This window comes from Pseudomonas sp. P4_B4, assembly GCF_056402255.1.
Map to the genome: position 1 here is coordinate 395,781 of NZ_JBFUHS010000001.1, position 85,508 is coordinate 481,288.

87 protein-coding genes (1 of these 87 only partly in view) are annotated in these 85,508 nt (G+C 59.5%); 47 read left to right on the forward strand and 40 right to left on the reverse strand.

What is annotated here, in order from left to right:
* A protein-coding gene (gene aroE / locus AC1DVE_RS01860; RefSeq protein ID WP_223455137.1) for a shikimate dehydrogenase crosses the window boundary here: on the forward strand, positions 1-289 show its 3' end. 533 nt of this gene lie to the left of the window's left edge; 289 of the gene's 822 nt are visible here — the last part of the coding sequence; its start codon lies beyond the left edge, outside the window; the stop codon is at positions 287-289.
* Between the two features lie 184 nt (positions 290-473).
* On the opposite strand, the gene AC1DVE_RS01865 is transcribed toward aroE, so the two are convergent.
* The 3 genes from AC1DVE_RS01865 to betC form a co-directional block, all read right to left on the reverse strand.
* Positions 474-2,042 (reverse strand): SulP family inorganic anion transporter, encoded by a 1,569-nt coding sequence (locus AC1DVE_RS01865; protein ID WP_223455135.1) that lies wholly within the window; start codon positions 2,040-2,042, stop codon positions 474-476.
* Between the two features lie 191 nt (positions 2,043-2,233).
* Positions 2,234-3,154 (reverse strand): choline ABC transporter substrate-binding protein, encoded by a 921-nt coding sequence (gene choX, locus AC1DVE_RS01870; RefSeq protein ID WP_477783682.1) that lies wholly within the window; start codon positions 3,152-3,154, stop codon positions 2,234-2,236.
* Positions 3,155-3,170: 16 nt separating this feature from the next.
* Positions 3,171-4,685 (reverse strand): choline-sulfatase, encoded by a 1,515-nt coding sequence (gene betC / locus AC1DVE_RS01875; RefSeq protein WP_223533989.1) that lies wholly within the window; start codon positions 4,683-4,685, stop codon positions 3,171-3,173.
* A gap of 114 nt (positions 4,686-4,799) precedes the next feature.
* On the opposite strand from betC, the gene AC1DVE_RS01880 reads away from it, so the two are divergent.
* Positions 4,800-5,750 (forward strand): choline sulfate utilization transcriptional regulator, encoded by a 951-nt coding sequence (locus AC1DVE_RS01880; protein WP_223455129.1) that lies wholly within the window; start codon positions 4,800-4,802, stop codon positions 5,748-5,750.
* Here the strand turns inward: AC1DVE_RS01880 and AC1DVE_RS01885 are convergent.
* Positions 5,747-6,409, reverse strand: a complete 663-nt coding sequence (locus tag AC1DVE_RS01885) for an NAD(P)-dependent oxidoreductase (RefSeq protein WP_223455128.1) — start codon at positions 6,407-6,409, stop codon at positions 5,747-5,749. The two genes, AC1DVE_RS01880 and AC1DVE_RS01885, sit on opposite strands and share 4 nt — an antisense overlap.
* 86 nt (positions 6,410-6,495) lie before the next feature.
* On the opposite strand from AC1DVE_RS01885, the gene AC1DVE_RS01890 reads away from it, so the two are divergent.
* Complete coding sequence (locus tag AC1DVE_RS01890; RefSeq protein ID WP_223455126.1) at positions 6,496-6,822, forward strand: DOPA 4,5-dioxygenase family protein; 327 nt, start codon at positions 6,496-6,498, stop codon at positions 6,820-6,822.
* Here the strand turns inward: AC1DVE_RS01890 and AC1DVE_RS01895 are convergent, their stop codons facing one another.
* Positions 6,823-7,224, reverse strand: coding sequence for a GFA family protein (locus AC1DVE_RS01895; RefSeq protein WP_223455124.1), 402 nt, complete (start codon positions 7,222-7,224; stop codon positions 6,823-6,825).
* Between the two features lie 320 nt (positions 7,225-7,544).
* On the opposite strand from AC1DVE_RS01895, the gene AC1DVE_RS01900 reads away from it, so the two are divergent.
* From AC1DVE_RS01900 to AC1DVE_RS01940, 9 genes are all read left to right on the forward strand, one after another.
* Positions 7,545-8,852 carry a CitMHS family transporter gene (locus tag AC1DVE_RS01900; RefSeq protein ID WP_223455123.1) on the forward strand — a complete coding sequence of 436 codons (1,308 nt, stop codon included), beginning with the start codon at positions 7,545-7,547 and terminating at the stop codon, positions 8,850-8,852.
* An 85-nt stretch (positions 8,853-8,937) separates the two neighbouring features.
* On the forward strand, positions 8,938-9,705 hold the full coding sequence (locus AC1DVE_RS01905) for a TerC family protein (protein ID WP_223455121.1): 768 nt from the start codon (positions 8,938-8,940) through the stop codon (positions 9,703-9,705).
* Positions 9,706-9,997: 292 nt separating this feature from the next.
* Positions 9,998-11,656, forward strand: coding sequence for a Na/Pi cotransporter family protein (locus AC1DVE_RS01910; RefSeq protein WP_223455119.1), 1,659 nt, complete (start codon positions 9,998-10,000; stop codon positions 11,654-11,656).
* 56 nt (positions 11,657-11,712) lie between these two features.
* Positions 11,713-13,089, forward strand: a complete 1,377-nt coding sequence (locus AC1DVE_RS01915; RefSeq protein ID WP_223455117.1) for a M16 family metallopeptidase — start codon at positions 11,713-11,715, stop codon at positions 13,087-13,089.
* A gap of 199 nt (positions 13,090-13,288) precedes the next feature.
* Positions 13,289-14,317 carry a DUF5924 family protein gene (locus AC1DVE_RS01920; protein ID WP_223455115.1) on the forward strand — a complete coding sequence of 343 codons (1,029 nt, stop codon included), beginning with the start codon at positions 13,289-13,291 and terminating at the stop codon, positions 14,315-14,317.
* Between the two features lie 54 nt (positions 14,318-14,371).
* The gene (locus AC1DVE_RS01925) at positions 14,372-15,520 is read left to right on the forward strand and encodes an ABC transporter permease (protein ID WP_223455113.1); all 1,149 of its coding nucleotides are present in this window, start codon (positions 14,372-14,374) and stop codon (positions 15,518-15,520) included.
* Positions 15,517-16,320 (forward strand): ABC transporter ATP-binding protein, encoded by an 804-nt coding sequence (locus tag AC1DVE_RS01930; RefSeq protein ID WP_477783683.1) that lies wholly within the window; start codon positions 15,517-15,519, stop codon positions 16,318-16,320. Before AC1DVE_RS01925 ends, AC1DVE_RS01930 begins: the two co-directional genes overlap by 4 nt.
* 1 nt (position 16,321) lies before the next feature.
* Positions 16,322-17,260, forward strand: coding sequence for an MlaD family protein (locus AC1DVE_RS01935; RefSeq protein ID WP_223455109.1), 939 nt, complete (start codon positions 16,322-16,324; stop codon positions 17,258-17,260).
* Entirely contained in the window at positions 17,257-17,880 is a 624-nt protein-coding gene (locus tag AC1DVE_RS01940) for an ABC-type transport auxiliary lipoprotein family protein (RefSeq protein ID WP_223455107.1), read from the forward strand. The genes AC1DVE_RS01935 and AC1DVE_RS01940 overlap by 4 nt, the downstream gene beginning before the upstream one ends.
* A 121-nt stretch (positions 17,881-18,001) precedes the next feature.
* Here the strand turns inward: AC1DVE_RS01940 and AC1DVE_RS01945 are convergent, their stop codons facing one another.
* Positions 18,002-18,652, reverse strand: coding sequence for an HAD family hydrolase (locus AC1DVE_RS01945; protein ID WP_223455105.1), 651 nt, complete (start codon positions 18,650-18,652; stop codon positions 18,002-18,004).
* A gap of 26 nt (positions 18,653-18,678) precedes the next feature.
* Positions 18,679-19,224 carry a gamma carbonic anhydrase family protein gene (locus AC1DVE_RS01950; protein WP_223455103.1) on the reverse strand — a complete coding sequence of 182 codons (546 nt, stop codon included), beginning with the start codon at positions 19,222-19,224 and terminating at the stop codon, positions 18,679-18,681.
* 88 nt (positions 19,225-19,312) lie between these two features.
* Here AC1DVE_RS01950 and prlC point away from each other — a divergent pair, with 88 nt between their 5' ends.
* Both prlC and AC1DVE_RS01960 read left to right on the forward strand, forming a co-directional pair.
* A complete protein-coding gene (prlC, locus tag AC1DVE_RS01955) occupies positions 19,313-21,364 on the forward strand; it encodes an oligopeptidase A (RefSeq protein ID WP_477783684.1) in 2,052 nt (683 codons plus the stop codon).
* Positions 21,361-21,648 carry a YheV family putative zinc ribbon protein gene (locus AC1DVE_RS01960; RefSeq protein WP_008018424.1) on the forward strand — a complete coding sequence of 96 codons (288 nt, stop codon included), beginning with the start codon at positions 21,361-21,363 and terminating at the stop codon, positions 21,646-21,648. The genes prlC and AC1DVE_RS01960 overlap by 4 nt, the downstream gene beginning before the upstream one ends.
* A 42-nt stretch (positions 21,649-21,690) precedes the next feature.
* Here AC1DVE_RS01960 and AC1DVE_RS01965 read toward each other — a convergent pair whose 3' ends face one another.
* The 3 genes from AC1DVE_RS01965 to AC1DVE_RS01975 all read right to left on the reverse strand — a co-directional run bounded on the left by AC1DVE_RS01965 (position 21,691) and on the right by AC1DVE_RS01975 (position 23,390).
* The gene (locus AC1DVE_RS01965) at positions 21,691-22,335 is read right to left on the reverse strand and encodes a dual specificity protein phosphatase family protein (protein ID WP_223533991.1); all 645 of its coding nucleotides are present in this window, start codon (positions 22,333-22,335) and stop codon (positions 21,691-21,693) included.
* A 105-nt stretch (positions 22,336-22,440) separates the two neighbouring features.
* Positions 22,441-22,989, reverse strand: coding sequence for a hypothetical protein (locus AC1DVE_RS01970; protein WP_223455098.1), 549 nt, complete (start codon positions 22,987-22,989; stop codon positions 22,441-22,443).
* Positions 22,990-23,084: 95 nt separating this feature from the next.
* Positions 23,085-23,390 carry a hypothetical protein gene (locus AC1DVE_RS01975; RefSeq protein WP_223455493.1) on the reverse strand — a complete coding sequence of 102 codons (306 nt, stop codon included), beginning with the start codon at positions 23,388-23,390 and terminating at the stop codon, positions 23,085-23,087.
* A 209-nt stretch (positions 23,391-23,599) separates the two neighbouring features.
* Between AC1DVE_RS01975 and AC1DVE_RS01980 the strand changes: the two genes are divergently transcribed.
* The 3 genes from AC1DVE_RS01980 to AC1DVE_RS01990 all read left to right on the forward strand — a co-directional run bounded on the left by AC1DVE_RS01980 (position 23,600) and on the right by AC1DVE_RS01990 (position 27,250).
* Complete coding sequence (locus AC1DVE_RS01980; protein WP_223455096.1) at positions 23,600-24,658, forward strand: PA0069 family radical SAM protein; 1,059 nt, start codon at positions 23,600-23,602, stop codon at positions 24,656-24,658.
* Between the two features lie 243 nt (positions 24,659-24,901).
* On the forward strand, positions 24,902-25,633 hold the full coding sequence (locus AC1DVE_RS01985; protein WP_223455094.1) for a carbonic anhydrase: 732 nt from the start codon (positions 24,902-24,904) through the stop codon (positions 25,631-25,633).
* A gap of 90 nt (positions 25,634-25,723) precedes the next feature.
* The gene (locus AC1DVE_RS01990; protein ID WP_223455092.1) at positions 25,724-27,250 is read left to right on the forward strand and encodes a SulP family inorganic anion transporter; all 1,527 of its coding nucleotides are present in this window, start codon (positions 25,724-25,726) and stop codon (positions 27,248-27,250) included.
* Between the two features lie 119 nt (positions 27,251-27,369).
* Here AC1DVE_RS01990 and AC1DVE_RS01995 read toward each other — a convergent pair whose 3' ends face one another.
* Positions 27,370-28,020 (reverse strand): hypothetical protein, encoded by a 651-nt coding sequence (locus AC1DVE_RS01995; protein WP_223455090.1) that lies wholly within the window; start codon positions 28,018-28,020, stop codon positions 27,370-27,372.
* A gap of 369 nt (positions 28,021-28,389) precedes the next feature.
* Here AC1DVE_RS01995 and coxB point away from each other — a divergent pair, with 369 nt between their 5' ends.
* The 4 genes from coxB to AC1DVE_RS02015 all read left to right on the forward strand — a co-directional run bounded on the left by coxB (position 28,390) and on the right by AC1DVE_RS02015 (position 32,795).
* Positions 28,390-29,517 carry a cytochrome c oxidase subunit II gene (gene coxB, locus AC1DVE_RS02000; RefSeq protein ID WP_223455088.1) on the forward strand — a complete coding sequence of 376 codons (1,128 nt, stop codon included), beginning with the start codon at positions 28,390-28,392 and terminating at the stop codon, positions 29,515-29,517.
* 82 nt (positions 29,518-29,599) lie between these two features.
* Positions 29,600-31,192 (forward strand): cytochrome c oxidase subunit I, encoded by a 1,593-nt coding sequence (gene ctaD, locus AC1DVE_RS02005; protein WP_477783685.1) that lies wholly within the window; start codon positions 29,600-29,602, stop codon positions 31,190-31,192.
* Between the two features lie 138 nt (positions 31,193-31,330).
* A complete protein-coding gene (locus AC1DVE_RS02010; RefSeq protein WP_223455084.1) occupies positions 31,331-31,882 on the forward strand; it encodes a cytochrome c oxidase assembly protein in 552 nt (183 codons plus the stop codon).
* A 25-nt stretch (positions 31,883-31,907) separates the two neighbouring features.
* A complete protein-coding gene (locus AC1DVE_RS02015) occupies positions 31,908-32,795 on the forward strand; it encodes a cytochrome c oxidase subunit 3 (RefSeq protein WP_223455083.1) in 888 nt (295 codons plus the stop codon).
* A 40-nt stretch (positions 32,796-32,835) separates the two neighbouring features.
* On the opposite strand, the gene AC1DVE_RS02020 is transcribed toward AC1DVE_RS02015, so the two are convergent.
* Positions 32,836-33,039: a twin transmembrane helix small protein gene (locus AC1DVE_RS02020; protein WP_223455081.1), complete on the reverse strand. Its 204-nt coding sequence runs from the start codon at positions 33,037-33,039 to the stop codon at positions 32,836-32,838.
* 71 nt (positions 33,040-33,110) lie between these two features.
* Between AC1DVE_RS02020 and AC1DVE_RS02025 the strand changes: the two genes are divergently transcribed.
* From AC1DVE_RS02025 to AC1DVE_RS02045, 5 genes are read left to right on the forward strand one after another with little or no spacing between them, the layout of a single operon-like run.
* Complete coding sequence (locus AC1DVE_RS02025; protein WP_223455079.1) at positions 33,111-33,851, forward strand: SURF1 family protein; 741 nt, start codon at positions 33,111-33,113, stop codon at positions 33,849-33,851.
* Positions 33,817-34,410: a hypothetical protein gene (locus AC1DVE_RS02030; RefSeq protein ID WP_223455077.1), complete on the forward strand. Its 594-nt coding sequence runs from the start codon at positions 33,817-33,819 to the stop codon at positions 34,408-34,410. The genes AC1DVE_RS02025 and AC1DVE_RS02030 overlap by 35 nt, the downstream gene beginning before the upstream one ends.
* Before the next feature lie 10 nt (positions 34,411-34,420).
* Complete coding sequence (locus AC1DVE_RS02035; RefSeq protein WP_223531974.1) at positions 34,421-35,491, forward strand: COX15/CtaA family protein; 1,071 nt, start codon at positions 34,421-34,423, stop codon at positions 35,489-35,491.
* Complete coding sequence (cyoE, locus tag AC1DVE_RS02040; RefSeq protein ID WP_223455074.1) at positions 35,479-36,378, forward strand: heme o synthase; 900 nt, start codon at positions 35,479-35,481, stop codon at positions 36,376-36,378. The genes AC1DVE_RS02035 and cyoE overlap by 13 nt, the downstream gene beginning before the upstream one ends.
* A complete protein-coding gene (locus AC1DVE_RS02045; protein WP_223531972.1) occupies positions 36,375-37,010 on the forward strand; it encodes an SCO family protein in 636 nt (211 codons plus the stop codon). Before cyoE ends, AC1DVE_RS02045 begins: the two co-directional genes overlap by 4 nt.
* Before the next feature lie 94 nt (positions 37,011-37,104).
* On the opposite strand, the gene AC1DVE_RS02050 is transcribed toward AC1DVE_RS02045, so the two are convergent.
* From AC1DVE_RS02050 to zur, 7 genes are all read right to left on the reverse strand, one after another.
* A complete protein-coding gene (locus AC1DVE_RS02050) occupies positions 37,105-37,878 on the reverse strand; it encodes a MetQ/NlpA family ABC transporter substrate-binding protein (protein ID WP_223455070.1) in 774 nt (257 codons plus the stop codon).
* A 66-nt stretch (positions 37,879-37,944) separates the two neighbouring features.
* The gene (locus AC1DVE_RS02055) at positions 37,945-38,619 is read right to left on the reverse strand and encodes a methionine ABC transporter permease (protein WP_008002212.1); all 675 of its coding nucleotides are present in this window, start codon (positions 38,617-38,619) and stop codon (positions 37,945-37,947) included.
* Positions 38,619-39,626, reverse strand: a complete 1,008-nt coding sequence (locus tag AC1DVE_RS02060) for a methionine ABC transporter ATP-binding protein (RefSeq protein WP_223455068.1) — start codon at positions 39,624-39,626, stop codon at positions 38,619-38,621. Before AC1DVE_RS02060 ends, AC1DVE_RS02055 begins: the two co-directional genes overlap by 1 nt.
* 295 nt (positions 39,627-39,921) lie before the next feature.
* A complete protein-coding gene (locus AC1DVE_RS02065) occupies positions 39,922-40,638 on the reverse strand; it encodes a PA5502 family lipoprotein (protein ID WP_223531970.1) in 717 nt (238 codons plus the stop codon).
* A 37-nt stretch (positions 40,639-40,675) separates the two neighbouring features.
* Positions 40,676-41,464, reverse strand: coding sequence for a zinc ABC transporter permease subunit ZnuB (gene znuB / locus AC1DVE_RS02070; protein ID WP_223455065.1), 789 nt, complete (start codon positions 41,462-41,464; stop codon positions 40,676-40,678).
* Positions 41,457-42,242, reverse strand: coding sequence for a zinc ABC transporter ATP-binding protein ZnuC (gene znuC, locus AC1DVE_RS02075; RefSeq protein ID WP_223455063.1), 786 nt, complete (start codon positions 42,240-42,242; stop codon positions 41,457-41,459). Before znuC ends, znuB begins: the two co-directional genes overlap by 8 nt.
* A complete protein-coding gene (gene zur, locus AC1DVE_RS02080) occupies positions 42,242-42,724 on the reverse strand; it encodes a zinc uptake transcriptional repressor Zur (RefSeq protein ID WP_223531968.1) in 483 nt (160 codons plus the stop codon). Before zur ends, znuC begins: the two co-directional genes overlap by 1 nt.
* Before the next feature lie 66 nt (positions 42,725-42,790).
* Here zur and znuA point away from each other — a divergent pair, with 66 nt between their 5' ends.
* Positions 42,791-43,711, forward strand: coding sequence for a zinc ABC transporter substrate-binding protein ZnuA (gene znuA / locus AC1DVE_RS02085; RefSeq protein WP_223455059.1), 921 nt, complete (start codon positions 42,791-42,793; stop codon positions 43,709-43,711).
* 122 nt (positions 43,712-43,833) lie between these two features.
* Here the strand turns inward: znuA and AC1DVE_RS02090 are convergent, their stop codons facing one another.
* Together AC1DVE_RS02090 and AC1DVE_RS02095 are read right to left on the reverse strand one after the other, a co-directional pair.
* Positions 43,834-44,784: a homoserine kinase gene (locus tag AC1DVE_RS02090; protein ID WP_223455058.1), complete on the reverse strand. Its 951-nt coding sequence runs from the start codon at positions 44,782-44,784 to the stop codon at positions 43,834-43,836.
* Positions 44,785-44,841: 57 nt separating this feature from the next.
* Positions 44,842-45,132 carry a DUF2782 domain-containing protein gene (locus AC1DVE_RS02095; protein WP_223455056.1) on the reverse strand — a complete coding sequence of 97 codons (291 nt, stop codon included), beginning with the start codon at positions 45,130-45,132 and terminating at the stop codon, positions 44,842-44,844.
* Positions 45,133-45,206: 74 nt separating this feature from the next.
* On the opposite strand from AC1DVE_RS02095, the gene polA reads away from it, so the two are divergent.
* Complete coding sequence (gene polA, locus AC1DVE_RS02100; protein ID WP_223531966.1) at positions 45,207-48,011, forward strand: DNA polymerase I; 2,805 nt, start codon at positions 45,207-45,209, stop codon at positions 48,009-48,011.
* A 420-nt stretch (positions 48,012-48,431) separates the two neighbouring features.
* On the opposite strand, the gene yihA is transcribed toward polA, so the two are convergent.
* The gene (yihA, locus tag AC1DVE_RS02105; protein ID WP_223455052.1) at positions 48,432-49,076 is read right to left on the reverse strand and encodes a ribosome biogenesis GTP-binding protein YihA/YsxC; all 645 of its coding nucleotides are present in this window, start codon (positions 49,074-49,076) and stop codon (positions 48,432-48,434) included.
* A 191-nt stretch (positions 49,077-49,267) separates the two neighbouring features.
* On the opposite strand from yihA, the gene AC1DVE_RS02110 reads away from it, so the two are divergent.
* The 7 genes from AC1DVE_RS02110 (at position 49,268) to AC1DVE_RS02140 (ending at position 56,550) form a co-directional block, all read left to right on the forward strand.
* A complete protein-coding gene (locus tag AC1DVE_RS02110; protein ID WP_223455051.1) occupies positions 49,268-49,558 on the forward strand; it encodes a c-type cytochrome in 291 nt (96 codons plus the stop codon).
* A 45-nt stretch (positions 49,559-49,603) separates the two neighbouring features.
* Entirely contained in the window at positions 49,604-50,233 is a 630-nt protein-coding gene (locus AC1DVE_RS02115) for a c-type cytochrome (protein ID WP_223455049.1), read from the forward strand.
* A 200-nt stretch (positions 50,234-50,433) separates the two neighbouring features.
* Entirely contained in the window at positions 50,434-51,075 is a 642-nt protein-coding gene (locus tag AC1DVE_RS02120; protein ID WP_008045826.1) for a thiol:disulfide interchange protein DsbA/DsbL, read from the forward strand.
* A 14-nt stretch (positions 51,076-51,089) separates the two neighbouring features.
* Positions 51,090-51,968: an endonuclease/exonuclease/phosphatase family protein gene (locus AC1DVE_RS02125; RefSeq protein ID WP_223455047.1), complete on the forward strand. Its 879-nt coding sequence runs from the start codon at positions 51,090-51,092 to the stop codon at positions 51,966-51,968.
* Positions 51,965-53,989 carry a GGDEF domain-containing protein gene (locus AC1DVE_RS02130; protein ID WP_477783686.1) on the forward strand — a complete coding sequence of 675 codons (2,025 nt, stop codon included), beginning with the start codon at positions 51,965-51,967 and terminating at the stop codon, positions 53,987-53,989. The genes AC1DVE_RS02125 and AC1DVE_RS02130 overlap by 4 nt, the downstream gene beginning before the upstream one ends.
* Before the next feature lie 91 nt (positions 53,990-54,080).
* Positions 54,081-54,860: an N-acetylmuramoyl-L-alanine amidase gene (locus AC1DVE_RS02135; RefSeq protein WP_223531964.1), complete on the forward strand. Its 780-nt coding sequence runs from the start codon at positions 54,081-54,083 to the stop codon at positions 54,858-54,860.
* 76 nt (positions 54,861-54,936) lie between these two features.
* Entirely contained in the window at positions 54,937-56,550 is a 1,614-nt protein-coding gene (locus AC1DVE_RS02140; protein WP_223455041.1) for an EAL domain-containing protein, read from the forward strand.
* A gap of 7 nt (positions 56,551-56,557) precedes the next feature.
* Here AC1DVE_RS02140 and AC1DVE_RS02145 read toward each other — a convergent pair whose 3' ends face one another.
* Together AC1DVE_RS02145 and algB are read right to left on the reverse strand one after the other, a co-directional pair.
* On the reverse strand, positions 56,558-58,348 hold the full coding sequence (locus tag AC1DVE_RS02145; protein ID WP_223455039.1) for a KinB sensor domain-containing domain: 1,791 nt from the start codon (positions 58,346-58,348) through the stop codon (positions 56,558-56,560).
* Between the two features lie 10 nt (positions 58,349-58,358).
* Positions 58,359-59,705, reverse strand: a complete 1,347-nt coding sequence (gene algB / locus AC1DVE_RS02150) for a sigma-54-dependent response regulator transcription factor AlgB (protein WP_223455037.1) — start codon at positions 59,703-59,705, stop codon at positions 58,359-58,361.
* A gap of 438 nt (positions 59,706-60,143) precedes the next feature.
* On the opposite strand from algB, the gene AC1DVE_RS02155 reads away from it, so the two are divergent.
* The 4 genes from AC1DVE_RS02155 to AC1DVE_RS02170 all read left to right on the forward strand — a co-directional run bounded on the left by AC1DVE_RS02155 (position 60,144) and on the right by AC1DVE_RS02170 (position 64,185).
* Positions 60,144-60,431 carry a hypothetical protein gene (locus tag AC1DVE_RS02155; protein ID WP_223455035.1) on the forward strand — a complete coding sequence of 96 codons (288 nt, stop codon included), beginning with the start codon at positions 60,144-60,146 and terminating at the stop codon, positions 60,429-60,431.
* A 71-nt stretch (positions 60,432-60,502) separates the two neighbouring features.
* Positions 60,503-60,667 carry a DUF1328 domain-containing protein gene (locus AC1DVE_RS02160; RefSeq protein ID WP_008002172.1) on the forward strand — a complete coding sequence of 55 codons (165 nt, stop codon included), beginning with the start codon at positions 60,503-60,505 and terminating at the stop codon, positions 60,665-60,667.
* 842 nt (positions 60,668-61,509) lie between these two features.
* On the forward strand, positions 61,510-62,841 hold the full coding sequence (gltP, locus tag AC1DVE_RS02165) for a glutamate/aspartate:proton symporter GltP (protein WP_223531960.1): 1,332 nt from the start codon (positions 61,510-61,512) through the stop codon (positions 62,839-62,841).
* Between the two features lie 114 nt (positions 62,842-62,955).
* Positions 62,956-64,185, forward strand: a complete 1,230-nt coding sequence (locus AC1DVE_RS02170) for a nucleoside recognition domain-containing protein (RefSeq protein ID WP_223443495.1) — start codon at positions 62,956-62,958, stop codon at positions 64,183-64,185.
* Here AC1DVE_RS02170 and AC1DVE_RS02175 read toward each other — a convergent pair.
* Positions 64,167-65,264 (reverse strand): aminopeptidase, encoded by a 1,098-nt coding sequence (locus AC1DVE_RS02175; RefSeq protein WP_223455031.1) that lies wholly within the window; start codon positions 65,262-65,264, stop codon positions 64,167-64,169. The genes AC1DVE_RS02170 and AC1DVE_RS02175 overlap by 19 nt on opposite strands.
* Before the next feature lie 59 nt (positions 65,265-65,323).
* Between AC1DVE_RS02175 and AC1DVE_RS02180 the strand changes: the two genes are divergently transcribed.
* Both AC1DVE_RS02180 and AC1DVE_RS02185 read left to right on the forward strand, forming a co-directional pair.
* Entirely contained in the window at positions 65,324-65,746 is a 423-nt protein-coding gene (locus tag AC1DVE_RS02180) for a PA0061/PA0062 family lipoprotein (protein WP_223455029.1), read from the forward strand.
* Between the two features lie 41 nt (positions 65,747-65,787).
* A complete protein-coding gene (locus AC1DVE_RS02185) occupies positions 65,788-66,210 on the forward strand; it encodes a PA0061/PA0062 family lipoprotein (RefSeq protein ID WP_223455027.1) in 423 nt (140 codons plus the stop codon).
* A gap of 4 nt (positions 66,211-66,214) precedes the next feature.
* Here AC1DVE_RS02185 and AC1DVE_RS02190 read toward each other — a convergent pair whose 3' ends face one another.
* The gene (locus AC1DVE_RS02190) at positions 66,215-66,448 is read right to left on the reverse strand and encodes a DUF1161 domain-containing protein (protein ID WP_218431423.1); all 234 of its coding nucleotides are present in this window, start codon (positions 66,446-66,448) and stop codon (positions 66,215-66,217) included.
* A gap of 391 nt (positions 66,449-66,839) precedes the next feature.
* On the opposite strand from AC1DVE_RS02190, the gene AC1DVE_RS02195 reads away from it, so the two are divergent.
* Positions 66,840-67,841 carry an LLM class flavin-dependent oxidoreductase gene (locus AC1DVE_RS02195; protein ID WP_150753719.1) on the forward strand — a complete coding sequence of 334 codons (1,002 nt, stop codon included), beginning with the start codon at positions 66,840-66,842 and terminating at the stop codon, positions 67,839-67,841.
* Positions 67,842-67,909: 68 nt separating this feature from the next.
* On the opposite strand, the gene AC1DVE_RS02200 is transcribed toward AC1DVE_RS02195, so the two are convergent.
* Positions 67,910-68,131: a DUF1161 domain-containing protein gene (locus AC1DVE_RS02200; protein WP_056726693.1), complete on the reverse strand. Its 222-nt coding sequence runs from the start codon at positions 68,129-68,131 to the stop codon at positions 67,910-67,912.
* Positions 68,132-68,252: 121 nt separating this feature from the next.
* Entirely contained in the window at positions 68,253-68,468 is a 216-nt protein-coding gene (locus tag AC1DVE_RS02205) for a dodecin (protein ID WP_008002152.1), read from the reverse strand.
* A 157-nt stretch (positions 68,469-68,625) separates the two neighbouring features.
* On the opposite strand from AC1DVE_RS02205, the gene AC1DVE_RS02210 reads away from it, so the two are divergent.
* A complete protein-coding gene (locus AC1DVE_RS02210; protein ID WP_223455026.1) occupies positions 68,626-68,949 on the forward strand; it encodes an ElaB/YgaM/YqjD family protein in 324 nt (107 codons plus the stop codon).
* Here the strand turns inward: AC1DVE_RS02210 and AC1DVE_RS02215 are convergent.
* Positions 68,946-69,839: a LysR family transcriptional regulator gene (locus AC1DVE_RS02215; protein ID WP_223455024.1), complete on the reverse strand. Its 894-nt coding sequence runs from the start codon at positions 69,837-69,839 to the stop codon at positions 68,946-68,948. The genes AC1DVE_RS02210 and AC1DVE_RS02215 overlap by 4 nt on opposite strands.
* Positions 69,840-69,963: 124 nt before the next feature.
* On the opposite strand from AC1DVE_RS02215, the gene trpB reads away from it, so the two are divergent.
* A complete protein-coding gene (gene trpB, locus AC1DVE_RS02220; protein ID WP_223455022.1) occupies positions 69,964-71,184 on the forward strand; it encodes a tryptophan synthase subunit beta in 1,221 nt (406 codons plus the stop codon).
* Positions 71,184-71,996, forward strand: coding sequence for a tryptophan synthase subunit alpha (gene trpA / locus AC1DVE_RS02225; RefSeq protein WP_477783687.1), 813 nt, complete (start codon positions 71,184-71,186; stop codon positions 71,994-71,996). Before trpB ends, trpA begins: the two co-directional genes overlap by 1 nt.
* 159 nt (positions 71,997-72,155) lie before the next feature.
* Here the strand turns inward: trpA and AC1DVE_RS02230 are convergent, their stop codons facing one another.
* From AC1DVE_RS02230 to AC1DVE_RS02280, 11 genes are all read right to left on the reverse strand, one after another.
* Positions 72,156-74,117 (reverse strand): DUF7844 domain-containing protein, encoded by a 1,962-nt coding sequence (locus AC1DVE_RS02230; protein WP_223455018.1) that lies wholly within the window; start codon positions 74,115-74,117, stop codon positions 72,156-72,158.
* The gene (locus tag AC1DVE_RS02235) at positions 74,114-74,434 is read right to left on the reverse strand and encodes a DUF2388 domain-containing protein (protein WP_008002141.1); all 321 of its coding nucleotides are present in this window, start codon (positions 74,432-74,434) and stop codon (positions 74,114-74,116) included. Before AC1DVE_RS02235 ends, AC1DVE_RS02230 begins: the two co-directional genes overlap by 4 nt.
* A gap of 27 nt (positions 74,435-74,461) precedes the next feature.
* Complete coding sequence (locus AC1DVE_RS02240; RefSeq protein ID WP_223455016.1) at positions 74,462-74,779, reverse strand: DUF2388 domain-containing protein; 318 nt, start codon at positions 74,777-74,779, stop codon at positions 74,462-74,464.
* A gap of 107 nt (positions 74,780-74,886) precedes the next feature.
* The gene (locus AC1DVE_RS02245; RefSeq protein ID WP_223455015.1) at positions 74,887-75,207 is read right to left on the reverse strand and encodes a DUF2388 domain-containing protein; all 321 of its coding nucleotides are present in this window, start codon (positions 75,205-75,207) and stop codon (positions 74,887-74,889) included.
* Positions 75,208-75,349: 142 nt separating this feature from the next.
* Positions 75,350-75,559, reverse strand: a complete 210-nt coding sequence (locus AC1DVE_RS02250; RefSeq protein WP_223455013.1) for a DUF1127 domain-containing protein — start codon at positions 75,557-75,559, stop codon at positions 75,350-75,352.
* 258 nt (positions 75,560-75,817) lie between these two features.
* Entirely contained in the window at positions 75,818-76,033 is a 216-nt protein-coding gene (locus AC1DVE_RS02255) for a DUF1127 domain-containing protein (protein ID WP_030129620.1), read from the reverse strand.
* 319 nt (positions 76,034-76,352) lie between these two features.
* Positions 76,353-77,846: an acetyl-CoA hydrolase/transferase family protein gene (locus AC1DVE_RS02260; RefSeq protein ID WP_223455012.1), complete on the reverse strand. Its 1,494-nt coding sequence runs from the start codon at positions 77,844-77,846 to the stop codon at positions 76,353-76,355.
* Positions 77,847-78,059: 213 nt separating this feature from the next.
* On the reverse strand, positions 78,060-79,496 hold the full coding sequence (locus AC1DVE_RS02265) for an NAD(P)(+) transhydrogenase (Re/Si-specific) subunit beta (RefSeq protein ID WP_223455010.1): 1,437 nt from the start codon (positions 79,494-79,496) through the stop codon (positions 78,060-78,062).
* Positions 79,493-79,849 (reverse strand): NAD(P) transhydrogenase subunit alpha part 2, encoded by a 357-nt coding sequence (locus AC1DVE_RS02270; RefSeq protein ID WP_008047189.1) that lies wholly within the window; start codon positions 79,847-79,849, stop codon positions 79,493-79,495. Before AC1DVE_RS02270 ends, AC1DVE_RS02265 begins: the two co-directional genes overlap by 4 nt.
* A gap of 11 nt (positions 79,850-79,860) precedes the next feature.
* Positions 79,861-80,982, reverse strand: coding sequence for a Re/Si-specific NAD(P)(+) transhydrogenase subunit alpha (locus AC1DVE_RS02275; protein ID WP_223455008.1), 1,122 nt, complete (start codon positions 80,980-80,982; stop codon positions 79,861-79,863).
* A 435-nt stretch (positions 80,983-81,417) separates the two neighbouring features.
* A complete protein-coding gene (locus tag AC1DVE_RS02280; protein ID WP_223455006.1) occupies positions 81,418-82,317 on the reverse strand; it encodes a LysR family transcriptional regulator in 900 nt (299 codons plus the stop codon).
* A gap of 157 nt (positions 82,318-82,474) precedes the next feature.
* Here AC1DVE_RS02280 and AC1DVE_RS02285 point away from each other — a divergent pair, with 157 nt between their 5' ends.
* Together AC1DVE_RS02285 and AC1DVE_RS02290 are read left to right on the forward strand one after the other, a co-directional pair.
* Complete coding sequence (locus AC1DVE_RS02285) at positions 82,475-83,656, forward strand: acyl-CoA dehydrogenase (protein ID WP_046043971.1); 1,182 nt, start codon at positions 82,475-82,477, stop codon at positions 83,654-83,656.
* Between the two features lie 11 nt (positions 83,657-83,667).
* Entirely contained in the window at positions 83,668-84,888 is a 1,221-nt protein-coding gene (locus AC1DVE_RS02290; RefSeq protein WP_223455004.1) for a CaiB/BaiF CoA transferase family protein, read from the forward strand.
* Positions 84,889-85,508 lie beyond the last annotated feature (620 nt).

An 85,508-nucleotide genomic window follows, 5' to 3' on the forward strand; every position in this document is an offset into this window, starting at 1 on the left:
GGAGTCGGTGGACCTGATCATCAACGCGACGTCGGCGAGCCTGACCGGCGATGTGCCGCCGATTGCGTCCAGCCTGATCGAACCGGGCAAAACGGTGTGCTACGACATGATGTACAGCAAGGAACCGACTTCGTTCTGCCGCTGGGCCAGCGAACACGGGGCTGCGGTGGCGATGGATGGCTTGGGGATGCTGGCCGAGCAAGCGGCGGAAGCGTTCTTCCTGTGGCGCGGTGTGCGACCGGATACGGTGCCGGTGCTGGCTGAATTGCGTCGGCAGTTGGCCCTGTAGATTTCTCTGGTCAGACAGATTTTCTGTGGCGAGGGAGCTTGCTCCCGCTGGGCTGCGCAGCGGCCCTAAAACCTGCCATGCCATGTATCAGGCAGAATGCGTTAACCAATTTGCGGGCGCTTCGCACCCGAGCGGGAGCAAGCTCCCTCGCCACAGGGTTGAGTGGTGCTGTCAAAGAAGGTGTTCAGTCTTCGAACCGGATCGGGCACTTCTGCGCCCCTTCCAGCTTCCTCAGTTCTTCCACCACCTGCGGCCGGGCCCGGCGCAATGTCAGGCTGCGGTCCTGGCGAAGCAGGCGCCGCGCTTCCTGATGCAGCATTTCCACCCCTGAATAGTCGATGAAGTTGATCTGCTGCGCCTCGATCACCACGCGCGCGCCGTTCATGCGTTGCAGGCGCACTTGCAGGTAATGGCTGGCGCCGAAAAAGATCGAACCGCCCACCCGCAGAATGTCTTCCTCGCCATCTCGCACATGCTGCACCCGTGGTTGCGATGTGCGCTTGAGGTAGAAAAAAAGCGAGGCCAGCACGCCGGCGTAGATCGCCGTTTGCAATTCCAGCAGTAGCGTGGCGACGCAGGTCAGCGCCATGACCACGAACTCAGCGCGGCTGACCCGCAACAACGCGCGAATGCCGCGATGGTCCACCAGTCCCCAGGCGATCAACAGAATGCTCCCGGCCATGGCCGGAATCGGGATGTGTGCGATCAGGCTCGCGCCGAAGATCGCAAACAGCGCCACCCACAATGCCGAAAAAACCCCGGCCAGTGGCGAACAGGCCCCTGCTTCATAGCTCAGGGCTGAGCGAGTGAAGGAGCCGGCCGACAGCGAGCCGGAAAAAAACGCACCGACGATGTTCGATAGGCCTTGGGCACGAACTTCCTGATTCGCGTCGAGTAATTGCTGCGAACGTGCAGAAATCGAGCGGGCAATCGACAGGCTGGTTACCAGCCCGAGCATACCGACCGCCACCGCGCTGGGCAGCAGGCGCAGGATCAGATCGAGGTCCAGCGGCAACGGACTGAAGGGCGGCAGTTTGCCGGTAAAGGCGCTGACCAGTTGCACATGCCCGAACATTGATGGCCAAAGCCAAACCAGCAATGCACCCAGCACCAAAGTGATCAACAGCGTCGGCCAGCGTGGCAACCACAGCTTGAGGATCACGCCCACCACCACCGTCGCCAGTCCCAGTACCAGCGAAGGTTTGTCCATTTCGCCGAGATGGCGCAACAACGTGATGAAACTGTCCAGAGCGGTGGCCTGGCTGGGCAAGTCCAGCCCCAGCAGGTTAGGCAATTGACCGATGGCAATCACCACGGCCGCGCCCAGGGTAAAACCCAGCACCACCGAGTGCGAGACGAAATTCACCAGTGCGCCAAAGCGCAGCAACCCCAGCAGCCACTGAAAGAGGCCGGCAAGAAACGTCAGCAACAGGATCAACATGACGTAGTCCTGTGACGCTGGAACGGCCAGAGGACTGACGCTGGCGTACAGGACAATGGAGATGGCCGCCGTAGGACCGCAGATCAAATGCCACGACGAACCCCAGAGACAAGCGATCAGCACCGGGATGATTGCGGCGTACAGGCCGTATTCCGGCGGCAGGCCGGCAATCAGTGCATAGGCAATGGATTGCGGCAACGCGAGAATCGCGCCGCTGAGGCCAACGATCAGGTCACGACCGACACTGGCGCGGGTTTGCCGGGGTAGCCAGGTGAGGAAGGGGAAGAGTGAATGGCGGCTTGGCAGGGCCATGGGGCCTCTCGGTTGGGGATTTTGCGCAAGGGTAGCAGGACAAGGCGATCATTGTGGCGAGGGAGCTTGCTCCCGCTGGACCGCGTAGCGGTCCCAAAAGGGCAATCACGATATGTCTGACTCATCGAGGTAACCGGATTGCGTCTGCTGCGCAGCCGAGCGGGAGCAAGCTCCCTCGCCACAGGTAATCATCAGAGTTTGGCTTTGACCGCTGGCAACGCATCCTGCCCATCCACGGTCTTCACCCCATCGAGCCATTTATCCAGCACCGCCGGGTTGGCCTTGATCCACGCCTTGGCCGCGACGGCATTGCTGACTTTCTTGTTCACCACCTCGGCCATGATGCTGTTCTCCATGTCCTGGGTGAAGCTCAGGTTGGTCAGCAGTTTGCCGACGTTCGGGCAGGCCTGTGCATAACCTTTGCGGGTCAGGGTATGCACGCTGCCGGTGTCGCCGAAGTATTTCTCGCCACCCTTCAGATAGTGCATTTTCAGCTGCACGTTCATCGGGTGCGGGGTCCAGCCGAGGAAGGTCACGAATTTCTGTTTTTTCACCGCACGGGACACTTCCGCCAGCATTGCCTGCTCGCTGGACTCGACCAGTTTCCACTGACCCATGTCGAAATCGTTTTTCTTGATGATCTCTTGCAGCGAGATGTTCGCCGGCGCGCCGGAGCCGATGCCGTAGATCTTGCGGTCGAACTTGTCGGCGTATTTGTTCAGGTCGGCAAAGTTATGCACACCCGCGTCCCACACGTAGTCCGGAACGGCGAGGGTGAATTCGGTGCCGTCGAGGTTCTTCGCCAGTTGCGTGACATCGCCGTTGGCGACGAACTTGTCGTAGAAGCCCTGCTGCGCCGGCATCCAATTACCCAGGAACACATCGACCTGGCCATCCTTGAGCCCGCCAAAGGTGATCGGCACCGCGAGGGTGTCGACCTTGGCCTTGTAGCCCATGCCGTCCAGCAGAAACCCGGTGATGGCATTGGTCGCGGCGATGTCGCTCCAGCCCGGGTCGGCCATTTTCACGGTCTCGCAACTCTGATCGGCAAACGCCGATGCACTGCCCAGAGCCAGGAGCCCGACCGTCAGAACTGTGGATAACCTTTGCATGGACTTCCCCTTAACATTATTGGTTTTGGCAGGGTTGTGGATAACGTGCTTTACGCTCCAGATCGTCGAGGTCGATGTGGTTGCGCATGTACTGTTGACTGGCGTCCACCAGCGGCTGGTGATCCCAGCTCTTCAGCTTGCCGAGGGTCAGCGCCTCGGCGACGAAACGCCGGCGTCGCTGGCTGGCGAGCACCTGCTGGTGAATCGCCGGAATATTCCATTTTGCCCGCGCTTCGGCGAGAAAATCGTCGAAAAGTTGGCGATATTGCGGCGAATGGCTGAGTTCTTCGAGTTCGTGAGGGTCATTGTGTACGTCGAAGAGTAGGCAAGGGTCGTCTTCGCTGTAGATGAATTTGTGGGCACCGCGGCGGATCATCATCAACGGGCTGATGGTGCCTTCGGCCATGTATTCGCCGAACACTTCGTCGTGACCGCCCTGCCCTTGCAGGTGCGGGACCAGCGAGCGGCCATCCAGCGGCAAGCCCGGTTCCAGTGCGCCGCCGGCCAGTTCGACGAAGGTCGGCAACAGGTCCGCCGTGGAAACACTGGCGCTGACCCGGCCGGCGCCGAATTGCCCCGGTGCGCTGATCAGCAGCGGCACCCGTGCGGCCATTTCGTACCAGTGCATTTTGTACCAGAGGCCACGCTCGCCGAGCATGTCGCCGTGATCGCCGGAGAACACGATGACGGTGTCATCGATCAGCCCGGTATCTTCGAGGGTTTGCAGGAGTTTGCCGACGTTGCTGTCGATATAGCTGCACGCGCCGAAATAGGCGCGTCGGGCATCGCGGATCTTGTCCACAGGCAGTGGCTTGTCCCACAGGTCGTAGACCTTGAGCAGACGTTGCGAGTGCGGATCGAGGGCAAGCGGGTCCGGGGTTGCAGGCAGCGGGATATCGGCATCGTCGTACAAATCCCAGAAAGCCTTGGGAATGGTGTACGGATCGTGTGGGTGAGTCATGGAAACGGTCAGGCAGAACGGCTGGTCGCCATCCTCGCGGATATGGTCGAACAGGTACTGCTGGGCCTTGAACACCACTTCTTCGTCGAAATCCAGCTGATTGGTGCGCACGCACGGGCCCGCTTGCAGCACCGACGACATGTTGTGATACCAGGTCGGGCGCACGTCCGGTTCATCCCAGTTCACCGCCCAGCCGTAGTCGGCCGGGTAAATGTCACTGGTCAGGCGTTCTTCGTAGCCATGCAGCTGGTCTGGCCCGCAGAAATGCATCTTGCCCGACAGGGCAGTGCGGTAGCCGAGGCGGCGCAGGTAGTGGGCGTAGGTCGGTACATCGGCGGGGAAATCGGCGGCGTTGTCGTAGGCGCCGATCTTGCTTGGTAGCTGGCCGCTGACCAGGGTGAAACGCGACGGCGCGCACAGGGGGCTGTTGCAATAAGCGGAATCGAACACCACGCCTTGTGCGGCGAGGCGGCTGAGATGAGGCAGTTTGATGGGCGATGGGCCGTAGAACGGCAACATTGGCGCGGCCATTTGATCGGCCATGATGAAAAGAATGTTCTTGCGCTTCATGTGATCGCGGCATTCCATAGTGGATGTTTATGCGAGAGTGCTGGCTTCGAGAATGAAACCCTCGCACCTTGCGGTAAAGCCCATGCGCGGCAATGACTAGGATAAGCACAGCTTATGTATGACGCCCTTGGTGACCTGTCACTGGATCTGCTTCGAGCCTTCGAAGCGGCGGCCCGTCAGCGCAGCTTCACCGCGGCGGCGGTTGAGCTGGGCACCACGCAACCGGCCATCAGCCAGCAGATCAAACGCCTGGAAGAACAACTGGCGACACGCCTGTTCGACCGTATTTATCGCGGTATAGAGTTGACCGAGGCCGGGCAGATCCTTTTTGAACAGGTTCAGCTCGGTTTGCAGAACATCGACGCAGGATTGAGTGCAATCAGCGCTCAGCAACAGCATGAAGTACTGCAGGTTGCTACGGATTTTGCTTTCGCCGCCTATTGGTTGATGCCGCGTCTGCACCGCTTTCACGCGGCCAATCCACAGGTGGATGTCAGCCTGGTCACCAGTGAACGCAGCCATAACATGCTACGTACCGATATCGATGTGGCGGTGCTGTTCGGCGATGGCCGCTTCAAGCAGGGTGAAAGCCATTGGCTGTTCAGCGAAGAAGTGTTTCCGGTGTGCAGCCCGCAGTTGTTGAGTGAGCGTGCGCTGCCCTTGCCGGCCCAGGCATTGCTGGAGTTTCCGTTGCTGCACCTGCGTGGGGAACACAGCAGTAACTGGTTCGACTGGAGTGGTGTATTCCGCGAACTGGGCATCACTTCGCCCCCAGCGCCCGGGCAGTTGCGTTTCGACAATTACACTTTGTTGATTCAGGCGGCGATTGGCGGCCAGGGCGTGGCCATTGGCTGGCGCCACCTTGTGGATAACTTGCTGGCGCAAGGGTTGTTGTGCCGACCGATCGGCGAAACGGTGATGTCGAGGCTGGGTTATTACGTGGTCCTGCCCCAGCGCAAACGGCGCGGAGCGCTGATCCAGCAGTTTGTGGATTGGTTGATGGCCGAACAGGCCAGCAGTGCGCAATCGCTCAACGGCCTGACGCTGCCGTCCATTGCGGTTTAGCTGTCGGTTGCGATGAAGTTGACGTGCTCTCGGATGTGCAGGTTCAAGTGCAATTCATCGGCAATGCCCACGGCGGTGCGGGCCAGCCGTCTGAGCGGTTCGGCTAGCCCCGGCTCGAGGTTGCCCCCGATTTGGGCAAAATGTTCGATGGTCAGTCCCGGTACACCGCGCGGTTCATTAACCAGCGTCCAGTGCAAAGGACTGCTTTGCAGTGCCTCGCGGATTTCCTCGGCGGCGTGACGCTGCAAGCTGTCCTCGGCTTCCGGATCGTCCAGCACGTCGAAATCACCCACCAGAAACAATCGGGCGATGTTTGCTGCCTGCATGCCATCGATTAGTGCATCCACTGCCAGAACCTGCTCGACCGGGCCCGGTACGATGGTTTTTTCTATGTGTTCGCTGTTGAACGGTAAGCCTGGAGCGTCCAGTAAACAGATAACCACGGAGCTGCCGGCCACGCTCTGCTTGACCCTTTGCGCGTCGAACAGGTCGCCAGTCTTGGTGCGCAGCCCCGGACGGGGTGCCAGCGCATTGAGGTCATCGAGAATTGCGATCACTTCATGCTGGCGCCGCAGCATTTCAGCCATCAGCGCACTGCCCAGGCTACTCATGGCACCATAAAGCACCACTTTAACGACGGGGGTTTCGGCATTTTTCATAGCTGGGCTTCCTGTTTTCCAGCGCCTATATGATGTTTGACCCGCAGGAACCGGCGAGGGTTCGAACAGTTTTCAGAGGGGTTCAGATGCAGCAGATCACGGGTTACCACGCCCACGTTTATTTCGAGGCCAGCACGATCGGGCAGGCGCGGGCCTTGTGTGAGCAGGCAGCGCAATTGTTTCCACTGAAAATGGGCCGCGTGCACGAGCGCCCGGTCGGTCCGCATCCGGACTGGAGCTGCCAGTTGGCGTTCGAGCCGCAGGTGCTGGGCGACGTGCTGCCGTGGCTGGCGCTGAACCGCAAGGGTCTGGTGGTGTTTCTGCACCCGGATACCGGAGACGATTTGCTTGACCACACTGAGCACGCGATCTGGATGGGCGCTATTCGGCCGTTGGACCTGTCTATTTTTTGATCAGAGTGTTTCTTCGGCCTCGCCGGGCAAGTGTTCGTCCAGGTGCAGCCATGGCAAGCGGCTATCGGTCCAGATGTGCCGCTCGGCCGGTGCTTGCTCGGGATGGTCGAGGGTGGCGATGGTCAGGTCGATGCTTTCCGGACTCAGGTGCGTCATCAGCGCCAGTTGCGCCCCACAGTGGCCGCAGAAATATCGCGCGCAGGTGGATGAAGAATCGTACCGCGACGGCGTCCCGGCCAGCCATTGAAAGGCCGATGCCGGCACGGTGATCCAGGTGGTCACGATGCCGCCGCTGACCCGTCGGCATATCGAACAATGGCAGTGGGCGATATCGTGCAGCGGCCCGCTGAATTGATAGCGCAGTTGCCCGCAATGGCAGCCGCCGGTGTGAAGTTCGCCCATGTTCAACCTCCCGCCCTGTGTTCAGGGACTTGAAACCCAATCCGACGATCGGTTGCACATCCGGTCCTTGCTTTCATTGGCGAAAGCTGGCTGAAAGCTTCCCCGATTAGGATCGCCCCCACTACCGGCAACAGACCGGTTGGCCAATGCCAGCGTTTTATCGCTCGCACAGCCCATTTAACAACAACAATGGTGATTCTGATGTCCTCTTCTACCCGCCGCTTCGCTGCAACTCCGCCCGTACGTCTCGTGCTTCCCGTTCTGCGCTGATCCCGCCCGATCCGCCCATTCCCTAGCCGCGCTACGCCTGGAGTATTCCCATGCTGACTTTCCTTGGCTTCGCCATGGTCATCACGTTCATGTTCCTGATCATGACCAAGCGCCTGTCCGCGCTGATCGCCCTGATCATCATTCCGATCATCTTTGCCCTGTTCGGCGGTTTTTCGCCGAAGATTGGCCCGATGATGCTCGAAGGTATCACCAAGCTTGCGCCAACCGGCGTGATGCTGATGTTCGCTATCTTATACTTCGCCCTGATGATCGACTCCGGCCTGTTCGACCCGGCCGTGCGCAAGATTCTCAAACTGGTCAAGGGCGACCCGTTGAAAGTTTCGGTCGGTACCGCCGTACTGGCGCTCGTCGTTTCCCTCGATGGTGACGGCGCGACCACTTATATGATCTGCGTAGCCGCCATGCTGCCGCTCTACAGCCGTATCGGCATGAGCCCGCGGATCATGGCCGGCCTGATCATCCTCGCCGGTGGCGTGATGAACATGACCCCATGGGGCGGCCCGACCGCTCGCGCTGCCAGTGCGTTGCATGTGGACCCGTCCGACATCTTCGTACCGATGATTCCTGCGATGTTGGCCGGTGTGGTGGCGATCCTGGTCATCGCCTACTTCTACGGCAAGCGTGAACGTGCTCGCCTGGGTGAACTGCACCTGGTGGGCGATGAAATCGACCACAGCGAAATCAGCGTTTCGCAGTTCCCGGATGCCCGTCGTCCGAACCTGATCTGGTTCAACGGCGCCCTGACCCTGGGCCTGATGGGCACCCTGATCGCCGGCCTGCTGCCATTGCCGGTGCTGTTCATGGTGGCGTTCAGTATCGCCATGATCGTCAACTATCCTTGCCTGCAACAGCAGAAGGATCGCGTCGCGGCTCACGCCGGTAGCGTGCTGGCGGTAGTTGGGTTGATCTTTGCGGCCGGTATCTTCACCGGTATCCTGACCGGCACCGGGATGGTCGACGCCATGTCGAAAAGCCTGTTGGCGGTGATTCCGGATTTCCTCGGCCCGTACATGGCGGTGATCACTGCGCTGGTCAGCATGCCGTTCACCTTCTTCATGTCGAACGATGCATTTTATTACGGCGTGTTACCTGTTCTTGCCGAGGCCGCTAGCCATTACGGTATAACCGCGGTGGAAATGGCACGTGCCTCGATCGTCGGTCAGCCCGTCCACCTGTTGAGCCCGCTGGTTCCATCGACCTACCTGTTGGTGGCCCTGGCCGGCATCGATTTCGGTGACCACCAGCGCTTCACTCTCAAGTGGGCAGTGCTGGTTTGTATCTGCATACTGATTGCTGCACTGCTGTTGGGGACTTTCCCGGTGTTCAGCACTCTATAAGCCCAAGACTCACCACTTCGGGTCCAGGCTTCGCTGTTTGAAGCCCGGGCCCGTTGTGGTTTAACAATCGCTCAAAGGAATACACATGGAATGGCTGACCAACCCTGAAATCTGGGTTGCCTTCTTCACCCTGACCGCCCTGGAAATCGTCCTGGGCATCGATAACATCATCATGATTTCGATCCTGGTCAGCCGCATGCCCAAACACATGCAGGCGCGCACCCGGATTTTCGGTCTGGCGCTGGCCATGGTCACGCGAATCCTGCTTCTGCTGTCGATCACCTGGGTCATGCGCCTGACCGCCGACCTGTTCGTAGTATTCGGCCAGGGTATTTCCGGACGCGACCTGATCCTGTTCTTCGGTGGTCTGTTCCTGCTGTGGAAAAGCTCGCAAGAGATGTACCACGCGCTGGAAGGTGAAGATGAAAGCAACGACGAACCTTCGGGCAAGGGCGGCAACTTCCTCTACACCATCGTCCAGATCGCGATCATCGACATCGTGTTCTCCCTGGACTCGGTAATCACCGCAGTCGGCATGGTGTCCCACGTACCGGTCATGATCGCGGCAATCATCGTGGCCGTGCTGGTGATGATGTGGGCATCTGGCACAATCAGTGAGTTCATCGACAAGCACCCATCGCTGAAGATGCTGGCGCTGTCGTTCCTGTTGATCGTCGGTACGGTGCTGATTGCCGAATCCTTCGACGTGCACGTGCCGAAGGGCTACGTCTACTTCGCCATGGCGTTCTCTCTGGCAGTGGAAGCGATCAACATCAGGATGCGCACTGCCATCGCGAAAAAGAAGAAACAGCAGGATCCGGTAAAGCTGCGCAAGGACATTCCGGGCCAGTAACCCGAAAGCGCTAAATACGCAAAACCTGTGGGAGCGAGCCTGCTCGCGATGGCGGTCTGTCAGTCAACATCAAAGTTGAATCTGATGGCCTCATCGCGAGCAGGCTCGCTCCCACTTTGTTTTGGCTGGTTACATGAATCTGTTTTCATGACGGTTTTGTTTCAATCCCTTCTTTGGCTATGCGATGCTGGCGCGAAGACCGTTAGCCAACTACAGCTTAAGTACAGAACGTAGAACGTCACGCGGTACCGTCAACTTGCTCCTTTGGGGCGCTACACCACAGGGGGTCATTATGCTCACCCTGCTCAATTTACTTTCTGCCGTGGCCCTGCTGATCTGGGGCACGCACATCGTCCGAACCGGCATCCTGCGGGTCTACGGCACCAATCTGCGCCATGTCATTGGCCACAACATGTCCAAACGCTGGCTGGCTTTCGCCTCCGGGATCGCCGTGACAGCGATGGTCCAGAGCAGCAACGCCACCGCCATGCTGGTCACCTCCTTTGTCGGCCAGGGCTTGATGACGCTGACCCCGGCGCTGGCCACAATGCTTGGCGCGGACGTCGGTACGGCGCTGATGGCGCGGGTGCTGACGTTCGATCTGTCGTGGCTGTCGCCGTTGCTGATTTTTGTCGGGGTGATTTTCTTTCTGTCGCGCAAGCAGACCCGACTCGGGCAGATGGGTCGTGTCGCCATTGGCTTGGGGCTGATCATTCTGGCGCTGCAACTGATTGTCGAAGCGGCGCATCCGATTACCCACGCCAAAGGGGTGAAGGTGATTTTCGCCTCGCTCACCGGCGACATCCTGCTCGACGCCCTGGTCGGCGCGCTGTTCGCGATGATTTCCTATTCCAGCCTGGCTGCTGTGCTGCTGACCGCGACCCTGGCGGGTGCCAACGTGATCAGTCTGCCGGTGGCCATCGGGCTGGTGATCGGCGCCAATATCGGCAGCGGCGTACTCGCCTTCCTCAGCACCAGCATGCAGAACGCCGCCGGGCGCCAAGTAGCGCTTGGCAGCCTGCTGTACAAAATGATTGGTCTTTTATTGATCATTCCGGTGCTCGATCCGCTGGTGCACTGGCTCGATGGCCTGGATTTCAGCCCTCAGGAAATGGTCATTGGCTTTCACCTGCTCTACAACACCGTGCGCTGCCTGATCCTGCTGCCCAGCCTCGAACCGATGGCCAGGTTTTGTGCCTGGGTGCTGCCGGAGCGCCAGCAGGCCAACGGTACGGCCAAGCCCCGGCATCTTGACCCCACGGCATTGGTCACGCCCGGTTTGGCACTGGCCAACGCGGCCCGGGAAACCCTGCGCATGGGCGACCTGATCGACAACATGCTCGAAGCCATGCTCGACGTGTTGCGCGGCAAACAAACCGCCGTCACCCAGGAAATCCGCCGCCTGACCGACGATGTGGAAGCGCTCTACAGCGCGATCAAGTTGTATCTGGCGCAAATGCCCCGGGAAGATCTCAGCGATCAGGACAGCCGGCGCTGGGCGGAAATCATCGAACTGGCGATCAACCTGAAACTCGCCAGCGACTTGATCGAACGCATGCTGCGCAAGATTCAGCAGCAGAAAACCGCGCAGCGTCGGTCGTTTTCCGAAGTCGGGCTGGACGAATTGACCGGGCTGCATGCTCAGTTGATTTCCAACCTGCGACTCGGGATGTCGGTGTTTCTCAGTGGCGACCCGGAAAGTGCCCGCCAGCTGGTGCGTGAAAAACGTCGTTTCCGTGCACAGGAACGGCGTCTGGCCCATGCTCATGTCAGCCGCTTGCAACGTAAAATCGTGCAAAGTATCGAAACCAGTTCGTTGCACCTGGAGCTGATCGCGGACATGAAGCGTCTGAACTCGCTGTTTTGCAGCAGTGCCTACGTGGTGCTGGAAACATCGGAAACCGGCGCGCTGGTGGTCGACGATTTGAGCGACATCACACATTCACCCTGAACGTCCACAGTTGCCTGAAGTCTGTTGAACTTACGCTTGCCGTACGGAAGCTCGTTATGCGTTGTCTGTTGTTCGCCTGCCTGTTGCTTGGTTCATTCCCGTCATTCGCCCTGGATCGCTTCCAAGTCGAGGGCTACACCCTGCGCAACGGTCTGCAGTTGTTGCTCAAGCCCGGCACCGACCGCGGGCATGTGGCGATCCGACTGGTGGTCGGCGTTGGCCTGGACGATTTCAAATGCGAAGAAAAGGAGTTGCCGCATCTGCTGGAGCACCTGCTGTTCAGTGGCATCGACGCCAGCGGCGAAGGTGGCCTGGAAGAGCGCATGCAAGCTCTGGGCGGTGAGTGGAACGCGTTCACCAGCAATGCCGATACGACTTTCGTCATCGAAGCCCCGGCGAAAAACCAGCGCAAGGTGCTCGACCTGCTGCTGGCACTGCTGACCCAGACCCGTTTCGACGACAACGCCATCAACGCGGCCAAGCAAGTGGTCGAGCGTGAAGACGGCGGCCACTACTCGCACCTGCAACGCTGGCTCGATCGTCAGGACCTCGGCCACACGGCCAGCAACCAGCTGGCCGTGGAGCTGGGCCTCAAGTGCCCGGAGCGTGCGCAAGTCGATGACCTGACCCGTGAGCAACTGGAGCAGGTGCGCAAGGACTGGTATGCGCCGAACAACATGACTCTGATCGTGGTCGGCGACCTCGACAAGTTGCTGCCGGCCTATCTGGAGCGGGCGTATGGCGCGCTGGAAGCGATCCCCCCTGGAGAGCATCCGCCGCTGCCGCAAATCCAGGCCAGCGCCGCCCATGAGCGCACCCTGACCCACGGTCTGGTCGGCAACGGCGCCAAGTTGCACTGGCTGGTGCCGGAGCCGGTGCTGGACGACGGGCACGACCAAACCTTCGATTTGCTCAAGGACTACCTGGATTGGGCGCTCTATCGCCAGCTGCGCCTTGCTCACGGTTTGTCCTACGGCCCGTGGGCGGAACGCGAAGTGTTCGGCGGCGTGGGTTTCATGAGCCTCAACGCCGACCTTGAACGCGACGACGTGGCCGATGCCGAACAAGTACTCGAGGACCTGAAGGCCGGACTGCTCAAGGACGGCCTCAATGCCGACACCTTCAACCGCCTCAAGCAGGCCGCGATTGCCCGCCAGGCCTGGGCCGTGCAAGGCAACAGCGCATTGGCCGACTACTACTGGAGCGCCATTGGCGACTACGAGGATGGCCGCTTTGCCAACCCGGCCCGGGAGCTGCGAGAAGTGACGCTGGAAGAAGCGAACAAGGTCGTGCGTGAATTGCTCCTGCAACCGGGGTATTTGCGGATCGAGAAGCCGTTGTTCAGTTATGACCAGTTGATGTGGCTGGTGGTTGGGGGGGCGGGTTTGATCGTGTTGATGTTGGTGGGCTGGCGTTTGCATCGCAGGAAGTAACCACTCTGTTTGGCAAGCAAACTCCTTGCTCGCGATAGCGGATTGTCAGTCGACAAAAATGTTGGATGTGCTGGCCTCATCGCGAGCAGACTCGCTCCCACAGGTTGCGTGGTGTAACTGACCGCGAACCCTCGCCACAAGGCCGCACCAACGGTACCCTGTCGAGGTTTTTTTCCTACGACGACTGTGAAACCGCCGAATGCAAAACCTGACCCTTTTCGTACAGCGCATCCTCGAATTGATGAAGCGCTACCCTGGGGTCATTGCGCTCTGTGGGTTTATCTCCGGGGTTGGCAGTTTCATTCTGGTCGATCGCCAGCAAGGCCTGGCGAGCTGGATCACCACCATCATGCTGATCAGCTGGATCTGGCTGATGCTGGAAAACAGCCTGACCAAGCTGTTCACGCGCATTTTCAAGCGCGAAATTCCGGAACCGTTGCTTCGTTACGCAACGCAGATGATCCATCAGGAAAGCCTGTTCTTTGTCCTGCCGTTCTTCTTCATCACCACGACGTGGAACAGCGGCCAGTTGGTTTTCACCGGGCTGCTGGGTGTCGCGGCGCTGATTTCGATCATCGACCCGCTCTACTACAAATGGCTGGCGCCGCGGCGCTGGGCGTTTCTGGCCCTGCACACCCTGACCCTGTTCGCCGCCCTGCTCACCGCATTGCCGGTGATCATGCACCTGACCACCGCGCAAAGTTTCAAATGGGCACTGGGCATCTCGGTGCTGTTGTCGTTCCCGAGCCTGGCGTCGATCTTCCCGATTCGTACCCTGCGCAGTGCGCTGGCGATTTTGAGCATCACCCTGGGTATCGGTGTCGTTGGTTGGGAACTGCGTTCTTGGGTGCCACCGGCGACGCTATGGATGACTGATGTGGCCATCAGCACGCAGATGCAGGACCGCACGCCTGGCGCCAGCCTCGACGAAGTCAGCGCCGAGCAGATTCGCAATGGCGGGCTCTACGCGTACACCGCGATCAACGCCCCACGTGGCCTGGACGAACGGATTTATCACGTCTGGCAGTTCAACGGTAAAGAGGTCGACCGCATCCCCCTGGATATTCGTGGCGGGCGCAAGGAGGGTTACCGAGCCTGGACCCACAAGCAGAACTTCCCGGGCAACCCGGCCGGCAAATGGCAGGTTCGGGTCCTGACCGAAGATGGCCAGGTCATCGGCGTGCTGCGGTTCAAAGTCACGGACAGCACAGCGATCAAAGAAAAGTAATCCGGTTCGTGCTATTACGTAGAGTTGCGTAATCACTGAACAAGCACGGAGCTTATGATCAGCAGCACGATGGCCGGCAACGCCCGATTGGACACGTCGATTACCCCTGCGCGGTTGCGGGTGACGGGCGACTGGACGCTTGCCCATTACGCTGACCTCAAGCTGTTGAGCGAAAAACTCCACGGTCAGTACGACGCCAACACCCCCATCGACCTCAATGGACTGGGCGCCCTCGACACCGCCGGCGCCTCGCTATTGGTCGAGTTGCTCGGCTCCGAGCGCCTCGGTCGCTCCGCCGAACATCCTGATTGCACGCTCTGCGCCGCCGATCGCGCGTTGCTGCAAACGGTCTACTGCTCGTTGACCGATTTCTGCGTACCGATCAAGGAACCGGAAGTCAGCGTTTCCATTCAGTTGCTGACCCGCATTGGCCGCGCGGTGGACACCGTCTGGCAGGACACCCTGCAATTGCTGGGTTTCGTCGGGCTGATCATCGAAACCATTGTCCGCGGCCTGTTCCGTCCCAAGCGCTGGCGCGTCACGCCGATGATCGCCCACATCGAACAGACTGGTCTCGACGCCGCCCCCATCGTTGCGTTGCTGACTTTTTTGGTGGGTGCCGTGGTGGCGTTTCTCGGGTCGACGGTGTTGGCCACTTTCGGTGCCACCGTCTTCACCGTGGACCTGGTGGGGTTTGCCTTTTTGCGCGAATTCGGTGTGTTGCTGACCGCGATCCTGATGGCCGGGCGCACTGCCAGTGCGTTCACGGCGCAAATCGGTTCGATGAAGGCCAACGAGGAAATCGACGCCATCCGCACCTTGGGCCTCGATCCCGTGGAGTTGCTGGTGGTGCCGCGGGTCCTGGCGTTGCTGATCGCCCTGCCAATGCTGACCTTCCTGGCGATGCTGTCGGGGATTATCGGCGGTGCCGTGGTCTGCGCGGTGGCGCTGGATATCTCGCCGGCGATGTTCCTGTCGCTGCTGCAAACGGACATCGGCGTTCAGCACTTTCTGGTGGGGATCGTCAAAGCGCCGGTGTTCGCCTTCCTCATCGCCGCCATCGGTTGCCTCGAAGGCTTCAAGGTCAGTGGTAGCGCTGAGTCTGTGGGCGCGCACACCACGTCGAGTGTGGTGCAGTCGATTTTCGTGGTGATCGTGATGGATGCGATCGCCGCGATGTTTTTCATGGAGATGGGTTGGTGAGTCGTGTCCCCCGAGCGCCCTCCGAGGCGGTGATTGAAGTCCGTGGGCTGTGCAACCGCTTTGGCCGCCAGAGCGTGCACGAGAACCTCGACCTGGACTTGTACAAAGGCGAGATCCTCGCCGTGGTCGGCGGCTCCGGCAGCGGCAAGTCGGTGCTGCTGCGCAGCATTGTCGGATTGCGCCAGCCCAGCGAAGGCGTGGTGAAAGTCTTCGGGAAAAACCTGCCGACCTTGTCCGAACACGAGCGTTCGCTGGTGGAGCGGCGATTCGGCGTGCTGTTCCAGAAAGGCGCGCTGTTCTCTTCGCTGACCGTGACCGAGAACGTCGCCCTGCCGCTGATCGAACACGCCGGCTTGAGCCGCAACGATGCCGAGCACCTGGCGGCGGTGAAAATGGCCTTGGCCGGGTTGCCGCTGTCGGCGGCGGAGAAATACCCCTCGTCGCTGTCCGGCGGCATGATCAAGCGTGCCGCGCTGGCCCGGGCATTGGCACTGGACCCGGACATCCTGTTTCTCGACGAGCCCACCGCTGGTCTCGACCCGATCGGTGCCGCGGCGTTCGACCAATTGATCCTGACCCTGCGCGATGCCCTGGGCCTGAGTGTCTTTCTGGTGACCCACGACCTCGACACGCTCTACACCATCACTGACCGGGTGGCGGTGCTGGCGCAGAAAAAAGTGCTGGTGGCGGACGCCATCGACAAGGTCTCGGAAACCGACGATGCGTGGATTCACGAATACTTCCATGGCCCTCGCGGCCGCGCGGCATTGACGGCCGCCCAACAGCTCAACGAGGTCTGACATGGAAACCCGAGCCCATCATGTATTGATCGGCCTGTTCACGGTGATTGTGGTGACGGCCGCGCTGTTGTTCGGCCTGTGGCTGGCCAAGTCCAGTGTCGATACCGAGTTCAAGGACTACGAAGTCGTGTTCAACGAGGCGGTCAGCGGTTTGTCCAAGGGCAGCTCGGTGCAGTACAGCGGGATCAAGGTCGGCGACGTGATCTCGCTGCGCCTGGACCCGAAAGACCCGCGCCGGGTGCTGGCGCGAATTCGACTGGCCGGCGATACCCCGGTCAAGGAAGACACCAATGCCAAGTTGGCCCTGACCGGCGTCACCGGGACTTCGATCATCCAGCTCAGCGGTGGCACGCCACAGAGCCCGACGCTCAAGGGCAAGGACGGCAACCTGCCGACCATTATCGCCTTGCCCTCGCCCATCGCCCGCCTGCTCAATGACAGCGAGGACCTGATGGCCGGGGTGACCACGCTGATGCATAACGCCAACCTGATGTTCTCCACGGAAAACATCGAGCGCATCAGCAACACCCTGGAGCACCTGGAGCAAACCACCGGGACCATTGCCGAGCAGCGCGGCGATATTCGCCAGGCCATGCAACAACTGGCGTCGGTGGGCAAGCAGGCCAACACCATGCTGGAGCAGACCACGGCGCTGATGCGCAATGCCAACGGGCTGCTCAATGATCATGGCAAGGAGGCGCTGGGCAGCGCCGAGCAGGCGATGAAGTCGCTGCAGGAGAGCAGCGCCACCCTCAACAAACTGATCACCGCCAATCAGGATTCGCTCAACAGCGGCATGCAAGGCCTCAATGGCCTGGGCCCGGCCGTGCGCGAGATGCGCGAAACCCTGAGTTCGTTGCGCACCATTACCACACGCCTGGAAGCCAACCCCAGCGGTTACCTGCTGGGCAGTGAAAAGACCAAGGAATTCACGCCATGAAGCTGATTCGGATTGCTCTCCTCGCTGGCTTCACGCTGATCAGTTCGTGCTCGATCCTGCCCAAGCCCGAGCCCTTCGAGGTCTATCGATTGCCTTCGGCCCAGAGTGCATCGGCCAGCCATGACACACCGCAGCGCTGGTCGCTGCGCCTGAGCAAACTCCAGTCCAGCGAAGCGTTGAACAGTCCGAACATTGCCGTGATTCCCCAGGGCGATGTGATCAGCCACTACAAGGGTTCACGCTGGAGCGACCCGGCGCCGGTGCTGGTGCGCAATCGCCTGCTGGAAGGTTTCCAGCATGACGGGCGTGTGCCGTTGTTGAGCACCGATGACAGCATTTTTCAGACCGATCTTGAATTGGGCGGCAGCCTGCAGGCGTTCCAGACTGAATACCAGGGCACGAATGCCAGCGCGGTCGTGCGTCTGGATGCATTGCTGGTGCGCAGTTACGACCAGCGCATCCTCGCCAGCCGCCGCTTCGAAGTGCGCCAGCCACTCAGCGATGTGCAGGTTCCGGCGGTGGTGGTCGGGTTCGGTCAGGCGAGCGATCAGTTGACCGCTCAGGTGGTGAGCTGGGCGGTTGAGCAAGGGCAGAGGCTGGCGCCGCCGCCAAGGCCTTGAAGACTTACGCAGTCTCCTTGTAGGAGCGAGCCTGCTCGCGATAGCGGTATGTCAGACACATTGAATTTGAATGTGCGGCCGCCTTCGCGAGCAGGCTCGCTCCCACAGGGGTAAAGCCGTATCAGCGCTGCAAAAACGCCTGATGCAATACAGCCAGCGTTTCAAAGTGATACGCAGGCGCTTCGGCGCTCAACTCTTCATGGCTGCCGAACCCGTAACCCACTGCCGCTGCGTCCATGCCATTGCTGCGCGCGCCGATCAGGTCGTGCTTGCGGTCGCCGATCATCAGGGTGTTGGCCGGGTCCAGGTTTTCCTCGACCATCAGGTGAGCAATCAGCTCGACCTTGTTGGTCCGGGTGCCGTCCAGTTCGCTGCCATAAATCACCTTGAAGTGTTTGGCAAAGTCGAAATGCCGGGCGATTTCCCGGGCGAACACCCACGGTTTCGAGGTAGCGATGTACAGCTGCCGCCCTTGTCCGCTCAGGGTTTCCAGCAGCGGCGTGACACCATCGAACACGCGGTTTTCGTAGAGGCCGGTGACCTTGAAGCGCTCGCGGTAGAAATTCACCGCCTCCCAGGCCCTGGCTTCATCGAAGTCGTAGAACTGCATGAACGCCTGCAACAGCGGCGGGCCGATGAAGTGTTCGAGTTTGGTCAGGTCCGGCTCATCGATACCCAGTTTGCCCAGTGCGAACTGGATCGAGCGGGTGATGCCCTCGCGCGGGTCGGTCAGGGTGCCATCGAGGTCGAACAAAACGGTTTGGTAATGCATGTCGAGTCCTGAATAAGGGGGCCGGGTCAAAGCTGGTCGTAGCCTTCGGCCAGATGCAGGTCCTTGAGCTTCACGTAGTTCGCCGCGCTGTAGGTGAAAAAGGCGCATTCCTTGTCAGTCAGCGGGCGGATCTGCTTCACCGGGCTGCCCACATACAGGAAGCCGCTTTGCAGATGCTTGCCCGGCGGCACCAGGCTGCCGGCACCGATGATCACATCATCGTCGACGACCGCGCCGTCCATGACGATGCTGCCCATGCCGATCAACACCCGACTGCCTACCGAACAACCATGCAGCATGACCTTGTGGGCGATGGTCACGTCATCGCCGATCAGCAATGGAAAGCCATCCGGGTTGAACGGCCCGGCGTGGGTGATGTGCAACACGCAGCCATCCTGCACGCTGGTGCGCGCGCCGATGCGGATGCGGTGCATGTCCCCACGAATCACTGTCAGCGGCCAGATGGAGCTGTCTTCGCCAATTTCAACGTCGCCGATCACCACCGCCGAGCCGTCGACAAAAGCGCCTTTACCCAGCAGCGGCGTGTGGTTCTGATACTTGCGAAGGTTCACGATAGGGTTTCTCTCTGTTGCTGATAGCTGCGGTGAACGTCGATTGTAATTAAGATGGCTGCATGTTTCTCCAGCCAAGGTATCAACCGTGAGCGTGAACAACCCTCTTTTGCAGTCCTATGACCTGCCGCCGTTCTCCGCCATCCGCGCCGAACACGTACAACCGGCCATTGAACAGATCCTGGCTGTCAACCGTGCCGCCATCGTCGAGATCCTCAAGACCCAGGTCAAACAGCCAACATGGGCTGGCCTGGTGCTGGCGATGGACGAACTCAATGACCGCCTGGGCGCCGCCTGGAGCCCGGTCAGCCACCTCAATGCCGTGTGCAACAGCGCCGAACTGCGTGAAGCCTACGAGTCGTGCCTGCCGGCCTTGAGCGCCTATTCCACCGAAATGGGTCAGAACCGCGAACTGTTCCAGGCCTTCGAAGCCCTGGCCAACAGCCCGGAGTCCGCCGGTTTCGACGTGGCGCAGAAAACCATCCTGGAACACTCCCTGCGTGACTTCCGTCTGTCGGGTATCGACCTGCCGGAAGCCGAACAGAAGCGTTACGCCGAAGTGCAGAGCAAGCTGTCCGAGCTGGGCAGCCGTTTCTCCAACCAGTTGCTCGACGCCACTCAAGCGTGGACCAAGCACATCACCGATGAAGCCGCCCTCGCCGGCCTGACCGACTCGGCCAAGGCGCAAATGGCTGCCGCGGCTCAGGTCAAGGATCTGGAGGGCTGGCTGATCACCCTGGAATTCCCGAGCTATTACGCGGTGATGACCTACGCCCATGACCGCGCATTGCGTGAAGAAGTTTACGCCGCGTACTGCACCCGAGCGTCGGACCAGGGGCCGAATGCCGGCCAGAACGACAATGGCCCGGTCATGGAACAAATTCTCGACCTGCGTCAGGAGCTGGCCAAGCTGCTGGGTTTCAGCAGTTTCTCCGAGCTGAGCCTGGCGACCAAAATGGCTGAGTCCAGCGATCAGGTGCTGAGCTTCCTGCGCGACCTGGCCAAGCGCAGCAAGCCGTTCGCCGCCCAGGACCTGGAACAGCTCAAGGCCTATGCGGCCGAGCAAGGTTGCCCGGATCTGCAAAGCTGGGACAGCGGGTTCTACGGCGAAAAACTCCGTGAGCAGCGTTACAGCGTGGCCCAGGAAGCCCTGCGCGCCTACTTCCCGATCGACAAGGTGCTCGGCGGCCTGTTCGCCATCGTCCAGCGTCTGTATGGCATCGAGATTGCCGAGCTCAAAGGCTTCGACACCTGGCACCCGGATGTCCGCCTGTTTGAAATCAAGGAAAACGACCAGCACGTCGGCCGCTTTTTCTTCGACCTATACGCCCGCGCCAACAAGCGTGGCGGTGCCTGGATGGATGGCGCCCGCGACCGTCGTCGCACCGCTGGCGGCGTATTGCAAAGCCCGGTGGCCAACCTGGTGTGCAACTTCACTCCGGCCGACAGCGGCAAGCCTGCGCTGCTGACCCACGACGAAGTCACCACCCTGTTCCACGAGTTCGGTCACGGCCTGCATCACCTGCTGACCCGCGTCGAGCATGCTGGCGTGTCCGGCATCAACGGCGTGGCCTGGGATGCTGTCGAGCTGCCGAGCCAGTTCATGGAAAACTGGTGCTGGGAGCCGGAAGGCCTGGCGCTGATTTCCGGTCACTATGAATCCGGCGAACCGCTGCCGCAGGACCTGCTGCAGAAAATGCTTGCGGCAAAAAACTTCCAGTCCGGCCTGATGATGGTCCGCCAACTGGAGTTCTCGCTGTTCGACTTCGAACTGCATGCCACCCACGGCGACGGCCGCAGCGTGCTGCAAGTGCTCGAAGGCGTGCGCGACGAGGTTTCGGTGATGCGTCCACCGGCCTACAACCGTTTTCCCAACAGCTTTGCGCACATCTTCGCTGGTGGTTACGCCGCGGGTTACTACAGCTACAAATGGGCTGAAGTACTGTCCGCCGATGCGTTTTCGAAGTTCGAAGAAGAAGGCGTGCTCAACGCCGACACCGGTCGTGCGTTCCGCGAAGCAATCCTGGCCCGTGGCGGCTCCCAGGAGCCGATGGTGCTGTTCGTCGACTTCCGTGGTCGTGAGCCATCAATTGACGCACTCTTGCGCCATAGCGGCCTGAGTGAGGACGCGGCAGCATGAGTGAGGGACCTGTGATTACGAAAAAACGCTTTATCGCCGGGGCGGTCTGCCCGGCATGCAGCGAGCCGGACAAATTGATGATGTGGAACGAAGATCAGGTCCCGCACCGAGAGTGCGTGGCCTGCGGTTACTCCGACACACTCAATGAGCAAGGGCTGTCGGTGCCCAAAGAGTTGGGTACGCGGGTTAATACCAGCGCACTCAAACCAGCCGACACCAAGGTTCAGGCGGTTCAGTTCTTCCCGAACCCGAAACTGAAGAAAAAGCCGGACGAACAGCACTGAGTGAAAAAAAGCCCCCGTTGCGCCATGCAACGGGGGCTTTTCTTATTCGATATGAGCGGACTTGAACCAGCTCTTCATCGAGCACGCGGCGAACGGGCTGGTGCTGCAATCGCCGTTGGCCAGAGCCGTGCGCAGTTTTTCCACGTCGGCCTGCATCATGTAGCGGATGCCGTCCTTGAAGTGGGTGCTGTCACCAAAGCCGCCCTGGGTCATTTCGTTCAGGGCCTCTTCCTTGGTCCAGCCCTGGATGACAACCCGGTACATGGCCGCCATCAGGCCGGTACGGTCGGAACCGTGTTTGCAATGCATCAACACCGGGCCTTTGGCTTCGGCAGCCTTGATGGCACGCAAGGCCTTGAGCACATCGGCGTCATCCACATGGTTGGTGCGATAAGGCAGTTGTACTTGCGTGATGCGTGGCGTGGACAACCAACTGGAGTCCGCTTCAGGCAGGAAGTTGATTACCGTCCCGACCTTGAGTTTCTCCAGCAGCGGCACTGCCCCTTTGTCCGGCAAGGCGCTGCGATAGAGGGTTGGCGACATTTGAAAGAGGTTGTATTGCTTCTCGACCGGTTGGGCCCAGTCTGCCGGACGCTGCATCACACTGTCGTCAGCAAGTGCCGATGTCAGGTTAACGAGTGCGACCAGCGACAGGCATATTGCAGATAAAAAACGTGGTAAAGGCATGCTTGAGCGACCGTTCAGGGACGGGAAGATGGTGGCAAGGATCAGTCATGCACAGTCAAAGGCCTGTGAGCGGACCGTCAAAGAATCGTGAAGTCCGCGCTCAGGTTACAGTTTCAGTTTGATGAATGCTTTGAGCAACTCGTTCAGTGCGGTCCCATAGTCAAACACCTGTCCAGTTTCAGGGTTGCGCTCACTACCTTCAAAAGGCGAGCCGGAATCCGCAGATTTGGTCTCGTACACACCGAGGCTATACAGTTGGTGATCCACCTCATCAATGTCGAATACCTCAACATCTACTCGAAGTTTGGGTGGTTCAGCGGGAAGACGATAAAGGTACGCTATACCCTCAGGGGCAATTATTTGTTGATGATAAAAAGCGAGTGCAAGTTGTGTAAGGGCGGCAATGTCCTTTTCATCGATACTATTGTCTGGAATGACATTGATATCGGACCATGGATCAAAATCGAGCTTTGAAGTCTTGCCATCGTCTTTTATATAGAGTGTCGCGGATGGAGCAGTCGCGAGAGCATCAGCGAACTGCTCAATAGTTTTGTTAGGGTGTTCGTCCGCCCTTATTAATTTGACAATGACCTGTTTGTCTTCAGAAGTTTCTATTTGTTGTAGATAAACACCGGTTTTTATCAGCGTAGACATTTTTATCCTCGTGGTTGCCGCATGCATGCGGTTGCTCGCATGCATGCGGCAATGAAGTGTTGACAATCAGAATCCAGAGATTCGCAAGTCAGGGCTCACGGGTTGGTGATACTGGCATAGGCTTTAGCCAAGGCCAGAAGTTTTGCCTTGTCATCTGCATCGGTATCGCCGTCACCATCAATATCCTTGTTGACATTGCCGAGGCTAAAAGTCTTGCCGCCATCGCTCGAGGACGCAATGTATGTGGTGGTATCGAGCAATGCAGTAGTTATAACGCCGCTGGCATCATCCCTACGTTCTTCTTTAAGTGCGAACTGCATCGATACAAGCACTTCATCTGGATCGACTATCGTGGGACCGAGTTTCTGAAGAAAGATACCGCGAAGATTAAAAAACGACATAATTAAATCCTTTTTGAAAATATCCATGATTATATGTGCAGCGATAAAAATAGTACCGGCAGTCTTCCAAAAACAGCCAGGTTTTATATGTGTCTCTTAGTTGCAAGCCAGGACTTAACAATACAGATTAACGGGAAAGTGCCGAACGGCACTGGTCGATAGAGCGCTGTCGAGATACTGTATGTGCATACAGTCAACAGGGGCCTCCCATGCACACGCCATTGCCTCCCCGTGGCCGCGGCACCGCGACCAATCCGCACAACCGCTTTGCACCCAGCCAGTCGGTGGCCGAAGACGACGGCTGGTATCAGGAAGTGCCGCTCACCCAAGGCACCGAGGTGAGCATCGAAAGGGCAAAGACCATCATTACCCGTAACACTTCACCGGACTTGCCCTTCGACCGCTCGATCAATCCCTACCGCGGCTGCGAGCACGGTTGCATTTATTGCTATGCGCGCCCCAGTCACGCCTATTGGGATATGTCACCGGGGCTGGATTTCGAGACAAAACTGATCGCCAAGACCAACGCCGTGGATGTGCTGGAGGAGCAGCTGTCCAAACGTGGCTATCAATGTGCGCCGATCAACCTCGGCTCCAACACCGACCCCTATCAGCCGATTGAGCGTGAATACAAGATCACCCGGCAAACCCTCGAAGTGCTCCTGCGTTACCGACACCCCGTGACCATCGTCACCAAGGGCTCGCTGATTCTTCGCGACCTGGACTTGCTGACCGAGCTTGCCAGCCAAAGACTGGTGGCGGTGATGATCAGCCTGACTACCCTCGACGACGAGCTCAAGCGCATCCTTGAACCCCGCGCGGCAGTGCCCAAGGCACGGCTGCGGGCCATCCGGGTGATGCGCGAGGCGGGCATTCCGGTGGGCGTGCTGTGTTCACCGATGATTCCGATGATCAACGACAGCGAACTCGAAAGTCTGCTCGCCGAGGCTCACGGCGCCGGGGCACAAAGCGCCGCTTACATGATGCTGCGCCTGCCGCTGGAAGTGGCGCCGCTGTTCGAAGAATGGCTGGGCACCCACTATCCGCAACGGGCGGCGCATGTGCTGAGCCTGATTCGCCAGAGCCGTGTCGGTGAACTCTACGACAGTCGCTTTGGCGCTCGAATGCGCGGCGAAGGCCCCTTCGCCGACCTGCTGGCGCAGCGCTTTGCCAAAGCGATCAAACGGTTGGGACTCAATCGACGGGAAGGCTTTGACCTGGACTGCGATGCCTTTTGTCCGCCGGGTCGCCAAATGTCGTTGATTTGAGGACAATTGACCTATGGTTGAGTACTGAAGAGCGCGCTCACGCCTTAGGCTGGTCACGTTTTTTGTGACCTGGAACACGCGTCCTAGAGCGTTTTATTCAGTTTCAATTAAGATTCGGCCGCTACCTTGTTCATCGAGTGACTGATGGGTCGAGATGTTTGGCCTGGATGTTTTTTAACCAGCCACTGGCTTCACACCGGACCACACGGGATGACTCCCTGAGCCCGCCAATGAGGTGAATTGATGAGTGACAAGGATAAACAGCCGTTGGCTGCGTCGGCTTCAGCCCAACCCGAGGCGGAAACCGCCGATGCAGCGTTGCAGCATATCGTTGACGGCTTTTTGCATTTTCATCATGAGATCTTTCCCCAGCAGGAAGAGCTCTTCAAGAAACTCGCCACGGCCCAACGGCCACGGGCGATGTTCATTGCCTGCGCCGATTCGCGCATCGTTCCCGAGTTGATTACCCAGAGCTCCCCCGGCGACCTGTTCGTGACCCGTAATGTCGGCAACGTCGTGCCGCCTTACGGGCAAATGAACGGTGGTGTTTCCACGGCCATCGAGTACGCCGTACTGGCTCTGGGGGTGCATCACATCATCATTTGCGGGCATTCCGACTGCGGCGCCATGCGTGCGGTGCTCAACCCGGACAGTCTGGAAAAAATGCCCACGGTCAAAGCCTGGCTGCGTCATGCCGAAGTGGCCAAAACCATGGTGCAGGAGAACTGCAACTGCTCTAGCGAAAGCGAAAGCATGCACGTCCTCACCGAAGAGAACGTGATCGCCCAATTGCAGCATCTGCGCACCCATCCGTCGGTGGCTTCGCGCATGGCCAACGGTCAGTTATTTATTCACGGCTGGGTCTACAACATCGAAACCAGCGAAATCAAAGCGTACGACGCCGATCAAGGCTGTTTCCTGCCGCTCAATGGCAGCCTGCCAATTCCAGTGGCGACGCCCAAAGCGCGCTTCTAAATCCTCCTAAATCGTTGTGTGGTTCAGCCGAGGCTGCCGTTCAGGCAGCCTGGCTTTGCCATGCCTGAAGAAAACTTCGGGAGACTCACTATGCGTGCTGCTCGACTCAAAGCTGTTCTGCCACGGGAGCTGCTGGCTTCGGTGGTTGTTTTTCTGGTCGCCCTGCCCCTGTGCATGGGCATCGCGATTGCCTCGGGGCTACCGCCGGCCAAAGGTCTGATCACCGGCATCATAGGTGGTCTGGTAGTCGGCTGGTTGGCCGGTTCGCCACTGCAAGTCAGCGGCCCGGCGGCGGGCCTGGCCGTTCTGGTATTCGAACTGGTCCGCCAGCACGGCATCGCCATGCTCGGGCCGATTCTGTTGCTGGCGGGTTTGCTGCAACTGGTGGCTGGCCGTTTGAAGCTGGGTTGCTGGTTTCGGGTGACGGCCCCCGCGGTGGTGTACGGCATGCTGGCCGGGATTGGCGTGCTGATCATCCTGTCTCAGGTGCATGTGATGCTGGATGCCGTACCAAAACCCTCGGGCCTGGATAACCTGGCGGCCTTCCCGGCGGCGATGGCTCAGGCGTTGCCCTCGTTTGGCTGGCAAGCCGGTTTGCTCGGTTTGTCGACGATCGCCGTCATGTGGCTGTGGGAGAAACTCCGTCCGCAATCCCTGCGCTTCATTCCTGGGGCACTACTTGGCGTCGGTCTGGCCACGCTTGCCAGCCTGGTGCTGGCGTTGCAGGTCAAACGGGTTGAGGTACCGGCCAACCTGACGGAGGCCATCGACTGGCTGAAGCCCGCGGATCTGCTCAATCTGGCTGATCCGACCTTGCTGATCGCTGCGTTTGCCGTGGCCTTCATCGCCAGCGCCGAAACCTTGCTTTCAGCCGCCGCGGTTGATCGCATGCACAGTGGTCAGCGCTCGGACTTCGACCGGGAATTATCGGCGCAAGGTATCGGCAACATGCTGTGTGGCCTGCTTGGGGCGTTGCCGATGACCGGCGTTATCGTACGCAGTTCGGCGAATGTTCAGGCCGGCGCAACCACGCGGTTTTCGACCATTTTCCATGGCCTGTGGTTGTTGGCGTTCGTACTGTTGCTGTCCAGCGTGCTGCAAAGCATTCCGGTGGCGAGCCTGGCGGGCGTACTGGTGTACACCGGTTTCAAGCTGGTGGATCTCAAGGTCTTCCGTGGTTTGGGCCGGTATGGTCGAGCGCCGATGTTCACCTATGCGGCAACCGCGCTTGCCATCGTTTTCACGGACCTGCTGACCGGTATGTTGATTGGCTTCGGCCTGACGCTGGTGAAACTCGCGCTGAAAGCTTCGCGGTTGAAAATCAGCCTGATCGACCTGCCTCAGGAAGGGCAAATGGAATTGCGCCTGGCAGGAGCGGCGACCTTCCTCAAAGTGCCGGCGCTGACCCAAGTGCTGGGTAGTATTCCACCAGGCGCGACGGTGCATGTGCCGCTCAATAACCTGAGCTACATCGATCACTCGTGTCTGGAACTGCTGGAGGAGTGGGGGCGGGCGAATGCGGCCAAGGGCTCGAAGCTGTTGATTGAATCGCGGGGATTGAAGCGTAGGCTTGAGGGACGGGTGCGAACGAATACCGGCGTCGGCGCGGCCGGGTAGATAACAGTGTGGGAGCGGGCTTGCTCGCGAAAGCGGTGGATCAGCCAACTCATATGCTGAATGGTTAACCGCATTCGCGAGCAAGCCCGCTCCCACAGGGGATTGTGTTTACCGATGGATCAAGCCGCCGGCTGATCCAGTTCCAGGCCTACGCCCAAACGGCGGGACATGCACGGCCAGCGTTTCCACGCGGCGCCGGTGTCCGGGCTGTTGAGCTTCTCACGGTAGGCTTCCACCGACTCCAGTGCGAAGCTTTCGTCGTTGAGCATCTCGTCGATGGCGTGATGCACCACTTCGTCCAGTTGGTTGGCGAACGACTCACCGATCAATTGGTGAGCAATCAGGTTGGCGACAGTCATGTCCAAGGGGATCAGTGGCTGGCCGAAATGCTTGATGTACAGGTCGTTGACCTCTTCGACAAACCGGTGCGCCAGATAGGCTTCATCCAGCAGGCTGTCGAGCCCGATATGGCCGGCCATGATGGCTGGCGGCTGGAGGAAGTACTGCTCGGCGATTGCCAGCACCGGTTTGATCTGTGACGCGATGCCCGCTTCCCTGGCGACTTCATTGGCTGCATCCAGCAGATCGGGCACTTCTTCGATGTAGGCCGCGACAAATCGCGTCAGTACGCCGTTGGTATCGGTCTCCGGCAATTGGATCGCCGGGTGCAGGTGAGGCAGTTTACTTTCCAGCTGACGCGTCAGCAGGCCGGTCTCGGCTTCGTGTTGTTGGGCTTTTTGGATCTGCTCGCGCAATGCGGCGGTGTTCATGAAAACTCCAGGAAACAAGGCAATGAAATAGGGAAGACATAACTTAGCTGGCTTACGAAAAATGCTAAGACGCATTTGTCATAATTATTTCATCCTTGAGACAGCCCCGTTATATCGATTAGCCACCACTCGTCTGCATCCTTCTCCATTCGTACCCTGCAAAGCAAGCTAATGCTGTTTCAGATGATTTACGCCTTCGCATTGCGAGGTCAGAGGTGCTGTCTATACTCGGGTTGGAATGGAGTTAGCTGATGACGCCCGACTGCATATGCAGCAAGGCCCGGTGCTCAAGTTCGTAGTCTGATGCAGCCGCTCCCTTGCCGCAGGTGAAAGCCGGCGGGATAACAAGAACGATAAGGGGAACCCGCAATGATGCGACATCCACATGTCTGGATGGGCCTCCTGTTGTGGTCGATTTTCAGTCAGGCGCAAGCGGCCTGGACTGTGAATATGGCGCCTGGAGCGACTGAAATCAGTCACGCAGTATTCGACCTGCACATGATCATTTTCTGGATCTGTGTGGTGATCGGCATCATCGTTTTTGGTGCCATGTTCTGGTCGATGATTCTCCACCGCCGCTCGACCGGGCAGGTGGCCGCCAAATTTCATGAAAGCACCACCGTCGAAATCCTCTGGACCATCGTGCCCTTCCTGATCCTGGTGGCCATGGCGATTCCCGCTACCGCGACCCTGATCAAGATGTACGACGCCAGCGAGCCAGAAATCGATATCCAGATCACCGGCTACCAGTGGAAGTGGCACTACAAATACCTGGGCCAGGACGTCGAGTTCTTCAGCAACCTGACCACCCCCCAGGATCAAATCCACAACAAGGAAGCCAAGGGCGAGCATTATTTGCTCGAAGTCGACAAGCCATTGGTGCTGCCGGTCGGCACCAAAGTGCGCTTCCTGGTGACCTCTGCCGACGTGATCCACTCCTGGTGGGTGCCGGCTTTCGCGGTCAAGCGCGATGCGATTCCCGGGTTCGTCAATGAAGCCTGGACCCGCATCGACAAGCCCGGCATTTACCGTGGCCAGTGCGCCGAGTTGTGCGGCAAGGATCACGGCTTCATGCCGACCGTGGTCGAGGTCAAGGAAAAGGCCGATTACGAAAAATGGCTGGCCGATCGCAAGGTCGAGGTCGCGCAACTCAAAGAGCTGACCAGCAAGGAATGGACCCTCGACGAGCTCAAGGAGCGCGGCGACAAGGTCTATCACACCACCTGCGTGGCCTGTCACCAGGCCGAAGGTCAGGGTCTGCCGCCGATGTTCCCGGCACTCAAGGGCTCGAAAATCGCCACCGGACCGAAAGACGCTCACCTGAGCCTGGTCTTCCACGGCAAGCCTGGCACCGCCATGGCGGCGTTCGGCAAGCAACTCTCGGAAGTCGATATCGCGGCAGTCGTGACCTATGAACGTAATGCATGGGGCAACAACAAGGGCGACATGGTCACGCCTAAAGAAGTGCTGGAGCTGAAACAGGCGGAAAGCAAATGACCCGGTCTATTGCGCACGTAAGGAACCGGTCGGGGCTACGCACCCCGGCCTGCCCAGCCCATCTGTTTGCAGGAGACAGGACATGACTGCTGTAATCGATGAACATGTTCATACCGCCACCGACCACGCCCATGGCCCCGCCAAAGGCCTGATGCGCTGGGTGCTGACCACCAACCACAAGGACATCGGTACGTTGTACCTGTGGTTTGCATTCTCCATGTTCCTGCTTGGCGGTTCGTTCGCGATGGTGATTCGCGCCGAGCTGTTCCAGCCGGGGCTGCAGATCGTCCAGCCGGAATTCTTCAACCAGATGACCACCATGCACGGTCTGGTGATGGTCTTCGGTGCGGTGATGCCGGCCTTTGTCGGCCTTGCCAACTGGATGATCCCGCTGATGATCGGCGCGCCGGACATGGCCCTGCCGCGCATGAACAACTTCAGCTTCTGGCTGTTGCCGGCGGCGTTCCTGTTGCTGGTGTCGACCCTGTTCACCGCCGGTGGCGGGCCGAACTTCGGCTGGACGTTCTACGCGCCGCTGTCGACCACCTACGCGCCGGAAAGCGTGACCTTCTTCATCTTCGCCATCCACTTGATGGGGATCAGTTCGATCATGGGCGCGATCAACGTGATCGCCACCATCCTCAACCTGCGCGCCCCCGGCATGACGCTGATGAAAATGCCGTTGTTCGTCTGGACCTGGCTGATCACCGCGTTCCTGCTGATCGCGGTGATGCCGGTATTGGCAGGTTGCGTGACGATGATGCTGATGGATATCCACTTCGGCACCAGTTTCTTCAGTGCCGCCGGTGGCGGAGACCCGGTGCTGTTCCAGCATGTTTTCTGGTTCTTCGGTCACCCCGAGGTGTACATCATGATCCTGCCGGCGTTCGGTGCCGTCAGTTCGATCATTCCGGCTTTTTCGCGCAAGCCACTGTTCGGCTACACCTCGATGGTCTACGCCACGGCGAGTATCGCGTTCCTGTCGTTTATCGTCTGGGCGCACCACATGTTCGTGGTCGGCATTCCGCTGGTGGGCGAGTTGTTCTTCATGTACGCCACGCTGCTGATCGCGGTGCCAACGGGCGTGAAGGTGTTCAACTGGGCCAGCACCATGTGGCAAGGCTCGCTGACGTTCGAGACGCCGATGCTGTTTGCCGTGGCGTTCGTGATCCTGTTCACCATCGGCGGTTTCTCCGGGTTGATGCTGGCCATCGCCCCAGCGGACTTCCAGTACCAGGACACCTACTTCGTGGTCGCGCATTTCCACTATGTGCTGGTGCCGGGGGCGATCTTCGGGATCTTCGCTTCGGCCTATTACTGGATGCCGAAATGGACCGGCCACATGTACGACGAAACCCTCGGCAAGCTGCATTTCTGGCTGTCGTTCATTGGGATGAACATGGCCTTCTTCCCGATGCACTTCGTGGGGCTGGCGGGCATGCCGCGACGGATTCCGGACTACAACCTGCAGTTCGCCGACTTCAACATGGTGTCGTCGATCGGCGCATTCATGTTCGGCGCCACGCAGATCTTCTTCCTGTTCATTGTGATCAAGACCATTCGCGGCGGTCCGCCAGCACCGGCCAAGCCGTGGGACGGGGCTGAAGGCCTGGAGTGGAGCATTCCGTCGCCAGCGCCGTATCACACCTTCACCACGCCGCCGGAAGTGAAATGAACACCTTGGCCCCTGTAGGAGCGAGCTCGCTCGCGATGAATGTGAAAGCGACGCGTTTTTCCAGACAGCATGCGTTTTCGTTTACGCCCATCGCGAGCAAGCTCGCTCCTACAAGGGGCACGGTGGAGGCTGGAAATCATGGCTGACTCGATTTCGTTGAAGAAACTGGTCACGCGCCTGCTGACCGTGGTGGTGGCGATGTTTGTGTTCGGGTTTGCACTGGTGCCGATCTACGACGTGATGTGCAAGGCCTTCGGCATTAATGGCAAGACCGGCGGGCAGTACGAGGGTGAGCAAACAGTCGACACCTCGCGGCAGGTGCGTGTGCAGTTTCTGTCGACCAACACTGCCGATATGCCCTGGGACTTCTATCCCAAGGGCGAGGAACTGGTGGCCCATCCGGGGGCGGTGAACGAGATGATCTTCATCGCTCACAACCCGACCGATAAGCCGATGAGTGCCCAGGCCGTGCCGAGTATCGCGCCGAGTACTGCCGCTGCGTACTTCCACAAGACGGAATGTTTCTGCTTTACCCAGCAAGTGCTGCAGCCCGGTCAACGGATCGAGATGCCGGTACGTTTCATCGTTGACCGTGACATGCCCAAGGATGTGAAGCACCTGACGCTGTCTTACACGCTGTTCGATATCACCGCCCGACATCCACCGGTAGCTGTAAACACTGGCGGTTGAGCGTGCCCGATAAGGAGAACAATAAATGGCAACTCATGAACATTATTACGTTCCCGCCCAGAGCAAATGGCCGATTATCGCCACGCTCGGCATGGTCACCACCGTGTACGGCCTGGCTACCTGGTTCAACGATCTGAAAGCGGCGCGTCCGGAATCCCACGGGCCGCTGATCTTTTTCGTCGGCGGGCTGTTGGTGGCTTACATGCTGTTCGGCTGGTTCGGTACGGTAATCAAGGAAAGTCGCGGTGGTTTGTACAGCCCGCAAATGGATCGCTCGTTCCGCTGGGGCATGAGCTGGTTCATCTTCTCAGAGGTGATGTTCTTCATCGCCTTCTTTGGCGCGCTGTTTTATGTCCGTCATATCTCCGGACCGGCGCTCGGTGGTGAAGGCGCCAAAGGCATCGCGCACATGCTGTGGCCGAACTTCCAGTTCACATGGCCGCTGCTGAGCAACCCCGACTCGAAGCTGTTTCCGCCGCCCAAGGAAGTCATCAGCCCCTGGGGCCTGCCACTGCTCAATACAGTGTTATTGGTGAGTTCCAGCGTGACCGTGACCATTGCCCACCACGCCTTGAAAAAGGGCCATCGCGGCGCACTGAAACTTTGGCTGGCGCTCACCGTGTTGCTGGGCTGCGCGTTCCTCACGTTCCAGGCCGAAGAGTACATGCACGCCTACCGCGAGCTGGGCCTGACCCTGGGCTCGGGCATCTACGGCGCGACATTCTTCATGCTCACCGGGTTCCACGGCGCCCATGTGACCATCGGCACCATCATCCTGTTCGTGATGCTGATGCGGATCATGCGAGGGCACTTCGACAGCGAGCACCAGTTCGGCTTCGAAGCGGCGAGCTGGTACTGGCACTTCGTGGATGTGGTGTGGATCGGGCTGTTTGTTTTCGTCTATGTGCTTTAAAGCAGCTTCAAGCTTCAAGCCTCAAGTTTTGAGCTTGAAACTACCAAGGTACGTGGGAGACCAGTTGGCCGCTGAAAAAACCCCAGGCGATCAGACCGAGGGTAAGGGCGGCCAGCGTCACTCGCACACTCAAGGCAATGACGAGGCGGTTTGAGCGGCTGTCGTCCTTGACCAGAAAAAACAGGCCGCTGAACAGGCTGACAACCGTGGCAATCAGCATCAGGACGATGGCTGCTTTGAGCATGGTGAGACTCCGGGGGGACAAGCGATGCATTTGAGTATAGCTATCGCGGTGACCGAATTTCTGGCGATGCCATGAAGCGCTTTCGGCCGGGTATCGTGCCAACGCTGGTGGTCGCGTTGTTGCTGCCGCTACTGGTGTCCCTGGGGTTCTGGCAATTGAGTCGGGGCGCGGAGAAAAGCGCGCTGCTGCAAAACTACGCCGAACGCCGCGCCGCTGAGCCGATGGCCAGCACCGAACTGCAACACACGACAGACCCGGCCTTCCGCCGGGTTCGCCTGCACGGCCAGTTCGATGCCGAACACAGCCTGCTGCTGGATAACAGTCAACGCAACGGCAGGGTCGGCGTCGAGCTGTTGCAACCCTTTCACGATCAGGCCACCGGGCTTTGGCTGCTGGTCAATCGCGGCTGGTTGCCTTGGCCGGAGCGCCGCACTCCACCGCAATTCAAGACACCTGCCGAAGCAGTCAGCCTCGACGCGTGGGTCTACGTCTCCCCCGGGATGACGTTCCAATTGCACGCAGATCCCACAACGTTGACATGGCCGAAGCTGATTACGGCCATTGAGCCAACCAAGCTCTGGACAGCACTGAACCGCGAAGGCTTTGCCTACGAACTGCGCGCCGAAACCGGCCCCGCCACCTATCAGGCCGACTGGCCAGTAGTCGCCATGGGCCCGGAAAAACACATCGCTTATGCCGTGCAGTGGTTCGCCATGGCGATCGCCCTGTTCGGTCTTTATCTCTATCTCGGCTGGCACAACGCAAAGGAGAAACACCATGGGAGCAGCCATGAATCCACCCAGCATGTCTGAGGTGAAACCGTCGGCGAACCGGCGCAAAGGCCGGTTGCAACTGCTGCTGATCCTGCTCGGGGTGATCGGTCCGATGATCCTCGCCACCGGCATGTACAAGCTGAATTTCTGGGTGCCCGAGGGCCGCAGTTATCACGGCGAACTGATCGGCAACGGCCAGACCCGCGCCGATATCGGCGTGCAGGCCCAGGAAGATCGCTGGCAGATGCTGGTGACGGCGCCCAAGGATTGCGCGGTGGACTGCCAGCAACTGGTGTACCTGGCGCGGCAGATCCAGATCGGCCTCGGCCGCGATGCGTCCCGCGCCAGCCATGCATTGGCCGCCGCGCAGACGCTAAACAGCGATTACGAGACTAAACTTCAACGCGAGTACCCGCAGTTGCAACGCTATTCACTGGACTTGCCTGCCTACACAAAAGGCGCTCAGGGCAATGACGCGCCGCACCTGTGGATCATCGACCCCCACGGCAATCTGGTGCTGCGCTACGACCCGTCGGTGAAGGGCAAGGACTTGCTCAACGATCTGCGCCACCTGCTGAAACTGTCGAACATCGGATAAGGGCATCGTCATGGCCAAACCTGGATTTCGCCTCGCGCTGTTTGCCACCTTACTGGCACTGATTGTGGTGTTGCTCGGCGCCTACACCCGCCTGACCCACGCCGGCCTCGGCTGCCCGGACTGGCCCGGCTGCTATGGCTTCATCAGCGTGCCAAAAAGCGAAGCCCAACTGGCACATGCCGAATTGCATTTCCCGGACGCTCCGGTCGAGGCCCACAAGGGCTGGAACGAGATGGTCCACCGCTACTTCGCCGGCACGCTGGGAGTGTTGATCGCGGTGTTGGCCGGTCGTGCGTGGGTGCATCGCCACCATCCCGGGCAGCCGGTGAAGCTGCCGTTGTTTCTGTTGGCGGTGGTTTTTGGCCAAGCCGCGTTCGGCATGTGGACGGTAACGCTCAAGCTCTGGCCGCAGGTGGTCACCGGGCATTTGCTGGGCGGCTTCGCGACCTTGAGCCTGTTGTTTCTGCTGACCTTGCGCCTGTCCGGCGTACTGCCGGCGCTGACCGTGCCACGACGTTTGCAGCACTGGGCGACGGCGGGGCTGTTGCTGGTGATCGGGCAAATCGCCCTCGGTGGCTGGGTCAGTTCCAATTACGCCGCCGTGGCCTGCATCGACTTTCCGACCTGTCACGGCCAGTGGTTGCCATCGGCGGACTTCGCCAACGGCTTCCACCTGACCCAGCACATCGGCCCGAACTACCTCGGCGGGCAACTGGACAGCGACGCCCGTACGGCCATTCACCTGACTCACCGTATCGGCGCCCTGCTAGTGACCCTGGTGCTGCTCGGTCTGGCCTGGCAACTGAAAGCAGTCGGCATGACGCGCCTGGCAGGCCTGGTGCTGATCACCCTTGGCGCACAAATCACCCTGGGCATCAGCAACGTGCTGTTCCATCTGCCGCTGCCGGTGGCCGTCGCGCATAACGCGGGCGGCGCGGCGCTGTTGCTGACCATGGTGCTGGTCAATTACCACGCCCGAACCAGCCTGGTCCGGGTCAAGCAAGCGCGCTGGCACTTCAGCCCGCGTAAACACTCAGCCGGGCCCATAACAATAAAAGGAGAGATGCCATGGCGATTCTGATCGGCGAACGTCCCAGTCAGGCGATCTGGCGTGACTACCTGGAACTGACCAAGCCCAAAGTCGTGGTGCTGATGCTCATCACGTCACTGGTGGGGATGTTCCTCGCGACCCGTGCCGGGGTGCCGTGGACGGTGCTAATCTTCGGCAACCTGGGCATCGCCCTGTGTGCCGGTGGCGCAGCGGCGGTCAATCATGTGGTGGATCGGCGCATCGATGCGGTCATGGCGCGCACTCACAAACGGCCGCTCGCCGAAGGCCGGGTTTCTCCGACCGCCGCGCTGACGTTCGCGCTGGTATTGGCGGTCCTCGGACAAGCCATGCTGCTGGCGTTTACCAACCCGCTGACTGCGTGGCTGACCCTCGCCTCGTTGCTCGGCTACGCGGTGGTCTACACCGGATTCCTCAAGCGCGCGACCCCGCAGAACATTGTCATCGGTGGTCTGGCTGGTGCCGCGCCGCCATTGCTTGGCTGGACCGCCGCCACTGGTCACGTCAGCGCCGAACCGTTGCTGCTGGTGCTGATCATCTTCGCCTGGACCCCGCCGCATTTCTGGGCGCTGGCGATCCATCGCAAGGAGGAATACGCCAAGGCCGACATCCCGATGCTGCCGGTCACCCACGGCGAGCACTACACCAAGATTCACATCCTGCTTTATACCTTCGCATTGCTTGCCGTCAGCCTCATGCCTTATGTGATCCACATGAGCGGCACGCTCTACCTGGCCTGCGCGCTCGGGCTGGGCGCACGGTTTCTGCATTGGGCCGTGGTGCTGTACCGTGGCACTCGGCCGCACGCGGCGATCAACACGTTCAAGTACTCTATTTACTACTTGTTCTTGCTGTTTATCGCCCTGCTCGTAGACCACTACTTACTGTTGAACCTATGACTCGAACCCAGAAAACCGTCTTCATACTCGTCGCCTTGATCGCGCTGATCCTGGGCCTGACCGTCAACAAGGTGCTGTCCGGAAAAAACCAGGGCGATCCGACGGCGCTGATCGACGCCGGCATCATTCTGCTGCCGCAGAGCCGTAATCTGCCGGACATAACGATGACCAATCAGGACGGCCAGCCGGTTGCAATCAATGAATTGAAAGGCAAGTGGAGCCTGCTGTTCTTCGGCTACACCTTCTGCCCGGACATCTGCCCGACCACACTCGCCCAGTTGCGACAGATCAAGAGCGAGTTGCCGCCAGAGGCCGTGGATAAACTGCAAATCGTGCTGGTCAGCATTGACCCCAATCGCGATACGCCCAAGCAACTCAAGCAGTACCTGGGCTACTTCGACCCGCAGTTCATGGGCCTGACCCCGGCGTCGACCGATGAGCTGCAAAAGATCGCCAACGCGGTGAGCATTCCGTTCATTCCGGCGGACACCAGCAAGCCGAACTACACCGTTGACCACAGCGGCAACCTCGCGGTGATCGGGCCGGACGGCACTCAGCGCGGATTCATCCGTGCGCCGTTGAACAATGCGAAGTTGGTGGCGCAGTTGCCGGTGATGCTCAAACGCAACTGAAAACACCACCAAACCCTGTGGGAGCGGGCTTGTATTTCAAGGCACAAAAAAGGGGCGCATTCGATGCGCCCCTTTTTTTGCTGCTTTCAGTCGATCAGAACGCCGGTACCACCGCGCCTTTGTACTTCTCGAGAATGAAGGCCTTCACTTCCGGGCTGTGCAGGGCAGCGACCAGTTTCTTCATCGCTTCGCTGTCCTTGTCATCCGGACGAGCCACCAGAATGTTCACGTAAGGCGAGTCGCTGCCTTCGATGAACAGCGCGTCCTTGGCTGGATCGAGCTTGGCTTCCAGCGCGTAGTTGGTGTTGATCAGCGCCAGGTCGACCTGGGTCAGCACGCGCGGGATGGTGGCGGCTTCCAGTTCGCGGATTTTCAGGTCCTTGGTGTTTTCGGTGATGTCTTTCACAGTCGACAGGATGTTGTTCGAATCCTTCAACTTGATCAGGCCGGCCTTGGCCATCAGCAACAGTGCACGGCCGCCATTGGTGGCATCGTTCGGGATGACCACGTTGGCACCGCCAGGCAATTCAGCAATGGTCTTGTACTTGCTGGAGTAAGCGCCCAGGGGCTCCAGGTGCACGCCAGCAACGGAAACCAGGTGGGTGCCCTTGGCCTTGTTGAACTCATCCAGGTACGGCTGGTGCTGGAAGAAGTTGGCGTCCAGGCGCTTTTCCGCGACCTGCACGTTCGGCTGGATGTAGTCGGTGAATACCTTGACCTTCAGGTCCACGCCTTCTTTGGCCAGGGCCGGCTTCACGAATTCGAGGATCTCGGCGTGTGGCACCGGAGTGGCCGCGACGGTCAGGGTGTCGGCCGCGTGGGCCGAGAATGCGGCAACAGCAGCGAGGGCGACGAGTAGTTTTTTCATTCAGCTAACTCCTTGTGCGGCACCGTTTCCGGTGCCTGCCAGCGTATGGCCGGCTCATGTCTTGTCTTATTTACGGGAGAAATGCACAACCAATTTGTCGCCGACGGTTTGCAGCACCTGGACCAATACCAGCAGCAATACCACCGTCACGACCATCACATCGGTCTGGAAACGCTGGTAACCGAAACGGATCGCCAGGTCACCCAGACCACCTGCGCCCACGACACCAGCCATCGCCGTGTAGGACACCAGTGTAATGGCTGTCACCGTAATCGCCGCGAAGATGCCCGGACGAGCCTCCGGCAGCAAGGCATTGGTGATGATCTGTCGCGTGGTCGCGCCCATGGCCTGGGTCGCTTCGATGATGCCGCGATCCACTTCACGCAGGGCGGTTTCCACCAGGCGGGCGAAGAACGGCGTGGCACCCACCACCAGCGGCGGGATCGCACCAGCGACACCCAGGGACGTGCCGGTGATCAGCACGGTGAAGGGAATCATCACGATCAACAGGATGATGAACGGCAGCGAACGCAGGATGTTCACCACCAGCGACAACATCGCGTAGACGCCTTTGGCTTCCAGCAACTGGCGCGGGCTGCACAGGAACAGCAGCACGCCCAGCGGCAAGCCGAGCAGCACGGTGAACAACAGCGAACCGCCGAGCATCAGCAGGGTGTCGCCGGTGGCCAGCCAGATTTCGAACCAGTCGATATTGGCGAAGAAACTTGTCAGGGCTTCCATTAGCGCAGCACCTCCATGTGGACGTCGGCAGCGGTGAAGCGGGCAAAGGCCGCTTCCATGTCACCGCCGGTCACGGCCAGGGTCAGTTGCCCGTAAGGGATGTCTTTGATGCGGTCGATACGACCGGCCAGGATGCTGTAGTCCACACCGGTTTCCCGGGCGACGGTACCCAGCAGCGGCGCGTATGTCGCTTCGCCCTGGAAGGTCAGACGCAGGATGCGCCCCGGTACGTGAGCGAAGTCGTCACGCTGCTCGCTTTCGTCGATCTGCTCGTCTTCCTGCACGAAGCGCTTGGTGGTCGGGTGCTTCGGATGCAGGAACACTTCGGCCACCGAGCCTTGCTCGACGATCACGCCAGCGTCCATCACGGCTACCTGATCGCAGACCCGGCGGATCACGTCCATCTCGTGGGTGATCAAGACGATGGTCAATTTCAGCTCGCGATTGATCTCGGCCAGCAATTGCAACACCGATGCGGTGGTTTGCGGGTCGAGGGCGCTGGTGGCTTCGTCGCACAGCAGGATTTTCGGTTTGGTCGCCAGCGCACGGGCAATGCCTACACGCTGCTTCTGCCCGCCGGACAATTGCGCCGGGTATTTCTTGGCGTGGTCGGACAAACCGACTCGCGCCAGCAACTCGGCTACGCGGGAATCGATCTCGCTGCGCGACAGTTCGCCGGCCAGGGTCAGCGGCAGCGCGACGTTGTCGGCGACAGTCTTGGAGGCTAGCAGGTTGAAGTGCTGGAAAATCATCCCGACCTGTTGACGGAAGCGGCGCAGGCCGTTGGCGTCGAGAGCGGTGACTTCTTCACCGTCGACGGTGATCTTGCCGCCGCTGGCATTTTCCAGGCGATTGATCAGACGCAGCAGGGTACTTTTTCCTGCGCCGGAATGACCGATCAAGCCGTAAACCTGCCCGTTCTCAATCGTCAGACTGGTCGGATGCAGGGCGGGGATTTCCTTACCGGCGACGCGGTAGGTTTTATGGACGTTTTGAAACTCGATCACGTAGCGAACCTTGTGGGGCGCGTTAGAAAAGGATCAGCGGTTAGCCGGGCGCGCATTTTAGCCTGTCCGTATAGAGGTTCTTAGCATTTATTTCGCAATTGTCCTGTCATTTGGAAATAACGCGATCAAAGGTCAGAAAAAAGGAACGGCTGAAGAGGCTCGCCCAAGGCCGAAGGCAACTTCGACCTGCTGGGCAGCATCGGGTTTGGGGCAGGGAGGCGAAGGCCAAGGCGATTCAGGCCTGAGAGTTTTACTGCCAGATAGGACGCCTTCGCGGGCTTGCCCGCGAAGCTTTTCAGGGTTTCCGAGGGCTCAGAACCATCTGCGCCGGAACACTGCGCAAAATCTGCCGCTCCAGCTTCAGATCAAACTCAGGATCGAGCCTCTTCACCCGTTTGGTCAGCAAGTTAGCCAGCCAAGGGTAATCATTGGTGCGTGGAGCCTGAATGCTCACGTCGCACTGAAAATTCACCACATCGGCGGCGATGGCATCCAGTTGGCGACGCAGCTTGCCCATATCGTTGATATTCAGCACGATCGTGGTGCTTTCAGCCGTCAGGTCGATAACCTTGGCTTTTGGCTTGGCTTCGGCAGCCTTGAGGGCGGCTTCGGCTTTTTCCAGCTCGGCCTTGCGCGCCTGGGCAATCGAGCCGTTGACTCCGCCGGTCAGCGCCGGAGCCTTGGGCATCAGCGCGCGGGCACGACTCAAGGCGGTCGCGGCAGCATCCACATCACCCTTTTGCAGCACGATCTGGCTGCGGCGCAGATAGGCTTCAGCCAGCTGCCGCTGGTATTGCTCAAGGGAAGCATCGTTGGGCGATTCGGCCTGCAAGGCTGCCAATTGGTCCTCGGCGGTGGCCAGTTCATCGCTGGCGATGTTTTGCTCCAGCTGCACGATGGCCGTGGCCCGTGCATCGGCGGCCTTGGTGGCTTCCGATGGCGTGCTTTGGCAGGCGCCCAGCAGCAAAGAAAATGCGACAAGGAGCAGATAACGGGAGGCGAACGACTTCATTCCTGCGACTCTCTATTTGCGCAAAAAACGAGCAAGTCTACACCCCTCGACGGGGCAGAACAAAACTCAGCAGAAATAGCGCGGCGGCCGTCACCACAATCGACGGGCCGGCCGGGGTGTCCTTGAACCAGGACAGCGCCAGCCCGCCACACACGGCGAGTATGCCCAGCAGGCTCGCGCCCAGTGCCATCTGTTCCGGTGAGCGGGCGTGACGTTGTGCCGCAGCGGCCGGGATGATCAGCAATGAAGTGATCAGCAATACGCCGACGATTTTCATCGCCACGGCAATCACCACGGCGATCAACAGCATCAGGGCCAGGCGCAATCCCGCCACCGGCAGGCCTTCGACCCTGGCCAGTTCTTCATGCACCGTGATCGCCAGCAATGGGCGCCACAACGCAACCAGCAAGACCAGTACCGCAGCGCTGCCGCCAAGGATCCAGGCCAGATCGGTCGGACTGATCGCCAGCAGGTCGCCGAACAGATAGGCCATCAGGTCGATCCGCACTTCGTGCATGAAGCTTAGTACCACCAGGCCCAGAGAGAGCGTGCTGGGTGCGAGAATTCCCAAAAGTGTGTCGGATGCCAGCGGCTGGCGTTGTTGCAAGGTCACCAGCATCACCGCCAACAGCAAGCAGCCAACAGTGACGGCAACAGTCGGGCTGACATCCAGCAGGAAGCCCAGGGCCACCCCGAGCAATGCCGCGTGCGACAGGGTGTCGCCGAAATAGGCCATGCGCCGCCAGACCACGAAAGACCCCAGCGGGCCTGCGACGACGGCCAGGGCCAAGCCTGCAAGCAGGGCGTAGAGCAGAAAATCAGCCATGCTTGCAGCTATCTCCGTGAACATGGGGTTGGCCCGACGCGGGCGGCTTGACCACCGAGCCATGCAAGTCGTGAGCGTGGTCGTGATGGTGGTGATAAATCGCCAGGCTTTGTGCGTTTTTTCCGAACAGCTCGACGAAAGCCGGATCGCCGCTGACCTGCTCGGGATGGCCGGAACAGCAGACGTGACGATTAAGGCAAACCACTTGATCCGTGGTGCTCATCACCAGATGCAAATCGTGGGAGACCATCAGCACGCCACAACCATGGCGGTCGCGCAGGCGGGTGATCAGGCTGTAAAGCTCAGCCTGGCCGGCCACGTCGACACCCTGTACCGGTTCGTCGAGCACCAGCAGTTCTGGCTCGCGCAACAAGGCCCGGGCCAGCAACACCCGCTGCATTTCGCCACCGGAAACGCTTTGCACCGGGCTGTCGATCACCTGTTCGGCGCCGACTTCCTTGAGTGCCGCCAAGGCCATCGCACGGTCCACGCCCGGCACCAGGCGCAAGAAACGCAGGACCGACAGCGGGAGGGTCGGATCGACATGAAGTTTTTGCGGCATGTAACCGACCCGCAGTTTCGGCTTGCGCCAGACGCTGCCGCTGTCCGGTTTCAACAGGCCGAGCACGGCACGCACCAATGTGGTTTTGCCAGCGCCGTTGGGGCCGATCAGGGTAACGATTTGCCCCGGCTCGACGCTCAGCTCGATGTTGTCGAGCACCGGTTGCCCGGCGAACGTGACCGCAACCTGCTCAAGACGGATCAGCGCGTTGCTCATCAAGCCCCCTGACAACCCGAGCAGAGACCGACCACTTCGACGGTCTGGCCTTCGACGACAAACCCGACATCCCTGGCGCTGGCGATGATCGCGTCGCTGATGGATTTTTGCTCAAGTTCGATGGCCGCGTGGCACATACGGCAGATCAGGAACTGACCCTGGTGAACATGTTCCGGGTGATTGCAGCCGATGAAGGCGTTGAGCGAGGAAATCCGATGGACCAAGCCGTTCTCCAGCAGGAAATCCAGCGCGCGGTACACCGTCGGCGGCGCAGCGCGGCGACCGTCCTGCTCGCTGAGGACCGCGAGAATGTCGTAGGCACCCAGCGGCTTGTGGCTTTGCCACACCAGTTCCAGCACCCGCCGGCGTAACGCGGTCAGGCGCAGGCCTTGACGTGCGCACAGGGCATCGGCCTCGGACAAAGCGCTGTGAACGCAATGTGAGTGGTCGTGGGGACGGCTGGCGATCGGTGTTTTTAGCATGAGCGGCGACGAGTTTTGTGAGAGACGTTATTATGTTACCCGTTCTAGCCTCTTCGAGTGGTCATCGTGTCCCGACTTTTTTCTGTTTTTGTCGCATTTATCGCAAGTTTTCTACTGATCGGTTCGGCGCAGGCCGAGGTCAAGGTCCTGACCAGCATCAAGCCCCTGCAGTTGATCGCCGCGGCGGTGCAGGACGGCGTGGCGATCCCCGAGGTTTTGCTGCCACCGGGTGCCTCACCGCATAACTATGCGTTGCGCCCTTCCGATGTGCGCAAGGTGCAATCGGTGGACCTGTTGTACTGGATCGGCCCGGACATGGAAGGTTTCCTGCCACGCGTACTCAATGGTCGTACGTTGCCCAACGTGGCCGTGCAGGATTTGCCAGGCATGAAACTGCGCCGCTTTGCCGAAGATAGCCACTCCCACGCCGAAGAAGCCGACGAACATGACCACGATCACCGCCCGGGCAGCCTGGATGCGCACCTGTGGCTGTCGCCGGTCAACGCCCGGGTCATCGCCACGAAAATGGCGGCGGACCTGAGTGCCGCCGATCCTGACAATGCCGCGCGCTATCAGAGCAATCTGAAAGCCTTCGACGAGCGTCTCGATGCGTTGGATGCGCGCCTGAAGAAACGCCTGGCCGATGTTCAAGGCAAGCCCTACTTCGTGTTCCACGAAGCCTTCGACTACTTCGAAGACGCCTACGGCCTCAAGCACGTGGGTGTGTTCAGCGTCGCGGCCGAAGTACAACCCGGTGCCCAGCATGTCGCGGCGATGCGCGCGCGTTTGCAGGAAGTCGGCAAGACCTGCGTGTTCAGCGAACCGCCGCTGCGGCCGCGTCTGGCGGAAACCCTGGTGGCGGGTTTGCCGGTGAAACTGGCTGAACTGGACGCGCTGGGCGGGTACACGCCGGCGACTGCTCAGGGCTATGAGCAGGTGTTGGAGAAATTGGGGAATGATCTGGCGGGATGTCTGGATTCGTTGTAACCGACACCAAACCTGTGGCGAGGGGGCTTGCCCCCGTTGGGCAGCGAAGCGGCCCCCATGGATCTGCTTGATAGATCGCATGGGAGCGCTGCGCGCTCCAACAAGCCCCCTCGCCACAATTTTTAAAGAGCGAAAGGCAACGGCGTATTGACCGTCTGCCGCTGCGCCAGGCGCAGCTGGAACTCCATCGGATCGTGAATCAGCACATCCTGCCCGGCGAACGACTCCGCCGCGATCAAGCGTGACAACCAGAACCGTACGCAAGCTACCCGCAGCATGGTCGGCCACAGTTCGGCTTCGGCAGCGGTGAACGGTCGCAAGGCCGCGTAAGCGCCCAGCAAGGCCCGCGCTCGCGGTCCATCGATCACGCCATCATCGTCCGAGCACCAGTCGTTCAAGGCAATCGCCACGTCGTAGAGCATCGGCCCGGAGCAGGCGTTGTAGAAATCGATCAGTCCGGTCAGGTGCGTGCCTTCGAACATCGCGTTGTCGCGGAACAGATCGGCGTGAATGTTCGCCCGCGGCAGTGCCAGGATTTTTTCTTTCTGCCGGGTGATTTCTTCCAACGCCCGTTGCAGCAGGTCTTTCTGCTCGGCACTGAGATGCGACAGGAACTGCGTACCCTCTTCCAGCATCCAGTCCAGGCCGCGATCGGTTTTGCGCTTGATCATATTGGCCTGGGTCGCCAGGTGCAGATGGCCGAGCAACTCACCCACCTGCGCGCAATGCTGTGCGTTGGCTTGCTGGATGTGCTTGCCGGCCAGGCGAGGTTGCAGCAGCGCAGGTTTGCCCGCCAGTTCGCGTAAGGCCACGCCGTCTGTGGTGCGCAAGGCGTAAGGCACCGGCAGGTTGGCACCGTGCAGCACGTCGAGCAGTTCGATGAAGAACGGCATTTCCTGAACCGGACCGCGCTCGATCAGGGTCAGGACAAATTCGCCCTGCTCCAGGCTGATAAAGAAATTGGTGTTTTCGCTACCGGCGGCAATCCCCTGGAAATCAAGCAGGCGGCCGAGGCCATAAGGGGCGAGAAAAGCTTCCAGCTCGGGCCGAGCCAGGGGGGTGAACACAGACATGTTTAAACTGCCAGTACGGGCGCCGCTCGTGAGCCAGCGCCAATTGAAATTAGGAAACTATTTCCACTCAAAGATCTTCCACGCCGGAATCAGCATATCCGGGTAATCCGAGCGGATGTAGTTTGCATCTGTACCGTCCGCACGCACCAGAAAGTATGGCTTTCCGCCCTTGGGCGTGACTTTGATGGCATACAGAAAACCGTTTTGGCGGTACTCCTGAATGACTTTATCCCCTTCCGTGCGGATCGTGACTTCCGGCTCGGGTGTCGGCGCATCGTCCGCCGCCATGACGGCCAGTGGTGTGATTGCAAACAAGCCAGCCAGCAACAGGCGATTTAGTGTGCGCATGATAACCTTGTCCCTTTGTCGTCAACGGTCCCGCTATTCTAGCGCCGGACCCGCCGAAAAGGTTGATCCTGCTCATGAGCCAAGCCCCCCTCGTCCTGGTGGACGGTTCTTCTTACCTGTACCGCGCCTTTCACGCGCTGCCACCGCTGACCACGTCCAAAGGTCTGCCGACCGGCGCGGTCAAGGGCGTCTTGAACATGCTCAAGAGCCTGCGCAAGCAATATCCGGACAGTCCGTTCGCTGTGGTGTTCGACGCCAAAGGTGGGACTTTTCGCGATGACATGTACGCCGAATACAAGGCCAACCGTCCGAGCATGCCCGACGACATGCGCGTGCAGATCGAGCCGCTGCACCAGAGCGTGATCGCCCTGGGCTTCCCGCTGCTGTGCGTAGAGGGCGTCGAGGCCGATGACGTGATCGGCACCCTGGCCCGCAGCAGCGCGGCGGCGGATCGTCCGGTGATCATCTCCACCGGTGACAAGGACATGGCGCAACTGGTCGACGGTCACATTACCTTGGTCAACACCATGACCGGTAGCAGCATGGACGTGGAGGGCGTGAAGGAGAAATTCGGCGTCGCTCCGGAGCAGATCATCGATTATCTGGCGCTCATGGGCGATTCTTCCGACAACATTCCGGGTGTTCCGGGCATCGGTCCGAAGACGGCTTCCGGCCTGCTGGTCGGTGTGAACGGCGGCCTGACCGAGCTCTATGCGCAGCTCGACATCGTGCCGACCCTGCCGATTCGCGGCGCCAAGACCCTGCCGGCCAAGCTCGAAGAGCACAAGGAAATGGCTTTCCTTTCCTATCAGCTGGCGACCATCAAGGTCGACGTGCCGCTGGACGTTGGGCTCGACGACTTGCAAATGGGTCCTGAAGATCCGGCCAAACTCTACGAGCTGTACACCCTGCTGGAATTCAAGAGCTGGCTGAACGACCTTGATCGCGACGCCAAACGCCTGGAACTGAGTGCTGCCGCCGAGCCTGCACCGGCCGCGGATCTGTTCAGCGAAGCAGAGGCCGAAGCGCCGGTCGCCGCTGCTGAAGCCGCCTATGAAACCATCCTCGATCAGGCGCGGTTCGATGCCTGGCTGGAAAAACTGAACAACGCCAAGCTGTTTGCCTTCGACACCGAAACCACCGGCATCGATGCGCAGCAGGCGCAACTGGTGGGCCTGTCGTTCGCGGTTCAGGCTAACGAGGCGGCCTACATCCCGTTGACCCATTCCTACATCGGCGTGCCGCATCAGCTGGACCGCGACACAGTCCTGCGCGCACTCAAGCCGATTCTGGAAGACCCGAACAAGCTCAAAGTCGGCCAGCACGCCAAGTTCGACATGAACATCCTGGCCAACTGCGCCATCGGCGGCGATCAGGACAACGGCATTACCGTGCGTGGCATCGCCTTCGACACAATGCTTGAGTCATACGTGCTCAATTCCACGGCCACGCGCCATGACATGGACAGCCTGGCGCAGAAGTATCTGGACCACACCACGGTGAGTTTCCAGGACATCGCTGGCAAAGGTGTGAAGCAGCTGACGTTTGATCAGATCGCCCTGGAGCAGGCCGGGCCTTACGCCGCCGAAGATGCGGATATCACCTTGCGTCTGCACCAGACCCTGTTCGAAAAGCTCTCGGCCATTCCGAGTCTGGCCAGTGTGCTGACAGACATCGAAATCCCGTTGGTACCGGTATTGGCGCGTATCGAGCGCCAGGGCGCGTTCGTTGACGCCGCCTTGCTGGGCGTGCAAAGCATCGAACTGGGCGACAAGATGGTGGCGCTGGAGCGTGAAGCCTTCGAGATTGCCGGCGAGGAATTCAACCTCGGTTCGCCCAAGCAACTTGGTGTGATCCTTTACGAGAAGCTCGGCCTGCCGGTATTGAAAAAAACCGCCAAGGGCCAGCCGTCCACCGCCGAAGAAGTGCTGGCCAAGCTGGCAGAAGACGACTATCGATTGCCCAAGGTGCTCATGGAATACCGCTCCATGAGCAAGCTGAAAAGCACCTATACCGACCGCCTGCCGGAGCAGATCAACCCGCGTACCGGGCGGATTCATACCTCGTATCACCAGGCCGTGGCGTCCACCGGGCGGCTGTCCTCCAGCGATCCGAACCTGCAGAACATCCCGGTGCGCACCGCCGAAGGGCGTCGCATCCGCCAGGCGTTCGTGGCCCCGGCCGGTTACAAGCTGCTGGCGGCGGACTATTCGCAGATCGAACTGCGGATCATGGCGCACTTGTCCCGGGATGAAGGGCTGATGAACGCCTTCCGCCACAATCTGGACGTACACACCGCGACCGCCGCCGAAGTGTTCAAGGTCGAACTGGCCGACGTGACCTCCAACCAGCGCCGCAGCGCCAAGGCGATCAACTTCGGCCTGATCTATGGCATGGGTGCGCAGAAGCTCGGCAAGGACATCGGCGTCGACACCAAGACCGCCAAGGCCTACATCGATACCTACTTCGCCCGGTACCCCGGCGTTCGCCAGTACATGGACCGCACGCGTGCCCAGGCCGCCGAGCAAGGTTATGTCGAGACGTTCTTCGGCCGTCGCCTGTACCTGCCGGACATCAACTCCAACAAGCCGCAAGAGCGCGCCGCCGCCGAACGCACGGCGATCAACGCACCGATGCAAGGCACCGCTGCGGACATCATCAAGAAAGCCATGGTCGCGGTGGATAACTGGCTGACCATGTCTGGCCTCGACGCCAAAGTCATCTTGCAGGTGCACGATGAACTGGTGCTCGAGGTGCGTGAAGACCTGATCGACCAGGTTCGCGATGAAGTTCGCGTGCACATGAGCGAGGCGGCGAAACTGGATGTGCCGTTGCTGGTCGAAGTGGGTGTTGGAAATAACTGGGATGAGGCTCACTGAGCCTTCTTGTAGGAGCGAGCTTGCTCGCGATGGAGTGTCAGACACATCGATTTCGACTGATATTCCATCGTCGGAACGCCGCCCGGAGCAAGCTCGCTCCTACAGAAAATTGTCGTGTTCTGCTGCGGCATAGTGCCGCGGCAGAAGGGCGCAAACAGCTTAGTCCGGAAAGCTATTAGAGTTATTTCAAAGCTATTTGAAAAAAATCTGAACTAATCTTGCGAACCACCACTCAGAGTTACTGAATGGCTGGTGAAGCCCTTCGATGCTCCTATGTTGTGTTAAGTGTTGGCAGATATCTGGACCCCGCCCTAGCGGTCTAGAGCTTGAACCCCGGAACTTCTCCCTCCCCATATGAAGCCCGGGGTTTTTTTTGCCCCGAGAAAACTGCCTGAGTGCGCCGCAGGCAGTTTTCGGCACTTACTGAGCTTCTGCTTCGGCACCCTTGTCCGCCAGTTCCATCCAGCCAGCCAGTACGGTGTAGGCATCTTCCAGGCCCATGCGTTTCGGGGCCGAAAACAGCTGGATTGTCACGAGATCGCCCCAGCCCTTGCGGATTTCCGTCTGAACCTTGAGCAGCGTGTTCTTGGCCGCGCCATAGGTCAGCTTGTCCGCTTTGGTCAGCAGAATGTGCATCGGCATGCCGGCAGCTACGGCCCAGTCGAGCATCAGCAGGTCGAAATCGGTCATCGGATGGCGGATGTCCATCATCAGGATCAGACCTTTCAAACTCTCGCGACCACCCAGATATGCCTCCAGGTGACGCTGCCAGTGTTGCTTGAGCGGGATCGGTACTTTTGCATAACCGTAGCCCGGCAGGTCGACCAGACGGCGTTCATCGTCTAGCTTGAAGAAGTTCAACAGCTGTGTGCGCCCCGGGGTTTTCGAGGTGCGCGCCAGGCTGGCGTGGGTCAGGGTGTTCAAGGCACTCGACTTGCCGGCGTTGGAACGCCCGGCGAAGGCGACTTCGAAGCCTTCGTCATCCGGACATTGGTCGACTTTGGCGGCGCTGAGCATGAAGGTGGACTGTTGGCACAGACCGAGAATGGGATTCTTGAGTTGCATGGGATTTCCGATGTGGGCGGCGCCAGGAATGGGTGCGGCAAGCAGTGTCGCTTCCGTTTCAGTGACGCCAGTATATAATGCCGCAGATTTTGTGTGCGCTTTGTCCCAGCGTAGGATGAAGTTCACGAGAGCGACAGACCTTGATTGCGCACTAGAACGCAGCTCGCTCTCAACCCTGAAAAGGTCGTTTTATGACGAAATGGCTGCTAGCTGCCGGTGTCTTGATGCCGCTTTACAGCGCTCAGGCTACACAGGATCCGGAAGCTGTGTACAACCGTGTTTGTGGTGCCTGTCATTCCGGCCAACTCCCCATGGCGCCGAAAAAGGGCGATCAGGAAGCTTGGACGCCGAGGTTGGCGAAAGGTATGGAGACGCTGGTGCAACACGTGACCCAGGGTTTCAAGGCGATGCCGCCGCGTGGTTTGTGCATGGACTGCAGTGCCGAGGATTACCAAGCCACCATCCTTTGGATGAGCGAGTAAGCCCGGTCCATAACTCTTAACCCTTAGCCGTAGTTGGATTAGCTGATGAAGAAATTGATCGTGAGTCTGCTGTTGACCGTGGGCATCTCCGGCATGGCCCATGCTGCAGGTGAGGCAGTACAACCGGGTGATGCAAAAGCCGGCCAGGCCAAAGCCGCCGTATGTGGCGCCTGCCACGGCCCGGATGGCAACAGCATGGCGCCAAACTTTCCGAAACTGGCGGGTCAGGGTGAACGCTACCTGACCAAGCAATTGCACGACATCAAGTCGGGCAAGCGCACCGTTCTGGAAATGACCGGTCTGCTGACCAACCTGAGCGATCAGGATCTGGCGGACATCGCCGCCTACTTCGCCAGCCAGAAAGGCAGCGTCGGTGCCGCTGACCCGAAAGTCGTAGCTCGCGGTGAAGCCCTGTTCCGTGGTGGTGACCTGGCCAAGGGCCTGCCAGCCTGCACCGGTTGCCACTCGCCAAATGGCGCAGGTAACGCGGCTGCCGGTTTCCCGCACCTGGGTGGTCAGCACTCTCAATACGTCGGCAAGCAACTGATCGATTTCCGCAAGGAAGAGGGCGGCCGCAACAACGATGGCGATACCAAACCCATGCAGACCATTGCCAAAAAGCTGAGCGACGAAGACATCGCCGCGGTGTCCAGCTACATTCAAGGCTTGCACTAAGGTCGGCGGATCGGGCGTTGAACGGGGTGCTTATCGCCTGCAACGTTAACGCTCGATTAATCCGTCACAGCAAGTATAAAAAGGGTGGCCTTGGCCGCCCTTTTTTGTGGCCGCTGCCGCTACACTACAGAACTCAAACCCGCCAGGATCTGTCTGATAACAAGTCGCGCGAGGCGATAAAATTTGTCCAGGAGTAAAGCATGCGTAATCTGATCATCAGCGCCGTTTTTGCCGCTGCCAGCCTGTTCGGCATGACTGCCCAGGCCGCTGACGCCCCCGCCGCACCTTATGTCGAGCTGAGCAATCCGGTTCCGGTCGCCGTGCCTGGCAAGATCGAAGTGGTAGAGCTGTTCTGGTACGGCTGCCCGCATTGCTACGCCTTCGAGCCAGTGATCAATCCGTGGGTCGAGAAGCTGCCTTCGGACGTGAACTTCGTGCGCATTCCAGCCATGTTCGGCGGCCCGTGGGACGCACACGGTCAGATGTTTCTAACCCTTGAAGCCATGGGTGTCGAGCACAACGTTCACGCCGCGGTGTTCAACGCGATTCAGAAAGAACACAAGAAACTGACCGACAAGGATGACATGGCCGACTTCCTCGCTACCCAAGGCGTGGACAAGGACAAGTTCCTCGCGACTTTCGACTCTTTCGCTATCAAGGGTCAGATCGTCAAGGCTCGTGAGCTGGCCAAGAAGTATGAGATCTCCGGCGTTCCAACCATGATCGTCAACGGCAAGTATCGCTTTGACGTGGGTTCTGCCGGCGGTGCCGAACAGGCCCTGCAACTGGCCGACAAACTGATCGACAAAGAGCGAGCGGCTAACAAGGCTGCCGCCAACTAAGGGCAGTCACTGCCATGCGCCGATGGGGTACTGAACGCATCGTTGGCCTGCATGATCCGCGGGTCAACGAGCATCATCTGGAGTCCACGGGCCTGCCCGCAGACAGTCGTCTGCGCTTGCTCAGTTTCAATATCCAGGTCGGCATCAGTACCGAGCGCTATCGGCATTACCTGACCCGGGGCTGGCAGCATCTGCTGCCGCACACCGGGCGTGCCGATAATCTGCAGAAAATCGGCAATCTGCTGGGCGACTTCGATCTGGTCGCCTTGCAAGAGGCCGATGGCGGCAGCCTGCGGTCAGGCTACGTCAATCAGGTCGAACACCTGGCCCAGCTCGGCGCTTTTCCCTACTGGTATCAACAACTCAATCGCAATCTCGGTCGCCTGGCCCAGCACAGCAATGGCGTGCTCAGCCGATTGCGCCCGTGGGCAATTGAAGATCATCCGTTGCCGGGGCCAAAGGGGCGCGGAGCCATTCTGGTACGGTTCGGCGAAGGTCCGGAAGCGCTGGTGGTGGTCATGATGCACCTGGCGTTGGGCGCCCGTGCGCGCAGCCTGCAACTGGCCTACATCCGCGATCTGATTGGCGATTACAAACACCAGGTACTGATGGGCGACATGAATACCCATGCCAGTGACCTGCTGCACAACTCCGCGTTGCGCGATCTCGGTCTGCTTGCGCCACAACTGGAAGCGACGTTTCCCAGCTGGCGCCCACAGCGCTGCCTGGACCATATCCTGCTGAGCCCGAGCCTGACCCTGGAAAAGGTCGAGGTGCTGGCACAGCCCATTTCCGATCACCTGCCGGTCGCGGTAGAGATTCGTTTGCCGGGTTCGCTCACGGCCGATGCATTGCCCGCGTTGAGTCCTGCCCTTCGCGGAACCCATGAATGAGCGACGAAGCACAGCGCTGGAAAGAGAAATACCTCAAAAGCATAGAACAACAGGAAAAGCTCGAACGTCGCTGGGACGCGCGACTCGACTTGCTGCGTCGCGGGCTGGTGCGCAGCACCCTGGCGGCGGAAGGTACTGACCGCGCCGTTGACCAATGCATGAAGGAAATGCGCGAGGTCGTGCGTACCGACGACATGGACGTCGGCCTGGCCGCGCTGATTCCGCGTCTGGAAAAAGCCGTGCTCGACTCCGAACAGCGTCGGGAAACCCGGGTCAACCAGACCAGTGCTGCCCTGACTGCGCTGGTCACGCAACTGCAAACATTGCCGTTGCCACGGGAGGTGAGTCGGCCACTCAAGAGTTTCGCCAAGCAGCTGGATGCGCGGGTCAGTCAGGCACGTGAGATACCCTTGCTGCTCAGCGAGCTGAGTGGCCTGCAGGGCAAGGCCCTGAGCCAGCTGGAGACCCCGGCGGAGAACGGCCGGCCGGGCTTGCTGCAGCGGTTGTTCGGCGGTCGTGAAGCGCAGGAGACGGTGGATTCAGCGGCTACTTCTCCTGCCCTGGCCTTTGCCTCGCAGCCGGCAGCAGCGCCGGCTGCCCCTGTAGCCGAGAACCCTGCGGCGATCATAGGGTCGGCCCCGGTCGTGATTGAGCCGGCAATCTCCGAGGTACCCGCAGCTGAGCGAGTTGAAGGCGAGTCCTCGCTGACCGAGCCAGCGGTGGCTTTTGCCCCCCCGGCTGCGGAGCCTCAACCGGCCAGCGCCGCCGCGGCAGAAGTCGAATTGGCCGAGAAACCGACCCCGGAAACCATCGCGACGCCTCCTGAGCCGGAAACAAACCCCGACGAGCTGACCGCGCAAGCATCGCCGGATAGCTTGCCTTTACCTCCGATACCGACGCAGGACGTGGCCGCCATTGATCAGGCGCTATCCGACCACGACATTCTCTATGCGCTCCCGGACTCCCCCGAGCCCTCCTACAGTTCGGTGGCCAGCCACATCGAAGACACGCTGCTGGGGCTGCTCGACGACCTGACATTGCCCGAGCGTCATCGCCCGCAAGCCGAATCCATGCGCGATCGTTTGAAAAACGGTCTGAACTGGTACGAATTGCTGCCGATCCTCGACGACTTCGCCACCTTGATGCTGGCCATTACCGACAGCGGCCAGCATGAGTTCGAAGCCTATCTGCAACGACTGAACGAGCGTCTCGAATCGTTCCAGAGCAACTTGCAGGCCGCCACCGCAGGACACGCCGACAACCGTTCGGCGGCGCGGCAGATGGACACGCAGATCCGCGAGCAGGTCGATGGCCTGCAAAGCAGTATGCAGGAAGCCGCGGACCTGGAAGATCTCAAGCACGTACTGGAAAACCATCTCGAAGTCTTGCTGGGCACTATGGACCAGCACCAGAAACAGCGCGATGAGCGCGAGCAAGAGGTCGCTGCGCGCCTGCACAGCCTGGCCGAGCGGGTCGCCCATATGGAGCAGGAGGCCCAGGGTTACCGCGAGCACCTTGAAGAGCAACGACAGAAGGCATTGGTCGACCCGTTGACCGGGCTGCCCAACCGTGCGGCCTGGAGCGAGCGCCTGGATCATGAAGTCACACAATGGCAGCAACATGGCAACACGCTGTTGCTGGCCATGCTCGACCTCGATCATTTCAAGCGCATCAACGATAACTACGGGCACCTGGCCGGTGACAAAGTGCTGAAAATCATCGCCAGCGTGTTGCGCAAGCGACTGCGCGGGACGGATTTCATTGCCCGGTTTGGCGGCGAAGAGTTTGTGCTGTTGATGCCATCCACGGTGCCGGCGGCGGGGCTGAAGCTGCTGGACAGCTTGCGTGCCGCCATTGAGGCCTGTCCGTTCCACTTCAAGGGAGAGCCGGTGACCATCACCGTGTCTATCGGGATGACAGCGTTCAGGCCGGGTGAACACGGCGATCAAGTGCTTAAAAGAGCCGATCAGGCGCTGTATCGCGCAAAAAATGCCGGCCGCAACCGCGTGGAGCCGGGCTGATCGTCAATTGTTCCATTTTGTTTGATTGCCGTCAGCCCGCCAGGCATTACGTTACACTGTTGCATTATTGTCTTGTGTGTACTGCCTTCCCATGAAGTATTTTGCTCTGATCGCGTCACTGATTCTGCTGGCCGGCTGCGCCAGCGGTCCCCGTTTCGACACCAGCCACCCTTCGGCCAATTACGACAGCCGCGTGCAATTTGTGGTGGTGCATTACACCAATGCCTCGCTGGAGCGTTCGTTGCAATTGCTTACCCGCGGCGAAGTCAGCAGCCATTACCTGATCGGCGACGACAAGGGCGCCACCATCTACAAGCTGATGGATGAAAATGTGCGGGCCTGGCACGCCGGGGAGAGCGAGTGGAATGGCCGGACCTGGCTGAACTCCAGTTCCATCGGTATCGAAATCGTCAATCCAGGGTTCAAGGACACCCCGACCGGACGAGTGTGGTATCCCTACACAGAAGATCAGGTCCAGTCGTTGATCGTGTTGCTCAAGGACATCAGCAAGCGTCACGGCATAAAGCCTCGCGACATCATCGGCCATAGCGATATTGCACCCTTGCGCAAGCTGGACCCGGGGCCGCTGTTCCCTTGGAAGCGTCTGGCCGCCGAAGGCTTGGGCCTCTGGCCGAATGAACAGGCGGTGGCGCGCCAGCAAATGCTGTTCGCCGAACAGTTGCCGAGCATCAGTTGGTTTCAGGCGCAATTGGCCCGTCTGGGTTATGCCTCGCCACAAACCGGCGAGCTCGATGTCGCGACACGACATGTGATAGCGGCATTTCAGATGCATTTCCGTCCGGCGCGCTTCGATGGCACTCCGGATGCGCAAACTGCCGCGCTACTTTTGGTGTTGAATCAGACAAAATAATGACGCCCGCCCGACGGTCAGGGCTTTTTTCCAATCAGCAGCTATAACTCATTGGTAATCCTTCGGATATTACACAATGATCGCTGCTCGAGAGACCTTCCGTAGTTGGTTCCATCGCCCCTGGTTCCTGGGGCTGATGTCTACTGTCTTGAGCACAACGTTATTGATGGCCGGCAGCCTGTTCGTCGCCATACACCAGGTCGAGCAAAACGAAAGCGAAGAAATGAATGCTCAGGGTGAACGTTTTCTCGCCCGCCTGGAACAGCTCTTCGGGCAACTGCGTGAAAGCCTTGACGACCTTGAAGCGCAACCGTTGCGCGGTTGCGATGCTGAAATGATCGCAACCTTGCAACAGGTTTCGTTCAATTATCGCTTCGTCTACGAAGCCGCCTACATGGACTCCTCGCGAATCTGCTCCAATCGCCCTCGCCAGGAAGGGCTGTCGCTGAGTCGATCGCCAGACATCAAGGGCCCGACTTACAGCTATTGGCTCAACACCACCACCGAACCCGATGAAAACCGCGCCGCGCTGATGCTCGGGCGCGGGAATTTCCGGGTGGCGACCTCTCGCGGGCATTTGACCGATATGGTCGACCTGTCGCCGGGCAGCAGCCTGCTGGTGGTCCTTGACCATGGCGCGCGCGCGATTCCGGTGCTGGGCGCTTCTCAGGTCTGGCCGCCGGCCGAGGCCTGGCCACCGAGAAACCGTGATGCGCTGCAGATCACCCAGGCACGCCTGATATACCGCATGCCCACCGACAACCCGGAATATCAATTGGTGTTGATCAGCCCACGCACCGGCATGCATATCCCGGCGGTCTGGTGGTGGTTGCTGCCGGCCAGCCTCGCGCTGGGCATATGCGTTGGGTTCCTGGTGTTTCTGCTGGTGCGCCAGCGGCAGTCACTGGACGCCGAACTGACCGGCGCGATTCGTCGTGGCGAGTTGCAGGTGCTGTATCAACCGATCTTCGACCTCGATAGCCGCAACTGTGTCGGGGCTGAAGCACTGCTGCGCTGGCGCAGGCCGGACGGCACCCTGACCAGTCCCGACCTGTTCATTCCGATGGCGGAGAACACCGGGCAGATTCGCCAGATGACGGACTTCGTCCTGCAACGCCTGCTCGAGCAACTCGGCCAGTTGCTGCGTGCCAACCCGCAACTGTACATCTCGGTGAATCTCGCGGCGTGTGATGTGATGGTTCCGCGGATCGGCCAGGTGATGGCGCGGTTGCTGACCCTGCACCGCGTCGCTGCGCGGCAAATTGCCTTTGAGGTCACCGAGCGGGGGCTGGTCGATGTGGTGGTGGCCCGGGAAAACCTGCAAGCGCTGCGGGATGTCGGGCACCAGGTGTTGATCGATGACTTTGGCACCGGCTATTGCAGCCTCGCCTATTTGCAAACCCTGCCGGTCGATTGCCTGAAAATCGACAAGGCGTTCATTGATGCGCTGGGCCATGACGCCGCCAGCAGCGGTGTGGCTCCGCACATCATTCACATGGCCCAGTCGCTGCATCTGAAGGTGATTGCCGAGGGCATCGAACATGAGGCCCAGGCCGAGTTCCTGTGCAGTGAAGGCGTGAAGTTCGGCCAGGGCTGGCTGTTCGCCCGCGCGTTGAGCGCAGTGCAGTTCACTGAATTGATTACCCGGGGGCGGCGTCGGGCAGGCCGGCGCCTGGATGACGAAGCGTGAGGGTGACCTAAACGGTCAGCGCCATGTAGAACTGAGTACCCTGCCCTGGCCGTGAATAAACGCCCATCCGCCCGCCATGCAATTGCACGATTTCCTTGCACAGCGCCAGGCCGAGCCCGGCCCCGCCCTTTTTGCGTCCGACTTGCACGAACGGCTCGAAGATCCGCCCTTGCTGACCGTAGGCAATACCTTCGCCGTTGTCCTCGACACTGATGATGACCCGGTCACCATGGCGTCGGGCCTGCAAGCGTATCCGCCCGCCGGAGCCGGTGTGACGCAAGGCGTTGTCGAGCAAGTTGTCGAGTACCCGCTCCAGTTGTGGCTGGTCGGCCTGTAACCGCGGCAAAGGTCCCTGCACTTCCACCAGCAGATTGATTTCCTTCTCTTCGGCCGATGTGGCAAAGCGTGACTGAGCCTGTTCCAGCAATGCCTCGATGGAACACGGCGCCAGGGTGAGTTTCTGCAAACCGTTCTGGTAACGGGAGAAATTCAACAGGTCATTGATCAACTGCATCAGCCGCTGCATCTCTTCATTCACCGTGTCCAGCAAATCAGCCTCCCGGGAGTCCGGGGCAAAGTGCGCGCGCTCACGGAACAATCCGAAGGCCATGTGCATGCCGGTGACCGGTGTGCGCAATTCATGGGAGGCGCGCAATACGAACTCGCTGCGTACCCGTTCGAAGGCACGCTGTTCCGTGACGTCATGCAGCACCATCACGGCACCGAGAATATGGCCCTGGGTATGGCTGACCGGGGTCAGGCTATAGGTCAGTAGTCGCGACTCGCCGTCGACTTCGACACTCAAGTCTTCCGGCGCCCGTTCCAGCGTGCCGCCGCGCAGCACCAGTTGCAGTTGCTCATCGAGTTCGGGGCGCTCCAGCGCCGTACCCAATCTTTGACCCAGACGATCGGACTCCCAGCCCAACTGACGCTGGGCCACGGGATTAAGGTGTTCCAGATGACCCTGACGGTCGATCATCAGCAGTCCGTCGTCGATGCTGTCGAGCACGGCCTGCAAACGCTGCTGACCGGCCAGCAGCTCATCGACATTGGTGGCCTGATGTTCACGCAGCGCTTGGGCCATGATCCCGAAACGCCGGGTCAGCTGGTTCAGTTCCACCGCCGAAGAGATCGGCAGGGTGACATCGAAATTGCCCTGGCCGATATTGTCCGCCGCCTTGGCCAGCGCCTCGATGGGCTCCCCAAAACGCCGGGCGATGGCCTGCGCGGTCACGAAGCCGATGATCAGCACCGCCAGCCCCACCAAGCCAAGCAATCCGGCAATCAGCAGTGCCCGTTCCCGGGCCTTGCGCTCGGTATCGCTGATGTTATCCAGTGCTCGCTTGTGCTCGGCGATCAGACCATTGCGTAGCGCGTTGAATTTTTCCGTCAGGTTGTCGTGGCTGCTAAGCACATTCGACGGGTCCGGGGACGTTTCATAAGCCTGGATAAAGCTCTCGTAGTCGGCTTTGGCTTTTCTGAAGCCGTAGTCGCTTGCGGTTTCTGCCGGCTCCTGGGCGATGCCTTCCTCCAGCAGTTCGAAGTAATGCTGCTTCGAGGCGGCGAAAGCGGCGGAGTCAGGCTTCTCGCTGAGCATGATGATCAGTTGATCACCCAGGGTCTGACGCAGCTTGAGCCCAAGGTCCAGGGTGATGAAGTTACTGCGGATCAGTGCTTCCTGGCTGCCGGCCATCTGCATCACGCTGACCAGCCCGAGCAAGAGTCCGAGCAACGCGACGGTGATCAGTGCGGAGATGCTCAGGAAAAGCCGGGTCCGCAATTTCAGCGCCAGTTTCATCGGCTATTGCTCACAAGTTGTACTGTTTGCGTTTGCGGTACAGCGTTGAGGCGTCGATGCCCAGGGTTTTCGCCGCTTGATCCAGCGTGTCGGCGGTGGCGAGGACTGCGCCGATGTGGGCCTTTTCCAGCTCCTCCAGGCTCAGTGCCGCGCCGATGTGCGGTGCATTGTTGACCGGGGTTTCGGCCATGCCCAGATGACTGATCTCGACCCGCTCCTGTGGACAGATGATGCTCGCCCGCTCGATCACGTTGCGCAGCTCACGGATGTTGCCCGGCCAGCGATAGCTCAGCAGTGCCTCCCGAGCCTCGTCGCTGAAGGCGCGCGCGGGACGGGCGTACTCCTTGACGAAGCGCGCCAGGAAACGATCGGCCAGGTTGAGAATATCTTCGCGGCGTTCGCGTAGCGGTGGCAGGTGCAAGGTGATGACATTCAGGCGATAGAGCAGGTCTTCACGGAAACGACCGTCGCGGACCATATCCTCAAGGTTGAGGTTGGTGGCCGCAAGGATGCGCACATCGGCACGGCGGGTCACCGGATCACCGACGCGCTCATATTCCTTGTCCTGAATAAAACGCAGCAACTTCGGCTGCAACGTCAGGGGAAAGTCGCCGATCTCGTCGAGAAACAGCGTTCCGCCGTCAGCCTGGTTGACTCGCCCCAAGGTGCTTTCGCTGGCACCGGTGAAGGCGCCGCGACTGTGGCCGAAGAGTTCGCTCTCCATGAGCTCGGTGGTCAGCGACGGGCAGTTGATCGTGACGCAGGATTTTTTCGCGCGTTTGCTCCAGCCGTGAATGGCTTGGGACAGTTCGCCCTTGCCGGTACCGGATTCGCCCAGAATCAGGATATTGGCATCGGTCGTGGCAACCTGGCGGGCGGTTTCGAGTACCACTTTCATGGCCGGGCTGTGGGAGTCCAGACCATCCTTGGGCTTGCGCACTTCACCTTCCAGGGCTTCCAGTCGCGCGGACAGTTGCCTCACTTCCAGTTGCTTGGTGGTTGCCAGCCGCAATTGATCGGGGCTGCACGGTTTGACCAGATAGTCGGCGGCGCCGGCCTGAATCGCATCCACCGCCGTGTCGACGGCCGAGTGGGCAGTGACGATCACCACCCGCATCCAGGGCGCCTGGATACGCATCTGGGCCAGCACATCAAGGCCGTTGTCTTCACCCAGACGCAAATCGAGGAAGCACAGGTCGAAGACCTGCCGCTGCAACAGGGCTTCTGCCTGCGCGGCGCTGGTGGCGGTGGCCACGCTGTAGCCTTCGTCTTCGAGGCAATAACGGAAAGTACGCAGGATGGCGGACTCATCATCCACCAGCAGAATGCGGCCTTGATGCTCAGTGGCTGATTCCATTTTCCTGCGCTCCTTAATGACTGATCTTTATTTAGTCCCGGAGAAATCGGGCAAGTTGCATGATTGATTCTGAGCCATTCCTGTCATGGCAGGGTAGCTCTCATCCGATGTATCGGTTAGCCACCTGATTTTGCGGGTCTTTTAACAGATGCCCGGTTTCTGACAGCGACCAGCGTGAATTTCTGACATCCGCGCCCTCCTCTCAATTCAAAAAATTTACGTCTTCCTTCAAACGAATCGTGCAATACGCACGACTGCATCAGTGGCATCGTGCAGGATGCGCGCGAAGTGATTTCTTTGATGATCATAAGATATTGATATTAAAGGTAATTAATTCGATTCAAAGCTGGCATGCGCTCTGCAATTGTCTGGTTGACCAAGGCATTCAAAAACTAACGCCCGCTATCGAATACCGTCCCGAGTGGTAGGAGTTCCAGGATGAATCGTCAACGTGTCGCCCACCTGCATCTCTCGCCTGCGCATATCCAGCAAGGCCTGTTTGCTGTTCTGGCGCTGTTGATCACCCTGATCGGCAGTCAGCAGTTTCTGCGCTGGGAGCAGAGCCGGCAGCCGGAAGCGCCATGCCTGTCGATTCCGCATTCGACCCAAACCCATTTCAGCGCTGTCAGCAGCGGTCAGGCCGATAGCACCCCGATGCGCATGATGGATGTCGACCAGGCCGGGCCTGTGGGTGAGATGCGTCATCAAGAGCGTTGGGTGTTCTAGGCAAAACTTCCGCCGCACCCCATGCGCCGGGAAACGCAGCACCTCTAAACACAAGCGTAAGGAGAATCACCATGTTGAGCTGGGCAATCACATTCCTGATCATCGCCATCATCGCCGCTGTATTGGGCTTCGGTGGTATCGCGGGCACTGCCACGGGTATCGCCAAGATTCTGTTTGTCGTGTTCCTGGTGATGTTCGTTGCCTCCTTCTTCTTTGGCCGTCGCGGTCGAGGCTGACATGAGAGGGTTGTTCAAGAAACTGGCAGCCGCCCTGCTGTTGGGCGGTAGTGCCATGGCATGCGGGCTGGCGTTTCCCCGACATGCCTGACCTGCGAATGCAGGGCTTGTTGATAGGGTATTTGAATTTGTACACGAAGGAGGCCACAGCGCCTCTTTCCACCTGCGCCACCTGAGGAAGGCCGGCGCATGACCAAGGGGTCGGGACGTTATGCCTGTTTCAGGGGCGCAGTGACCTACGGGTACAGGGAGTACCTGCGCAAGGGCCGGGTCAGGAAAAGCTGCTGCGCAAGTTCGTCGGACCGCCATGGCTCGGCGGGCTTGCGAAGGGCTTGATCACGCAACACATTGAAATAGAGAGCTCGCCCCGGTTTCATCACTGTTTTCTCGTCCTTGTCCTTGTTGCGTCGGAAAATACTTTTCCCGGTGTTTCACCAGCGACCGTATATCGAGAAAAATCATCTTTCTTTGGCCGCAATTTTTCGCTTCGTCCGTGGGATTTTGCTGAAAAATCAACGCTCGGCCACTACTCAAAAAACATTCAATCTGCTCTGTGATGGCCGGTTCACGGCACTTATGCCTGCCGAAATGTCGTATTCGAACCGGTTGGGACGCGCGTTTCGCTAAAAAAACCTCATGCCGATTCGGCATAGGGTAGGCGTTTACGGCATTAGACGGCGCTCCCTTGCATCGGAATAGTTGCGCCTTTTTTCGCCTGCCAGAGAGCCGCAAACACGCGTTCCGGGGCACCTTATACGGGGGGCAGATGCACTAGACTTTTTCGCCATAAGCGTTCCAGTTCGCGCATCTCCCTGAGTCAAACAACAAGTAAGGGTAAAGATATGAAGAAGGCAAAGCTTAGCCTCGCCTGGCAGATCCTCATCGGTCTGGTATTGGGGATTGCAATCGGTGCGCTGCTCAACCATTTCAGTGCCGAAAAAGCCTGGTGGATCAGCAACGTCCTGCAACCAGCAGGCGATATCTTTATCCGTCTGATCAAGATGATCGTGATCCCGATCGTCATCTCCTCTTTGATCGTCGGCATTGCCGGCGTCGGTGACGCCAAGAAGCTGGGGCGCATCGGCTTCAAGACCATCATCTACTTCGAAATCGTCACCACCATCGCCATCGTGGTCGGTCTGCTGCTGGCCAACCTGTTCCATCCGGGTGCCGGCATCGACATGAGCACCCTGGGCACGGTGGACATTTCCAAGTACCAGGCCACGGCGGCCGAGGTTCAGCATGAACACGCGTTCATCGAAACCATCCTCAACCTGATCCCGTCGAACATCTTTGCGGCCATGGTTCGCGGCGAAATGCTGCCGATCATCTTCTTCTCTGTATTGTTCGGTCTCGGTTTGTCGAGCCTGCAGGCGGACCTGCGCGAGCCGCTGGTGAAGATGTTCCAGGGCGTATCGGAAAGCATGTTCAAGGTCACTCACATGATCATGAACTACGCCCCGATCGGCGTGTTCGCACTGATCGCGGTGACTGTGGCCAACTTCGGCTTCGCGTCGCTGATACCGCTGGCCAAACTGGTGATCCTGGTTTACTTCGCCATCGCCTTCTTCGCATTCGTGATCCTGGGCCTGATCGCTCGCCTGTTCGGCTTCTCGGTGATCAAGCTGATGCGCATCTTCAAGGATGAGCTGGTACTGGCCTACTCCACCGCCAGCTCCGAAACCGTGCTGCCGCGCGTGATCGAGAAGATGGAAGCCTACGGCGCGCCGAAAGCCATTTGCAGCTTCGTGGTGCCGACCGGTTACTCGTTCAACCTCGACGGTTCGACCCTGTACCAAAGCATCGCGGCAATCTTCATTGCCCAGCTGTATGGCATCGACCTGTCGATCAGCCAGCAACTGCTGCTGGTACTGACCTTGATGGTCACCTCCAAAGGCATCGCCGGCGTACCGGGCGTGTCCTTCGTGGTACTGCTGGCTACCCTGGGCAGCGTCGGTATTCCACTGGAAGGCCTGGCGTTCATTGCTGGCGTCGACCGCGTCATGGACATGGCCCGTACCGCACTGAACGTGATCGGCAACGCACTGGCTGTTCTGGTTATCGCTCGTTGGGAAGGCATGTACGACGACGCCAAAGGCCAGCGCTACTGGAACTCCCTGCCGCACTGGCGCAGCAAGGAAAAACTGCCGGTGGGTGAAACCTCCAAGATCTGACACAAAACCCCTTGTGGGAGCGAACATCGCACAGACAAACCCCGGAGAAATCCGGGGTTTGTCGTTTCTGGCCACCCCGCTATCATTCGCGGATCTTTTGGGGGGATTTGACTGATGCTCAATGGCCTGTGGCTTGGCTTCTTCATCGTGGCTGCCGTATCGGCGCTGGCCCAGTGGCTGATTGGTGGCAATGCCGGGATATTCGCGGCGATGGTGGAAAGCATTTTTGCCATGGCCAAGCTGTCGGTCGAAGTCATGGTGCTGCTGTTTGGCACTCTCACTCTCTGGCTGGGTTTTTTGCGCATTGCCGAGAAGGCCGGGATCGTCGAATGGCTGGCCAAGGCCTTGGGGCCACTGTTTTTGCGCCTGATGCCTGAAGTCCCGCCGGGTCATCCGGCCATCGGCCTGATCACCCTGAACTTCGCCGCCAATGGCCTGGGGCTGGACAACGCCGCCACGCCGATCGGCCTCAAGGCCATGAAAGCGCTGCAAGAACTCAATCCCAGCGCTACCGTCGCCAGCAACGCACAGATCCTGTTCCTGGTGCTCAACGCCTCCTCGCTGACCCTGCTGCCCGTGACCATCTTCATGTATCGCGCCCAGCAAGGCGCGCCTGACCCGACGCTGGTGTTCCTGCCGATCCTGCTGGCGACCAGTTGCTCGACCATTGTCGGCTTCCTGTCGGTGGCGTTCATGCAGCGTCTGCGCATCTGGGACCCGGTGGTGCTGGCCTACCTGATCCCCGGCGCCCTCGCCCTCGGTGGTTTCATGGCGTTGCTGGCGACCCTTTCGGCGACTGCGCTGGCCGGCCTGTCGTCGATCCTCGGCAACGTGACGCTGTTTGGCCTGATCATGCTGTTTTTACTGATCGGCGCGCTGCGCAAAGTGAAGGTCTACGAGGCCTTCGTTGAAGGAGCCAAAGAGGGTTTCGATGTCGCCAAGAACTTGCTGCCCTACCTGGTGGCGATGCTCTGCGCGGTGGGCGTACTGCGCGCGTCCGGGGCGCTGGACTTTGGTCTGGATGGCATTCGCCATCTGGTGGAATGGGCCGGCTGGGACACGCGCTTCGTCGATGCGCTGCCGACGGCGATGGTCAAACCCTTCTCGGGTAGCGCCGCCCGGGCAATGCTGATCGAAACAATGAAGACCTCGGGCGTGGACAGCTTCCCGGCGCTGGTGGCGGCAACGGTCCAGGGCAGTACCGAAACGACGTTCTATGTGCTGGCGGTGTACTTCGGCGCCGTGGGCATCCAGCGCGCACGACATGCAGTCGGTTGTGCATTGCTGGCGGAGCTTGCCGGGGTGCTGGGCGCGATCGGGGTTTGCTACTGGTTCTTTGGTTGATCGGCCCCGCCAGCCAATGCTTTCAGCGCGGCCTTGCGCTTGTCCGTCGGCAAGGCGCCGAGCTTTTCCACGGCAGCGTAAAACTTGAGCCAGTCGCCATCCTCCTGATGGAACAGCGTGGCAAATGCCGGAACCCATTGGTCGTACAAACCAAACGGCAATAGCCGGGCATTATTCATGGGGGCATAGATCCAGGCATCGTAGCGTTTGTCTGCGGCCCACTGACTGTCGCGCAATTGCCGGTATTCGCTGCGCAAGCGCTCGAACTCGGCCGCCTTGCACTGGCGCATCTGTTCGGTTGGCAACGGCAAGGTGTAGAGCTTTTCCAGTCGGGTGCGGGTCTTGAGTACCAACTCAGTGAACTGGTCGCGTTGACGCGCCTGCGCATTGTTATCCGGTGGCAGTTGGCGGTAGGCGCGCCATTGGCGAGTACCTTCCTGCTCGACGAAGGTGGCGAAGGATTCGTTGAACTCCGTGTCGTCCTTCACATAGAAACGCTGATGGGCCAGCTCGTGAAAGATCAGCGTGGCCAGTCGCTCATCCCCCCAGCCCATCATCGAACTGATGATCGGGTCGTTGAACCAGCCGAGTGTCGAATAGGCTTCGACACCGCCAATCGACACGTCCATGCCCTGCAAGCGTTGCAAAGCTGCTTCGCCGCGGGCTGCGCTCTGGCTGTAGTAACCGCGATAGGCCACGCAACCGGCGATGGGGAAGCAGTGGTTTACGGGTTTTAGGGAAAATTCCGGCGTGGCGAAGACATTCCAGACGACGAAGGGGCGCCCAATGTCCGCGTACAAGCGGTAACTCTGGTTATCCGGCAGGTGCAATTGCTGGCTGGCGAACGTTCTGGCCTTTTGCGATTGCTCCAGGTGTGTACGCAGTTTTTGATCGCGCGCCGGGTCGGCAACCACGCTGGAAACAGGCTCCCTCGCCCGCAGCAACTGCAGTTGGCCGCTGGCCAGTTGGTTGTAATAGCTGATGCTGGCGCAACCGTTGAGCAACAAAAACAACACACCTGGAAACAAAACGCGAAAAACGCGATCAAGTAACCCAAGGCTAGGAAGCGGCCTGATCACAATAATTCTTCCTTGGAGAGTCTTTCCACAAGACTATCCCGCCTGACTGGAGCTCCGCTATGCGCATGATGATACTGGCAGGAGGCCTGCTGATGCTGGCCGGCTGTGCTTATTTCGGACTACCCCGCCCTGATCCTGCGCAAGCCTGGATCGACCTGGACTCGAAGCAAGAAGATACGAAGCTGCAAGCGCTGGAGGTCGATGACAAGGCCACCGACGATAAACGCTATTTCCAGGTCCAGCCTGGTAGCCATGAGCTGACGGTCCGCTACCAATTCTCGGTCCAGCCCACCAACATCGGCCCTAACGCCGAGCCGTTGTGGCGCGATTGCCAGTTGAATGTGAAATTCAACGACTTCAACGCGGGCGAGCGTTATCGGCTACAGGCGGGGAACATCGGCTTTCGGCCTTGGGCGAAACTCTACGATCAACAGCGAAAAGTGATTGGCCAAGGCACGCCTGCGGGCTGTCAACACTCCTGATCGGCGTTATGCTGAATGCATAACCCCTTGGGACATTCATCATGTACAGGTTGATGCTGTTGCTGGCTGCCAGCGTTGTCGCTGGCTGTCAGAGCCCGATGCCGACGGCTAATCCAAAGATGGCCTGGGTCGAATTTTCCACGCCCTTCCCTAACGATAAATTGCTGATGGCCGAGCGTCTGGATAAACAGCGCTTGGCCGACGGGCGTTATTTTGAGGTTATGCCCGGCAGCCATGAACTGATCGTCCGCTTCGACTTCGAAGTACCTGGTGGCGGGGGCTTGAACATGATGGGCGGCCCTTCTGAACGCATATGTTACTTGACCATCAACTTCGATCATTTCGAAGCCGGCCAACGTTATGTGCTTGAAGGCCGCTCGATTGCCTTCATTCCTGAAGCCAGGCTATACAACGCCAAGCGGGAGATCGTTGCAGAAGATCGGGAGTCTTACTGCTTGATGTGAGGTGTCAGCGGTCGTTCTTCTGGTAGATGATTTTCTTGGTGCCGTTTTCGCACGAGCCAACGACCATGTTCTGGTCATGGACCTCGTCGTTGGTGACGATTTCAAGCGTGTAGGCGGTGACGCCACTGGCCTGGATCTTGGCTTCGATCTCGGCCTTGAGTTCTTCGCAGGGTTTCGGCGCTGCGAGGGCCGAAGTGGTCAGTGCGCAACAGATAACCGCCAGGGCAAAACGTTTCATGTTTGAAGCTCCTTTGAAGCAGCACGCACAGTCATGGGTTTTCGCTGCTGTCATTTATTCGACCACAGTTTTAGCGCGCAAGTCTGTCGCGACGCAAAAAAGATCGCAGTCTTGAACATCTTCTACCGAATGATCACGGCATTTTGCTCAAGGCTGCGATCTTTTGTTTTCAACGAAAATCTAGCCGACCAATGTTGCCTCCAGGCTGATCTTCGCCTTCAGCACCTTGGACGCCGGGCCGTCCTGTCCGATCAATCCGCTTTTTTCGCGGGATTTTTTACCGGGCTATTGAAACTCGGGTATATGCCCACATTGCATGAACACGCTTTTGGATTCGGCAGGTTTGCGTTCGCAAGAACAAACCTGCGCCCTCAATTGGAGAAGCAGGTTTATGAAACGACTGTCCGATATCAAGTTCTCGACCCTCGATCTGGTGCCGGTGCGCGAGAACGGCAGCGCGGCCCAGTCGCTGCGCAATTCGCTGGACCTGGCACAGCATGTCGAGAAGTTCGGTTACAACCGCTTCTGGGTGGCTGAGCACCACAACATGGATGGCATCGCCAGTTCCGCGACTTCGGTGCTGCTTGGTTATCTGGCTGGTGGTACGTCGACCATTCGAGTCGGCTCGGGCGGGGTGATGTTGCCCAACCACGCACCGTTGGTGATCGCCGAACAGTTCGGCACCCTGGAAAGCCTTTATCCGGGCCGGATCGACCTGGGCCTGGGTCGCGCCCCCGGTTCCGACCAGATGACCGCACGTGCGTTGCGCCGTGAACGCTCCGGCAGCGCCGACGACTTCCCGGAAGATGTGGCGGAACTGGTGCGCTACCTCGGGCCACGTACACCGGACCAACGCATCATCGCCATGCCGGGCACCGGGACCAATGTGCCGGTCTGGTTGTTGGGGTCGAGCCTGTTCAGCGCACAGCTGGCGGGTGAACGCGGTTTGCCCTACGCCTTCGCCTCGCATTTCGCACCGCGCTACATGCATGAAGCGATTCGGGTCTACCGCAATCACTTCAAGCCGTCAGCCGTTTTGGACAAACCCTACGTGATGCTCGGTGTGCCTTTGGTGGCAGCCGATACCGACGAGCAGGCCGAGTACCTGGCGACTTCGGTGTTCCAGCGGATTCTCGCCCTGATGCGTGGCCAAAGCCTGGTACAACGTCCGCCTGTGAAGACCATGGATGGCCTGTGGCTGCCCCATGAGAAAGAGGCCGTGCACGATTTCCTTGGCCTGGCCATGATCGGTAGCCCGCAGAAAATCCGCGCCAAACTCGAAGTCCTGATCGAACAGACCCAGGCTGACGAGCTGATTTTCACCTGTGACCTGTACGAACATGCCGATCGCGTGCATTCCTACGAACTGCTGGCGCAGGTCATGCGGGGTTGATACTCAAACGGCAGGCATGAAAAAGCCGGCGCCACGGCGTCGGCTTTTTCATTCGGGCGAGAATCGGCCTACTTTTTATAGACGATCACTTTGGCGCCCTCTTCGCATTTGCCAACAACTTTCCCGCCGGCAGCGGCACCTTTGTCGACAATCTCCAGCGAATAACCGGAAACGCCCTTGGCATCAAGTTTCGCTGCGATTTCGGCTTTCAGCTCTTCGCATGGTTTGCCGCCCGCCAATGCGCTCCCCGCAAGGCTCAACAATCCTACTGCCAACATAAACTTCTTCATCGGTTGCATTCCCTGGTCGGATCATAGGGGTAACCAGCCGTCAGCCGGACGCACTCATGGAGTGCTTTGCCATTCCCTATGGCATTCGACCGGCGTGCAAGTTCAGAAGACTAGCCCAAAGTCAGCTGCTGGCAATCCGGAATCCGACTTTCAAGGTCACCTGAAAGTGTGCTGCCTTGCCGTCCCTGATGTGCCCGCGGGTCTCGGTCACTTCAAACCATTCCATGTACTTGATGCTTTTGCTGGCTTCGGCCAGCGCGTTATTGATCGCATCTTCGATACTGCTGGTGGACGAGCCAACCAGCTCGACTTTCTTGTAGGTGTGATGATCAGACATGGCGTTCTCCTCGGCGTGTGAATTACAGCCTAGCAGTGATTTTTCCTATTTCTTCTGTTGGCCGTTCTGAGGGTGAAGTTCATATTTTCTGCACTTTCTCGAGCCCATGAAGTCCCAACCAACACACGCCACTCATCACCAATGCAGGAGAGCCACCATGGCCAACACCTCGTTACGCAAAGCCTCATTGCAAAGCATGGAAGCCGAGATCGAGAGTCTGCTCAAGTCTTTGGAAAGCCTGAAGGACGACGCCTCGGATGAGTCGCGTAAAACCCTCAAGACCCTGAAAAGCAACGCCGAGAATGCCTTGAAACACTCGCGCCATCTGCTTGCCGATGCCTATGAAGAGGTCAGGGTCAAAACCCGCGAAACCGGAATCGCCACCCGGGACTACGCACAGGAACACCCCTGGACAACAGCCGGTGTCGCCGTGGGCGCATTGGGCCTGCTGGCCGCGTATCTGTTGTGCAGGCGTGATTAATCCGCTCGACGCAGCTCGTTCTTGAGCCACTGTGCCAGTTGCCGGGCGCGCCCGTCCGCGGCGCGCTTGGGTAGCCACAACGCCAGTTGCGCCGGGGTTTCACTGAAGCCCCAAGGTGCAACCAGGCGGCCGGCCTTCAAGTCCTCAGTCACCAAGGGTTCGGGGGCAATCGCCACGCCCAGACCCGCGACGGCGGCTTCCAGCAAGTAATACAAATGCTCAAATCCCTGACCGTACTTCAGCGCCCTGGCGTCGAGGCCCCGTGGTTGCGCCCAGTTCGGCCAGGCTTGCGGGCGTGAGGTGGTGTGCAGCAAGGGTTCGTTCAGCAGTGCGGTTTCCGGCGCTTGCTTGAGCCGTTCATAGCCGGCGAACCGAGGGCTCATGACCGGGCCGATACGTTCGCTGGTCAGCTCAAAAACCTGCATGTCCGCCGGCCAGGGTGGCTCGGCAAATACCAGCAAGGCATCCAGACCCGGTCTTCGCGGATCCAGATCGCCTTCTCCGGCTGACAGGTGCAGGCGCAAGTCCGGCAGGTCGGCATTGAGCCGCCCCAGACGAGGGATAAACCAGCGCGCCAGCAGGCTTCCTGAGCAACCGAGCACGAATGGCGCATCGGCTGTGCTTTGTGTGAGTTCGGCGCAAACGCTGCGCAGGCGCTCGAAAGCTTCGCTGCTGGCGTCACGCAGGCGTAACCCGGCATCTGTGAGTTTCAGGCCGCGACCGTCCTTGATGAACAGGCTTACGCCAAGGTGTTCTTCAAGCACCTTGAGCTGCCGGCTGACCGCGCCGTGGGTGACGTGCAACTGTTCGGCCGCCTGACTGACGCTGTTCAAGCGGGCAGTGGCTTCGAAGGCGCGAAGCGCGTTCAGCGGAGGAAGGTCATGGCTCATTTGATCTGTGAGTTTTCCTGACAGGTTGTGGCGATCTTATCGGTTTTCAGGCCGGGGCGTCAGGGGTAGAGTGAAGCCCACTATCTCTTTATGCATCACTTCACGCATTCAACTGGAGCGCCCCATGACCCAGACTAATCTGCGCAACGGCCCTGATGCCAACGGCCTGTTTGGCGCGTTCGGCGGCCGCTACGTTGCCGAAACCCTGATGCCGTTGATCCTCGACCTGGCCCGCGAATATGAGTTGGCCAAGGAAGATCCTGCATTCAAGGAGGAACTGGCCTACTTCCAGCGTGACTATGTCGGACGTCCAAGCCCACTGTACTTCGCCGAGCGTCTGACCGAGTTCTGCGGCGGCGCGAAGATCTACCTCAAGCGTGAAGAGCTGAACCACACCGGCGCGCACAAGATCAACAACTGCATCGGCCAGATCCTGCTGGCGCGGCGTATGGGCAAGAAGCGCATCATCGCCGAGACCGGCGCTGGCATGCACGGTGTGGCCACTGCCACCGTTGCTGCGCGTTTCGGTCTGGATTGCGTGATTTACATGGGCACCACTGACATCGAGCGTCAGCAGGCCAACGTGTTCCGCATGAAGCTGCTGGGTGCTGAAGTGATCCCGGTGGTAGCCGGTACCGGCACGCTGAAAGACGCGATGAACGAAGCCCTGCGTGACTGGGTGACCAACGTCGACAGCACCTTCTACCTGATCGGTACCGTGGCCGGTCCGCACCCTTACCCGGCAATGGTTCGCGACTTCCAGGCCGTGATCGGCAAGGAAACCCGCGAGCAACTGCAAGCCCAGGAAGGTCGCCTGCCGGACAGCCTGGTGGCGTGCATCGGCGGTGGTTCCAACGCCATGGGCCTGTTCCACCCGTTCCTCGACGACAAGAGTGTCGAGATCATCGGCGTTGAAGCCGCCGGCTACGGCATCGAGACCGGCAAGCACGCAGCCAGCCTGAACGGCGGCGTACCCGGTGTGTTGCACGGCAACCGCACCTTCCTGCTGCAGGACGATGATGGCCAGATCATCGATGCCCACTCGATCTCCGCTGGCCTGGACTACCCGGGCATCGGCCCGGAACACGCCTGGTTGCATGACATTGGCCGCGTTCAGTACACCTCGGTGACCGACGACGAAGCCCTCGCTGCATTCCACCAGTGCTGCCGCCTGGAGGGGATCATCCCTGCCCTGGAAAGCGCCCATGCCCTGGCTGAAGTATTCAAGCGCGCACCGATCTTGCCAAAAGATCACCTGATGGTGGTCAACTTGTCCGGCCGTGGCGACAAAGACATGCAGACCGTGATGCACCACATGGAACAATCCAAGCAGGAGAAACACTGATGAGCCGCCTGCAAACGCGTTTTGCCGAACTCAAGGAACAGAACCGCGCCGCCCTGGTGACCTTCGTGACCGCCGGCGACCCGAGCTACGACACGTCCCTGGCCATCCTCAAGGGCTTGCCAGCGGCTGGTGCCGACGTGATCGAGCTGGGCATGCCCTTCACCGACCCGATGGCTGACGGCCCGGCCATCCAGCTCGCCAACATCCGTGCCCTGGGTGCCAAACAGAATCTGGCGAAAACCCTGCAAATGGTTCGCGAGTTCCGCCAGGACAACAACGAAACGCCGCTGGTGCTGATGGGATACTTCAACCCGATCCACATGTACGGTGTCCCGCGCTTCATTGCCGAAGCCAAAGAGGCCGGCGTTGATGGCCTGATCGTGGTCGACCTGCCGCCCGAACATAACGGCGAGCTGTGCGACCCTGCACAGGTCGCGGGCCTGGACTTCATTCGACTGACCACGCCAACCACCGACGATGTGCGCCTGCCGACCGTTCTCAACGGTAGCTCCGGCTTCGTCTACTACGTCTCGGTGGCCGGTGTGACCGGCGCCGGTGCCGCCACGCTGGAACACGTCGAAGAAGCGGTCGCCCGTCTGCGCCGCCATACCGACCTGCCGATCAGCATCGGTTTCGGTATCCGGACACCGGAACAGGCAGCGTCCATCGCGCGTCTGGCCGACGGTGTTGTGGTGGGTTCGGCGTTGATCGATCACATCGCCAATGCCACCTCCCCGGAACAAGCCGTGGATGGCGTGCTGAGCCTGTGCTCGGCGTTGGCCGATGGCGTGCGTAAAGCCCGCGTCAGCTGAAGGTAAAGTTCCTGATACAGAGGAATTAGAGCCTCGCGGCACAAATTAAACAGCAAGGCCGAGGGCTTCAGGACTGCGTTCTGAAGCCCTTTTTGCTGTGTGTGTGGCTAAACGCTGTAAACCTTGTGGGAGCAAGCTCGCTCCCACAAGGTTGCGGTATCAAGGCAACTCTATCCCGCCTGACGCCTTGTGCAGTTTGCGCAGGTGCTCACCAATCTGCTTCACGTTGGCCTCGTTGGCGGCCATTTCGGCGGCACGGCCCGGTTCAAGCAACGCTCTCACTTCCTTGTCCAGATCCCCGGACAGCGCCAGGAGCTGCTTCTGGCGCTGGCTGCTTTCCGATTCCAGATGCTCCCACTCGCTCGGCTGTGGCAAGCCATAACCGTTGGTGCCCAGCAGCTCCGCCGGCCGGCTGAGGAAGCCACTGTTGGCGAGAATGTCCTTGAGCGTCTCGTTGGCCTTGTCCATGCCGCCATTCTTCAGCTCTCGGGCGCCCAGATAGCGCTGCTTCACTTCATCCTGGGCCAACAGCAACTGCCGACGGAAACTCGCTTGCTCCAGCAGAAGCAAGGCCGCACTGGTACGCAAGTCAGCCTGCTCGAACCATTGCCGGCGCTGTTCGGCCTTCAAGTCGAGCCAGTCTTCGACGGTTTCCTGTTTGATCGGCAAGTGCTTTTTTAGTATTTCGAACATCGCCTGATAGCGATCGCGGAAGGAATCGAAACGATAACCCAGACGCAAGGCTTCCCGCGGATCGTCCAGCACGCTGGTGTCCGCCAGTCCTCGGCCCTTCAGCACTTCGAGCAAACCGTTGGGCATGATGTTGTCGAGTCCCACCAATTGCGGGTTATTGGTGCCACCGCGCAGTAATTTCAGCTCTTCCACCGCGCAGTTGTTCGACAGGAAGAAGTAGTTGCCGTCGTAGCTCCAGTGCATCTCGGCGGCACGTCCCACCACGTCTTCAATCTCTCTGCGCGAAAGGTTCAGGGGCACGGAGGCCAGGCTGCGCAGTTCGGTCTTGGTGTATTCGTCGATGACCTGGGACAGCGGCAGGATAAACAGCCGCGACGGGTATTTACCGACCAGGCCATCCCAGCTCGACAGCTGTACGTCGCCGACGAAGGCGCGGTAAGACAGCACCAGATGCTGGTCCAGATCCAATCGGCAATCCGGTCCGCGTGGTCGGCCTGGCGCGCAGATCACCAGGCGCAACATGCTGTGGCCCCAGCGGCTGAACAGGTTCTGGTTGGCCTCGGCCAGCAGATAGTCAACGGCATAGACCCGCTCCGGATCGACCTGGCCCAAAGGTGTCTTGGCGAAGTCGTTGCCGGCATTGAGGAATGCGAAGGTCTTGCCGCAGGTGTCTTTGGTGGCGGGCGCCCAGCTGAAATGTTCCTTGTAGTAGCGGTACAGCGCGGGGCGGCGGCAGGCGTAGCTCGGGTCGAGGAGGAAATACTCCATGTTGACCGCGACGAACTCCTTCGCACTGCTGGTCTCGTAGATGTCCGGGCTGCGGGCAATCTGGCGATTGTGCTGTTCGCGTTCACCGCGACGGCCTACGTATTGCTGCCAGCCGGCGAGGTCGAGCAGGCGCGGATCGTCACTGAGGGTAAAACGCCGACCGGACTGGCCCCGGCATTGGTCGGGAATGCCAACCAGCCCTGAGGTGTTGTTGCGCTGGGTGCAGCGCTGGATCAGCTTGCGGTCAGCATCCGCCCACAGGCGCGAGCGATCGTAGATGTGAGTCAGCTCGTGCAACACCGTGGCCAGCATTTCCCGGCGTACGGTGCCATGGGGGCGATGGGTTTTCTTGGTCGCGGCGCTGCCATCGGTGAGGCCGGCCAGCAGGTTGCGGTTCAGATCGAGTTCGGACACCTGTGATGCCTGACCGTAGGCGTTGCTCGGCATGTCACTGGTCCAGCCGACATCGATGCGTCGATCGAGTTGCTCGATAAAGCGTGGCGGCAGTGCCTGCATGGCTTCATCGAGCAACGCCTGGCTGGCTTGCTGTTGCGCGGGAGTCAGACCTTCGGTCTTGAGCTGTAATTGAAGGCTTGCGTGGGCCGTGTTGCCGAGCAGCAACAGGGCCCCGACCAGCAGCCAGGCGCCTGGACGCTTCACAGTGCGAGGATGGCTTCGGCGAGATCCTGGTCACTGGCGTCACGGGCTTCCGGCACGCGAGTGCGCAGCAAATCGAAGGCGGACTCCAGGTGAGCGCCGCGAATGTCGCCATTGCTGGCAACGAAACTGGCGGCGTCGTCCTGGGCTTCGCGAACGATTTTCGAATCGCGGATGGACGTGGTGGTATCGGAGGTGAAATCGAGGGTGCGCTGGGTAGCACGGATCAGCATATTACTGGTGGCAACCAGAGTATGTGCCTGGGCCACATCGGCCAACAGCAGTAGGCCTAAGGTGGCAGCAATCAGCGGGTTACGCATGGAACGACTCCAGAAAAACAGGGATAACTATTGGACGAGAATTGCTTGTGCCAGTTCAAGGTCGCTGGCATGAAGTTTTGCCTGGGTTCGGCGCAGATACCGCAGGGCCGACTCCAGTCGTGCGCCTCTCAGTTGGCCGTCACTGGCAATGAATGCCGCAGCGTCATCCTGGGCGGCGAGCAGCAGTTTATGGTCGAAGGGGGCGCTGGTCACCAAACTTGTGGCGTAACCGCTGGCGACGATGCCTTGGGTGGACAGATTGAAGGCGTCATAAGCGTGGGCCGATCCGCAGCAAACAAGGGTAAGAAAGGCTGGAGCGATCAAGAGATTTGAAGGAAAACGCATGAGACTCGACAGTTGAAAGTGAGTCACAAGGCTAGCGCAAGGCCCGTTCTAGGGCCAGCGCCGAAACATTGGGACACGTCGGGTGTGCCCCATGTCTGTGCAGTCGTTTAGATCGTCAGAATCGCTTGCGCCAGTTGGGCGTCGCTTGCGTTCAGCTGTGGCACCTGGTGGCGAATATGGTCGAGTGCGCTTTCCAGTTTCACGCCGCGGATGGAACCTTCACTGGCGACGAAGCTGGCTGCGTCGTCACGGGCCGCGAGGACGATCTTGTCATCCTTGAACGAAGACGAGACGACATCGGTAGTCGCATCGGACGTGGCTTTGAGCGCATTGACGACAGCATCCGTGGTCACGATGAAGCTGCTGGCTTGGGCACTGGCAGCTACGGCAAACAAGGCTGCAGCGCTGAGCAGACGGAGACGGGACATGGGTAACTCCTTTGGGTAAACCAATTGAAAAATGGCGCAGTGTCTGCAAAGTCAGACGCCAGGCGCTTGGCGCTCGCCACGTTCTGATTTGATATTAGGCCTGAGTGTGTCAGTTCGAACAGTCCGTCATGCAAACAGGCAGTCAGCGCCAGAACGGTTTATCCAATTCATTGATGCGGTCGGCGTGGCTGATGCCAAGGTCTGATAGCTGACGATCATCGAGTTGAGCCAGTAAACGTCGTGTTCTCGCCCTTTCCAGGCTAGCGAAGAGCCCTGTCAGCAGATCTCTGACCCAGTGCAAGCAAGGTCTCGATTGAACTGAGGGGGTGGAAACATCCTGTAAAGAATTCATGGCGCGGTCCCTGTCCTGATAAGTAGAGGGCTCCATGCTGACACCGGCCGAACATCCACTACAGACACACTGCGACGATATTGTACTCATTCAGTTTGTATTCTTATCAAACTGTACTGGTCTTTAGGTTTGTCTACTGTAAGACCGGATTTGACAGGCCAAAACGACAAAACCCGTCGTGGTTTCCCACGACGGGTTTTGTTTTTTCAATTCGGGTTGCTGGCGGTGGACCTTCAGGTCAGAGCCAGCGACGCTAACTTAGCGCCAGAACGGCTTGCTCAGCTCTTCGTAGCGTTGTGCTTCGCTAATCCCGGCGTCAGCCAGCAGACGCGAATCCAGGCGAGCCAGTTGATGGCGGCTGGTAATGCGGCGCTGCCACAGCATCAGGTTGGCGATGACGCGCAGAGGCATGGAAGCCTGGGTTTTTGCAGCAGTGTCTTCGAAGAACAGTTCGGAACTGAGTGTACGTTCCATGGTTGACATCCTTCCGCTTATGGCGGGATTAGGTAGTGGTTTAACTGGTGCCCATGATCCTCTCGTTTGCCTAGTCTCTGTAGATACAGTTCATCTGTATTGTGAGAGCTCAGTTAACTGTTTATAGGGGGTGTACTGGTCGAAATTGAGGCAACTGTACCTATGCGCACTATTAAGGTGCGTAATTGCTGTTTTTGCTCGATAAGGTAGGAATTTTCCCTAGGAAATGACCAGTACAGCAGTACAGTTTTTTTCATATTGCGAAGAGGCAAGAGCAAGCTGACGAAACTGTGTTTGCGCCAGCTGCTATCTGTACCAATTACTTCTTCAGCATTTGCCCGGTTTCTTCCAGGTTGATGTGCCAGCTCAGGGCGTCACGCAGGATGTGCGGGGTGTGCCCGCCGATGGCGCACGCGGCGGTGAAGTAATCATTCAGCGCCTGGCGGTAATCCGGGTGCACGCACTTGTCGATGATGATCCGGGCGCGCTCCCGGGGCGCCAGGCCGCGCAAGTCTGCCAGGCCCACTTCGGTCACGAGGATGTCGACGTCATGTTCGGTGTGGTCAACATGGCTGACCATCGGCACCACGCTGGAGATTGCACCGCCCTTGGCGATCGACTTGGTCACGAACACGGACAGGTGCGCGTTGCGCGCGAAGTCGCCCGAGCCACCGATGCCGTTCATCATCCGCGTGCCGCAGACGTGAGTGGAGTTGACGTTGCCGTAGATGTCGAACTCCAATGCCGTGTTGATGCCGATGATGCCGAGGCGGCGCACGACTTCAGGGTGGTTGGAGATCTCCTGCGGGCGCAGAACCAGTTTGTCCTTATAGCGCTCCAGATTGCCGAACACATCGGCATTGCGCCGGCTCGACAGGGTGATCGAACTGCCCGAGGCAAAGCTCAGCTTGCCCGCGTCGATCAGGTCGAAGGTCGAGTCCTGCAGCACCTCGGAATACATCGTCAGGTCTTCGAACGGCGAGTCGATCAGGCCACACATCACCGAGTTGGCGATGGTGCCGATGCCGGCTTGCAACGGGCCGAGCTTGTTGGTCATACGCCCGGCTGCCACTTCTTGTTTGAAGAAGTCGATCAGGTGGTCGGCAATGGCTTGGGTCTCGACGTCCGGCGCCAGCACAGTGGAGGGCGAGTCAGCCTGGTTGGTGACGACGATGGCGACGATTTTTTCCGGTGGAATCGGGATGGCGGTGCTGCCAATGCGATCGTCGACCTTGACCAGCGGAATCGGCGTGCGGGTCGGACGGTAGGTCGGAATATAGATGTCGTGCAGACCTTCGAGATTCGGGTTGTGCGCCATGTTGATCTCGACGATCACGTGCTTGGCGAAAATCGCGAAGCTGGCCGAGTTGCCGACCGAGGTGGTTGGCACGATATGCCCTTGCTCGGTGATCGCTACGGCTTCAATCACGGCAATGTCCGGCAGTTTCAATTGCTGGTTGCGCAATTGCTCCACGGTTTCCGACAAGTGCTGGTCGATGAACATGACTTCACCGGCATTGATCGCCTTGCGCAGGGTGCTGTCGACCTGGAACGGCATGCGTCGCGACAACACACCGGCTTCGGTCAACTGCTTGTCGAGGTCGTTGCCCAGGCTAGCGCCGGTCATCAGGCTGATCTTCAGCGGCGTGACCTTGGCACGCTCGGCCAGCGCCTGGGGGACGGCCTTGGCCTCGCCGGCGCGAGTAAAGCCACTCATGCCGACGGTCATGCCGTCCTCAATCAGAGCGGCAGCGTCGGCAGCGCTCATCACTTTGTCCAACAACGAAGGCAGGCGAATACGGTCACGGTACATGGATTGTTATCTCGGGCAACAGGTAGCAGGACGTGCAGTCTAGTGAATTGCGCCAGCTTCTGTCCCGCTACCAAGGTCGCAATCCAGGCGTCTATTTCGGGCCTTTCGAGCAAAACACCGTTACAGGATCGGTAACAAAAGAATAGTTTGTCCGACGATTTGCGCAAACAAAAACGCCCCGACGAGTCGGGGCGTTCCGTGTGCCGTAGAGGGTTAGTCGACGGCTTTGACCATGTCTTCGATGACCTTTTTCGCGTCGCCGAACACCATCATGGTCTTGTCCAGGTAGAACAGCTCGTTGTCCAGGCCGGCGTAGCCGCTGGCCATCGAGCGCTTGTTGACGATGATGGTCTTGGCCTTGAACGCCTCGAGGATCGGCATGCCGGCAATCGGCGATTTCGGATCGTTCTTCGCGGCCGGGTTGACCACGTCGTTGGCGCCCAACACCAGCACCACGTCCGCCTGGCCGAACTCGGAGTTGATGTCGTCCATCTCGAACACCTGGTCGTAAGGCACTTCGGCCTCGGCCAGCAACACGTTCATGTGGCCGGGCATACGACCGGCAACCGGGTGGATCGCGTACTTCACGGTCACGCCACGATGGGTCAGCTTCTCGGTCAGTTCCTTCAGCGCATGCTGAGCCCGCGCTACCGCCAGGCCGTAGCCCGGCACGATGATCACGGTGTCGGCGTTGGTCAGCAGGAAGGTCGCGTCGTCAGCTGAGCCGGATTTCACCGGACGCGCTTCTTTCGAACCCGCCGGGCCGGCCGCATCCGCCGTATTGCCGAAGCCACCAAGCAGCACGTTAAAGAAGGAGCGGTTCATCGCCTTGCACATGATGTACGAGAGGATCGCACCGCTTGAACCTACCAACGAACCGGCGATGATCAGCATCGAGTTGTTCAGCGAGAAGCCGATACCCGCCGCTGCCCAGCCGGAGTAGCTGTTGAGCATCGACACGACCACTGGCATGTCCGCGCCACCAATCGGGATGATGATCAGCACGCCGAGCACGAAGGCCAGGGCCAACATCACGGCGAAAGCGGTGTAGTCACCGGTGAGCATGAAGGTCACGCCCAGGCCTAGTGTGGCCAGGCCCAGCAGCAGGTTCAGCTTGTGCTGGCCACTGAACTGTACCGGTGCACCCTGGAACAGGCGGAACTTGTACTTGCCGGCCAGCTTGCCGAAGGCAATCACCGAACCGGAGAAGGTGATTGCACCGATGGCGGCACCGAGGAACAGTTCCAGGCGGTTACCGGCCGGGATCGCGTCACCGAGTTGCGCAACGATGCCCAGCGACTGCGGCTCGACCACGGCAGCCACGGCGATGAACACCGCTGCCAGGCCGATCATGCTGTGCATGAAGGCGACCAGTTCGGGCATCTTGGTCATTTCGACGCGTTTGGCCATGATCGAACCGGCAGTGCCGCCGATCAGCAGGCCGACGATCACGTAGACGATACCGTCCTGGGCCAGCTCGGCACCGAGCTTGTAGATCAGACCGACCGTGGTGAGGATCGCCAAGCCCATGCCGAGCATTCCGAACAGGTTGCCGCGGCGCGACGTGGTGGGGTGCGAGAGGCCCTTGAGCGCCTGGATGAAGCAGACCGAGGCGATCAAATACAGGGAAGTAACCAGGTTCATGCTCATGCTTGCTGCACCTCAGCCTTGGCTGCTGCGGCTTTGGCTGCCGGCGCTTTTGCCGGAGCCGCTTTTTTCTTGAACATTTCCAGCATGCGCCGGGTCACCAGGAAGCCACCAAACACGTTCACCGCGGCCAGGGCCACGGCCAGGGTGCCCATGGTCTTGCCCAGCGGGGTCACGGTGAGGGCGGCGGCGAGCATGGCGCCGACGATCACGATGGCCGAGATGGCGTTGGTCACCGCCATCAGTGGCGTGTGCAGTGCAGGGGTGACGTTCCAGACCACGTGGTAGCCGACATAGATAGCCAGCACGAAGATGATCAGGTTGTAGATACCGTGAGAGATCAGCATGTCTTCCATTGTTTTTATCCTCAGCCGTTCTTGCGCACGATCTGGCCGTCGCGGCACATCAGGCACGCGGCGACGATATCGTCTTCAAGGTTGATCACCAGTTGTCCTTCTTTATCGAACAACAGTTTCATGAAGTCCAGCAGGTTGCGTGCGTACAGCGCCGAAGCGTCAGCCGCCACGGCGCTGGCCAGGTTGGTCGGGCCGACGATGGTCACGCCATTCTCGACAACCACCTGATCGGCCACGGTCAGCGGGCAGTTGCCGCCCTGGGCCGCCGCGAGGTCGATGACCACCGACCCCGGCTTCATCTGGGCCACGGTTTCCGCGCTGAGCAGCGTTGGTGCCTTGCGGCCCGGAATCAGCGCGGTGGTGATCACGATGTCAGCCTGCTTGGCGCGTTCGTGCACGGCCGCGGCCTGGCGCTGCATCCAGCTGGCCGGCATCGGGCGGGCGTAACCGCCGACACCGACGGCGCATTCACGCTCTTCATCGGTCTCGTAAGGCACGTCGACGAACTTGGCGCCGAGGGATTCGATCTGCTCTTTCACCGCAGGACGCACGTCAGACGCTTCGATCACCGCCCCCAGGCGTTTCGCGGTAGCGATGGCCTGCAAACCGGCCACGCCGGCACCGAGGATCAGCACGCGCGCCGCTTTCACGGTGCCCGCGGCGGTCATCAGCATCGGCATGAAGCGCGGGTAGTAGTGCGCGGCCAGCAACACGGCTTTGTAACCGGCGATGTTGGCTTGCGAGGACAGCACATCCAGGCTTTGGGCGCGGGAGGTGCGCGGCGCCGCCTCCAGGGCAAAGGCGGTAATCCCGCACTCGGCCAGCTTGGCGATGGTTTCGTTGCTGAACGGGTTGAGCATACCCACTACAACGGTGCCGCTTTTAATCAGCGCCAGCTCGCTGTCGCTGGGAGCGACCACCTTCAAAATCAGCTCTGCACCAAACGCGTCATTGGCGCTGCCAATGGTTGCGCCTGCCGCTTCATAGGCACTGTCGACTACGCTGGCATTAACGCCGGCGCCGCTTTGTACAGTGACCTTATGACCCTGGCTGATCAGCTTCTTGATGGTTTCCGGGGTTGCAGCAACCCGTGTTTCACCGGTCTGGGTTTCGAGAGGAACACCAATGTGCACGTCAAATCTCCTGCGTGATCTTATTGAGTAAACCCATGCACTACGGATGGTGCGGCTGGGGCGGCCGATCAGCACGATCCCGCCAAATCAGGGCGGGGCGCGGCATTTTGCAGGCGAACTTTGTGCCCTTCAAGGGATTATGACGGGTGACGGAAAATTAACTACAAGTCACCCCGTGACCGAATGTCGCAACCAACCGGGTCAATCCCTTGCAGACCGTGCTTTGCGAGGATTCTGGCCGAAATTGAAGAATTTACACATCGGCCGTATGAATGATGCGGCATCGCTTCGAAATAGTGGCGCAAAGCCGCGTGGTCAGCCGCTTGTGGGACGTTTGTACGACTTTTCGATACAGTTTGCTGGTATGCGACAAATACGTATATCTGTAGGGCTTTGATTTTACTGACTACGGGGTCAAGTAACGTTGAATAACCTTTATCCCTCTAGGCTGTAGCTGTGTGCTTGATTTACCAGCCAGTCACGAAATGCCCTTAAGGATGCGGATTCGACCTTCCGCTCAGGAATCATCAGGTAATAAGCCTTGATGCTGGACAGTGCTTGCGGGTTGGCGATCACCAGGCGTTTTTCTTTCAGCTCCCTTTGAATCAGGAACGGTGGAATCAGGGCAATGCCCATGTCGTGCATGGCCGCTTGGGCGAGCATGGAGAATAGCTCGTAGCGGGGGCCTGTCATGTCTCGCGGGACATTTATGTGTTGGGAGTCGAACCATTGGCGCCAGGCATAGGGGCGGGTGGTTTGTTGCAGAAGGGGTAAGTCGGCGATTTCTCCGGGCGTCAGACTAGTCTTGTTTCCGAGCAGGTTGGGGCTGCAAACGGGCATTGGATTTTCACCCATCAGCCTGTGGGATTCTGTACCCGACCAATCCGCGTCACCGAAGTAGATGGCGGCATCAAAATCAGTGTCGGCGAACAGGAACGGGCGCGTGCGGTTGGTCAGGTTGACCGTTACTTCCGGGTGCTTTTGCTGGAAGTCCTTGAGTCGCGGCAGCAGCCATTGGGTGCCGAAGGTCGGAACGACGGCCAATTCGATCACGTTGGTGCCTTGCTGGCCCATGACTGACAAGGTGTCGCGCTCAACCGCGTCGAGTTGAGTGGCCACTCGACGGCTGTACGAGAGACCAGCTTCCGTCAGCTTGACCCCGCGCCGCGAGCGTCGGAACAGTTCCACGCTGAGGAACTCTTCAAGGCTGGCGATCTGTCGGCAAATCGCTCCTTGGGTCAGCGAAAGTTCCTGGGCGGCCTTGGTGAAGCTCTCGTGGCGCGCCGCGGCCTCGAAGCTGATCAGGGCGGTGGTGCTGGGTATCTTTCTGCGCATGTACGTCAACCTCACTAATACATCGCATAAAGGCTCTTTTGCGACGTTTCGGAGTGAGAAATTAGCACAACAGTATGCGAAATCCTCGTTTGCCGTAGCGCCGATCCGGGCCTAGGATCAGTCCACGTTATTTGACCCGATTCGAGAGGACACACTCATGGGCGGTAAAGCTAGCTTCAACTGGATCGATCCCCTGCTGCTGGATCAACAGCTCACTGAAGAAGAACGCATGATTCGCGACACAGCTGCGCAGTTTGCTCAGCAGAGCCTTGCGCCGCGCATCCTCGAAGCTTTCCGTCATGAGAAGACCGATCCGGCGATCTTCCGCGAAATGGGCGAGATCGGTCTGTTGGGCGCAACCATCCCCGAGCAGTACGGTGGCAGCGGCCTGAACTATGTCAGCTACGGCCTGATCGCTCGTGAAGTCGAGCGCATCGACTCTGGCTATCGCTCGATGATGAGCGTGCAGTCCTCGCTGGTGATGGTGCCAATCAATGAATTCGGTACCGAAGCGCAGAAGCAGAAGTACCTGCCGAAACTGGCGTCGGGTGAGTGGATCGGCTGCTTCGGCCTGACCGAGCCTAACCACGGCTCCGACCCGGGTGCGATGATCAGTCGTGCGCGCAAAGTGGAAGGCGGCTACAGCCTCACCGGCAGCAAGATGTGGATCACCAACAGCCCGATCGCCGATGTGTTCGTGGTCTGGGCCAAGGACGATGCCGGTGACATTCGCGGCTTCGTTCTGGAGAAAGGCTGGAAAGGCCTGAGCGCTCCGGCGATTCACGGCAAGGTGGGCCTGCGGGCATCGATCACCGGTGAAATCGTGATGGACAACGTGTTCGTGCCAGAAGAGAACATTTTCCCGGATGTCCGTGGCCTGAAAGGTCCTTTCACTTGCCTCAACTCGGCACGTTACGGCATCTCCTGGGGTGCGCTGGGTGCAGCCGAGTTCTGCTGGCACACCGCTCGCCAGTACACCCTGGATCGTCAGCAGTTCGGTCGCCCGCTGGCCGCCACTCAGTTGATCCAGAAGAAGCTGGCCGACATGCAGACTGAAATCACCATGGCGCTGCAAGGCTGCCTGCGTCTGGGTCGCATGAAGGACGAAGGGACCGCTGCAGTCGAAATTACCTCGATGATGAAGCGCAACTCTTGCGGCAAGTCCCTGGACATCGCGCGCATGGCCCGCGATATGTTGGGCGGTAACGGCATCTCCGATGAATTCGGTGTTGCGCGTCACCTGGTCAACCTGGAAGTGGTGAACACCTATGAAGGTACTCATGACGTCCATGCACTGATCCTCGGTCGTGCGCAAACCGGCCTCCAGGCGTTCTATTAAGGAGAACGTCCATGGGCGCGCTATCGCATCTACGGGTACTGGATTTATCGCGGGTGCTGGCCGGGCCTTGGGCCGGGCAGATCCTGGCCGACCTTGGCGCTGAAGTGATCAAGGTCGAGCGTCCGGGTAACGGCGATGACACGCGCGCCTGGGGGCCACCGTTCCTTAAAGACGCTTATGGCGAGAACACCAGCGAGGCTGCCTATTACTTGTCGGCCAATCGCAACAAGCAATCGGTCACCATCGACTTCACTCGCCCTGAAGGGCAGAAGCTGGTGCGTGAGTTGGCGGCCAAGTCGGACATTCTGATCGAGAACTTCAAGGTCGGCGGTCTGGCGGCTTATGGCCTGGACTATGAGTCGCTGAAGGCGATCAATCCGGATCTGATCTATTGCTCGATCACCGGGTTCGGCCAGACCGGTCCTTACGCCAAGCGTGCGGGTTATGACTTCATGATCCAGGGGTTGGGCGGCCTCATGAGCCTGACGGGGCGACCTGAAGGCGAAGAAGGCGCGGGGCCGGTAAAGGTTGGCGTGGCGCTGACGGATATCCTGACCGGGCTGTATTCGACTGTCGCGATCCTGGCTGCGCTTGCGCATCGGGACCACGACGGCGGTGGTCAGCATATCGATATGGCTCTGCTGGACGTGCAGGTGGCTTGTCTGGCCAACCAGGCTATGAACTACCTGACGACAGGCAATGCGCCTAAACGCCTGGGTAATGCTCATCCGAACATCGTGCCCTATCAGGATTTTCCTACGGCGGATGGCGATTTCATCCTTACCGTCGGGAACGATGGTCAGTTCCGCAAGTTCGCGGAAGTGGCCGGGCAACCGCAGTGGGCGGACGATCCGCGTTTTGCGACCAACAAGCTGCGGGTGGCAAACAGGGCATTACTGATTCCGCTGATCCGCCAGGCAACGGTGTTCAAGACTACCTCTGAGTGGGTGGCGCAGCTGGAACAGGCTGGCGTGCCGTGCGGGCCTATCAATGACGTGGCGCAGATGTTTGCCGACCCTCAGGTGAAGGCGCGTGGGTTGGCTATCGAGCTGCCGCATGCGCTGGCCGGGATGGTGCCTCAGGTGGCGAGCCCGATTCGACTGTCGGAAACGCCGGTGGAGTACCGTTTTGCACCTCCTCTGCTGGGTGAGCACACGCTGGAAGTTTTGCAGCGGGTGTTGGGCCTGGATGCCGGGGCGGTGTCCGCATTCAAGGCTTCGGGCGTTCTCTGACTGGTCTCTTCTATATAGAGGGGTGTTTCGGCTCCTCTATATAGGCTTCCTTTGGGCGGTTTTGCTGCATTCTGCAGCTTATTGATAGAAAACCTAAATCAACGCTTGACGGCAGATTCTGGAAGCCTATAATTCGCCCCACTTCCGGCGCAGTCGAAACGGAAAACTCCTTGGTAAACAACGAGTTGCGCAGTTTTCGGCAGCAGGTTGCTTCAGGTCATCGAAGCCGAAAGGGAGTTGAAAAAGAGGTGTTGACAGCGGCGTGTAACGCTGTAGAATTCGCCTCCCGCTGACGAGAGATCTGAGGCGCAAGTGGTTGAAGTTGAAAAGGAAACTTGGAAAACTTCTGAAAAATACCACTTGACAGCAAATGAGGCTGCTGTAGAATGCGCGCCTCGGTTGAGATGAAAGATCTTAACCAACCGCTCTTTAACAACTGAATCAAGCAATTCGTGTGGGTGCTTGTGGAGTCAGACTGCTAGTCAACAGATTATCAGCATCACAAGTTACTCCGCGAGAAATCAAAGATGTAACCAACGATTGCTGAGCCAAGTTTAGGGTTTTCTCAAAACCCAAAGATGTTTGAACTGAAGAGTTTGATCATGGCTCAGATTGAACGC

What these genes read in the sequence shown, in the direction of transcription:
- AC1DVE_RS02200 (WP_056726693.1), bottom strand. Translation starts at nt 68,131, where the DNA reads ATGAAGAAGTTTATGTTGGCAGTAGGATTGTTGAGCCTTGCGGGGAGC.
- AC1DVE_RS02240 (WP_223455016.1), bottom strand. Translation starts at nt 74,779, where the DNA reads ATGCGTTTTCCTTCAAATCTCTTGATCGCTCCAGCCTTTCTTACCCTT.
- AC1DVE_RS01905 (WP_223455121.1), top strand. Translation starts at nt 8,938, where the DNA reads ATGGAATGGCTGACCAACCCTGAAATCTGGGTTGCCTTCTTCACCCTG.
- AC1DVE_RS02195 (WP_150753719.1), top strand. Translation starts at nt 66,840, where the DNA reads ATGAAACGACTGTCCGATATCAAGTTCTCGACCCTCGATCTGGTGCCG.
- AC1DVE_RS01915 (WP_223455117.1), top strand. Translation starts at nt 11,713, where the DNA reads ATGCGTTGTCTGTTGTTCGCCTGCCTGTTGCTTGGTTCATTCCCGTCA.
- AC1DVE_RS02185 (WP_223455027.1), top strand. Translation starts at nt 65,788, where the DNA reads ATGTACAGGTTGATGCTGTTGCTGGCTGCCAGCGTTGTCGCTGGCTGT.
- AC1DVE_RS02025 (WP_223455079.1), top strand. Translation starts at nt 33,111, where the DNA reads ATGAAGCGCTTTCGGCCGGGTATCGTGCCAACGCTGGTGGTCGCGTTG.
- AC1DVE_RS02280 (WP_223455006.1), bottom strand. Translation starts at nt 82,317, where the DNA reads ATGCGCAGAAAGATACCCAGCACCACCGCCCTGATCAGCTTCGAGGCC.
- AC1DVE_RS02255 (WP_030129620.1), bottom strand. Translation starts at nt 76,033, where the DNA reads ATGGAACGTACACTCAGTTCCGAACTGTTCTTCGAAGACACTGCTGCA.
- AC1DVE_RS02110 (WP_223455051.1), top strand. Translation starts at nt 49,268, where the DNA reads ATGACGAAATGGCTGCTAGCTGCCGGTGTCTTGATGCCGCTTTACAGC.
- AC1DVE_RS01990 (WP_223455092.1), top strand. Translation starts at nt 25,724, where the DNA reads ATGCGTGCTGCTCGACTCAAAGCTGTTCTGCCACGGGAGCTGCTGGCT.
- AC1DVE_RS02120 (WP_008045826.1), top strand. Translation starts at nt 50,434, where the DNA reads ATGCGTAATCTGATCATCAGCGCCGTTTTTGCCGCTGCCAGCCTGTTC.
- AC1DVE_RS02125 (WP_223455047.1), top strand. Translation starts at nt 51,090, where the DNA reads ATGCGCCGATGGGGTACTGAACGCATCGTTGGCCTGCATGATCCGCGG.
- znuC (WP_223455063.1), bottom strand. Translation starts at nt 42,242, where the DNA reads ATGAGCAACGCGCTGATCCGTCTTGAGCAGGTTGCGGTCACGTTCGCC.
- AC1DVE_RS02155 (WP_223455035.1), top strand. Translation starts at nt 60,144, where the DNA reads ATGAATCGTCAACGTGTCGCCCACCTGCATCTCTCGCCTGCGCATATC.
- AC1DVE_RS01895 (WP_223455124.1), bottom strand. Translation starts at nt 7,224, where the DNA reads ATGGGCGAACTTCACACCGGCGGCTGCCATTGCGGGCAACTGCGCTAT.
- AC1DVE_RS02020 (WP_223455081.1), bottom strand. Translation starts at nt 33,039, where the DNA reads ATGCTCAAAGCAGCCATCGTCCTGATGCTGATTGCCACGGTTGTCAGC.
- AC1DVE_RS01995 (WP_223455090.1), bottom strand. Translation starts at nt 28,020, where the DNA reads ATGAACACCGCCGCATTGCGCGAGCAGATCCAAAAAGCCCAACAACAC.
- AC1DVE_RS01965 (WP_223533991.1), bottom strand. Translation starts at nt 22,335, where the DNA reads ATGCCTTTACCACGTTTTTTATCTGCAATATGCCTGTCGCTGGTCGCA.
- AC1DVE_RS02130 (WP_477783686.1), top strand. Translation starts at nt 51,965, where the DNA reads ATGAGCGACGAAGCACAGCGCTGGAAAGAGAAATACCTCAAAAGCATA.
- AC1DVE_RS02030 (WP_223455077.1), top strand. Translation starts at nt 33,817, where the DNA reads ATGGGAGCAGCCATGAATCCACCCAGCATGTCTGAGGTGAAACCGTCG.
- AC1DVE_RS02050 (WP_223455070.1), bottom strand. Translation starts at nt 37,878, where the DNA reads ATGAAAAAACTACTCGTCGCCCTCGCTGCTGTTGCCGCATTCTCGGCC.
- AC1DVE_RS02010 (WP_223455084.1), top strand. Translation starts at nt 31,331, where the DNA reads ATGGCTGACTCGATTTCGTTGAAGAAACTGGTCACGCGCCTGCTGACC.
- ctaD (WP_477783685.1), top strand. Translation starts at nt 29,600, where the DNA reads ATGACTGCTGTAATCGATGAACATGTTCATACCGCCACCGACCACGCC.
- zur (WP_223531968.1), bottom strand. Translation starts at nt 42,724, where the DNA reads ATGCTAAAAACACCGATCGCCAGCCGTCCCCACGACCACTCACATTGC.
- AC1DVE_RS02090 (WP_223455058.1), bottom strand. Translation starts at nt 44,784, where the DNA reads ATGTCTGTGTTCACCCCCCTGGCTCGGCCCGAGCTGGAAGCTTTTCTC.
- AC1DVE_RS01940 (WP_223455107.1), top strand. Translation starts at nt 17,257, where the DNA reads ATGAAGCTGATTCGGATTGCTCTCCTCGCTGGCTTCACGCTGATCAGT.
- AC1DVE_RS02205 (WP_008002152.1), bottom strand. Translation starts at nt 68,468, where the DNA reads ATGTCTGATCATCACACCTACAAGAAAGTCGAGCTGGTTGGCTCGTCC.
- gltP (WP_223531960.1), top strand. Translation starts at nt 61,510, where the DNA reads ATGAAGAAGGCAAAGCTTAGCCTCGCCTGGCAGATCCTCATCGGTCTG.
- AC1DVE_RS02270 (WP_008047189.1), bottom strand. Translation starts at nt 79,849, where the DNA reads ATGGAAGACATGCTGATCTCTCACGGTATCTACAACCTGATCATCTTC.
- AC1DVE_RS02115 (WP_223455049.1), top strand. Translation starts at nt 49,604, where the DNA reads ATGAAGAAATTGATCGTGAGTCTGCTGTTGACCGTGGGCATCTCCGGC.
- AC1DVE_RS01910 (WP_223455119.1), top strand. Translation starts at nt 9,998, where the DNA reads ATGCTCACCCTGCTCAATTTACTTTCTGCCGTGGCCCTGCTGATCTGG.
- AC1DVE_RS02250 (WP_223455013.1), bottom strand. Translation starts at nt 75,559, where the DNA reads ATGAATTCTTTACAGGATGTTTCCACCCCCTCAGTTCAATCGAGACCT.
- AC1DVE_RS02245 (WP_223455015.1), bottom strand. Translation starts at nt 75,207, where the DNA reads ATGTCCCGTCTCCGTCTGCTCAGCGCTGCAGCCTTGTTTGCCGTAGCT.
- AC1DVE_RS01885 (WP_223455128.1), bottom strand. Translation starts at nt 6,409, where the DNA reads ATGAAAAATGCCGAAACCCCCGTCGTTAAAGTGGTGCTTTATGGTGCC.
- znuB (WP_223455065.1), bottom strand. Translation starts at nt 41,464, where the DNA reads ATGGCTGATTTTCTGCTCTACGCCCTGCTTGCAGGCTTGGCCCTGGCC.
- AC1DVE_RS01920 (WP_223455115.1), top strand. Translation starts at nt 13,289, where the DNA reads ATGCAAAACCTGACCCTTTTCGTACAGCGCATCCTCGAATTGATGAAG.
- AC1DVE_RS02180 (WP_223455029.1), top strand. Translation starts at nt 65,324, where the DNA reads ATGCGCATGATGATACTGGCAGGAGGCCTGCTGATGCTGGCCGGCTGT.
- AC1DVE_RS02145 (WP_223455039.1), bottom strand. Translation starts at nt 58,348, where the DNA reads ATGAAACTGGCGCTGAAATTGCGGACCCGGCTTTTCCTGAGCATCTCC.
- AC1DVE_RS01865 (WP_223455135.1), bottom strand. Translation starts at nt 2,042, where the DNA reads ATGGCCCTGCCAAGCCGCCATTCACTCTTCCCCTTCCTCACCTGGCTA.
- AC1DVE_RS01945 (WP_223455105.1), bottom strand. Translation starts at nt 18,652, where the DNA reads ATGCATTACCAAACCGTTTTGTTCGACCTCGATGGCACCCTGACCGAC.
- coxB (WP_223455088.1), top strand. Translation starts at nt 28,390, where the DNA reads ATGATGCGACATCCACATGTCTGGATGGGCCTCCTGTTGTGGTCGATT.
- AC1DVE_RS02210 (WP_223455026.1), top strand. Translation starts at nt 68,626, where the DNA reads ATGGCCAACACCTCGTTACGCAAAGCCTCATTGCAAAGCATGGAAGCC.
- AC1DVE_RS01960 (WP_008018424.1), top strand. Translation starts at nt 21,361, where the DNA reads ATGAGTGAGGGACCTGTGATTACGAAAAAACGCTTTATCGCCGGGGCG.
- trpB (WP_223455022.1), top strand. Translation starts at nt 69,964, where the DNA reads ATGACCCAGACTAATCTGCGCAACGGCCCTGATGCCAACGGCCTGTTT.
- AC1DVE_RS02215 (WP_223455024.1), bottom strand. Translation starts at nt 69,839, where the DNA reads ATGAGCCATGACCTTCCTCCGCTGAACGCGCTTCGCGCCTTCGAAGCC.
- AC1DVE_RS02265 (WP_223455010.1), bottom strand. Translation starts at nt 79,496, where the DNA reads ATGAGCATGAACCTGGTTACTTCCCTGTATTTGATCGCCTCGGTCTGC.
- AC1DVE_RS02290 (WP_223455004.1), top strand. Translation starts at nt 83,668, where the DNA reads ATGGGCGCGCTATCGCATCTACGGGTACTGGATTTATCGCGGGTGCTG.
- AC1DVE_RS02045 (WP_223531972.1), top strand. Translation starts at nt 36,375, where the DNA reads ATGACTCGAACCCAGAAAACCGTCTTCATACTCGTCGCCTTGATCGCG.
- polA (WP_223531966.1), top strand. Translation starts at nt 45,207, where the DNA reads ATGAGCCAAGCCCCCCTCGTCCTGGTGGACGGTTCTTCTTACCTGTAC.
- AC1DVE_RS01935 (WP_223455109.1), top strand. Translation starts at nt 16,322, where the DNA reads ATGGAAACCCGAGCCCATCATGTATTGATCGGCCTGTTCACGGTGATT.
- AC1DVE_RS02170 (WP_223443495.1), top strand. Translation starts at nt 62,956, where the DNA reads ATGCTCAATGGCCTGTGGCTTGGCTTCTTCATCGTGGCTGCCGTATCG.
- AC1DVE_RS02095 (WP_223455056.1), bottom strand. Translation starts at nt 45,132, where the DNA reads ATGCGCACACTAAATCGCCTGTTGCTGGCTGGCTTGTTTGCAATCACA.
- AC1DVE_RS01975 (WP_223455493.1), bottom strand. Translation starts at nt 23,390, where the DNA reads ATGTCGTTTTTTAATCTTCGCGGTATCTTTCTTCAGAAACTCGGTCCC.
- trpA (WP_477783687.1), top strand. Translation starts at nt 71,184, where the DNA reads ATGAGCCGCCTGCAAACGCGTTTTGCCGAACTCAAGGAACAGAACCGC.
- AC1DVE_RS01900 (WP_223455123.1), top strand. Translation starts at nt 7,545, where the DNA reads ATGCTGACTTTCCTTGGCTTCGCCATGGTCATCACGTTCATGTTCCTG.
- yihA (WP_223455052.1), bottom strand. Translation starts at nt 49,076, where the DNA reads ATGCAACTCAAGAATCCCATTCTCGGTCTGTGCCAACAGTCCACCTTC.
- AC1DVE_RS01970 (WP_223455098.1), bottom strand. Translation starts at nt 22,989, where the DNA reads ATGTCTACGCTGATAAAAACCGGTGTTTATCTACAACAAATAGAAACT.
- AC1DVE_RS01985 (WP_223455094.1), top strand. Translation starts at nt 24,902, where the DNA reads ATGAGTGACAAGGATAAACAGCCGTTGGCTGCGTCGGCTTCAGCCCAA.
- cyoE (WP_223455074.1), top strand. Translation starts at nt 35,479, where the DNA reads ATGGCGATTCTGATCGGCGAACGTCCCAGTCAGGCGATCTGGCGTGAC.
- AC1DVE_RS01890 (WP_223455126.1), top strand. Translation starts at nt 6,496, where the DNA reads ATGCAGCAGATCACGGGTTACCACGCCCACGTTTATTTCGAGGCCAGC.
- betC (WP_223533989.1), bottom strand. Translation starts at nt 4,685, where the DNA reads ATGAAGCGCAAGAACATTCTTTTCATCATGGCCGATCAAATGGCCGCG.
- AC1DVE_RS01980 (WP_223455096.1), top strand. Translation starts at nt 23,600, where the DNA reads ATGCACACGCCATTGCCTCCCCGTGGCCGCGGCACCGCGACCAATCCG.
- AC1DVE_RS02190 (WP_218431423.1), bottom strand. Translation starts at nt 66,448, where the DNA reads ATGAAACGTTTTGCCCTGGCGGTTATCTGTTGCGCACTGACCACTTCG.
- algB (WP_223455037.1), bottom strand. Translation starts at nt 59,705, where the DNA reads ATGGAATCAGCCACTGAGCATCAAGGCCGCATTCTGCTGGTGGATGAT.
- AC1DVE_RS02160 (WP_008002172.1), top strand. Translation starts at nt 60,503, where the DNA reads ATGTTGAGCTGGGCAATCACATTCCTGATCATCGCCATCATCGCCGCT.
- AC1DVE_RS02285 (WP_046043971.1), top strand. Translation starts at nt 82,475, where the DNA reads ATGGGCGGTAAAGCTAGCTTCAACTGGATCGATCCCCTGCTGCTGGAT.
- AC1DVE_RS02140 (WP_223455041.1), top strand. Translation starts at nt 54,937, where the DNA reads ATGATCGCTGCTCGAGAGACCTTCCGTAGTTGGTTCCATCGCCCCTGG.
- AC1DVE_RS02235 (WP_008002141.1), bottom strand. Translation starts at nt 74,434, where the DNA reads ATGCGTAACCCGCTGATTGCTGCCACCTTAGGCCTACTGCTGTTGGCC.
- AC1DVE_RS02015 (WP_223455083.1), top strand. Translation starts at nt 31,908, where the DNA reads ATGGCAACTCATGAACATTATTACGTTCCCGCCCAGAGCAAATGGCCG.
- AC1DVE_RS01925 (WP_223455113.1), top strand. Translation starts at nt 14,372, where the DNA reads ATGATCAGCAGCACGATGGCCGGCAACGCCCGATTGGACACGTCGATT.
- AC1DVE_RS02260 (WP_223455012.1), bottom strand. Translation starts at nt 77,846, where the DNA reads ATGTACCGTGACCGTATTCGCCTGCCTTCGTTGTTGGACAAAGTGATG.
- AC1DVE_RS02065 (WP_223531970.1), bottom strand. Translation starts at nt 40,638, where the DNA reads ATGAAGTCGTTCGCCTCCCGTTATCTGCTCCTTGTCGCATTTTCTTTG.
- AC1DVE_RS01880 (WP_223455129.1), top strand. Translation starts at nt 4,800, where the DNA reads ATGTATGACGCCCTTGGTGACCTGTCACTGGATCTGCTTCGAGCCTTC.
- AC1DVE_RS02035 (WP_223531974.1), top strand. Translation starts at nt 34,421, where the DNA reads ATGGCCAAACCTGGATTTCGCCTCGCGCTGTTTGCCACCTTACTGGCA.
- AC1DVE_RS02055 (WP_008002212.1), bottom strand. Translation starts at nt 38,619, where the DNA reads ATGGAAGCCCTGACAAGTTTCTTCGCCAATATCGACTGGTTCGAAATC.
- choX (WP_477783682.1), bottom strand. Translation starts at nt 3,154, where the DNA reads ATGCAAAGGTTATCCACAGTTCTGACGGTCGGGCTCCTGGCTCTGGGC.
- AC1DVE_RS02135 (WP_223531964.1), top strand. Translation starts at nt 54,081, where the DNA reads ATGAAGTATTTTGCTCTGATCGCGTCACTGATTCTGCTGGCCGGCTGC.